Raw genomic sequence first — 115,343 nt, 5'->3', positions numbered from 1 at the left:
CGCGCCGTAGCCGACGATCGCGGACCAGCCCACCGGAATCGCGACGCTCGGCCCGAGTCCCTTCGCGACATAGGTGTACAGCCCGCCGGTCACCGCGAGCCGCTGCGCCATCGGCCGGATGACGAGTGCGACGCAGACGGCCAGCACCGCCGCGGCCAGGAAGACGAGCACGCTCGCGCCGCCGCCGACCGCGCTGATCACGAACGGCGGTGTGACAGCGGCGGTTCCGGAGGGCGCGATGGCCGCGACCGATTGTGCGAACACCGGCAGGAACGGAAGTTTCCGGCGCACCAATCCGCGGATGGATGAGCGCCGAACCACCAGCGGCGGGCTCGGCGTGCGCAATTGCCTCACAGAACCCTTTCTCCTGATATGCGGTGGAGGCACAGCGTGCTCGATTCGTATGTCGAGCAGGTTAATTCCGGTAACGCCCGCTTATCGCGGCCCGGGAAAATCTCGCCGCCATTTCTCTCACTTCCGGTCACCGCTACACGAATCAACCGGTAACAGAGCACAACTAGCATTCCGGCACATCGGGCTGCACACAGCACGAATCGCTCGAATTGTGGCGCTCGCCATAGGAATGGAAGGACGGAATTTCCGTGGCACTCAGCGAGGCCCGCCGGGACGGCGAATTCGATCGCCGCACCGCCCTGGGACTGGCCGCGAAGGCGGCCATCGCATTCACCGCATTCGCCGGTGGCACGACCGCGCTACGGCCGGTCCGTGCGGCGGCCGACGCCGGTGACGAGGCGGACCTGGCCTTCGCCCCGGCCACCGAATTGGCAAGGCGCGTCGCCTCGAAGCAGATTTCGGCCACCGAACTGGCCACCCTGTTCCTGAGTCGTATCGACCGGCTCGGCCCGGCGCTCAATGCCTTCACCACCGTCATGCACGAGCAGGCCCTGACCCAGGCCACCGATGACGTCATCAATCGCGTCATGCCGTTTATCGACACCGCCGATGTCCTCATCACCCCCACCACACCCGGGCCCGCCTGGGAGGCCGGACAACTCACCGGAATGGATTTCCACGGCGCCGCACTCAAATCCCTGCCCGCGGCGAGCTGGACCACTATCTGGAATGTCTGCGGTAATCCGGCCGCCGCCATTCCCACCGGATTCTCCGCCTCCGGGCTACCGCTCTCGGCACAGCTGATCGGGCCGCCCGACAGCGAGCTGCGACTCACATCGCTGGCCGCACAGATCGAACAGGCACAGCCGTGGTCGGGCCGCCGGCCACGCATCAGCTGAACCTCCCCGAACACGAAAGCGTCACGCAGAGAGATGAGTTCATGACACAGCAGATAGAGGCCGCCTCCGTAGCGGCGGTCGCACCCGAATCAGGCACACCGCCTGTCCATCGCCTCAAGGCCAATGCCATCGGCCTGCTGGGCGTGGTCTTCATGGCCATCGCGACGGCCGCGCCGATCACCGCCATGACGGGCAATGTCCCGTTCATGATCTCCTCGGGAACCGGAACCGGCACTCCCGCGGCATTTCTCATTGCCATGGTGGTGCTGGCCGTCTTCTCGGTCGGCTTCACCACCATGTCCAAGCACATCACCGCCACCGGCGCGTTCTACGGCTTCATCTCCTACGGTCTGGGCCGGCGCGCCGGACTGGCCGCCGGAGCGCTGGCGGCCTTCGCGTACATGGTGTTCGAACCGTCGCTGGTCGGCATCTTCGCCAGCTTCGGAACCAATACCGTGACAGCGCAATTCGGCGTGCACGTGCCGTGGTGGGTGTTCGCGATCATCATGCTGGGCATCAATTCCATCGGCACCTGGTTCGGTGTCGCGGTGGCCGAGAAGCTGCTGGTGGTACTGCTCGCCACCGAGCTGACCGTGCTCGCCGTCATGGCGGTGGCCGTGGCCGTGCACGGCGGCGGGCCGCACGGGTTCTCCTTCGCGCCGCTCAACCCGGTCAATGCCTTCGCCGGACCCTCCGCTGGACTTGGACTGTTCTTCGCCTTCTGGTCCTGGGTCGGCTTCGAATCGACCGCCATGTACGGCGAGGAATCCAAGAATCCGAAGAAGATCATCCCCAAGGCCACCATGATCGCCGTGCTCGGCGTGGGCGTCTTCTACGTTTTGGTCTCCTGGATGGCCATGTCCGGCAACGGTATCGGCGAATCGGCGACGCTGGCGGGCTCGGACAATCCGATGGATGTGTTCTTCCACCCCACCGAAACCTATGTCGGCCACTGGGCCGTGATCGCCATGCAGTGGCTGATGATGACCGGCTCGCTGGCCTGCGGTATGGCCTTCCACAATTGCGCGGCCCGCTACCTGTACGCCCTCGGCCGTGAAGGCGCGATTCCCGGACTGCAGCGCACCATCGGGCGCACCCATCCCCGGCACGGCTCCCCGCATATCGCGGGTCTGGTGCAGACCGTCTTCGCGGCGCTGCTGGTGCTGGCCTTCGGCATTGCGGGCAAGGATCCCTACTCCGGCACCTACACGCTGCTCGCGATCCTCGGCACCATGGCGATTCTGGTGGTGCAGGCGACCTGTTCGTTCGCGGTGCTGATCTACTTCCGCAACAACCATCCCGAGACCCGGCACTGGTTCCGCACCCTGGTCGCCCCGCTCACCGGTGGCATCGCCATGCTCGCCGTGGTGGGCCTGCTGGTCGTCAATATGGGCGCGGCCGCCGGCTCCGAATCCGGATCGCTGGTGCTGCACGCGACACCGTGGCTGGTCGGGGTGATCGCCATCGGCGGCTTCGCATACGCGCAGTACCTCAAGCAGCGCCATCCCGATCGCTACACGCTGCTGGGCCGCACCGTGCTCGAGGAGACACACGAAAGGTAGTGCCCGGTACGGCGCATCGATCGGGATGCGCCGTACCGTCGTGTCTATGAGTGAGCGCCTGGTGATCATCGGTGGGGATGCGACGGGAATGTCGGCGGCTTCGCAGGCACGCAGGATGAAGACTGCGCAGGAGCTCGAGATCATCGTCTTCGAGCGCGGGCATTTCACCTCGTTCTCGGCCTGCGGCATCCCGTACTGGGTGGGCGGGGATGTACAGGCACGCGATGAGCTGATCGCGCGCACGCCAGAGGAGCATCGGGCCCGCGATATCGATCTGCGCATGCGGACCGAGGTGCTGGAGATCGATGTACCGGGCCGCCGGGTGCGGGCCCGGGATCTGGAGGCGGGCACCGAAAGCTGGACGGAATACGACAAACTCGTCATTGCCACCGGTGCCACGCCGATTCGCCCGCCCATTCCGGGGATCGACGCGCAGGGTGTGCACGGCGTCCAAACCCTCGATGACGGGCAAGCCCTCATCGAAACGCTCGAATCCACCGTGGGTCGGCGCGCGGTGGTGGTCGGCGCGGGCTATATCGGGGTCGAAATGGCCGAGGCGCTGATCAATCGCGGCTACGACGTCACCATGATCAATCGCGGTACCCAGCCCATGGCCACACTCGATCCCGATATGGGTGCGCTGATCCGTAAGGCCATGGACGGCATGGGAATTCGCGTCCTGTGCGATGCCGCACTCACCGCCGTGCTCACGGACGACGACGGACGCGTCCGCGCCGTCACCACCGCCGATGCCGAATTCCCGGCCGATGTGGTGGTGCTCGGCATCGGCGTGCGGCCCGCCACCGAATTGGCCCGCGCCGCCGGACTGCCGCTGGGCCAGCACGACGGGCTGCTCACCGATCTCGCCATGCGGGTGCGCGGCTACGAGAACATCTGGGCGGGCGGCGATTGCGTGGAGGTGCTCGATCTGGTCTCCGGCACCGAGCGGCATATCGCCCTGGGCACGCACGCCAATAAGCACGGGCAGATCATCGGCGCGAATATCGGCGGCGGCTACGGCACCTTCCCCGGCGTCGTCGGCACCGCGGTCAGCAAGGTCTGTGATCTCGAGGTGGCCCGAACCGGATTGCGCGAGAAGGACGCCCGCGCCGCCGGCCTGCAATTCGTGACTGTCACCATCGAATCCACCAGCCGCTCCGGCTATTTCCCCGGCACCGCCGCCATGACCGTGAAAATGCTCGCCGAACGGCGCACCGGCCGCCTGCTGGGCGTCCAGCTCGTCGGCCGCGAAGGCGCCGCCAAACGCATCGACATCGCGGCCGTAGCCCTCACCGCCCGCATGACAGTCGAGCAGATGATCGCCCTCGACCTCGGCTACGCCCCGCCGTTCTCCCCTGTCTGGGATCCCATCCTGGTCGCCGCCAGGAAGGCCGCCCTCGCCGTCGAGCGGGGGCGCTGAGCCGCCGGCGACGCACCGGTCGCACGCGAATCGAGCGCGACCGCTGAGCTGGCGGCCACGCCACGCGGCACTCGAGTCGAGCACGACCGCGGAGCTGTACACCACACGCTGGGCTCGAGCCGACCGCTGCGGCGGTCAGCAACCGGGTGGCGCCGCGAATACAGCCTCGACCGAGCCGCTGTCGCGCGCCCGCGCGGACTGAGCCGACTCAGACGCGGCGGCTCTTGCTGGTCTTGGCGCGGGCGGCGCCGAGGATGGTGAGGATCATGACGGTCATGATCTCCATGGTGTTGAAGTTGGCGGATAGGGGTGTCGGGGCGGCGGCCACCGGGACCTGATGCGGCAGTGGCGGTTTGATCACCACCGGGGCGGGCGGCACCACCGGGACCGGCGCCGGGGGCACGGGCTCGGGGGGAATGACGGGTGCGGCCGCCGGAACCACGACGGGCGGCGGGGACGGGAACCCCAGCGGGGTGCCGGGGGCCAGCTTGGGGACGGGCAGGAGCAGCATGCAGGTCAGCAGTGCGCTGCCGGTGACGGCGCTGCCGAACATGACACTGCCCGCGCCCGAGGATCCCGGGCCGACCAGGCCGCTGGAGCCGAGGATGAATCCCGGGCCGATCAGGCCGGAGCCGAGACCGCTGCCCGTCAACAGGCCCAAACCGATTGCGGCACTGCCGACTACGGCGCTGCCCGCGCAGGCGGGCAGCACACTGCCGGGTTGCAATCCCAGCGTCTCCCCCAGCGTGCCCGCTGCCGGGGCCGCCGCGACCGGGGCTGGGGCCGGAGCCGGGGGTGCGCTATCGATGCTCTCCGGTTTGGCGGTCACGGCACGACCGGGGTGCGACCCGTGCGCCGGGTTCATGCCCAGCGAGCTGCCCGAGGACGCGCCGCCACCGCCGCCACTACCGGAGTAACCACTCCCGGTGCCGAGTCCGAGCGAACTGCCGGTGGGCCCGTCGACCGCCTGCGGCTGCGAAGACGCACTGCCACTGGCGATCTCGCCGATGACATCCGGCAGGCTCGGATCGGCGCCCGCCACACCGGGCCGCAACGCCAGCATCCCCACGGCGATCTCCACCACCGTCAAAGCGGCGAATCCCCTGGGGGCTCTTCGTGTTCGGTTCATGTCAACCATGTGCGACTACCTTCTCTCAGCGCGGAAGCCCGCTGGACGGCGCGCCGGAGGCAGTGATGTGCTGGAAGCGGGACAGGGCCAGCTCGAAGGCGTCCTTGGACACCGTGTTCCCGCCCGCGAACGGCCGATCGAGCTGGTAGACGGCCACGATCACCGCACCGATCACCATTCCGAACAGTCCGGTCATGATCACGCTGCGCCTGGTGACCACCACACCGGAGAGCACGGTGCCGATCAGCAGCATGACAGTGCCGAACCAGAGCGCCACGTAAAGGAAAGTGGGCAAATGGTATTCGGCGTCGATGCCGCGGTCGTACCGCGCTTCGGCAGCCGCATCGAGCGCCGCATCGGCCTTGCTCTGCAGGTCCTTCACATCCGGATCGGTCGACTGCACGCCCGATACCGCCGCACGAATATTGTCGAACGTGTCCTGGGTGGGCTGGCTGAGCTTCGAGTCATTGGCCATGACCTTCCACTCCTGGCCCACGACCTCTTCGGTGTAGGCGCGTGTGAGGGACTGGATCTGCGAGCGGCTGGGCTCGGGCAGAGTATTGGCGGCCTCGTAGACGGTGGTGAGCGCCTTACCCTCGGCGATGGTGTGCGCATGCGTATCGTCGTACTGCTGCCACAGGATCACCACGATGAAGGCCACGATGGCCGCGAAGAACATATTGACCAGATCCAGCACCATATTGCCGGCGGCCTTGTCATCACCGTGCCGCCAGGATTTCGGGCGTATGCGATCGCCGACCACAAAAACGACCACCGCCACGACAGCGAAAAGGACGAGCATACCCAGTTGCAACGCCATACGTGACTCCGTCTCCAGACCCGGGCAACTCCGATTCATCTGGTATTCGGGGCCACAGGCCGGTCGGATTTGTGAATCAGCCGCCACAAGTGAGGATTGCGGCCGTTATAGCGACGGTGAATTCCAGTGCGGCCCCGAGCACATCACCATTGAGCCCGCCGAATCGCCGCACACAATGCCGCACCAGCAGCACCGATATACCGAGCGCGGCAATAACACCGACCGGTCCGTCCCACCAATTCCCGGTGCTGAATATCGCTGCCACTACGGCAATTCCGGCCCACAGCGCGCCGGTGACCACCGACTGCGTCCCCGCCACCAGCGCCCCGAACCCCGCCCCCGGTGCCGCCTCGATCCCCCGCCGGCAAGCCAGCACCACCGCAACCCGCCCCGCGACCACCGCCAGCACCAGCGCCGCCCACCGCCCCGACTCGGCCAGCGCCGCAAACGAAACCGCCTGAATCCCGATCACAAAAATCAGCGCCGCCACCCCGAACGGCCCCGCCCCACCACTCTTCATAACCTCCCGAGCCCGCTCCGGCGCCCCATAACTCCCCAACCCATCCATGGTGTCGGCAAGCCCATCAATATGCATCCCCCGCGTCCCCAACCCCAACCCCGCCACCGCCACAAACCCACCCAGCAACCACGAACCCCCCGCCGCGCCAATTCCCCAAACAACTCCCGCCGCAGCCACTCCAAGCAGCAACCCCACCACCGGAGCCCACCCGATAGCCCGACCCGCAGCCTTCCGATCCACCTCATCCGGCCCCCGCACCGGCAACACCGTCAACCAGGAAATCGCCAACCGCAACCCGTTCACGCGGTCACCTCAACCACAGCCGCTGCCCGCGACGCCGCGAACTCACGATGAAGGACCACGTCAGCGCCGAAGGTCGTACGGGGGTCCTGGTGGTGCTGCACGGTGTCGCGCCGGACTCGCCGGTGAGCAAGACCAGGAATGCTGAAATTCGCGGCAGGCCGCCCCTCGTCAACCCGGCAGGCTTTTGGCCGGGATCCACACAGGCCACACCCCAACGGGTTTGGATCAATTCCGGCCAAAAGGCGGGGGGACGGCGGTGTCCGCGCCAACAAGGCCGAATCCACCCACGACACAGCATGTCCGAGCGGAAAGTGCCGCCCCGCCGATAAAGCTGCACCATCACACATCGCCGACTTCGGAAGCCGAGGCGGCAAGGCCGAATGTGCGCACGACACAGGCTGTCCGGCCGGGCGATGTCGCCCGGCCGTCATGGCTGCGTCGTCAGGCACCGGCGGGTTCTGCCGCGTCGGCGGTGCTGACGCCGGCGTCGGCGAAGGTCGCCATTTCGGAGAGGGTGGCGATGGCGGCGCGGAGGATGGGGAGGGCCGTGACCGCGCCGGAGCCTTCGCCGAGGCGCATATTCATTTCGACGAGCGGTTCGAGTTCGAGGCGCTCGAGGGCGATGGTGTGGGACGGTTCGCTGGAGCGGTGCCCGGCGATCCACCATTCGCGTGCGCCGACGGCCAGCTGATCGGCGACCAGGGCGGCTGCGGTGACCACCACGCCGTCGAGAATCACCGGGGTGCGGCGGGCCGCCGCGCGGGCGAGGAAGCCCGCCATGGCGGCCAGGTCGGCTCCGGAAGCGGTGCGCAGCAGGGCAACCGGGTCCTTGATCACCGGGCGCGCACGCCACATGGCATCGCGGATCGCGGCGGTTTTGCGAATCCAGCCGGCATCGTCGACACCGGTGCCGCGGCCGACGGCGACCACAGGCTCCGTGTCGGTGAGAGCGGCGATCAGCACCGTCGCCGGGGTGGTATTGCCGATTCCCATATCTCCGGCAATGAGAAGGTCTGCGCCGGAATCGATTTCCTCGTCGGCGATGGCCGCGCCGGCGGCGAGCGCGGTCTGCACCTCGGCCTCGGTCAGCGCATCCTCGCGGTCGATGGATCCGCTGGAGCGCCGCACCTTGTGCCGCGAAATCTCCGGAGCCGTATCCCCGTCCACCGCAATGTCTTCCACACGCACGGTGGCATCGGCCAAGCGCGCCAGCACATTCACCGCGGCGCCGCCATTGAGGAAATTCCCGACCATCTGCGCGGTCACCTCACTGGGATACGCCGACACCCCGTGCCGCGCTACCCCGTGATCGCCCGCGAACACCACAATGCGAGCCCGCTCGAACTGCCTCGGCGGACACACGCCCTGGCACGCCGCAACCCAGTTGGCCAACTGCTCCAACCGCCCCAGCGCGCCGGCAGGCTTGGTCAACTGCAACTGTCGCGCCTCAGCGGCGGCCCGCACCACCGGATCGGGACCGTTAACCGGGCCGAACGCAATCCGCGCAGGCTTGGAAAGATTCGCAGCGCCCGGCTGCCCGGCCGCGCGCGCCGCGGTACTGCCCGCAGCGGGGGCCACGGGTGCACCGGTCGAGCCGACAGCCGTTGCGGCCGCAGCGGTCGAGTCGGCAACGCCGCCATCCGCCGAATCAGCTGCGGCGCCACCCATGGTGGCGGCACCCTCCGTAACTGTGTCCGGCGCGGTGGCCGGAGCCGCCGTCCCGGCTGCGGTGGCCTCAGCCACTCCGCCTACCGCGACGCCGGCGGCAGCCGAAGCGACCGAAGTCGAAGCGGCCTGCGCGACAGAGGGATCAGCCGTCGCCGCGATGTCGGTAGGTACCTGGTTCGAGACCGGCTGTGTGGCAGACGATTCCGCCGCGGTGCCGACAGCAGCGCCACCCGCTACCTGCGAGTCGACAACCGCGCCGCCACCGAGACCCGAGGTCGCGAGGGCGGCGGCCGACGCGATCGCACGGTCGGGCTTGACCTGGATGGCCTGACCCGCGACCACGAGGTACACCTCATCGCAGAGCTGAGCCAGCCGCTGGTTGAGCGTGCCGAGCTCGTCACGGAAGAGCCGTCCGGAGCGCGTGGCGGGAACGACACCGAACCCCACCTCCGGGCTGACAATGATCAACCGCTCCGGGTAGGTCGCGACGATATCGACAAGCGCGTCCATTTCGGATGCGACGGTGCCACGCGGGGACTCCCACGCGTCATGGGCATCGATGCGCGCCGTCAGCCAGGTACCGAGGTCGTCCACCAGGGTGACCGAGGCCAGCTCGGCCAGCGCCTCGAGCAGATCGTGCTCCACGATGGTCCAGTTACCCGGCCGCCGAACCCGATGCGCCGCAATCCGTTCCGCGAAATCCGCATCACCGGGATCCGGCACCGCGGTAGCGATATAGCGCACCGCCTCCGATACGACCAACTGTTCAGCAAAGGCCGACTTACCGGACCGGGCTCCACCGAGCACCAGCGTCCGAAGCGGTCGATCGGTTGATTGAGCACTGTGCGACACGTCAGCACGGTATCAACAGCACGCACTCCCCGGCCGACTAGGCACGACTGTCCCCGCCGATTCGCCGCCACAACCGATGCCACCCCTCCCCGAGCGCGACCCGCATAAGGCTCGAACCACCCGCCTCAGCCGAACCTACGGCGGCGAAGAACACCGAAATCGCACGCGCCGGGCCGAAGTCGTCTCTCCATCACAGGCAACACTCCGAGCGACTGCGCGGCCCACCACACCGCCTGCTCAGCCGGGCTGGCCCACCAGGCGGTCAGACCAGCGATCGAGGCGCTCGGCCGGGCCGAACAGCCAGATCGGGCGTCGAAACCAGATGGCTTGGACAAGTCACTGCGACCGCGGCGGTTACGAGACGCGGGCGCCGAATCTGCGACGGTATTCGACGGGGGCGATGCCGACCATCCGCTGGAAGTGGTGGCGCAGCAGGGCCCCGGAGCCGAATCCGCAGCGGTTGGCGAGGGATTCCAGATCCAGGTCCGTGTCTTCGAGGAGCTGTTTGGCGAGCAGAATCCGCTGCCCGGTCAACCATTTCACCGGGGTGGTGCCGGTTTCGTCGGCGAAGCGGCGGGCGAAGGTGCGGGTGGACATATTGGTGCGGGCCGAGAGGGATTCGACGGTGTGCGGCAGGTCGAGGTGCTCATCCATCCAGTGCAGTGTGTCGCTGAGGCTGTCGATGCTGCACTCGACGACCGGGCGCTCGATGAACTGCCGCTGCCCGCCGTCCCGCTGCGGCGGCACCACCATGCGCCGCGCAATCGCATTGGCCACCGAACTGCCCAGCTCACGGCGGACCAGATGCAGGCAGGCGTCGATCCCGGCGGCCGTGCCGGCACTGGTGATCAGATTGCCCTCATCTACGAACAGCACATCCGGATCGACGGTGGCCAGCGGAAATCGTTGCGCCAGTTGGCCGACATGCCGCCAGTGCGTAGTGCAGCGCCGCCCGTCCAGCAGTCCGGCCTCCCCTGCCAGGAACGCCCCAGAGCAGACAGTCAAGACGGTCGCACCGCGCTGCGAGGCGTCCCGGACGGCTTCCACCACACGCGCATCGAGCAACTGCTCCTCATGGAACGGAAAGGCCGGAATCGCCACCAGATCCGCGTCCAGCAGTTCGTCCAGCGCGAACTGCGGGGTCACCTGAATCCCCGGTGAGCTGGTATTGAGCGGCTTCCCCGGCTCGGCTCCGCAGACCTTGAAGTCGAATCCGGGCAGCCCATCGCCCGTCCGATCCAGCCCGAAAACCTCACAGACCACGCCGAATTCGAACATGGCGAGCCGCTCGTTGAGTACGACCGCGACCTTCGAAAGCATGACCTCACCCTACCTGGCTGGATCTTTTCGGACAATGTCAGAGCTGCCACTGTTGGCAGTAACTGCACTAGAGAAAACTTACTGCCATGCAAGCCCTCACCGCAATCGCCGCAGCCGGATCCGCAATGACGGCCCTCGGCTATCTCACCTACGGCGCCATGGCCTGGGACACCACCGATTCTGACGACAGCGAGGCATGCAAATGACCACCATCACCTCCGCGACCGGGCACATCTCCCGCTGCGCGACCACCGAGCCCAAGGCAGCAGCCATGTTCACCCGCCTCTTCGCCCTCCTGGCCGCGGCCGGGCGAGCCGTCCCGTTCCATCGCGAATCCCATTGGGAGATGGTCGGATCCACCGGCATCACCGATCGCGACTACGACCGTTCCGCGCTGGAACTGCGCGCCATCGCCGGTGTCCGCGAGCACGGCTGAGATGCCAGGCGATGCTCGCCGGTCTCAGCGGTCGGACATCGCCACTGAGCGGCAATATTCGCAGCGAAGCAGCGGTTCGTGACCGCTCAGGCCGACCCCTCCAACGACTGAGGCCGCCCATCAAGGGCGGCCTCAGTCATTACGTTCGAACCGATCTCAGATGCTGTCGCCAGCGGTGACCCGCGGCTTCGGCGCACGCATCCGCCGAATCTGCGACGCGCGCACGAAGGCGTACCAGCCGAGCGAGAACTTCGAATCCGTCGAATCCGGGAACCGCTCCAGCACCCGCTTGTTCACGATGCGCCCCAGAATCACACCTTCGATGATCATGAACAGCATCATCACCAGCATGGCGAGCGTGACGATCGCCTGCAGCGCGGGCGACAGAATCATGCTCAGGATCAACACGAGCGCAAGGGGCATGAACAAACCCAGCAGATTGCGCCGCGCATCGACGATATCGCGCACGTACCCCTTCACCGGCCCCTTGTCGCGCGGCAGCAGGAACTGCTCCTCGCCGGCGAGCATGCGGGCGCGCCGGTCCTGCACGGTGGCCTTGCGCTCGGCCGAGTCCACCTTGCGCTCGGCCCGGGTACCGCGCAGCGACTTACGCCGGGCGCGTGCCTCCTTCGAGGTCAGGGGCGCCGGTGCGACCGGCCCACGACGGCGGGCCTGGGCCTCGCGCCGCTTGGGCGTCGGCCGCCCTTTGGCGGCGGTGGGTGACCGGTCCGCGACCGTCGCCGCGGCACCGGCATCGACGGCAGAGGTGTCGGAGGTGGGGTTGGAATCGCCACGGCGCAGGAACTTCACGCCGACCAGGCTATTCGATAGCGTGTCCACAGGAAGAACCTGGTCCGTCCATTTTGCCGGCAGAGTCGCAGCCGCGCCGCTCAATCCCTGCACTGCCGCCGGATTGCCCGCCGCGTAAGATTGGGAATAGTCGCCAGCCAAGTGGCGTTGAAGGCCACGTGCCGTGCGCCTCTCACGGGGTGAAAACAGGTCCATTAGGAGAGTTCATGACTGTGCAGAACGAGACCACCACTCATGGTGCGACTCTGACGGACGCCGCCGCCCTCAAGGCGAAGGCGCTGCTGGATCAGGAGGGCCGCGACGACCTGGCGCTGCGGATCGCTGTACAGCCGGGTGGTTGTGCCGGGCTGCGCTACCAGCTCTTCTTCGACGACCGCTCGCTCGACGGTGACCTGGTTGTCGAGTTCGGCGGCGTCAAGCTCGCGGTCGACCGCATGAGCGCCCCCTACATCCAGGGCGCCTCGATCGATTTCGTCGACACCATCGAGAAGCAGGGCTTCACCATCGACAACCCGAACGCCACCGGCTCCTGCGCCTGCGGCGACAGCTTCAACTGAGCTAGCCCTACCAAGCGCGGAACGTCCCCTCGGGGAAGTTCCGCGCTGCACTATGTCCGGGGTAGTGGCTCCGAGAGTTGGAGCAACCCGTCTCGGACAGTGTATTTTCTAGGTGCGGACCTATCGGTCCGTCCTCCCACCGGCCCCGCGACTGCCGTCCCGCATGCAGGTGTGCGCAGCGCACGTCACCAAAGGATCGACGCCCGTGACCATCGCCGTGTCCGCCTCCATCGCGACCGACCACCTCATGCGCTTCCCGGGAAAATTCTCCGATGTCCTGCTGGCGGACAAGCTCGAGCACGTTTCCCTCAGCTTCCTCGTCGACGACCTGGTCATCCGCCGTGGCGGGGTGGCCGGCAATATCGCCTACGCCATGGGCCTGCTCGGCCAGACCCCGCTGCTCGTCGGCGCGGTCGGCCCCGACTTCGCCGAATACCGGCAGTGGCTCGAATCCCATGGCGTGGACTGCTCCGCCGTCCGCATCTCCACCGAGGCGCATACCGCGCGTTTCGTCTGCACCACCGACGAGACCATGGCGCAGATCGCGTCCTTCTACCCCGGCGCCATGAGCGAGGCCCGCGAAATCTCCATCGGCGCACTGGCTTCCGATCGTGAGCTGGCGCTGGTGCTCGTCGGCGCCAACGATCCCGATGCCATGGTGCTGCACACCGAGCAGTGCCGCGAAGCCGGAATCCCTTTCGCCGCAGACCCTTCACAGCAGCTGGCCCGCCTGGACGGCGAGCAGGCGCTGTCGCTGATCGACGGCGCCGCGTACCTGTTCACCAATGAGTACGAGTGGAGCCTGCTGCTGCAGAAGACCGGGCTCACCGAGGCCGAAATCGCTGAGCGCGTGGGCATTCGGGTCACCACCCTCGGCTCCAAGGGCGCGAAGATCGTCGACCGCGACGGTACCGAACTGCATGTCGACGTGGTGCCGGACAATGCCAAGGTCGATCCGACCGGTGTCGGCGACGGCTTCCGCGCGGGCTTCCTCACCGGGCATTCGGCGGGCCTGTCGCTGGAGCGTTCGGCCCAACTCGGTTCGCTCATCGCCGTTCTCATCCTGGAGACCACCGGCACCCAGGAGTGGACCCTCGACCACGATGTCGCTCTGAAGCGCCTGCGCGAGGCGTACGGCCCCGAAGCCGCTTCCGAGATCGAGTCGATTCTCCGGTCATGAGCCAATTCCCTTGCTGCACACAGGAAGAGGCTTGCAGCTGCAACCCGTGGGTCACGCCGCATTAGGCTGCATGACACCAGCCTAAACGGTGGCGCGCTGCGCGATGTTCAGCGCAGCGTTGTAGTCCGCATGCTCAGCGAAGCTGCAGGACCTACAACGAAAAGTCTGCTGGTCACGTCGATTCTTGCGATCGATGTGACCGCAGGCCGAGCACCGTTGACTCGTATAAGCCGGATCGACGACTGTAACCGGCACGCCCGCTAGGGCTGCCTTATAGCTGATGAATGACGCCAACTGCGCGAAGGCCCACGAATGAAACATGGCTCGCTGGGGCTTGCGGTGCCGTACCCGCTCACGGATGCCCGTCAATTTCTCAACGGCAATCCCGCGACCGGTGCGTTTCGCCTCAGCCACTATCTCTTTGGACACGCAGTGATTGACGTCGGAGACGAACCGCGTTTCACGGCGCGACCGTCGCTTCAATCGACGTTTGGCAGATCTGGTTCCAACCTTCTGGAGTTCAGTTCTTTTGTGCAGGAAGCGCTTACGCGTTCGAGTGATCGGCTGACCTTGATAGAAGGTCCCATCAGATGTTACGGCGATGTTCTCGATCCCCAGGTCAACGCCGAGGAACCCCGTGGGTTCAGCAGCAACAACATCCGGAACCGTGATCGTCACCAGTAGAAACCACTTCCCGCGCCGGTGCACCAGATCCGACTCCCCCACCGGGTGGTCAGCGACGGCCTTCAACTGCTGTTGCCCACCGACGTACGGGATGCCCTTGATCCGGCCGCGTACCGTCCACAACGACACGACCTGAAGATTTGCGACCAGGGAGAAGTTGCGGGAGTCGAACGGCTGGGCCGAATCATTACGAAAAGCAACCCTCCGATTTGCGGCGCGCAAATAGCGCGCAGATCCCTTCTTCCCGTAACTGCCCGCAGCAAGGTTCGACCACAGGCTCGCGTAGGCGTCAGCCACCTTCTTGATTACGTGCTGGGCCGCCTGCGAACCGCCCACCGATTGTTTGACTTGGCGGTAGCACAACCGGCGCAGGTCATAGTTCGATGGCACCTTACCCTTGGCGCCCCTGTGGCTATGTGCCACGTCGGCAACGACATTTGCAGCCCGATTGCACACGGACAGGGTTTCAGACAGCGCAGCCTCAGTCGCACTGTCTGGCATCAGCCTCAATTGAACAACCAACCTCACGAAATCCAGACTATCGAATCGAACAACTTTTCGAGCCGAATCAAGTGAAGTAACTTTCCCAAACCCACTGCCAGTCTGTACTATTCGTCCGGATACTGGCTGTTTCAGCGTCACGACTCTGCAACCTGGCCGACTCATTCGTCCCACACACTGACTCCGTAGTCGGCTTTCAACCCATCTGTCCGGACCACCGAGCCAGACCATCAAGGCTGCCGACGACGCTTGTATTCCAGCTCGTTTCGAAGGACTTGATGATGGTGGTACGGGTCGGCATTGTGGATCTCATTTCGACCCGGCCGGACAGCATGACGCGAAGAGTGTTCCTGGAAGCGGTGCACGGGGGCGCCGGTCAGTTGATCGGTGACGAGTATCGGGTCGAGACAATCGTTTTCGGCATCGATCCTAGAGGATCCGTCGACGACGTCGATTGGCCCGCATTGACCGCGATGGACGCTCTGATCGTCAGCGGCAGCGAACCCACCGGAACCGCGATCGGCGCCGAACCCTGCCTGACGATCATCTCGCGCATCCTCACCGAATGCGCAGCCGCGACCTCGGTACTGTTCTCCTGCCAATCAGCCCACGCCGCACTGCATTTGCTCCACGACATCGACCGCCACCGACTACCCCGGCGTCAGCACGGCGTTTTCGCGCACACGCTTCCGCTCGAGGCTGCTGCCACTATCCACCGGCAGATTGGACTGGCAGTGGATGCCAGTCCAATCGCCGCAGGCCTCGTCCACATCGCAGGCCTGCCCGGCAGCGCGGAACATGGAGACATCTCAGGTCTCGCGGCTGCCGCAGGCCCCTCCGACCCTCCACGTCTCGCGGCTGCCGCAGGCACTTCCGACCATCCACGTCTTGCGGGTGATGCAGACACCTCTGGCGATTCAGGCCTTGTGGGTGATGCCGGTCGCTCACTGACCGCCGGTCTCGCAGGCGCGGTGCCGTTCCCCCACTCCCGCTGGAACGCAATGACTTCCGCGGACCTCCGCGCAGCAGGCGTCCCCCTCCTCCTGGATTCCGCCGAAGCCGAATGGCACCTGGCCACCTCCCCCGACGGCCTGCACCACGTCTTCGTCCAGGGCCACCCCGAATACCTCTGCGACACAATGGCCCGCGAATACCGCCGCGACCTCCGCCGCTGGATCGCCGACCCGACCCTCCCCTTCCCCGACATCCCCCAGAACTACTTCCCCGCCGACACCCACCGCCAACTCCTCGACCACGCCACCCAGGTCCGCACCCGCCGCGACCCAGCCCTCCTCGACGAATTACCGCTCCCCGCAACCTTCGACGACGTCGCCCACAGCTGGGCACCCCACGCCCAGCAGTTCTTCGCCAACTGGATTCACGCCATACACGTCCGCTGCACGACCGGCGCTCCGGTGCCCACTTACTGAACTCGCCCGCACGATGACGCCATCACCCATCCCCGGTACGCCGTTTCGCCCCTCGTAACGAGCGCCCCTGGGATCGACGAACCTAACGTCGCGATCTTGCTGGACACAGGCGGTGTCCGATTCGAACCATGCACTCTGCAGCCGTCAGCGCGTGTTCAGGCGGCGAGGTCGGCTCGGCGGGCCGCTTCCAGTTCGAGCGCAGCCCACGTCTTGAAGAAGTCACGGCGGACCCGCTTACCGAAATACAGCCTGAACAGCACGGCGAACGGACCTGTGACTCGCACGGTCTTCTGGCAACGAATTCGCCCGTCACCGAGATCCTCGAATCGGTTCTCGCCGACCAGCTTTCCGCCCGGCACCCGGCTCTGCGACCCCCATCGGCACCGCGGCTCGACCGTCGTGATCATCCAGTTGACACCGGGTCCGCCGCGCGGCTTGGACCATCCGGTGGTCCCCGGAGCGAAGGCGCCGTCCAGCCGGGCCGTCTGCTCGTGCGGATCCCACGCTGGACGCCCTTCCACGTCCGTGGCGGTCGCCCACACGACCGCCAGATCCCCGCGGATGACCGTCTCGGCCGAAATCTCGTACATCACAAGAACTCCTATCATGTTGTCGCGACAACACTAACTGTTGTTGCGACAACATGCAATCTTCAACCTGCACTGGACACGCGGATTCCATGACCTCCGGCCGAGCGCGTACGCGATTGCGGAACAACTCGGGCACGAGAGGAGGAACCGTTCCGGCGGGACTGCTGACGGCACACCCTGATCCGGGACAGGTCCGGGTGCCACGATGAGACGCCGAGGCAATAAGCTTCTCGGCATGGGCTCGGACCGTTTGTATTTTCGTCAGCTGCTCGCGGGGCGCGACTGGGCCGCCGGTGACCCGATCGCCACGCAGATGCGGAACTTCGCCTACCTGATCGGGGATCGGGAGAGCGGGGAATGCGTGGTCGTGGACCCCGCGTACGCCGCCTCGGATCTGGTGGATATCGCCGAGGGTGATGGGATGCGACTGACCGGCGTGCTGGCCACGCACCACCATCCGGATCATGTGGGCGGCACCATGCTCGGGTTCACGCTGAGCGGCGTCAAGGAGCTGCTCGAAAAGACCGATGTGGCAGTGCACGTCAATAACGAAGAGCTGCCGTGGGTCGCGAATGTCACCGGTATCGCGCCCAGCGAGCTGACCGGACACGCGCACGGCGACAAGGTCAAGGTCGGCGGCTTCGAGATCGAACTGCTGCACACGCCCGGGCATACGCCGGGCAGCCAGTGCTTCCTGTTCGAGGATCGGCTGATCGCGGGCGACACCTTGTTCGTCGACGGTTGCGGCCGCACCGATTTCCCCGGCGGCAACTCCGACGATATGTTCCGCAGCCTGCGCTCTCTCGCTGCGCTGCAAGGCAATCCGGTCGTCTACCCCGGCCACTGGTACTCGGAAGAGCCCAGCGCGGATCTGTCCACGATCGTGCAGAAGAACTACGTCATGCGCCCGCAGACTCTCGATGAGTGGCAGATGTTCATGCCGAGCTGATCATGCCCGAAGCTCGTTCTTCTCGACGTCGAGAGCTGATAGCGCCCTGCACATCACGGTAGCTCTCGCCGCCGACGATACGACCGCCGTTTTGACACGAAAGTGCCTGCTCCGAAACCGTTCGGAGCAGGCACTTTTCGGTCTTTCGGGCCTCAGGCCAGAGCGCTCGGCAGAGCACACGTCGTCGTGCGCCCGGCACCTACGCCATGGTGCGCAGCCAGCCGTGGCTATCGGCGAAGGTGCCGCGCTGAATGCCGGTGAGCGTGTCCCGCAGCGCCATGGTGACCTCGCCGGGTTCGCCTCCGCCGATGGTGAATTCGCGATCGGCGGACTTCACCCAGCCGACCGGCGTGATCACCGCGGCGGTGCCGCAGGCGAAAACCTCGGAGATCTCACCGGATTCGGCGCCCTTGCGCCATTCCTCCACCGAGATCTTGCGCTCCTCGACCTTGTAACCGGAGTCGGCGGCCAGCGTCAGCAGCGAGTCGCGGGTGATGCCGGGCAGCAGCGAACCGGACAGCTCCGGCGTCACCAGCCGCGCCTCCGAGCCGGTGCCGAAGACGAAGAAGAGGTTGTTGGTGCCCATCTCCTCGACGTACCTGCGCTCGATCGCGTCCAGCCACACGACCTGATCGCAGCCCTCTTCCGAGGCCTGCTTCTGCGCCAGCAGCGAGGACGCGTAATTGCCCGCGACCTTCGCCTCACCGGTGCCGCCGGGAGCCGCACGCACGTATTCGGTGGACAGCCACACCTTCACCGGCTTCACGCCACGCGGGAAATACGCGCCGGCCGGGGAGCCGAGCAGCAGGTACTTGTACGCGCTGGCAGGCTTCACACCCAGTCCGGCCTCGGTGGCGAACATGAACGGCCGCAGGTACAGCGACTCTTCGCCGCCGGCGGGCGGGACCCACTCGGAATCGACCTCGAGCAGCTGCCGCACGGATTCGATGAACAGGTCTTCGGGCAGCTCGGCCATGGCCATGCGGGCCGCCGACCGCTGGAAGCGCGCCGCATTGGCATCAACACGGAAGGTGGCGATGCTGCCATCTGCCTGCCGGTACGCCTTGAGACCCTCGAAGATGGCCTGGCCGTAGTGAAACACCATGGTCGCAGGGTCCATCGACAGCGGACCGTACGGCTTGACCTCCGCATTGGTCCACTGCCCGTCGACGTAATCGATGGACACCATGTGGTCGGTGAAGAATCGCCCGAAACCGGGCGCCGCGAGAATCTCCTGTCGCCGCTCCGCCGGGGTCGGGGCGGGATGCGGGGCACGGGTGAATTGCGCGGCAACTGTCATGGGTTGGAGTCTAAAACCTCGGGTGCGGAATGGAGCGATCCGGCCTCCCAGCATTGTGCGGACCGGGCAAACCACACCGTCGGCGATAGGGTGGGGCCGTGTATCCGCAGCCTCCGCCAGCCCCCCGCTCGAACCGGCCCTGGGTGCTGACATTGGTCATCGTGACGGCGTTGGCGGCCATCACCGTGCTCGTCGTGGCAGCGATGCAACCCGGGCGGACGGTGGCCGGAAACGCCCTTCCCGCAGACCAATACGGGCCGCAGGACACTGCGACGCATACGCCTTTCACGACTACTACGACGACAACCCCGGCGAAAGCTGTGATCCCAGCTGTGACGCCCGGCTGGCAGACCGCGTACTCCGTATCCCGCAATGCGGCGTACGACGTGCCCGCGGACTGGAAGGTGCCGACTCCGACAACCATTGTGGGGTTCGAGGGCAGTGGGCTGCGGGCGGTCATGAGTGGGGCCTCGACGTTCAACGAGAAGGCATGCGGTGATTACGGCCCGCGAGCGATTGCGGGCGTGACCGGGTCGAAGATCGCTGACCTGGCCGGGGCTGCGCGCGACGTGGCCGACACCTGGTCGAAGGCGGCCACTGCTGACAATGGGGATACGAATCCGCAGATCACGCTGAGTTCAGCCGAGACGCTCACGATTCAGGGGCGGGCGGCCGCGCATGTGACGGCGACGATCACCAATCAGGGTGCAGTGGATTGCAAACACCCGCCGTCGGGGGTGCTTCACGCGATCGCGCTCACCGATGACGTCGGGCAGGCCGTAGTCATGGTCATCTACGCGGACCAGGGAGTTTCCGACGCTGCCACCGCAGACACGATGCGTCAGATGTACACCACTCTCCGACCCGCCAACCTCGCTCATTCGGACTGTGTTCAGGACCAAACAGTCGTCGGCACCTGGTGCTGATCCCCCGCCATCTCCAGGATTAGGTCCGCCATCATCCCCGACATCAGCGCCTCCGACGCGGTACGGGCTCTCAGCGCGGTCAGACATGGGCCCCCAACATTCGTAACGTGAGCGCCGTTATCTCGGCATGCTATTCGGCCAGGATTCATGCGCATCGGTTGCCACGCCGCTGCCCCGCATCGGCCCCGTTCGCCCTCAGCCTTCGATCTGAATGCTGTTGGTTATCCCCGAGTCTCCTCGTGATGATCAACTTCCGGCCTGAGCGGTCAAAGATCGAGGCAAGCAGGCAATTTTTGCCCTCTACCGCCAGTCTTTGACCGCTCAGGCCGATTCCCTTTACGCCGTGTGGGATTCGACGAACGGCGGCTTGACGACCTCACACTTCAGGCGACGCCCGCGCACATCCACCTCGACCTCATCACCCGGCTCGATCCCAGCGGCGGTGCCGAGCAGCGCAAGCGCAATACCCACCTTGAGCGTGGGAGAGAAAGTGCCGGAGGTGGTTTCACCCACCTGCTCGTCACCGCGCATCACCGTCTGCCCCTGACGCAGCACGCCACGATCAACAGCCTTGAGTCCCAGCAGAACTCGCCGAGGCCCGGCAGCCTTCTCCTGTTCCAGCGCCGCCTTACCCCAGAACTCCGGCTTCTTCCAGCCGACAGCCCAGCCCGTGCGCGCCTGCAACGGCGAAATATCAACGGACAGTTCATGTCCGTGCAGCGGGTACCCCATCTCGGTGCGCAACGTATCGCGCGCCCCGAGGCCCGCAGCCTGACCACCAGCGGCCTCTACCTCGGCCACCAATGCCCTGAACACCGCCTCCGCGTCATCCCAGCGCGGCAGCAGCTCATAGCCCTGCTCACCGGTGTACCCCGTCCGGCACACCCGCACCGGCCGCCCGTCCCACTCGGCGTCCTCGTACGCCATGTACTCCATCTCGGTAGGCAACCCGAGCTTGGTAAGCACCTCCGCAGCCTTCGGCCCCTGCACCGCGAGCACCGCATACTCGCGATGCTGATCAGTCACCGTGATCCCCTCGGGCGCGACCTTCCGCAGCTCCGCCACCACCGCAGCGGTATTCGCGGCATTGGGCACGAGGAAGATCTCGTCGTCGCTGACGTAGTAGGCGATCAGATCGTCGATCACGCCACCCTCGAGTGTGCAGCACAGCGTGTACTGCGCCTTCCCGGGGCGAATCCGATTGAGATCGTTCGTCAGCGCCGAGTTCACAAACGCCGCAGCCCCCGGACCTTTGACCGTCGCCTTCCCGAGGTGGCTGACATCGAACAGCCCCACCGTGGTCCTGACAGCGGTGTGCTCCCCCACGGTCCCCGCATACGAAACCGGCATCTCCCACCCCCCGAACGGCGCGAAGGTAGCGCCCAACTCCACGTGGACGGCATGAATAGGCCCCTGCAGCAGCTTCTCGTCGGTCACCCGAAGCAGCTTATCGGTCGGGCTATTTGCGTGCGATTCGCCCGAACCAGAACACTTCCGAGCTTCAGCGAAAACGGGGCAGCCCGGTCAGCGTCGTAACCGATGGTGGCCGACTGTCACGCGGTTGACCTCCGTTAGAGTCTGCTGAAAGTTTGCGGTGAGGGGGATTGTGACGTCACAAGTGAATTCTGCCGACCTCCCGGCAGCGGGCACCTTCGCGGCCGATCCTCAGGCGCTATTGAACGTGGCCGACTGGTTGGATCGGTCCGCTCAGGACATCGCGGATGCGGTCGATGCGCACATGCGTGCTGTCGGCGAGTTCCTCGGCGGCGACTGGCTGGGCCAGGCTGCGGAGTCGCATCGGGATCCGTGGTCGGAGTGGTACGACGGTACTCGCCGCATTGTCGGCTCGTTTCACACCGATTCCGGACTCCTCCGACAGGCATCGACCGAGTACGACCACATCGACCAGGCCCGGGCTACAGCGGTCGAGCAAGCCGGCGCGAGCCTCGACCTGCCGCCCGTGGTGTGACGTGGCCGACTTCAGAGTTGACCTCGACGGCCTGCAGCAGCTGATCGACGGCGCCGCGAAACTCGAAACGACAATCGAGGACGCTGTATCCGCCATTGAGAAGCAAGTCGACGAACTCCACGTCAACTGGGATGGCGCAGCGGCGATAGCGCACAAAGGTGCGCACGATGCGCGCATAGCCGCCATCAACGAGATGCGTCAGGCACTGGGAGCACTCCGCGACAAACTGAACACCGCCCGCACTGCATACGGCGCGGTGGGCCCGATCAATCTCGGGATGTGGCCGTGAGCCCGACAGCAACAGTTCCGGTCATTCTGTGCCGCGCCGACGAATACCACTCTGCAGGTGAGGTATTCGGCGAGATCGTCACCGACGCAGTGTCTGTCCACGAAGGACTTATCGGCGTCCTCAGCGCCAATGCGGGCATGGCGGGAAGCGACAGCGTCGGCGGAAAATGGGCTGCTTCGTATGACGAAGCCGCAGGTCTGGCGATGTCCACCTCAGCGCGGTTGACGACCGCGTCCGGACAAACCCGCGACCTCATCTCAGTTGGCCTGCACAATCTTCAGGCTGGTGAGTCGGCCGCCAATTTCAACAGCGTTCCCCCGCCGGCCGCACCTCAGATGCCGCCCGTGCCCTGCCTGGTCGAAACACCGGCATCGGCGGCCGGCGATGGGATCCCTGAACCATTCGGCTGGTCGATCATCAAAGATCTCGTAGGCGCAGCCTGGCCGAACGGACACCAGGATGAACTTCATACCGCCGAGGCGGCCTGGAACACCGCCGCCTCCGACTTCCGCACTCTGGCAATGGGAATTCCGGAGGCGGTCGGCTTTCTCTCGAATCAGCAATCGGACGAGATCCCGGCCGCGATCGACGCCTGCACACAACGACAGAACGATCTCCATAGCCTCGCGGACGCCTGCCAGAGCCTCGGTCAAGCCTGCGACGAGTATGCCCATCATCTCGACGAAGCACACCACCAGATCCTTGACGAGCTAAAGGAATTCGCGGCCGAAGCGATAGTAGGTGAGCTCGCGTTCGCCGCCCTCGCTCCATTCACCGCGGGAATTTCCGAGTGGGTCGGCAATACGGCCCTTGGTGCGCGCGTCGCTATGAAAGCCCGTCGTGTGGCTGCGATTATCGCCAGTCTCGCGACCAAGGCAGCCGAAATCACTTCCCGCGCAGTCAAACCGCTCGTCGAGAGCCTGAAACCGCTACTGGAGCGAATCAGCACATGGGTCGATGCCGCGCGGACGAAGCTGACAGAGTTTCTCGGGCGCAGCAACCCGAAAAGCGGACTCTCGCAGAAGACTATCGATGACATTCTTGGAACTCCGAAGGGCGCGCGCCCAGACCCGAGCTCCTACCTGTCTCCCGAATACATCGAGCAACATCTGGCCTTGTTCGACAAGGACGGAGCGACACGATTCATGGTGGAGAGCAACCTGAACAGGTACGGAATCGGACAAGCCGACGGCACGTCCTTCGTGATGCCACGCGGTGAAGCGGACGCACTGCTCGCTACGACCAAGGGAGATCCCGCTGCTCTCGAAAAGGCATTGGGATTGCCCGATGGCTTCCTCGAGAGCAACAAACTGGTTCGGGTCGATATCCCGCATCCCGACACGCATGGCCTCAGGATCCCGTCCGGCAACGAGGCCGGCGCCAACAGCCAGTGGGTTCCCGGCGGTAAGCTCCCTGACGGCGCAAACGAGGCGATCATCGATGTGAAGGGGATGAACGTGGGAACGGACTATCAGGTGACAGATCTCCCGAAGGGCGGCGCCAAATGAAGTTCGAGGACACCTACTTCAGCCGGGAACTCCGATTTGCCGTCGGAGTCGAGCAACAATCTGGCAAGTATTATCTCTCCATCCCGGTCAGCAACGGCCTCGTCGACTACGACGAGTACTACGAGTTGGATCCGGCAACCTACGAGCGATTCATCGAAGACCACGCAGCCGCATCCGATTTCGCAATCCAGTGCCGCCGCCATGAGAAGGACGACCTCCTCATCATGAAGCCAGGAAGCAACCGTGGGGTTGCTATCTAACAGCGGTCCGCAGCCGCTTCGGCCTGAAGTCTCACAGCGTCAGAGTTAGATGCGTTGCGCCCCGAGCTTGTTCCTCCACTTTGGCGTGCAAATACGAGAGAAGCATCTCCTCGTCCACGACTTCTATCTGCTGGCCCCGCATCTGCAGTTCAGCGACTCGACGAGCCTTGGAAGTGGTGAATACGGAAGCATCCCGGCCCGCGAAACGGTCGCCGATCACCAGGCAGGTGGTGCGCTTGGTGACGTTCTTGGCAGGCGTCGCGCCGTGTGCCGCGATTGCGTCCCATACCTGTTGGCGGGTCATCGAGGTGAGATCGCCTGTGAACACGACGATCTGGCCATACAGCGGGAGGCTCGGGTCAGTGCCGGAGATCTCGGGCATGACCAATTCTTCACGCGAGAACACAGATCGGCGAGGTCGACTGAACTGCGGCGCCGGCCGGAACGGCGAGTCGAACCTCCGCCGTTCGAACACTGTCATCTGCTCGAGGTCGGACAGCGAATCCACTCCTGCCCTCGCCGCGAGCGCCAGCACGATATCGGCGGCCGCCCGTGCGTCGGCTGCGGCATCGTGGTGTGCGATCAACGAGATATCCAGTGCGCCGGCGACATCGGGCAGTCGGTAACCGTCGAGGTCGAGATGCTTGCGCGACATCGCCAGGCTGCAGCTGAATTCCCAACTCGGAGCTTCGATTCCGCTGTGACGGCAGGCTTCTCGAATAGCGCCGCTGTCGAATCCGGCGTTGTGTGCAACCAGAGGAAGGTCTCCAACCACTTGGTGCACCTCTGGCCACAACTGTGCGAACGTCGGCTGATCCGCGACCATCGCGGGCCGGATGCCGTGCACTCGAATGTTGTGCGGCGAGAAGAAGTCCACGGCGGTCGGTGGACGGCACAGCCATGAATACGTCTCTTCGCGAATACTGTCGCGAACGATCGTCACACCAACCGCGCAGATGCTGCCCCGAGAGGAGTTCGCGGTCTCGACGTCGATTGCGGCGAACGACAATCCCGCCACTGTCACCGCACCACGAGCGGCAAAGGGCGAGCAGTCTTGCCGCCCTGTTCGATCAGGATCGGGCGCGCTGCCCGCAGCGCCTCGAACTCAGCCCACCGATCAGCGAGATCCGCGATTCCATGCGCCAAACACAATGCCGGACGGACGTTTTCATCAATCTCGCGCAGTGGCGGAGCAGCTTGGCTCGGATGCACAAGAGCGGGCCACTGTGGCCGAATCAGCTTGTTGGACAGCGTTTCCTGATGCTCGGTAAACCGCTCGTCCACCACCGCAACCTCGGCCAGAACCGCATCCACGGTCGCATCCAAGTCGACAACACCCGTCTCCGCCGTGCCCGCAACCACCTCAGCCCCACACCAGATCGCGCAACACCCAGCCGTAATCGTCGAGATCACATCCTCCTGATCGAGTCCAACCACCCAAGCGCCCGTTAGCCGCGAAAGCCCCATCCCCCGACCAACATTCACATGCCAAACAACCAACCGGTCGCCCACTTTATCGAGCACGGCAACAAGGGACAACACAGTCTGATTCATCATGCTCATGGTGCTCCGAGTCCTCCACCGACAGTCTGCACCGGCCACCGTAGAGCATGAGTCCGACATGCCGCCAGACTCGAGGCCGGTATCGAAAGGCGCCAGAAGTTACTACTGCTGGAGCGATTTGTGCCAATAGTCCAGCGTCGATGCGATTCGATCAACTGAATGTAATGCACTGCTACACAGCCTAACTCGACGGCGCTTGACTGACCCTTCAGCGGCTGACCGATATGTCGCGAAAGCCTGTAGCCGACAGGGTTCCCGCTCGATCCTCTCCCGCAACGCCGCGACGTGGGTGAAAATCATGGAGTACCCAAGCGGGACCCGGAGCCAGACAGGGGGAGGCATGGAGGTTCACATCTACACCGATGGCGCGTGCAGTCCGAATCCAGGACCAGGAGGGTGGGGAGCCGTATTGCGTTACGGCACTCGCGAACTCGAACTACACGGCGGCGATCCCGGCCCCACGACCAACAACCGTATGGAGCTGACAGCTCCGATCCGGGCATTGGAGCGGCTCGAACGCCCTGCACAGGTGCGGATCTTCACCGACAGCACCTACGTGCGCGACGGGATCACCTCATGGGTACTGAAGTGGCAGGCCAACGGGTGGCTCACGCAGAAGAAGGAACCGGTCAAGAACGCGGACCTCTGGCAGCAATTGCACGCCGCCTGCTCCATGCATCAGGTCGAATGGGAGTGGGTGAAAGGGCATGCAGGGCATCCCGACAACGAACGAGCCGACCGATTGGCGGTGCGGGGTGCGACCGAGGCAGGCGGGTACGGCGGGCAGCCGGGCGCCTCGGCACCGCGAGAGCGTTCTCCGCGCAAAGCTGTCGGCCCAGCCGCTAAACCCTGTCGCGCGTTGACGAAGTCGGGCTCGGCCTGCCCGAACGCCGCCTCCCGCGAATCCGGGCTGTGCCATATTCACGACCCGGCGCTGCAATGCGGCGCGATCAATCGAAAAGGCAAACCATGCGGCATCGCCACCGGAGGCGGCCGCTGCAAAACCCATTACGACGTGCCTGATTCGAGGACTGACACCACACCATCCCTGCTCGACCTGGCAGGTTCGTGAGCACTGAGTCCTGAAAGGCTGGCGACACCTCCAACCGGCCCCGTGCTCACCGTTTACGAAGACGGACCGATAGAGTCCGCAACGGGTTCCTGTCCTGATGCACGAGGGGGTAAGACGGGTGGCTGAAATCGCAGCGGGCGGTGCACTGCGGATCATCGGGTTTCCGATGCCCAAGGGGCATACCAGTCCCGATCTGTGGTCCGGGGCGGCGGTGTCCGACGACCAGATCCGGGCGCTGGCGGTCGGCGCGTACTACTGCGACAGCTGGGGCGCCTACAACGACACGGTCGCCTTCGAGCCGGAACTGCCCAGGCGCAAGGAAACTCGCCGCGAGGCCACCATCGAAGGTCTGCATTCGGCGTGGGGCGTCGACAATGCCGACGAAGCTCGCGACACCATTCGCAGGCTGCTCGCAGGCATGCACGCGCCATTGTTCACGCTCATCCATCCTTTGGCGGTAGAAGCCTCCGTGGAGTCTTTCCGTCCCGGCCGGACCAGCATCGCCACGGGGCACCGGGAATTCCTGCAGACCCTTTCACAGTTCCGCGGCTATGAGGCCGCGTCCGGAATCGACCGTGATTACGACGCCTGGTTGCAGGCGATCAAGCTCGGCATCGTCAACGGATTGCCGCAGCCGTTGCACACCGATGCCACCGCATGGGACCTGGCCCGCGTGGTTTTCATCGCCCGATCCGCCCACACCGCCGGATATCTCCCGGAGGACGAGGCCTGGGAACATATGCTCGCCGGCCTCGCGATCGCACAGCAGCACTACCCGAATTGGCGGCAGTTCGCGGCAGGCTTCCTCACCGGCGCCATCTTCTGGGCGGCGACGCGGGATCTCGCAGCTGCCAAGGAGCAGGTCGGTGAACGCCGAGAGGTGTTGTACGCCTTGCAGTCCCGACCCACCAGCCCATGGCGGCGGGTCGCCTTACATCCCGGCACACCGCTATTCGGAGTAACTGCCGGAACGTAGATCAGCCGGGCATGGCCAGCATGATGCCGACGGCCTGCCGATGAAACGGCTCGTCCTCCACCATGCCGAGCCGGCGACGCTCCACCAGCAACTGCCACTCGGCGAACAGATCCGTCGAGGCCGGGCGCGCCAGCGCAATCGATCCGTCGACATGCTGGATCTCGCACGCCAGGTGCACTGCCGTCGCAACCCGCGCGAAATCCACTGGCGCCCAATCGATGAACTCGAGCACAGTCGGGTAGGCATGCACCTTCAAGGTCGCGGGCGCGCCCGGCGCCGGAGGATTCACCACCTCGGCCCGATCGACGGCGGCGACAGGCAACTCGCGAACCTCAGCGCCGACGAACAGCAACCGGAGCGTGGTGATCGCCACCAACCCCGGCGCCCCGGAGTAGCTGGCCTGAGCCAGCTCCATCACATACTCATCCGAACGGGCCAGCGTCTGCAATGCGGTGATCTCACGAATCATGTTTCCCGGGAACCGCATTCGCTGCGCCGCCCACGTCACGTCCTGACGCATCGGCCCGTGCTGCGAAGGCACCAGCGGTGGCGGCGTGAAATCCGGCCGAACGATCGCGACCCGCCGCGCCTCGAGCAGTTCCCGCCGCACCGCCCGCACCAGTTCTTCAGCCTGTTCCCGCAGCTCCGGCTCCAAGTAGACCGGCACCGGATGATGTTGCGTGGCAACCCCGTTCACCACGAAATCCGGTGATCGGAAGAACAACAGCACGGCAATCCGCCCATCCTCCGTGGAGGCCCCCGCAATACGCCGCAACTCGGACACCGCGACATCGACGGCAACGTCGTCGTCACTCCGGAGCGGCTGCGTCACCAACCGGCCCCCGCCGAACCGAATCGCGGTCCGCTGGCCCCACACCTCGAGCATTATTCGTCCCTCCCACTCGCCAGCATCGAACCGAAATCCTACCGACGGGGTCCCACAACTACGAGAGCCAGGACGAACGCTTCAGTTAGCTTGATACACCATCGGCAGAGACACGATCTGTTGCCGGAAACCGTCATCGCCATTTGCGTCGAGGAAGTATGTCTGCACCTGAAATTCCAACGGGAAGGCAGAGCTCGACCGAGTAATCAGGTCAGCAATTTTGGACCGGGAGGATTGAGTCTGCTCGGATTCATCGACGCCGACCACGAACACGGGCTGCGAGTCTCCGACCTGCACCAACCCAAATCGGGCTGACTTGACAGACCTGATCGAGGCGAGATTCCGCGACAGGGTGTTCAGGAATTCCTCTGGGCGGCGCGCGGGTTCGCCGATTCGGACCTCGGATCCCGATGTCACTTCGTTCGAAGCCCCACGCAGAATTCCCACTCCCGAAGGCATGATGGGAAGGCCGGGTGCCTGCGCCCGCCAATTGAGAGCGATCCCAACCTGTGGCGGCAACAACTCGGCGAGCTGACGCACGGGAATCCTGATGCGCGGGACCTCACCCGCGGTCAGGACTAGTTGCTCCTCAGACGAGTAGGCGGGAACGTAACGCGCACCATCGATTTCCGTCGTCGTGAAGGTCGCGGCGGCGTTCGAGACCGAGTCAGCACCGACCGGCACATATGCGATCTGGTCACGCATGGCGCTCAACAGGTCGTCAGCGGACACCCGCCCGGCCTGTGCCTCCGACAACAATCGTTCGAACTCGTTGTCAGGAGAGGTCACCGTCGTTCCTTTCGTCCAAGATCCGGCCGAGCGCCTCGACCTTCTCCTCGAAAATCAGATTGAGTCTGCGCTGTTCATCGAAATCTGTTCGCACCAGATAGAAGTCGGTGATGTTCCTGCCACCGACATACAGGCGATCGAAGAGTTCCTTCGCCGACTCGACGGCCGTTCGATCGGGTTCGTCAGAATCGGTGAGAGTCGCGCCGATCTCCTCGAACCGACCGCTCCATAGAAGGATTCGGCGATTCTGCGGCTCATCTCGCAGCTGAGCCAAGATTTGCGAAACGGCCGATACAGCGGCTTCGCGCCGCTGGCGGTAAGAGTCGCTGCTCACTTGAGTGGCCACGCTCCTAACACGTCGGTGCCTGGAATCTTCCATGGCTGCGGGACGAATATCTGATCTGCCGCGCCACCGAGATGGACTCCGGATTGGTAGCCGACGGGGCCAACATACACTTCCGTGCCCGCCGGGATCTTCACCTGGAACACGGTGTCCAGGGGCGATTCCCCTTCCAGTAGACCGGTCTTCGGATTGACCCACTGGGGCTTGACCGCGGAATCGATCCGCACCTGGGCGACCGAGGAAGGCGGCTCCGCCGTGAACCACTGGCCTAGCGGCTCGTCAGCGGTCCCACCGCGATACAGGGTGACATCGTCCTTCAACACAACCGTGTCGTACTTGCCGCCGGCGAAGTTCGCGGCAGGGTTGTTCCGCAGCGCCGCGAGCGGGCCCGGGTTGTCGACCATATTGAACTCATAGGCACCGGGATTCTTCCCCGTGAGCAAAAAGCGTGTTCGAACAGCTGCCACCCACTGGCGGATCTTGGCGGCAAGAGCAGTGCACCGCTCCAGCATTGTCGTAGTGATCCGAGCGGCGACAACACCCGCCTTGGTGGCCAGGTTGCCGATAATGGTGGCGACCCGACCGGCTTTGTATGCGGCGCGGGCACCCACAGCGGCGTTCCCGACAAACTCCGACCCACCTGCGGTGAAGGGTATGAGAGCCGCGGAGATGATCTCGCCCACCATCGCTTCCGCCGCGAATTCCTTGAGTTCATCAAGGATTTGGTGATGCGCCTCGTCGAGGTGTTTGGCGTACTCCCCACAGGCATCGCCCAGCCCCTGGCAGATGTCGGCGAGCTCGTTCAGGTCGGTTTGGCGTTCGGTCGCCGAGGCGATCGCGGTGGGGATCTCATCGGATTGCTGGTTCTGCAGGAAGGCGATCGCGGGGGAAACCTGGCCGGCGAGCAGCCGGAAGTCGATAGCGGCTGTGTGCCAAGCAGTTTGGGCGGTCAGTAGCTCATCTTGATGACCATTTGGCCAGGCGGCACCGACAAGATCCTTGATGAAGGACCAACCGAAAGGTTCGGGGATCCCGTCTCCCGCTGCCGACGGAACCGTGGCTACCAGGCAAAGCATGGGAAGTAGCTGCGGCGCTGGCGGTGGTGGCGTTTCATCGTGGTGAGCGGCAGCCTCGGTGACTGCGTGGTTGTACACGGAGGCGGCGATCAGGTCCCGTGTCTGCCCGCAGGCCGTCACGAGATCTGCCGATGCCGTCAGTGCTTGCGCCGCGACAGGATCATAGGCGGCAGCCCACTTCTGGCCGATGCTGTCGCTGCCCGCCATCCCCGCGGTGGAGATGAGCACTCCGATCAGACTCGTATGAGTGGTCTGTCCATCGGTGCAGATCTGGCCGAAAACTTCACCAGCAGAGTGGTATTCGTCAGCGCGGCACACAATCAGAGGCACGGTCGGAGTCGGACTCATGGCCACATTCCCTGATTCGCGGGGCCGACCGCGCTGTAGGCCGTGTGTGCGGCCAGTAGCTTCCCGCGCAGGTCCACCAAAGCCGTGCGCATCTCGGCCACCGCGGCGATTCGCTCGTCATGCGCGCTCTTATGCGAAATCGCAGCTTCGCCGGACCAGTTGACGTGCAGCTCATCCACACGCTTCTCGATCTCAGCGATCCGGTTCTCGATGGTGGTTTCGAGAGCCGCGGCTCCGTCGATCAAACCCTGCAATCCAGGCAAATCCACCCGATAATCCGCCACAGCTATACCGCCGGAGGGAGGTTCAGACTCGAACCCGCAGCATCGAGCGCCCCGGCCCGAACCTGATCCTGCCCTCTGTATTCGTTCGCCGCCTGCCGCAGCAGACCCGAGTCCGTCCGGAACGAACCGACTATGCGACGAGCCCCTTCCTCCCACTCCGCCCACGGGTCTTCATACGAGGTTGCTGCCGCCCCCTGCCAGTCGGCGCCGACAAATCGGCGAACCTCACGCATCTGCTTATCGAGTGCATCCGCGATCTCCTGCGCAACCTGATCGACCCAGCCTGCGACCGCGCACAGCTCCCCGGGACCGACAGCAACTTCTCCTGCCATGCCGATCAGGCTATCGACGGGCTACTGCCCTTTGCACACCGGGCCGAAAAGGTGGCACCGCCCTGCAGGAGAGTCGGCCACACAATAGAAACGCGCGACCAGCGGGGCATAGGACCGTCATTGCAGGGGAGCTGCCGGCGCTCTTCACAGAATCGACCAACCTCGGCAGCACATCAACTAATGTCCCCTCGTGGCCGACACACAGCCGTCCTCCCCCTCCCGCCGCGGACCGCGCCGTAAGAAGCCGGTCACCTTCCGCTTGCACGCGACGGTCGTCGGCACCGAGCCGCCGCTGTACCGATGGCTGGACGTCTCCTCCGAACTGTTCCTCAATGACCTCAATGAGGTCATCGGCGCATCCTTCGGCTGGGTCAATCGCGCCTCCCACGAATTCCGTTGTGGCGCAGCCGTCGACGACCCCACCGCGGACCGCTACATCTGCCCCGAAGCAGTCGCCGACCGCGACCCCGCCGTCCCCGAGGAACAGGTCCGCCTGGACGAACTCCTCACCGACCTGGGCGACACGCTGTACTACATCTACGACTTCGCCGACCCCTGGGTGCACCACATCTACGTCGAAGAGATCCTGCCCCGCACCGCGAAAATGCCCCGAGCCCGCTGCGTAGGCGGTCAGCGCGACTGCCCCGCAGACGTCGCGGGCGGGATAGCCCGATACGAATACTTGTCTCGCAGAGCAGATTGGGACGACGAAGGGGAATCCTTCCAGTATGTCCGCCCGGAAGACATCATCACCGAATCCGAGTACGCGGAGCCCAGCCCGTTCGTCATCGAAGAGATCAACTGGGCACTCGCCAACACCTTCGGCTACGGGCGGGAGCAGAAGTCGGTCGGTCCATGACGACGCATTGAACCTGGCCAATCGATGCAAGCGAAAAGTGCATCGCCGCCAGTTATAATTGCGTTTAGTGTAGATAAAGTATACTAAACGCAGAGTTGGTCGACCTTATCCAGAGGAGACCTCGTGAACTGGCCATCGCACCGCAACGAAGATCGAATCTGGGACCCACGTCAGCGCCAAGGCTCGCGGGCGGATCGGATCCTCGACCGGATCACGGTCGCGATTCCGCCCAAAATTGGCAAACTCGACTACGACCCGACCGGCACCGTCGCTCGCACCCACGAAGCGGCGTTGATTGCGATTGCCCGCCTCGAGGCCGGGTTCGGCGAGCATCTGGCCCCGCTGGCCGACTTCCTGCTGCGCAGCGAGTCCGTCGCATCCTCCAAGATCGAACATATCGATGCAGGCTGGCGAGCCTTCGGCAAAGCTGTCGCGGGAGGTAAAGCCAGCGACGAGGCGAAGTCGCAACTGGCGGCGGTCAAGGCTCTGATCGCGATGGTCGATGCAGCCGGCGCGGGCACCATCCAGCTCGACGATCTACTCGAAGCACATCGGCTACTGATGGCCGTCGACTACTACACCGCACGCGATGCGGGACAACTGCGGGATGTGCAGAACTGGATCGGCGGCAGCGACTACACGCCGATCAACGCCGCGCACATCCCACCGCCCCCCGAACTGGTTGCCGAGTTGATCGCCGATCTGCTGGTTTTCGTCAACCGGGATGATCTGCCGATCCTTGCGCAAGCCGCCATCGCACACGCCCAGTTCGAGTCCATTCACCCGTTCACCGACGGGAACGGGCGCATCGGACGCGCACTGATCAGTGCAGTGCTTCGCCGCCGCGGCCTCACCCGCCGGGTGACCGTACCGCTGGCTTCGGTCATGCTGGCGGACACCGGCCGATACTTCATGCACCTCAATCGATTTCGCAACGGCAACGTCGACGCGTTCGTGGAATACCTGGCAATCGGCGCGATCCACGCCAGCGAGGCCGCACAGGACTCCGCCCTGGCCCTGGCCGACCTGCCGAGCCGCTGGCGAGACATCGCCCGCCCGCGTACCAACTCGGCGGACGAGACCCTCCTCGCAGCGCTGCTCGAAACCCCAATCCTCAACGCCGACACCGCACAACACATCGCCGGCACCACCGAAGCCAGCACATATCGGGCACTGGGAAGGTTGACCGACGCGGGGATTCTCGAGCTCCTCTCGGATAGCAAACGCAACCGCATCTGGGCCGCGACTGATGTGCTGGCGGAGCTGGACGCGTTGAGCGCGGCGATCGGGCGGCGCACGATCGAGCATGTTTGACAAACGGACGGAGGTTCCGGCTGCAGTCACACAGAGCCGGAGTCAGGTGGCCTTGATGTGATTGATCTGCGTGGCCAGCTCGATGACGCGTTTGTCCTGTTCGCCGTAGCGCACAGCCATCTGGCTGTGCAGGCGCTTGAGGCGGGTCAGCGCTGCTCGAACATCACCGGTTTGGACGTGGCAGGCGGCCAATTGGCGCTGGCAGTACATGACTTGATCGTCGTAGGGGCCGCGCTCCGCGGTCAGATCGTCGATGAGGGCGCGATAGAGGTCGGCTGAGCCGGCGAAATCGGCGCTCTCGAAGCGCAGATCGGCCAGTCTCAGCCGAGCTTCGACCACATCGGCGTCACGCGAACCCAGCAGGGGCAGAGCGATTTCCACGACCGTTTTCAATTCGTGAATCGCCGGATCGTAGCGTGAGTTGTCGGCGAAGTCGCGTGCGCGGCGCATGGCGCGCTGTAGATCGCTACGGCTGAAATCGGTTGGCGGAACGAGATTTACGACGGCCTCGACTGCAGCCGGTGGTACCACCGGCTTCGGAATCAGCTGCGTAGGCGCCACAACAGTAGGCGCCGTGCGGTCCGAGACGGACACCGCCACCGCGCAGGCATACATATGCGCCGGGCTGCGGTTGTCCTTCACCTCCCGCAGCACACTGAGGCTGGTCGCATAGCGCAGCAGCACCGCGTGCACGGTGGCCGCATCCTCGGGACGCTGGTCGGGAGCCTTCGCGAGCATGCTCATGATGAGCCGGCCCAATTCGACCGGCACATCGGGGCACTCCTCGCGGATATCGGGTGGCTGTAGGTGAACCTGGTTCTGCCACACCATGTATGGCGAGCTGCCACCCATGACCCGGGAGCCGGTGAGCAGTTCGTGCAGTACGAGCCCCAGCGAATAGAGATCGGTCTGCGGCACGACGGCTCTACCCTCGACCTGTTCGGGCGACATGAACGCGGGCGTTCCGAGCGTGTGGCCGGTATTGGTGTAGCGAGTCATATCGGACTCGAGCGCCACCGCGAGACCGAAGTCGAGCACCTTCACCGTTCCGTCGCTGCACAGCATGAGATTGGACGGCTTCAGATCGCGGTGGTAGATCCGATTGCGATGGGTCGCAGCGAGTACCGCGGCCGCCTGCGCGCCGAGCGAGGCGACCACACCGACCGATAGCGGACCACGGTCGTCGAGAAGTTTGTCGAAGGTGACGCCCTCGACGAATTCCATGACGAGATAGGGACGATCTTCCTTGCCCGGCCGCTTGTCAACGCCCGCATCGTGAATCATCGGCATGCCAGGATGCCGCATCCTGGCCATCAGCTCTGCCTCACGGAAGAAGCGCTTGGTCCAGTCCGGATCCCGATCGAGATTCGGGTGCGTGAACTTCACGGCGATTTGGCGCCCCAGATGCCGGTCGAAGCCGTCGAATACCAGCCCCATACCGCCCGAGCCGATCTCATCTATCAGCTCGTACCGGCCGTCGCCGACGACGTCCCCTTTCACGCCCTTACCTCCGTGAGTTCAGAAAGATCAGCACGCAGACCTACTCGCCGCCGGCCACAGGGTGTAGCCGCCCGTGCGCCAGACCGCTGAATCCGACGCGCACCAGGTGCTCGATGTTCTCACGCTGTCGGCGGCCGGCCGCTTCCAGCTGTATGAGCTGCTCGAAAGCCACTCCATAGCAACGCTGTTCGGCGAGCGGGAGGCGCGGGACGGCGACCTGGTACAGATCGATGTGACCGCCAACTGCGGCCTCGACAGCTGCGCGCAGAACACCCGCGAGAAAGTGCGGGTCGACCGCCTTGACATTCACGCGCAGCAGCTGGACGCCGGGTCCGAGCAGTACGCCATCGTCCATGCAGACCTGTACAGCGGATTCCGTGCCGACTACCACGGCTACGTCACCCTTCCGGACAGTCACCGCGCCGGAGGTTTCGGCATTTCCCCATCTCGATGGCGCCCGGCCGAGGCGCACATCCTTCGCCGACCAGACTGGGGTTTCACCATTCGTAACCCCGACAGTCGGCGGAGCCGTGTGTACCGTCACCGCTTCGGCGTCCACCAGTTCGTCGATCGATACGGTGCCGGGCGAGGTAGACACCGCTTCCAGCGAGGGCGGTTCCCAGACCGGTTGGCCGAGCAGGGCATTACGCAAGTACGGGTACTCGATCGGCTGGTCCGGTACACCCCCGTGCGAAGGCGACTCTATCTGGTCGTGATGTGCAGCGCTGTCCCGCTTCACAGTCGGTAGTCTCCCCCCGGGGTTACTGCACTCAGGCCCGCTGCAGTCTGAAGCAAAGGTAGCAGTGCCGCAGCGCATGTCACGTCTGAAGGAATTCGCATGATGTCAGGTTCGATCCCTGCCGGTGTCCAGATCGGACTCCGGAGCCAAGACCCCGACCGTGAGGCCTGTTGTCACAAGTTCCGCGACGTGCTCAGCGGCATAGGTGGCACGACGAGCAGCTGTTCGCAGCAGGAAAAGTTGCCGAAACACATCGCCGTAGCGTCGTTGTTCAGCGAGTGACAGCACCGGAATCCGCAGTCTGGTCGGATCGAATCGGACGGTGGCCGTCCTTGTTGCCGAGATGTTTTCAGCACCGGTCAGGAAGCCCGCCAGGAACCACGGATCGAGCCGGTCCTCATCAACACGCAAGGTATGCACATGTGGGCCGCGAAGGACGCCGGCATCTTCCGGGCCCGCCACACGTGCGCTGCGACCACCTGTTCGATCACTGCGGACCGCAGGGATCAGAACATCCCGATCCTCGACCACTTCGCGCTTCTCAGATGCGATAGAACTCAATGTGCCCGACGCTGGACTGCCGGTCGCGATATCCGGTGCGGTGAGAACCGGGCTCATGTCATCGGCCACCTGCTGGTCGGTGCTCGGCAGATCAGACTTGATCCACGTCAGCTGACCGTGAGTCATCAAGTCTGAAATGGGAACGAAGCGCCAGGATTGGCTACCGGCAGCCGACCATCCACCCAATGCGCCTGTGACCGAGGTTAATTCAGTGACGGCGGTAGTGAGTCCCCGGATCACATCGTCGACATTATCGACCACACTCTCGGAGTCCAGCGATGCACGGACGTAGCGGACCGGCGTCAGATCGACTTCATCATCGAGCACATCCACCAGGCGCACGACGGCCGCAACACCGGAGGCCACCGCGGCATCGGGGTTCGGACTGTCGAATGCACGCCAAGACCGTAATACCCTGTCGTTCAACACATCCCAGTCAACACCTTCCGTACCGTCGGCCTTGGCCGGCAGACCTGTCGTGTCGACGAACAGTATAGCGTCCGAGGTCGGTCCATCAGTCTGCCGAGGCCTCAGCACCCAGAGTTGCAGTCCGACATGCCACGGTTGCGCGGTGCCCGGCGCCAAACCGATTACGGCACGCAATGTTCCGGTGCGAACAAGATTGGTCCGGATCTTTCGGCCGGACGGGCGGGTTGCCACGGCTGGCGGAAGCAGCATTATCGCCGTGCCGCCCGGCCTCAGATGTGCCACGGCATGCTGCGCCCAGGCCAATTCCGATTCCACCCGCGGGGGCGGGCCGTAGCTCCAGCGGGTGTCGAAAGCGAGCTCGCCGGAACCCCAATCACGTTGTCCGTAGGGAGGATTGCAGAGCACAGCGTCAACCTTGAGATCTTCGAAGGCATCGGTGGTCAAACTGTCACCGTGGCGGACGACAGGCTCGAGATCCATCGAAGCCTCCACCAGCAGGCGCGTGCGCTGAACTTGTACCGCCAGTACGTCTTGCCCGTACAGCTCGGTCGCACCGGCTTCGGCAGCCGCGAGCAGGAGCGTCCCGCTGCCACACGCGGGATCCAGCACGCTGCGGACGTCCCGTCCATCGGGTGAATCCAGCAGGGCCGACATCAATTTCGCGACAGACCCCGGTGTGCTGTAGACACCGGTCGCCGAGGTGCCCTCCAACGCTCGTTCGGCCAGAACGTCGACAACCGCGCGAATATCCTCCGCGGTTGCAGCCTTCTCGATCGAACGGGGGGCTTCCGCAGCGAGTTCGGCCTGAAGATCGCTCGCGCCGTCCACTATCCAGCCGCCGTCGACGCGGCGCAGCGATGACATCAGTTGCGCCACCAGATCCGGCGTAGCCTGCAGCCGCACCAGATTGCGCAGTTCGGTGGTCGGCGATTCCTCCGCCTCGATTCCATGCTCGGCCAGCCACAGCCGCACCTGCTGCAGGTCGAACTGCGGACGGGCCTCGCTACCCCCGACGGACTTGGGGAAATCGGTGTGCCGCCGCCGCCAGTTGCTGACAGTCGCGCGCGTGACGCCGGCGAGCCGGGAGATCTCCGCGGCGCTGACCTTCGACGCAGGGTTCGACATACCCCTCCTCTCGTGTACTTCCCCCACCCTGGCCTACGGGTGGACAAAAATCAATCCAACAAATCATGTTGACAATGCTTTCACGCATCCATAACGTTTTGCATCACCGGGACAGCAACCCGATGGAAACCGATCACATATCTCCGGAGGCCGCTATGACCAGGCATCGTCGTCCGCAACAGCGTGGACACCGCCGCCTGCACCGCACCGGTCGCAGGATCGCCCTGCGGCACGGCAATGACCTGAAGGCGCGGCCCGCACGCATCCCGACCACGCGCTGCGCCATCGGCAAACGCCGCTATTTCGTCGTCAACGATGCCGAACTGGTCCTGGCCGGCCTCGACCACACCGATCCCCGACGGCGCGAAAAGCGCTCCTACCGCTGCCCTGTCTGCCACGGCTGGCACCTGACCAGCTGGTCGGCCGAGCAGTTCGAAGCCCACCGGGCGACCACCCCTGAGGCAACCCTGTCTGCCGCGACTGTCACGGTCGAGCGGGACCGTGTCGACCTGAGCGCAATCAGCACTGATTGCTCGGCCATGCCCACGCCTGGAGAGGTAGCGCTGCGGACCGTGCCGTTCAAGCGTGCCGAGGCGGCGCGGCTAGACGTTCACACGTATTCCGCTCCACTTCAACAAGAATCGGCTACCGCGACAGCGAGCATCGGCACGCGGATGCGAATGGCATTGCGCCACATGCTCCGACACTTCCTCCAGATCTAGTACCTCACCGCACACCTACCGCAGCCCGTCCAACGGGCCTGTGGCGATGAATCACGTCCTGACAACTCAATTCCCAAGGAAACATCATGCACAACGTCACGCGCACCGTCTCGACCCTGCTTGCCATCGGCGCCAGCGCCACCCTCACCGCTGCGGCTCCGATCGCATTCGCAGCACCTGATACCGGCTCCGCCGGAGGGTCTTCCGGCAGTAGCTGCGGACCGCGTAGCACGGCCGACCGCCAATTCCTCCACGCCTCGTACCACGACAGCAAAGGCTGCAAGGTCCAGGACGCCGCCATCGGGCTGGCCCAGTCGCAGTGCCAGTGGCTCGACGCCTACGGCAATTCGGCCCACAACCAGATCGTGCTCGCCGAGAAGTCCCGCAGCACCTTGGACTACCCGTACACCTTCCTCAGCGCGGCAATCGACGCGTATTGCCCCCGCTACCAGCTCTGACGGCTCGCACCGGAATCGAAATGCAAATAGCCCTGCTCGTTCTTCAATCGATCTTCGGCGTCCTGTCGCTCACAGCGATGTGGGCCTCAGCTACCGACAGGATCTGCCAAACATTATCTACTGCAATTATTCTCAGCCTCTCGGCAGCTATTTGGGCAATCCCGGTACTGGAAATTCAACGGCCGCTACCCACGATCCTCGGCGTCATTGCGTGGACCGCAGTGGCCGTCATATACCTCCGCAGCCTGCGCAGGTCCGGTATCGACTCCTCCGACGCAACGTTCGACCACGATGAAATGGAATGAAACATCATGCACCGCAATATTATTACTGTTCTGATCGCGACCACTCTGGGCGCGCTCACGGCCACCGGTATCGCCGATGCGGCCCCTACTGCGCGACTTCGTGAAGGTATGCAAGTCGTCGGCCAGGATGTGCAGTCCGGCACATACAACACCGCCGGTCCCCGGTCCCAGGACTACGGCTACTGCTTCATCACCTGGCTGCCTTACAAGGGCGCCAAGTCCTCGGAGGCCATCGACATGGAGTCCTACTCGGGCGCGTCCTACGTACAGCTGAAGGACGGCGACGTTGTCAATGTCGAGGGCTGTGTTTGGACGCACGAATAGCAGTCGTCACTACCGGGATGCCGCTTACGCGCGGCATCCCGACCCGCAGATCGCCGAATCACTAGGAGTGCCATGACTTATCAGTCCGGACCACAGCCCTACCCGCAGGGCCCGAACCTGCCGCCGTACCAGTATCCAGCGGCACCACCGCCGAGGAAGTCGAACGCTTTCAAGATCATTCTCGTTGTGATCGTCGGAATCATTGCGCTCTGCGGTATCGGCGGCGCATTGACCGGCAAGAGCAGTAAGAACTCCCAGAGCACCAGCACCCCGTTCGTCACAACCCCCGCAGCCGTCCAGTCACCCGTCGCTACGCAGCCGCCCGCTCCGGCGCCCGTGACCGCCGGATTGAACACCCCGGTTCGAGATGGGAAGTTCGAGTTCGTCGTCACCGAAATCCATTCCGGTGTAAAGACTCTCGGCGACAACCAGTTCCTGCGTAAGACCGCCCAGGGCGCCTACAGCATTGTGTCGATCACCGTCACCAACACCTCCGACAAGCCGTACGGCTTCTCCCCCAGCTCCCAGTACGTCTTCGACGCCAAGAACCGCAAGTTCAGCAACGACGGAGCCGCGGCAATGAACCTGCAAGCCGACACCAGCCTCTACGCAGACCTCAACCCCGGCAACACCATTACCGCCCAGGTTGTTTTCGACCTCCCCACCGACTCCACCCCCGACCACATCGTCCTGCACGACTCGATGTTCTCCGGCGGGGCCACGGTCTCACTGCGGTAGCGGCTCGTCACCTACCCATGAGAATCGTCGATGATCCCGTAACGCTGGGCACACCGGTATACGAATAGCTCGTCAGTACAGCAGCTCTCCCCCACCGCATCGTTCGCATCAGGGTTTGGAGATCACGTGAGCATCGCTATCGACCCCCGATTCGACTCCGAGTCAAAGGGTCTCAGTACCCATCTACCCTCGTGACGATTCAGGGCACCCAGTCGATGCACCCCGCCAACGTTCCGCCGCTCGCCTCATCTCGTGAGCGTGATCGGTAGCTGTCACAACGTCGCCCGCGGGCTGTAGTCCAGTCCGCCATGAAGTACATCACGGGTGCGGAGGCCGCAACTGGTCGTCCGAAGTTCATTCGGCGCACGTGACCACACCGCCACGTGGGCTGCTCACGATTCCCGCACATCACCCAGCACATCACCTCACAACCCCAGCGAGCCCCCTTCGCCCGCCCTCTCCCTGGAGCTTCCATGATCACCGGTTTGTCCTTCGCCGCCCTCGACGTCGAGATTGCCAATCCGAAATACGGCAGCATCTGCTCGATCGGCGTCGCTGTTGTGCGCGACGGCCTTCGCGCAACCACCCGTACCTGGCTGTGCCGCCCTCCGGCAGGCCTCGAACACTTCGGCCAGATCCAGATGGGCGTACACGGCATCACTCCCGCCATGGTCGCCGGGCAACCGCGTTTCGCTCAGCGCCTGCCGGAAGTGATGACGCTGATCGACGACCTCCCCGTCGTCGCCTTCAACAGCAAATTCGACATGAACGCCATCCGCCAGGCCTGCGAGCACAGCGAACTCCCTACTCCCGCATGGCAATACGGCTGCGCCCTGCAATGGGCTCAGAACCAGCTGGTACTGAACAAGTACCGCCTGCCCATGGTGGCCGAGGCTCTGGGCGTATCACTCTCGGGCGCACACCACGAGGCCGGCAGTGACGCCGCAGCCGCCGCCGACATCACTGTGGCCATGGCGCGCCGCACCGGATCCAGCACTCTCACTGAACTGGCCACCCGCCACGGCGCCCCGCTGCGCTGGACAACACCCCGTAGCAACTGAATTGGGCTCGCGCCGACACACCGCGGCGCCACGAACGTCACGCCCCGACACCGAAAGGATCGCGATGCACCCGCACGATGTGCTCGAAACTCTGAACGGCAGGCGAAACCTCAAGCAGCTCCACCACGCTCTAAGCGAGATCGAGCCAGGAGCTCGGGTGAGCGCCTTCTTCCGCAACCCGATCTACGGACCCTATGCGGTCACCGGCACCCTCATAACGCTCGCGCACGGCAGCCTAGGCGTTGCCGGTCAGACAGTGGAAACGGGTACTGGCGCACGCCGCCCCGTTCCGGAACTGTTCGCGCTTTCTCAGGCAACCGATAATCCCCCGCCGCCGACCGTCTATTCCTCGGACGCCGACACCCTGCCTGCTCTGCACCACGGCGACCTCGTCGAAGCCGCCTTCGAACAGCTTTCCTACGGCCTCTTCACACTCACCGGCCTGGTCATCGATGCCCCGGTCGGCGATGTACTCGTTCTCGGCGGCTGGTTTCTGACCGAGCGCACCCTCGGCCGCGCCCCAGCAAGACGCCTGCGCGGCGTTACCGTGCTCCGCTCTCGCACCGAGCACAACAGCCCTGTTCCCAACCGCATCCATCGCTGGCCGGAGCCCACACCGGAGGACTAGTCGCCTCCGCACCCGGAGCCTGCCGTCGTACGTACATCATTGAAAGACAAGGAATTTCGCCATGCATTCAGACCATATGGGACTCATGGAACACGACGGCCTCGACAGGGCTTTGCTGGCCGCCTCCGCCGACGCGGCGGCGGCGGGAGCCCGCGTCTTCCCCTGCACCGTTTTCCAACAGGGACATCGAACGATGATCTCGACGTCGTTTCCCTATTCCTTTCTCGCTCATCAGGTTGTCTCGGAATCGGTCGAGAAGGGCGGCGATCCCGCGAACACCACGAATCGTCCGCTGATGACCGATCATGTGAAGAACATCAGCAAATACGTGCAGGACAACCGCACCGACTACATCCTGCCGCCTGTCACCCTGAACGCCCGCGAACTGCCTGCGCTGCACGTACCTCGCGGCAACTTCAAGAATCGCCTGGGCTTCATGGTGGTCGGCGACAACGTCCGTTTCTATGTCACGGACGGCCAGCATCGGATCACCGCCATCAAGGGTCACGGATCGGGCCGCACAGCGATTTCCGGTCTGGTGGATATGGGGGCCGATTTCGAAAACGACAGCCTGGCGGTGCTCATCGTCGTCGAGAGTGAACTGAAGCGCATTCATCAAGATTTCGCGGATGCCGCACAGACCAAACAGATTCCGGCAAGTCTGCTCGCGGTGTACAACACTCGTGAACCCGTCAACGGCGTACTCGCCGACCTCGTCGGCAAGACGCGGCTGTTCCACGGCCGGGTCGACGCCACCTCCAGCAAACTGCCCAAGGCGTCACAGTCGGTCTTCCTGCTCAACCAGGTTCGACAGTTCGTCAAGGAGCTGTTGTTCAACGACTACGCCCTCTCCGAGGACTCGGTCACCAAGCAGGGTGCACAGCTGATTGGAAACCAGGCAACACGTGACGAATTCGTCACGGACGCAGTCACTCTCGTCGAGACCCTGTCCGAGCATATGGACCCTTGGCTCGAAATCTGCGAGCTTCCGACAAGCGGTGGACCGGCCAACCGTGTCGCAGACTTCCGACAGCAGTACATGAACATGACAGCGACCGGACTGGTAGTCATCGGCCGCGTCGCCTATGAGATTCGCAAATCCCCCAATCCCGACTGGCGTCTCGCGCAATACAGGAGGCTGGCCACTGAGATCGATTGGCGGCGGAATGCGCCGATCTGGCTCGGCAACATCATCTCGGCTGACGACAAGGTGTCGACTCAGCGTGGACCGGTCCGAGAGGCCGCGAACAAGGTCAAGGACCTGCTTGGACTGTGAAAGGGCACCATGGGCTCCCCACAGTTATCGGGTCGAGATCGATCGGCAAGGGCGCACGAACCACCGGTTCGGAGTGGAGAAGGTGAGGCATGGAGGTTCACATCCGCACAGATGGCGCGTGGCCGATCTGGTCACGGATGGCGCCCGCAGCCTCGACAACGTGACCTCGGCCACATGGTGATCGGCGCAGGCGGAGTTGCTAGCCGAAGTCCTTGCAAGCCGACTGATTACGACTGATTAGCAGACCACAGCGGGGATGCTTCCCGTTCCCGAGTATGCGAAACGGCTGCCGCGTGCCGACGCCGGAGAAGCACTATTCTGAGCGGTTCCGGTTTCGCAAACGCGACCGCATCCGGGCGGCGACTGACGTGCTGGCGGAGTTGGATGCGTTGAGAGCGGCCATCGGCCGGCGAACAACCGAGTGAACCCGGCGGCAAGCACAGCCCAGATCGCGAACTTCTTCACGAATTCACCATTTTAGAGGATTTCGCGCGAATTCCTCCCGGTTACAACCGACCGGTTCGAATTAGTAGCTCACATGTCCAACAGCACGATCAGGTAAATGCGCCCGGTTCGACACAATGCCGGTTGTATGCTGCACTGTTGTCCAATGGGAGGCAGGGATATGACATCAGCAGAGGAACTCGACGCCAAGGCGCTACGCGCCACAATCGGGCTCGTCCACTATCTTTCGGACCTCACCGACTCGTCGGCCCGAAAACCATTGCGGGACATCATCAATGATCGATCCGGCGCCATCGAAAAACTACTGTGGATCGAAGACTTTCCACAGGGCATAACGGTCAATGCTGATACAGACGAAATATTACTGGAGATTCGCCCCATCGCAAAGAGTTCACCACCAAAAATTCCACAAGATTTGGCCGGAAAAATAGATCCACTATCGATTACGAAAGCCGACGGGGCGGAACCCCGACTGATTTCAAACACTGACAATTGGAGCTCCACAGACCAATCGGACATCTCTGTCCAAAGCAGCTTCGAGGATTGGTTGCAAAAATGGCGGTCTTGGGCCGCCGAAGAGCGCCTGTCAGCCTCTCGCCGTGCGCTTTACGAAGTACTCGAGACCGCTGCGAAGACAATGGAACAGCGAGACGACGAATATGAGTTCGTGCTTGGCATAGGCCTCGTTACCCTCCCCGATAATGACGAATCGGATGGTCGATGCCGTCATCTGCTCACCGAGCAAGTGCTGCCGACACTTGATCAGTCCGGGACGATTCGACTCAATCGCCCTGGGAAACGTCGGATGGAAGATCGGGAGATCTTCGAAGGTCTGACTGTCTACCATCAAGATCGAGGCAAAACCATCAAGGCTGACTTACTGGTCGCCGACGAGCCCATCCTCACTACCCAGACCATGAACGGCCTGCGCCAATGGCTAGGGCTCGCAATTGATGAGACGTTCGCGTTCGAGGAAAAATACATCAATCCAGCACAATCAGATTCGAACCCACGGTTTGCTCCCGCACCAGCATTGATCCTGCGACGCCGGAGCCAGGAACGGATCTCCGAGGCGTACCGCCGGATAGGCGAAGCCCTCCGGCAACCCGGCGCCGAGGTCCCGGTGGCCCTTGCCCAGATCGTCGTTGACACCGAGCGCGCCGACCGTGAACGTTGGCTCGATCAGCAGGGAGCCGTACGAGGCGATGTCCTTGGGCACGATCCCTTGTTCCCGCTGGATACGAACGATGAGCAGTTGCGAGTACTAGATCTGCTCCGCACCGAGATCGGCGTTGTCGTCCAGGGACCGCCCGGTACCGGAAAGACGCACACCATCGCGAACTTGATCTCTGCATTGCTCGCGCAAGGACAACGGGTATTGGTCACCAGCCAGAAGGATCAGGCACTGCGGGTTCTCCGCGACAAGATCCCAGCCGAGCTCAGACACCTATGTGTTCTGCTCACCGGCGGAAGCAAGGATGCGTCGATCGAGTTGCAGCAGGGACTCGACGCCCTGTCCACCGCTATCGCCTCCACTGACGCATCTTCCTTGGCGGCGGAGGCACGCCGGCTGTCCGACAAGCGGATTGAGCTCCAGGCTCGGAATGTCGTACTCAATTCCGAGATCAGCGACCTCCGCGGTGATGAGTCAAGGGTGTACGAGCCGATCGTCATCGGTTGCGGAGACCGCTACCGCGGAACCTTGTCCGAAATCGTGCGCGACGTGAAAATGAACGCGCCGTCCTACGATTGGATGCCGCCGGTTCCGGAGGCCGCAGGCGATTTTCCACCCCTGACACCTGCCGAGTGGACCGAACTACGTTGCCTACTTCTCGACGGATTGCTGCCCGATCGCAGAGCGCGCGCCGGGCAGCATCTACCGGCGGCCGACCAGCTGCCGAGCACTGCGGAGATTGCGAATCTGATTGCAGCCGAACGTGAATCGGCAATGGCGGCGGAAGCCCAGGTCGACGCGGCCGCAGCAGTTCTTGGACGTCTGACTGACGAGGATCTGTCGCAGCTGCGCATAGCCACCAATGGCATGTGGGAGCTATTGCACCGCTACGGATTGGTGAAGAATATATTGCCCGATCACCAGTGGGTTGCGCGGGCCGTTGATGACCGTCTGGCCGAGAGAAATGCCGGGCTGTGGACTGGACCGTTGCAGAGCATCAACGAACCGGCTCGATTGCTTTCGGCTCTCCAAGCCATCAATTCCGCCGGCTACGTGATCGACCTCCGGGCACCGATCACCTATCAAACCCTCGGAGCAGCTCGGGCCTGCTTACGGGGCGGTTCAGTGCTACTGGAATTCTTGAAAGGCGGCGGAAAACTCAAGACCCGCTTCGTATCTCAGCCGCAGAAAGAAGGACAACCCTTCCTCGACTGGGTCGTCGTCGACGGAAGGGCGCCCGACTCGCCGGAGACGCTACAGGTCGCACTGGACAGGGTGCACGCCGAGATTTCCGCGATACAGCTCAGCCGCAGCTGGTTCGAGTCCGGAATCCCGGTGGTCGCGGGAGTACAGTTTTTCGCCCAGACGAACCAGATCCTGCAAGAGCTTGCCGAACACGCACGCATGCTCGCGGCGATGAACGAAATCTATCAGGCGCGGAACCGAATCGCGGAAATCCTCGGCCGGTATTCGATTCCCCTTCCGCTGTACGATCTCGCCTCGATTCGGACGGTGTTACAGGCTGTTCCCGGTGCTGAGAAGCAGGCACAGCTCACGCGGGCGAAGCGTCGTATCGAGCAGGTCCAAGCTGACGTCACCGCGCTGGCATCGATACCCAATTCCTGCATCGAGCTAACCGCCGCGCTCGAAGCCATTCGCCGGCGAGATCTGAAGCAGTACACCGAGGTGGTCGAAGCGCTCGATGCGGTACGGGCCCAACAGATCCGGGAGCAACGCGCGAACCAGCTCGAACGCACGGTGACAGAGATACACCCCAGGCTTCTGGCTCTGCTGCATACGACCTACATGGATTCGGTGTGGGAGGAACGTGATACCGCGGCGGCGTGGGCATGGTCTAGGGCCCAGCAATTCGTCAGTGTGCGCAGGACTGCCGTGCGTGAACACGAACTTCTCGACGAGTTCGAAGCGAACGAAGCCGATATCAAAAATCTGTCGGCGCGACTGGTTGCGATCGAAGCGCAGGCCGCATGTCTGCGTCGATTGACCGATGATCAGCAGCGCGCTCTGAATGCGTACCGAACCCACATGTCGAAGATCGGTGCCGGTACCGGTCGCAAGACCAAGGAATTTCGGAAGGCAGCGCGTGCAGCGATGGTCAAGGCCCAGGACGCCGTGCCGGCCTGGGTTGTTCCACTGCCCAACCTGTTGGACAACATCGAGGCGGACCGCAATCGATTCGATGTCGTCATCGTGGACGAGGCAAGCCAGGTGGGCATCGAGCATCTGTATCTACTGTGGATGGCTCCCCGAGTGATCGTCGTCGGCGACGACAAGCAATGCACCCCTGGTGCGAGCACGCTGGGTCTGCTCGATCAGGTGTTCGCGCGCAACGACGAACACCTGGCAGAGGTCGATGAGGATATCCGGAGGCTTCTGACCTCGCGGTCCAACTTGTACGAGGTGTTGTCGGCCCGTTCGGGCAAGGATGCGCTGGTGCGGTTGCGCGAGCACTTCCGTTGCGTCCCCGAGATCATCAACTGGTCCTCCAGACAGTTCTACGATGACGGATCCGGGCGCGGTGGTCTGATTCCGTTGCGGGAGCGACGGAACGACGCACTACCACCGCTACGAGTCACGAAAGTTGAGGGCGGCTTCACCGAGGGGCGGGATATGCGACGCCGCAATCCAGTCGAGGCCAAGATGCTCGTCGAGACGCTCGTCCAGTGCCTCGACGACCCAGCGTACGACCGCAAGACCTTTGGCATCGTAGTTCTGCAGAGTGCCAAGTCCCACATTCAACTCATCGAGAACCTGGTCAACGAATCGATCACTCCAGAGGTTCGCGAGACTCGGGGTATCAGGGTTGGCACCGCACCGAATTTCCAGGGCGACGAACGTGATGTCATCTTCCTGTCGATGGTTGTCGCTGAGTCTGCTCGTTTGATCGCGTCCGAAAACTACCGGCAGGCATACAACGTCGCCGCGACCCGCGCCAAGGACCAGCTGTGGTTGTTCACATCGGTCGGGCAAGATCAACTGAAGCCGGGGTGTCTGCGGGCCTCCCTGCTCGGCTACATGCTCGATCCACCGTCGGTATTCGGGGACTCTCTCTCAGTTGACGAAGTCTCGGAGCACAAGCGCACACCACCGTTCGAATCGCTTTTCGAGCAACGTGTTTTCCGCATTCTTCGATCTCGCGGATACCACGTTGTGCCCCAGTATCCGGTCGGTTCGAGGAGATTGGACCTCGTGGTCGTCGGCGACGACGGGCGCATGGCGGTCGAATGCGACGGCCACTACTGGCATACCGACGTGACCGCGCAGGCGAACGACGCCAGGAGAGACCGCGAGCTGTTCAGGATGGGCTGGACCACGATACGTATCCGGGAAAGTGAATTCGAATTCGACCCCGAGCGAGCGATGTCCTCGGTCTGGAAGGCACTGCAGGACAAGGGGATCATGCCGGGAACTGTCGATGGCGACGGCCAGCATGCCTGGCAGCCTTCGACTCTCGCCGACGAGGATGAATCCGAAGAGGAAGCCGTACAGCCATGACCGAGACAACTCCGTCCGTACAACTTGACGAGCTGGTCCTCGAGCACCTCGCCGCCCTGATCTGCGGCGAGGATGGAACCCCGTATTACCGGAGCGCCAAGGAGCTGGAGCGATTCTTCCGGGCCGCCGGAATGCCCAACGTTCCGGAATATGAAGGCTACCGCAAAGACTGGACCATGGAACGCCTGAACGAGATCAGGAATGACTCTGAGAGTCTACGAAATGTCTTGCTGCGCTTAGCTGATCGACGCGAGTACATAGACAACGCGGAGGGCTACGCCGCGGTCATCGAGGAGCTGGACGCCCTGCTCGCCATGGAGGCATTGCAGATCATCGAGGAGCAGGGACGTCCACAGCTTGTCGAACGTTCAGGGGAGACTTCACGTCTCGCGTCGAAGGCGCCTGCGGAACTGACCGCGAATATCTCGGATATCGTCACCGACACCGTCTTCGCTGGACAGCTTCGCGGGCGACTCGACGAGGCGTATCTCTGCTGGCAATCCGGCGCGCCGACTGCGGCGATCATCCTACTGGGCAGCGTGCTGGAGGGCGTGCTCTACGACGTCGCGGTCAATCGCCACACCGGCGACCGGCCGCCAACCGATCATCTACAGCGACTGATCGAAATGGCGCGCGACGAGCAATGGATCGGCCGCGACGTCGCCGAATACGCTGACGTGCTGCGCACCCACCGAAACCTGGTGCATCCCAAGAAACAATGGAAGGAGCTGTACCGACCGGAAGATGACATCGTCCGCATCGCATGGAATGTCGTCGTCGCTGCACTGAATGATCTGGCGGCCCTGCCGTAGTTCTCGAATTCCGTGCCAGCACAGCCGGCTCTTCCGACGACACCGATGCCCGCAACCGCGGCGGTTCGACCAGCGCCGAACTCGCCGCAACCGGTGTCCGACGGCGAATGCCAATTTGTCGCACCGATTGACAATCCGTGCCCGACACCAGTGGAAACGCGGATGTGCCCGCCGCCGGTACTAGGTTGAACCCTGGAACCGCCCGACCCACCAGGGAGCCGTAGCAAATGACCGATGTCGTTGAGCGCAAACTCGAAATCGCACCCGGTTCGATAGTCGTGGTTCGCGATGAAGAGTGGCTGGTCACTTCGGCTGAGCAGGGCTCCGACGGATGGCTGCTGCGTGTGCGAGGGTTATCCGAATTGGTCGCGGATACGACCGCGACGTTCTATGACAGCCTCGATGACATCGAGGTGCTCGATCCCGCGCATGCCGAAGTGGTGGCGGATGGTTCCTCCGGCTATCGGCTCTCTCGGCTGTGGCTCGAATCGCTGCTGCGGAAGACCCCGTTTCCCTATGGCGACCAAACGTTGACGGTCTCGACGCGCATTTTGGCGGACCCGCTCGGGTATCAGCGGGCAGCTGTCACGAAAGCCCTTGATCCCCAGCATATTCGGCCGCGAATCCTGCTGGCGGACGCGGTCGGCCTGGGTAAGACCCTGGAAATCGGCATGATCCTGTCGGAGCTGGTGCGGCGCGGCCGCGGCGAGCGCATTCTGATCGTCACGCCGAAACATGTGCTCGAGCAGATGCAGCACGAGCTGTGGTGCCGGTTCGCGCTGCCGTTCGTCCGGTTGGATTCGGCGGGCATTCAGAAGGTGCGGCAGAAGCTGCCCGCCACGCGCAACCCGTTCACCTACTACAAGCGGGCGATCATCTCGATCGACACTCTCAAAAGCCCGCGCTACAAGGCACATCTGGAACGCCAGCACTGGGATGCGGTGGTGATCGACGAGTCGCACAACCTCACCAATGTCGGCACGCAGAACAATGAGCTCGCGCGCGTGCTCGCCCCGAATACCGAGGCGCTCATCCTGGCGTCCGCGACCCCGCACAACGGTAAGGAGGAGTCCTTCGCCGAGCTGCTGCGATTGCTGGACCCCACCGCCGTCGCCGCTGACGGGTCGTTCACCAAGGAAGATGTGTCGGCACTGCTGATTCGCCGGCATCGGCATCATCCCGAGGTCGCGGCGGAGGTCGGCAGCGACTGGGCCGAGCGCGCCGAACCGGTGCATCGTCTGGTCGTGCCATCTTCCGCGGAAGATGCCGTAGCGCACGAGCTTTCACAGGTGTGGCTGCATCCCGAAGCGGGCCGCTCACCGTATTCGGGTGAGACGAAGGCGCTGTTCCCGTGGACGCTCGCCAAGGCGTTTCTGTCCTCACCCGCCGCCCTGCGGGAATCTATCAATCAGCGGCGCAACAAACTTCATGAAAAGGGCGGACCGAACGGCCCGGAGCAGAGCGCCGAGCTGGCCGCACTGGACCGGCTCGCCGAGCTCAATGACAAGGCTTTCGGTGAATCGGCGGGCAAGCAGGCCATGCTGATCGAGCGGCTCCGAGAGATCGGTGTCGGACCGAAATCGTCCATGCGGGCAGTGGTGTTCGGCGAGCGCATCGCCACCCTGAAGTGGCTCACCGAGTTGCTCCCGGACGCACTCGGCTTGAAGCCCGAGAACGTGGTGATGCTGCACGGTGGACTCTCCGATCTGGATCAGCAAGACGTAGTCGAGAGCTTCAAACTGGAGACCTCGCCGATCCGGGTCCTCGTCACTGGCGATGTCGCGTCCGAGGGTGTGAACCTGCATGCGCAGTGCCACAATCTGGTTCACTACGACATCCCCTGGTCGCTGATTCGCATCGAACAGCGAAATGGCCGTGTCGACCGGTACGGACAGAAGTTCCCGCCGGTCATCTCCTCACTGATTCTGCAGCCGTCGGATCCGGAGTTCTCGGGCGATCTGCGGGTGCTGTCTCGCCTGCTCGAACGCGAGAACCAGGCGCACACCACGCTCGGTGATGTGGCGTCACTGATGGGCAAACACAGTGTGGGTGAGGAGGAATCGGCCATCCTGAGCGTGCTCACCAGGAAGACGACCCTCGAGGAGCAGGTGCGCAGCGTTGACGAGGTGCTCGAGGGCGACGGCTTGGACGCCTTCTTCGCCCAGTTCGATATCGAAGAGGATGAGCCGGCCGCCCTGCCCGAGCAGCCGCGCCAGAGCCTCTATCCCGATGACATCAGCTTCCTCGACGAAGCCTTGCGCGCAGCGTTCCACGATGTGCCGCACGCGGATCCGGGCAGGGGCGGAATCGGCTGGACGGTGCACGCCAATCACGGCATTGCCGAGCTCATCCCGCCGAAGGATCTGCTCCAGCGGCTCGCGCAGCTACCGCAGGCCTATGTCCAGCAGGGCGTCGACAAGCAGCTCAAACTGGCCACCACGAAGGCGGTCGGCGACGCTCAATTGCGAATTGCCCGGCAAGGCAAGGGCATCAATGGCACGACCTGGCCGGAGGCACACTTCCTCGGCCCGCAGCACCCGGTACTGGATTGGGCGAGCGACCGGGCGCTGAGTGCGCTGGGCCGCAATCAGATCTTCGTCATTCGCGGTGCGGTCGACGCGACAACCGTGCTACTGATGGGCACCCTGATGAACCGCCGCGGGCAGTTGATCTCACGGGTCTTCTCCACCGCGGAGTTCCCGAACCCGTTGAACCCGTCGTTCTGCCTGGTCGAGACGCATGAGGATCTCGACTTCCTCACCACGGACACCGGTCTCAAGCCCGGCACCGCCAACCCCGGTGCGATCGCCGACCCACAGCGGTTCCGCGCATTGATCCCGACCGCCGTCGAAAAGGCCAGCGAATCGATGAAGTTGGTCCTCGACCAACAGGAGTCCTCCGCGCACGATCGCTTGGACCGGTGGCGGCTGCGCGCCAACCGCTGGTACGCGGGCGCCGAGCAGCTGGAGTTGTTCGGCAGCCAAAAGAAGAAGGTGGACAAACTCTCGCGTCGAATCGCCGAGGAACAACGCCTCGCCGAATCCCTCGCCCCCACCCAGCAGCTGGTGCGGCCGCTGCTCGTGATCGTTCCCGAGAAGGATCAGTAACCATGGCTTCTTTCGATTCCATTGTCGTCGGCGAAGACTGGATCAGCGAGCACTACTTCACCACCGACTCGGTGAAGGAGTCCTTCCACGGCAAAGTCATGGAGCTGCGCAAAACCTGGGACGCCGAGGCCAAGGAGGGGCGCACGACGGTTCGCAGCTCCCTGCTGGCCGCCTGCCGAGACCTGCAAACCGCATTGGCCGGACTGATCGAAAACCCGGACGCGGCCCCGAAAGCCCATGCCCTGGCGCGTTCGGCATTCGGCTATCAGGGTGAGCTGACCACCTTCAGCGCCGAGCGGGCCGGTTCCGATCTGGAAATCCCCGATGCACAGCTGCCCGGCGTCACGAATGTGCTCTTTCTACAGGCGAAGCCGGTCTCGTCGATCGAGGACCTGCTCGATCCCGAGACCGGTCAGCTGATCACGACGTCCACCGAGGACAACAAGCCGATCGAGTCATTGCCCAAAGCCGTGTCAGCGGCATTCCGATCGGATACTCCCCCAGCCTTCGTCGTCGTTCAGGCTGGTCAGTGGATGCTGCTCGCCGAAGCCGAGCGTTGGGCCGAGGGTCGCTACCTGGCCGTCGACCTGCTCGTAGTGGCCGAGCGCAAGCAGGAGAGCCGCGGCGGTGAAATCGACCGTGCGGCAGCCATATTCGGTTATCAAGCATTGAAAGAGGATGCCGACGGCAATATCTGGTGGAAGGGTGTGCTGGAGGATTCGGTCAAGCACACCGTCGGCGTCTCGAAAGACCTGCGCGAGGGCATTCGACTCTCCATCGAGACCATCGCCAACGAGGTGGTGCGCCGCCGAACCGCGCGCGATCTGCCGATAGACGGAATCGACGGCAATGAACTCGCCAAGCATTCCCTGCGATTCCTGTACCGCATCCTGTTCCTGCTGTATGCCGAAGCCTCCCCGGAGATGCAAGTATTGCCCACCGGCGCAAGCGAATACGAAGAGGGCTACGGGCTAGATCGCCTGCGCGAGCTGACGCTCACCGAGCTGGCGTCACCGCAGGCGAAGAATGGCACGCATCTCTACGAGTCGCTGAAGAAGCTCTTCGACCTCGTCGAGGGCGGCCACAAGCCCAAGGTGCGCGAGAACATCACCGACGATCCCGCCCCCGGCCTCGAATTCAATCCCCTGCGCGCAGACCTGTTCTCGTCCAAGGCAACCGCGCTCATCGACCAGGTTCAGCTCGGCAACGAAGCGGTCCAGCAGGTCCTCGAACGCCTACTCCTCACGAAGGAAAGTAGTAGCCGCAAGGGTAGTGAGCGCGGCTTCATCAGCTACGCCGAGCTAGGCATCAACCAGCTGGGTGCGGTCTACGAGGGCCTGATGTCCTACACCGGCTTCTTCGCCGACGAGGACCTGTATGAGGTAGCCAAGAACGGCGATCCGGAGAAGGGTTCCTGGGTGGTCCCGGTAACCCGCGCCGACCACCTGTCCGAATCCGATTTCGTCCGCGCCGAGGACCCGGACACCCACGAAGAACGGCCCGTATTACACCCCAAGGGCACCTTCGTCTTCCGCCTCGCCGGCCGCGAACGCCAGCAGTCCGCGTCGTACTACACCCCTGAGGTACTGACGAAATTCGTTGTCTCCCAGGCTCTGGAGGAACTCCTGGACCAGAACGACACCCGCACCAGTCCAGAGGAAATCCTCCAACTCACCATCTGCGAGCCCGCACTCGGCTCGGGGGCGTTCGCCGTCGAAGCCGTACGCCAACTCGCCGCCGAGTACCTCAAGCGCAAGCAAGAAGACCTCGGCCAACCAATCGACGCCGACAAGTACCCGGTCGAGCTCCAGAAGGTGAAGGCGCACATAGCCCTTCACCAGGTGTACGGAGTAGACCTCAACGCCACCGCAGTCGAGCTGGCCGAAATCTCCCTTTGGCTGGACACAATGGTCGCCGGCCTTCAGGCCCCCTGGTTCGGCCTCCACCTCCGCCGCGGCAACTCCCTCATCGGCGCGCGGCGGGCGGTGTACACACCGAAAGACTTGGCGAAAAAGGCGTGGCTGAAGACCGTCCCCAAGGACAGCCCCCTCGGCAACGACACCGGCGCGGGCATCCACCACTTCCTCCTGCCCGCCGAAGGCTGGGGCGCGGTCATCGACACCGCGGAAGCAAAAACCTACGCGCCCGATCGGCGCGAGGAACTCCGCCTGTGGCGCAATGAGATTCGCAAATCGCCCGGCAAGCCGATCGTGAAGCGGCTCGAGGCCCTGGCCGACCGCGTAGAAACCCTGTGGGAGTTCACCCTTCGCCGCCTCACCATCGCCGAATCCGAGATTCGCCGCGATACCCACCTGTGGGAGTCCGAGCCGGTCGACCACACTCCCGCCGTAACGCGCGAGCAGATCGAAGCGGTCCTGCACGACGAGAACGGCCCGTACCTGCGACTGCGGCGAGCCATGGATGCCTGGTGCGCGCTGTGGTCGTGGCCGGTGACCAGCGACGCAGAACCGCCCGACTGGGACCAATGGGTGGGCGGCCTCGAAGCGATACTCGGCGTGGCACCACAGAACAAGCGGCCGGAGTCGGCCGGACAGACCAGCTTCGCCAGCGATATGGGGTGGAATGACCTCGACGTCACCGAGGACTTCGACCGATCCTTCGCCAATGCCCGGCCTATCGAAGCAGCGGTGGAGTCCTTCCCGTGGCTGAAGGTCGCGGCTGCGATTGCGCAGCGGCAAGGATTCTTCCACTGGGAGTTGGACTTCGGCCCAGTGTTCGCGCGCGGCGGGTTCGATCTGCAAGTTGGAAATCCGCCGTGGGTGCGGCCGGACTGGGATGAGGCAGGAGTACTGGCGGAGTTCGATCCGTGGTGGCAGCTGGCACATAAGCCGTCCGAGGCGGTCAAGCGGGAGAAAGCGGCAGAGTTGTTGGCGGTGCCCAATATTCGTGCCGCGCTGCTCGATGAACGGGCTGACCAGGCTGGACAGAACGATCACCTCCGGTCCGGTGTCGATCGGCCGGTGTTGGCGGGACTGCAGCCGGACCTGTATCGCTGCTTTATGGAGCGAACCTGGCGATCCTCGTCCCCCGAAGGGATAGTCTCGCTCATTCACCCGGAGAGCCACTTCACCGAGGCGAGGGCGAACGGACTTCGGCGTTCGACCTATCGAAGGCTTAAGAGGCACTGGCAGTTTCGGAATGAACACAAGCTCTTCACGGAGATCAAGGACACCCGTCAGTACGGTGTGCACGTGTATGGATGCGAATCTGACGTCCGATTCCTACATGCGTCCGCGCTGTACCACCCCGACGTCCCAACACGTTCGCTGCGACACACCGGAGGCGGGCCAACACCTGGAATTAAAGACCCCGACGGCAATTGGGACATCCGACCACACGCCGAGCGCATCATCACGGTCACCGCGGCGGAACTCAGCGGGTGGGCAGCACTGGTCGACGAACCCGGTACACCGGCCGCTGAAGCCCGCATGTTGTATCCAGTCAACCGTGCGAGCGCCGATGTGCTGGAAAAGATCGCCGAATCACCACGTCTGGGAAACATTGGATTCGAGTGGACTCGTGGATGGGAAGAGGACCGGGATCGGAAGCTCGGCTATTTCGAATCCCACTCCGCCGTGCCTGTCACCTGGGAGGAGGTGATCCTCCAAGGCCCACACCTGACCGTCGCATGCCCGATATACCAGCAGGGTAACCCGACCATGCGGAACAACCTCGATTACTCACCCATCAACCTCGAAAACATACCAGAATCATTCATCCCGAGGACCAACTATCAAGTCGCCAAGCCGCTCACCGAATACCAAGCGGCATATCCGAAATGGAACGAGGAGCCGAGTTCGAGTTTCTTCCGGCTCGCATGGCGCGAGATGTGCGACGTCGCGACAGTGCGGACACTCCAATCGGCACTCCTGCCACCGGGCGCAACGCACGTCCACGCCGTCCATTCGCTGTCGCTGGGTACAGGAAATCGGGACCTCGTCCTGCTGGCCGGGGTAAGCCACTCGTTGATCGCCGACTTCGTAATCAAGGTGATCGGCAACGCGCATATCAAAGCCTCCACATGGCTCCAACTTCCATTTCCGCAGAACCATCCGCTGAGCCAACATCTGTTGCTGCGCACATTGCGCTTGAACTGTCTCGTCAGTGCGTACTCCGCCCTCTGGGAAGAGCTCTATACGCCTGACTGGCAACGCGATTCATGGGTTCCGCACCTCGGCAGCGACTACCCCGGCGTCACCGCTCTAGGCGGCATCGGCTCCCAGTGGAACCACGCCACCCCGCTACGCCGTGCCGCCGACCGTCGCCAAGCCCTGGTCGAAATCGACGCCATAGTCGCCGTCATGCTGAACATCACCGCCGAGGAACTGACCGTCATCTACCGCACCCAGTTCCCTGTCCTACAGCGATACGAACGAGAAGCCCTCTACGACACCAACGGCCGCCAACTCCCTACCAAACTCGCCTCCGAGTGCCGCAAGAAGGGTTCCCTCCCACCCTCCGACCTCACCGTCGACGGCGTGACCTACCAGGAGCCTTTCGTCGGTGTCGACCGCGAGCGCGATATGGAGCTCGCGCACAAGCACTTCTCAGCGATCCTGGCTGGAGTTGAATCGTGACCGGCCGGCCGAATCCAACCCGGGTGTACCACATCACACGGCTCGAACACCTGCCGTCGATGATCACTCATGGCATCTGGAGTGACACCCTTGCGTCAAAGCGTGGTCTGACCTCGATTCAGATCGGCCATCAGCACATCAAGGACCAGCGGGCAAAGCGCGGCGTTCCCATAGCCCCCGGAGGAGTTCTCGCCGACTACGTTCCGTTCTATTTCGCACCACGCAGCCCGATGTTGTACGCGATCCACCGGAACAATGTCCGCGGGTATTCCGGTGGATGCGACCGGATCGTGTATTTGGTGTGCAGCGTGCCGGAGCTCCGTCGCCGCGGCCTGGTCGTTGTCGGCACCGACCGGCATGCGGTCACCCGGTATGCCCGGTTCACCTGCGACGATGACGAGCTGACGGGGTTCGTAGACTGGCCGCTCATGGAGCAGGTCTACTGGAGGGATCAGCCGGATGACCCGGACCGTTGCGAGCGCCGCCAGGCCGAGCTACTCGTTCACGAGCATGTTCCCTGGGCTAGCATCCTCGGTGTAGCAGCCAAAACCAGCACGGTGCGCACCGAAGTAGACCAGATAATCGCAGCTCACGGCGCGGTGACCCAATCACGTGTCGTACCCGGATGGTATTTCTAGAGCATGGAGGAGAACATGATTCGGGAGGACCACGGCAATCTCCTCCGCGCCGAGGTGGATGCGCTGGTCAACACTGTGAACACCGTCGGGGTCATGGGCAAGGGTATTGCGTTGCAGTTCAAGCGTGCTTATCCGGAGATGTTCCGCGCGTACGAGCGAGCTGCGAAATCTGGTGAGCTCCAGCTCGGTGAAATGTTCGTTTGGGAAACGGGTGTGCTGGACGGCCCTCGGCTTGTTATCAACTTCCCGACCAAGGGGCATTGGCGTTCGCCCAGCCGCATTGCCGACATCGAGAACGGGCTTCGCGATCTGGTTGACGTTATTGAGCGATACCAGGTTCGATCGATCGCAGTTCCGCCACTGGGCTGCGGACACGGTGGGCTGAATTGGGACGAAGTCGCACCGCTCATCTGGAGGGCGCTGGGGCCGATCTCGGATACGGTGGACGTCCTGGTTTATCCGCCGGATGGAGCTCCACCGGCCGCCGATATGATCGATCGGACACCCCGGCCACGAATGAGTTCCGCCCGCGCGGCCGTCGTGAAACTTCTTCGAGCGTACGAGAATTCATCACTGCGCGGTACGACGCCCATAGAGGTCCAGAAGCTCGCTTACTTCCTGCAGCTGGCTGGGGAGAACCTCCGGCTCGACTTCACGAAGGGTGCCTACGGTCCATACGCCGACAGCCTGCGCAAGACCCTGCGCGAAATCGAAGGCCACTTCATCACGGGTTTCGGTGACGGCAGCGCCAAGGTACTCGAGGCCGAACCCCTCTATGTGATCGAGCAGGCCGCCGACCAGGCAGATGCGATCCTGGCCGACGACAGCACAACCGCAGAGCGGGTGGATCGCGTCATCGCGCTCACCGAGGGTTTCACCAGCATGTACGGCCTGGAACTACTGGCTACCGCGCACTGGGCCGCCACCCACTGCGATCCGCCGACACAAGCCGAGATCACGCGGGTCGTGCAGAGCTGGAACGAACGGAAGAGCCGCATCTTCACTCCCGAACATATTGGCGCGGCGCTTGCGCAGCTCGACGAGCAGGGCTGGCTATCCGTGTCCTGAAGCACTAGGGCACGGAGGCCTCGCGAGCTCAGTCATATATCAGCAGGTGCGGACGTAGTGCAACGGGCTGATGAAGTCCCGGCCGGGATGTCGGTGTCGACCGCGAGCGCGATATGGAACTCGCCCACAAGCACTTCTCTGTCCTCCTGGCCGAGCGACAAGTGTAAGGGAGTACGAGTCTGATACGTCCGACCCGCATTTTCAGATCTCACTGAGTTGATCGAGCCCCGAATAGGCAGGTGCCCTGGCCGTTTCCGGTCCAGGGCACCTGCTGGCTATTGGATTAAGCTTTCCAAATGTCGCTCTCCAGGAACGCATCCCACGCCGCACCGGGGAACCACAGCTCCGGACCCCCAGGATTCTTCGAGTCACGGATCCCAACCACCTGATCGTTCAGGCAGACCTCTACGCACGCCTTGGCACCTTCGGAGCGGGAGGACTTGAACCACTGACGCTGTGCCGGTTGGTAGTTCACGGCGCATACTCCTTAGCAATTCGCAACACCATGTCTCGAGTGTCGTCTTCGGACAACGCTACAACTCGTACGGCTGAGACCGCTTGTCGATATGTCTTGATTACGTCCGATTGCTCGTGGTACAGCGCCCCTAGCGCGCCCTCAAGGTAGACGACAGGCGGATCGACCAACCCATGATCAAGGTCCGCGAACTCCAGCAGCGTGAAGGACTGGATTGTCAAGCCCCGATGAGGTTCAGCCTCGAACGGGATGACGCGAATGTCTATGTTCTCCCGCTCCCCGAGCTCTGCCAGCCGACGCAGCTGCTCCGCCATGATCTCGGAGCTACCCGTCCGGTGCCGCAACACCGCCTCTGAGATCAGGGCGGACATCCGAAAACCTGGCTCTTGCAATCTTTCCTGTCTCTTTTCCATGAGCTCAACCCGACGCTCGACGTTCACAAGGGACAACTCCGGCTCACTGATCCGAACTATCGCCCGCCTGTACCCCGCCGTTTGAAGCAGTCCCGGCATCAGGACGAGCTGGTATGTAGTAACCCGGGTCGCAGTAGTTTCCAGCCGGAGGTAATGGGGGAAGTGGGAATCGAGTTGATCGGTGTACGACTGCCAGTACCCGTTCGAATTCCCCTGCAGCTTGTCCCGTTTCGCCTGCTCACGCACCTCGCCCCACAGCTGCAAGGCTTCGACACGAACTTCCGGGGCTACTTCGTAGAAGTCGAGAAGCTGTCCGATCTGCGCGGTGACGATCTTGGTCGGCACACCGGCCTCCAACCGTAGCAACGTGTGTTTCGAGATTTCGATCCGAAGTCCAGCCGCCAGAGATCCTTTCCCGGCCCCTTCACGGAGTTCACGGAGGAATTTTCCAAAAGCCCTGCGGGACACGGTACTCATTTCCTTAGCCTCGCTATCCGGGTTGTCGCGTACTGCACCGGTTCACACTGAGACTCCAGCATATTCGTCTGCTCGCGTCATTTTGCTTGTCTCAGAGAATCATTCAGGGGTCTACTTGAGCAATACCACTTCGGCGACGACCTCGGCCAAGTCGCCGCCACTCGGCATCCAGAGCGAATAGCGGCAAAGGGGACATTCAAATGCTTTGGGAATCTTGGGTTTTGCTCTTCCTGTTTATCGGCGGCCTCGTCACCTCTATCGGTGCGCTGACGGCGGACCTGCATGACGGCGGCGATCACCACGCACCCTCGGCCGCGTTCCGGCTCGAATTATCCACCGGCAGCACCTATCCCATGGTCCGCAGACAGACACACGGACGGCACCGCGCCGGCCGCCAGGCACGGCGGTGGCGGCGATGACCGGCGCGTATTCCCGACTCGATCATCACCCGGTGTCGGAGTATCGAGTCGATCTGCGGTACCCCGAAGGCGTTCGAGCGCTGCTGTATCCGCATCGTCGTTGCCTCCCGGGGCCCGGACATCACGCTGCGAGTTGCGGCCGATTGCGGCAGCTCCTCGAGATCGCCGACCGCAATCAGTGGCATTGGGTGCGGCGACTGGTGCAGTCCGGTCAAGAACGCACGGACACGGCGAAGCGATACGGTCCACGCCTGAAGATGCTCGAACAGCACACCGTCGCGGAATCCGAGAGCGCAATGACGCAAACCGAGGCCATCGAGGCCCGGGTGCATCACCGCGACTGCGATCCGCCCTGCGAGCGAGCCCGCGCGGCCGCCGCGAGTTTGAAACACGACTTCGGCCCGAAACCCGCTACCATCCTGCACTTCCCAGGCCGAGGCGACCACTGAGGTCTCCGGATAGTGGTGTGTCGCGATGAGATGGTTCGGTGGTGTAGCAACAACACCAAGGCGGCCGCGCTGATCGCGCCAATTCTCCAGAGGCACAGGGTCATTCGCCGCAACGCGTTGTTCGCCGGTCGACGCCGCGGCTGCGGGTTTCCACGCCGGCACCGTGATCAGCCCGGATTCGCCCTCGTAGGCGAGATCACTGAGTCCGGACCAGTGCGCCGTACGGCGAGAGCTGCAATGACCTGGTACAACGCGTCGTGTACGCCACTGCCCGGAAATGCTCACCGTGTTAATCTTGGCGCGAGTTTTGTACTGTGTACTAGGGGGTCCGGTGACTGACATTCTCGAGGTTGACCTAGCTACGTTGCACGGGTTAGCCGGTGAGCTAAGTGGGCAAGCGGACGCAATCAGCAAGATCGCTCCCACAAAATCCGTGAATATGCCGGGCTCACCTGTCGCTGCCGTTTCGACACAGGCTAGCGATGCTGTGGTGAAGGCATTCGGGGTGATCGGCAGTCAGATCCAGACTTTGGGGGATCGCGCGAAGTCTGCTGGGGGAACCTATGAAGACGTGGACAAAGGCAACGCCGATCAATTGGATAAGTACGGGCGCGGTGAGGGCGTCAAGTGACGACGATCACCCACGTACGTGGGTGCGACCCGCAATCGATGCTCGACTACGCCGCTGATCTGGTAATTCAGAACGATAAGTTCGTGGCGCAGGTCGACTTGATGGAGCGGTCGGTCGACAATGCGATGGACAAGTGGAAGGGCGAAGGCGCAGCCGGCGCCTCCGAACGCGCGGTGGCGCACAAGCTACACAGCAACCATCTTGCGACCACCGTCGTTGCCGTCGCGGACCACTACAACACCTATGGCGGTCAGCTCGGCGACACCCGAACTGCCCTGCTGAAGATCCTCGATCAAGAAATCCCGGCAGCGGGGATGACCGTCGACGACGACGGCAACGTGACCGCTCCCAAGGTGCCCTCCGGTACCGATCGGCCGAACTCCGCATCCGGCGCATTGACCCAGCAGATGCTCGACGGTCAGGCTTCCGGTTTCCAGACCCGCATCAAGGCGCTGCTGTTCCAGTTCGGTCTGTCGGAAATCTCAGCGGCACAGGCGATCACCACCGACCTGCAAGAACTCGGTGACTACGAGAAGAAGCCCGATGGTGCCCCTGTCAGCTCCGGAGTGCAAGACATCCTGGACGGCAAAGCCCAACTTCCGACCGACCCGACGAAGCTGCACGACTACTGGGAGTCCCTGACGCCGGCTGAGAAGGACGCCCTCTACGACCACGATCAGTACATCGGTAACCGCAATGGTCTGCCCACCGTGGACCGCGATCATTACAACCGGGAGAAACTCGATGATGAGCTGACTCGTGCTCAGAACGGGGACCCGGCAGTAGTCGAGAAACTGGGTGACTTGCAAGCGATTCAGAAGACTCTGGGCGAGCACCCGGATGCGATGCTGATGCTGATGGACACCCAATCCGGAAAGCAGGCCCACGCCGCCGTCGCACTCGGCAACCCTGACACTGCCTACAACGTGTCGGTTTCGGCCGCGGGTCTGAACGGCAATGTCCACGGCTCGCTCGAAGGCATGGTCAACGAAGCGAAGAACGTAAAGGACACCGCTAAAAGTCAATTGAACCGTCTGCCGGACGGTGATCCTCGCAAGGGTCAGTCCGTAGTGCCGATTGCATGGATCGGTTCGGATCTGCCACAGGCTGATTACAAGAACGTTGGCGCTGACCTGGATGGCCGAACCGTGGCCGGTTACAAAGAGGTCGCCTCCGACACCTTGGCGAAAGAGGGTGCACCGAAATTGGCGTCGTTCTACGACGGCGTGCGGGCCTCTCACGACAGCGGATCTATGCATCTCACGGCCGTCGGGCACTCCTACGGATCGCTCATGACCGGACTTGCGCTCCAGGAGCCCGGACACAAACCTGTCGACGATGCACTCGTCTACGGTTCCCCCGGACTGGATTTGCCGCAGAAACATTGGTGGCTGCCGGAGAAGGCGAACGATGTGGACGTGTCGAAGCTGAATGTGCCCGACAACCATCGGTACGAGATGACCGGCGCAGACGACAAAATCGCGAAACTCCCCGGGTTCGGGCCCAATCCGCGTGCGCTACCCGGGTTTACGCATCTAGAGACCGGTCCCTCGACCACGCAGGATGGGGTGAGTCGCGATGGGGCATACCAGCACGCTGATTATCCACGCAACGGCAACAACAACCAGTTGCGCACGTCCGGATGGAATATCGCCATGATCGTCGCAGGTCTCCCGGAAGAAGCGGTGGTTAAGCACTGATGACAATCGGCATGTATCGGATGGGTATCGCAGCAGCCTTGATGGTGGCTGCGATCGCGACAACAACAGGATGTGACGCCATGGACTCCGAGCCTCAGAACACTGGCCCTGCCGAAACATCCCAAGCCGCAAAAGAACTCCAAACCCGACCCACACTCGAAGATACCCAAGCGCACCTCAAGCAGGCATTTGAAGACCTTGCCGCTTACGCGAGCTCACTGGTCCCCGGCATGACCTGGAAATGGGTCAGTACTGATCAGTACCCGTCGGGATGTGATGCTCCCTTCGATCAGACGACGGGGCGGCAGTACCACATGCCGGACTACATCACCCAGGGTGGCGATGCTGCGCACGGGGGTGGCATCCCCGATGATGTTTGGCCTGTCGTCCGGGACAAGGCGCGGCAAATCGCGGCTGATCTGGGTGCGACCGAAAGTGACCCGTTCCCGTTCAACGAAAAGGTCGGCGACCGTCAAGCCCGCTTTTACGGATCGAACGGCACAGTGCTGTGGCTCGCAACCCGCGGCATCAGCGGCGACACTGGTTGCAGGTTACCGGCCGCTGACAAGGCATCAACAAGTTCTACCCCGCCGACGACCGCGGCACAGAAGTGACATCGGTACCCAATCTGTAGTTACCGATCCCGATCTCCAGGCTGGCAAATTCCTATGAAGAACAGCGACTCCGACGAGCTAGGCCTGAAGGTGCAGCGCGCGCAGCATGCCCTCGAACAGATCCGCGGTGTAGGCGTAGTACATGGGATTCGTGTGATCGTCGATGCCGAGGATCGTCTCCTATCGGTGACGATCAACGAGGAAGACACCATCATGGCCGCCTATCGGGCGGCGGTGGAAGACAAACGCCCCAGGGTCGACGAGGCATTGCAGGCGTTGCGGGCAGATGCAACCTTCGAAGCGGTATCGACATACACGAACGCGAACTCGGCCCACCTGGAAGCAGAGCGCGGGGATCGGCAGCACAAGCTCGAGGAAGAGTTCGAAGACGACGAATACGAACGCGGCTCGATCAAGGCTCCCGACTGGTAGCGACCATCCCGATCTGTCAGCTCGAATGCCGTTGGCTACGTTCAGGTTCCACGCCGCGAGTTGGGCCGGCTGCGGCAGCTCCTCGAGATCGGCGTGCGAGCGAGCCCGCGCGGCCACCGCGAGACCGAAACCCGGCTTCGGCCCGAAACCCGCACACCATCCTGCAATTCCCAGCTCACTCCGCTGGCGGGGCGACTCAGAATGCCCGCTTGTAGAGGCGTGTTCGGTACCACACCGAACGTAAACCTCTTGACACAGCCTTGGATGAACGAGATGCTGCGTATCGGACAGGGGGCAATCCCGTTGTCACGCAATCGATTCCAGGGGGGAATCTATGATTCGGAAGAGATCAGCGGGAAGTGCAATTCGCAGCGTGCTCGCTGCGTTGTTGTTCGTGATCGCACTCGTCACACCGGTGTTGACCGCGACGGCCGCCAATGCCGATGCGCCTAACTGCGATACGGTGCTGGCCAGGATCGACGCCCACAACACGGAGCGCGATCGATACGACTCCGAGGTCGCCGCGCTGAATGCCGCCGGCGGCGGCCAACCGTGGCAGGTCGCGAAATACAATTCCTGGGAGGCGCAGCTCAATAGCGACGCCGCCGCGCTCAATGCCGAAAAGGAGTCCTGCTTCCCCTCGGCCAAGACCAACCAGGAGTACGCCGATCAAGCGAACAATCTCGGCTACACCCAGCGGATCCCCGCGCAGCAGGCCCCGTTCGACTCGCACGGCGAAGCCGCCTATTCGAACGGTGACAAGTACATTACTCCCGATAACACCAGCCACAATGTGACTAACGGGTGGAAGATGTTCGACCGCAAGGGCCGCCGGATCGGAACCTACAACTGGGATCTGACCACGAAGGTTGGGAAGTGATATGGGGACCTTCAGCATAGAGTTCACCGGTCCAGGTTCGGATCGTGATCCCGTGACGGCGGCAGGCGTGATCAGACTCGGCGAGGAAACGGAGTACTTCAGCGCGCCGGTCGGCTACTGGAGTACCGATAATTATCGATCGAGTTGGTCCGCCGGGCTGCGGCGGATACTCGGCGATGACATCGTCTCGTGCCTTGCGGTGTCCATGCGCGACCCGAAAACGTCCAATTTCGTGGAGGTTTGGCCGCTCTACCGAGACGGCGATGTGGTTCACGTCCAGAACCAGCTCATCTTCCTCGACCAGCTCGGACACGAGTTCGATCCGCTCGAGCCGTGGAATTCGGTAGCCCCGCGCACCACGGCCGATGAAGACGGGGAAGTGATCTCGGAGTGGACGGTGTCGATCAAGGACATCGAAGGCTTCCTCAGCTGATCCGCCGCGCACGACACCGAGCCGAACAGCCAGGTCCACTGCCCGACCCGTGGGATAAAGTTGCGAGGATCGCGACCCACTCCGATGCGAGCGTGCACAACCCGTCACGAACGGCTCCGAACGCATTATCGAACACTCGGCGCCGCGCTCGAATCCTCGAACAGACAAGGAACCGAGTCGATCATGGGGGCCCTACTGCCAACCTTGCAAGCCGATCGCTTGCGGGAGGGGTTGACCGACTACCTCGCCACCACCTTCGCGCTGACCGATCCGGATGCACAGGGGGCGTTGACCGACTTCATCGGGCATCCTCGGGACGGCATGTTCAAGGGGCCGTTCGTGCGGTTGCGGCTACCGTTCTCGGCGGCTCGCGGCAACTGGGGGATGCATTTGGATTGGTGGCCTTCGGGGTTCGTGCCGTACGGGCACCAGGCGAAGGCGTTCGAGCGGTTGTCCACGAAGTTTCAGCAGCGGCCGCAGCCGACACTGGTGACCACCGGTACCGGGTCGGGTAAGACCGAGTCGTTCTTGATTCCGATTCTCGATCATGTGTTGCGGGCCAAGAAGGCCGGTGTGGTCGGGATGAAGGCGTTGATCATCTATCCGATGAATGCGCTGGCCAATGATCAGGAGCAGCGGCTGGCCAAGATGATCACCTCGCATTCCGAGCTCGCGGGGGTGACAGCGGGGCTGTATACGGGTGAGCAGTCGTCCGGGGGGCGGACGCTGGTTTCGGCGGAGGGGCTGATTACCGACCGGCGGCTCATGCACGATTCGCCACCGGACATTCTGCTCACGAACTACAAGATGCTGGATCACATGCTGCTGCGGCCGGATCGGGCCGCCATGTGGCGGCAGTCGGCGGAGTCGCTGCAGTACGTGGTGCTGGATGAGTTCCATACCTACGACGGTGCGCAGGGCACCGATGTGGCAATGCTGCTGCGGCGGCTCGGTCTTACGGTGAAGGCGCATTGGACCGCGAGTTCATCTGTCACAGAAGAGGATCGGGCACGGCCGCTCGGGCGGATCACTCCGGTCGCCACCTCCGCCACGCTCGGCTCCAAGGCCGCGCCGACGGCCATGCTCGATTTCGCGCGTACCGTGTTCGGTGAAATCTTCACCGAGGCAACACTTATCGGTGAGACTCGACTCACGGTCGACGAGTGGCTGGCGGAACGAAGCACCGAGCTGGATCGACTTTACGGGCCGGTGGCACTGGGCATCGAGGAGGCCATCGCCAATCTTGATGAGCTGGCGCAGGATTCGCCCAGCAATGCCACGCTGACGGCAGGAGTGCTCGCCACGCTGCTGCGGCGTTCCGGCGATGCGAACGATGACTTCAAGCGCGAGACCGCGGACCTGCGGATGCTCGATGAAACCGAGCAACTGGATCTGTTGAAGAACCACAGCCTGTTCGTTGATCTGCTGCGGATCGCCGAAGACGCCGTATCTCTGAGCGATTTGTCCGACGCGCTCCTACCCGGGTCCGCCACAGAACGCGATACCCGGCGCGCCCGTGCCAACCGGCAACGCTACCTCGAATATGTCTTCGCGGCACTGTCGCATCTGCGTGCGGAGATCGGCCGCGGCGCCCTGAATGTCGATGTGCACCTGTGGATTCGGGAACTGTCCCGCATCGACCGGACGCTGTCCACCGCAACAGATTTCCACTGGGCGGACGACGGCAGCGCCGAGAACCCCACCACCAACTACCTGCCCGCGCTGTACTGCCGGCACTGCGGGCGATCGGGCTGGGGGGCGCGACTCGCGCCCACCGGAGACACGCTCGACGTCAGCGATGAATCGATCCGCGGCCATCACGCCTCAGGTGGTACGCGCTTTCGCGCATTGATCTCCGCACCGGTCGAAGCGCAGCTCGGCAAGGATGTCGAAGGCTTGCGCTGGCTGCATATCGACGAGCGCGAAATCAGCGATAAGGCACCGGATCCCGACGGCGCCGAGGTACTCGAAGGCAAGGTGCTGCCCATCCTGGCGCTCTACGGCCCGGAGGCAGAAGACAACTCGCAGAAGGACATGTGCCCGGCGTGCCGGAGCATGGACGGTATTCGATTCCTGGGTAGCGCGGTAGCTACTCAGCTTTCGGTGGCGCTGTCCAACATGTTCGGTGATGCCGGCCTCGACGCCGATGAGAAGAAGGCGTTGATGTTCACCGACAGCGTGCAGGACGCGGCGCATCGCGCCGGATTCGTCCAGGCGCGCTCACACACCCTGAGTCTGCGTTCAACGCTGCGAAATGCACTGGAGAGCAACAACTCCGATACCGGAATGATGACGCTGACCGAGCTGTGCCGCACGGTCGTCGACCGTGCCGGTGACGATCCGATGCGGCGCTATCATCTGCTCGCGCCGGACATTGTCGAGCACGACGAGTTCACGGCATTCTGGCAGCCGGACAAACCGGCGGCCGACCGTCGCAAGGCGCTGGGACTGGTCCGCAAACGCCTGCAGTTCGATATCAACCTGGAGTTCGGCCTGCAATCGCGGCTCGGTCGCACGCTGGAGCTCACCGGGAGTGTTGTCGCAGAGGTCGACCTCGGCTCCGCTGACCGGGTTGCTCGTCTCGGTGCGGCAGCCTTGGAAGGTGCGCAGCACCAATTGACCTTCTCCGCACCAGATCCCGCCGCGGTGACGCGATGGGTGCGCGGTACCGCCGAGAGGATGCGCACACAGGGCGCCATCGGACATCAGTGGCTGGACACCTACATAGCGAAGGATGGGAACCGGCGTTGGATTTGGGGCGCGCGCCGCAAGGGCGAGGGCATGCCCGCCTTCCCCAAAGGCCGTCCCGCCCCGGCATTCCCGGCATTGGGGTCCCGGGCCATTCCCGAAGGCTTCGACGCGATCACCGCGCCCGCGTCGTGGTATGCCCGCTGGGCGGGGAAGTGTTTGAACGTCTCCGGCTTCGAGGGTGGCTTCCTGGCCAGGTCATTGTTCGCGGTGCTAGCCGAACAGCGGATCGTGTCCACGAGCCACTCCGAGAAGGATCACACCGTCTACCAGCTCAGCGCGGGCGCAGTCCTGGTCGGCGCACCGGAGCTGGATGATCTGGAAGGCTCACAACACCTGCTGGTGTGTGATGTCTGCCAGACTCCGAATCCCGGTAGCGCCGCGGTGGTCGACCAACTCGACGGTGCGCCATGCCTTCTCGATCGATGCCCGGGTGAACTGCACCGCGCGCCGCGCAAGAACAACTTCTATCGCAGGCTGTACAACGACTCGGAGATGAAGCGGGTCGTGGCCCGCGAACACACCTCACTGCTGCCGACCAACATTCGACTGGAGTACGAGACCAAGTTCAAGAGTGGCGGCACCGACCCGACCTCTCCCAACGTGCTGGTCGCCACCCCGACCCTCGAAATGGGTATCGACATCGGCGATCTGTCGACGGTGATGCTGGGGTCCATGCCCCGCAGTGTCTCGTCCTACCTGCAGCGGGTCGGCCGCGCGGGGCGTCTCACCGGTAATTCGCTGGTGCTCGCGTTCGTTCGCGGTCGCGGCGAACACCTACCGAAGCTCTACGATCCGAAATCCGTCATTCAGGGTGAGGTGCGTCCGCCGGCTACCTTCCTCACCGCCGAGGAGATCCTGCAACGCCAGTACGTGGCCCATATCGTCGATCGGATCTCGCGCCGTCCCGGAGTCGAGGATCCCAAGGAAGCCAGCGGTGTGCTCGGCAGTTTCGATGAAGGCAGCTGGATGGCAACGCTTCTGGAAACCGCAGACGGCGAGGCCGCCGAGCTGCTCGACCGATTCCTCACTCAGTTCGAGGGCCTGCTGGACGCCGGCACTCAGGATGCCCTTCGCGCCTGGGCCACCCCGCCCGGCGACGGTGCGCCCAGCAGGCTGGCCGCACAATTGCGGGAAGCGGTGCATCGCTGGAACCGAGATGTCACCGAACTCAGGAGCCGGCTCACCGCGGTCGACACCGCCATGCCGGAGTTCGAGCAGCGGGCCAATTCACCGGCCGCCACCGACGACGACCGGCGTGACCTGCGCACCGCACGCGGTACCCTGCGCCTGCTGCGCAGCCATATCCGTGATCTGACCACCGAGCACTGGGTCGGCGTGCTGGAACGCTACGGCATCCTCCCCAACTACACGCTGCTCGACGATTCGGTGACCCTCGATGTCGGAATCACCTGGATCGACCCCGATACGAACGAATACACCGGCGACACAGCGAGTTACCAGCGCGGGTCGCGGATAGCGCTCACCGAGCTGGCTCCCGGTTCGACCTTTTACGCCCAGGGCCTCGCCGTCGAGATCGACGCCGTCGACCTCGGTGCGGGCGAGTCGAACATTCACACCTGGCGGATGTGCCCGCAGTGCGGATGGGCAGGGATCAGCCATGCCGCCGAGGATGCGGCCCCGCCCATTCAGTGCCCGCGCTGCCACACCAGCGCCATTTCCGATGTAAGCCAGCAACTTCAAGTGGTGGAGATGACGCGAGTATCCGCCGAGGTGCGGCGAGACGAGGCGTCCATCAACGATTCCCGCGACGAACGCAAGCGCGAGACCTTCACTGTCGTCACCGCGGCCGATATCGACCCGGACCAGATAGTCACGCGCTGGTTCGTCACCGATCGCGACTTCGGAGCGGAATACCTGCGGCGCATGGACATTCGCTGGCTCAATATGGGCCGGCGGACCTCGCAGGGCGCCAAACGCACCATTGCCGGCGAGGAGACGACGAGCGGCCTGTTCCGGGTCTGCTCGAGCTGCGGCCAGCTCGACCGCACCGCCGGACAGAATGTGGCGCGCGAACATCGCACCTGGTGCAAGTTCCGTAAGGCAACCGATGAGAAGCATGTGCGAGAGATCGCGCTCGCCCGCACACTGCGCACCCAAGCCGTACTGCTGCACCTGCCGGGCTGGCTCGAATACGACCCGTTCGCCCATCCGAGCCTGAGCGCGGCGATCCTACTGGGTCTGCGACAGGTCATCGGTGGCTCCCCGGAGCATCTCGATGTCGCGACCATTACCGACGCGCTGCACGCACCCAATCAGCGGGCGCTGCTCATTCACGACACCGTGCCCGGCGGCACCGGATATCTCGCGGAGTTCGCCGATCCCGCCAAGGTGTGGTCGGTGCTCGTGGCCGCACGCGAAGTGCTGAAGACCTGCGAATGCGCCGCACAGGATCGCCTCGCCTGCCATAAGTGCCTGCTGCCGTTCGCGGCTCCGCACGAACTCGACAAGGTCTCCCGTAAGACCGCGGCCAAGGTGCTCGACACGCTGCTCGGCGTCGAAGGCGAGGCGGAGCCTGCGTGGGAACCCTGGGCAAACGCGATCGCCACGGAGAAGCCCGCCAAACCGATCGGTAGCGAGGAGTCGCCGCTCGAGCGAGAGTTCTATGTCGAGTTCATCGGCCGGCTACGAACAATGGGCGCGACGATCAAGGAGAAGCCGGGAACGTACGGGCCGTCCGCGACAATCACCGTGCCCGGCACCAAGCTTCGCACCTGGAAGCTCGAGCCGCAGGTGGCGATGCTCAATAGCAAACCCGATTTCCAGTTGAGCACTACAGATCCCGACGTTCCCATCATTGCGATCTTCGCGGACGGCCGCAGGTTCCATGCCGTGCCCGGCGCCAATCGGATCGGCGACGACGCTCTCAAACGCGAGAACCTGCGGTCCGACGGCCATCTCGTGTGGTCATTCGGTCATGAGGACCTACAGCATTTCAAGAACAAGGAATCGGTGACTCCGTGCTGGTACCACGAGGGCCGGGCCAAACTCGCCATGCAGAACGGCAATCTGCGGCCCGCTCTGTTCAAGCTGGTCACCGCCGATCCGATTACGCAATTACTGGAATTCGTCAGCGACCCCGATCATGACGCATGGGCGGCCGTGGGTCATTGGCTGCCGCTGATGTTCATGAGCAAGGACCAGGGCAAGCGCAGCGACCTCACCGCGATCGTGCCCTGGGCGCTGGACCTGCTCAACGGCAAGCAGCCGACGATTCCCGCGGGCACCTACGCCTGCTGGTCCTATTCCGATGGACCGCTTGCCATTACCGCCGCACTGCGCCCGGACACCAAGACGATGACCGCCGTCCTCGCCCTCGACGATCGCGACGATCGGCTCGAAGTCCTCGACGGCAAGGCGTGGAAGGAATGGCTCAGACTCTCGAATTGGTTCGGGCTCTGTGACAGTCACCTGGTCACCGCGCGCAGTCTGATGGCCGCCGATACCGCCACTCTCGCAACGAAACCCGATGCCAGCGGAGTTCGACTCACTCCGGCATGGCAGCAGGTGTACGACGAGACCATTTCCGACGCGGAGAAGGAACTGGTGCTGGGGCTGATCGCGGCGGGCGCACCGGTCCCGGTGATCGGTTCGGAAACCGACGACGGCGACGTCATCGACCTCGCATGGCCGAACCAGCAGGTCGGAGTTCTCTTCGACAGCGACTCCGAGCGGGCTCACACGATCGCCGAACTCGGGTGGACGCTCTGCCCGCCGGATCCGGCCCAGATTGTCGCGATCTTGAACAAGAACGGGGGAATGTAAATGGCGAACATCGTGATGGCCACCAATACCAAGGCGATGGGCAAGCTCGACGGATCCGTCAAACGCAAGGTGTACGACTTCCTGGAGAAGGTCCAAACCGACGACGCCGCACCGGGTTTGCACATCGAGCCGATCAAGGGCGCCGCCGACGCTCGCATCCGAACCGGGCGGGTGGACCTCAACTACCGCGCCATTATGTTCCGCATCGACCCCGAGGGCGGCGATACCACCTACATCTATATGGGGACCTGGAAACACGATGAGGCCAATGCCCTCGCCGAGCGGTCCACACTGCGGGTGAACCCGATCAACGGCACGCTCGAAGGCATTATCGGGGAACTGAACGGCGAGGCCGACCGCAAGAAACGCTCTGTTGTCCCCGACCCGAGGGGGGAGATCGGGAAACTGGTCACACCGGCAGAAAAGCTGCCGTATCTGATGCAGGCAGGGTTCACCCTCGAAGATCTCACCGATCGTCTCGGCCTCGATCGGGCACTTGCCGACATCGCGCTCGCCGCCGCCGACGACTTCGCCATCAATGCGATTGCCGCCGAGGTCGACGGGTGGCAAGGCGACGCCCTCCTCGATCTGGCGTGCGGCACCGGGATCGACGAGATTCGAAAGAAGTACTCGTTCACCGACAATCCGGTCGACGAAACCCTCGACGAGGACACCCAGATTCTCGTCGCACTGGACCATCCCGCATCGAAGATGCAGTTCACCTATATCGACGATACGGAGGAACTGCGGCGCGTCATCGAGGGCGGGGACTTCGCCGCGTGGCGGACATTCCTGCACCCCGAGCAGCGCACGTACGCCGAGAAGGACTTCAAGGGCGCCTTCCGGCTATCGGGTGGTGCGGGAACCGGCAAAACGGTGGTCGCCATCCACCGAGCACGCAACCTGTCGAAGCAGAATCCGGACGCCCGAATCATTCTGACTACCTTCAACAAGACTCTCGCCAAGGGGCTCGAGTCCGATCTCAAGGTGCTCGACCCCGCTCTTCGGATTGCGAAGCGGCCCGGCCAGCCGGGAATCTACGTCGAAGGTATCGATAAGCTCGCGAACGATATCGTCAGTCAGGCAACGGATCTCGGACCTTCCACCGAAGCGCTCTTCGGGACGCCCGTCGATGTGACCTCCACGCGCACCAATAAGGACAGGGTGTGGAGAGAAGTGGCACAGTCGGTCACCAGCGGCCTCGAGCCGCGGCTGGCCACCCCGGGATTCCTCGACAGCGAATACGTGTCGGTCGTGCTCGCCAACAAGGTGAAGACGCTCGAGCAGTACGCGAAGGTCGCGCGAGCGGGACGCGGTGTACGACTGAGCCGCCCCCAGCGGATCGCGGTCTGGAAACTGGTGGAGGCCTACCGCCGGCACAGCCGCATGGACACCAGCCTCAGCTTCCCCGAGGTGTTGGCGCTGGCGGCCGAATACCTCCAGCAACGCCAGGCGGGGGGACAGCCCTTCCTGGCTGACCATGTGATCGTGGACGAAGCGCAAGATCTGCACTCGACCCACTGGGCCCTGCTGCGTGCCCTGGTCGCCGAAGGCGCCAATGATCTTTTCATTGCCGAGGATTCGCATCAGCGAATCTATGGACAGCCCGTGGTATTGGGACGCCTCGGCATCAAGATCATCGGCCGGTCGCGGCGCCTGACGCTCAACTACCGCACCACGGCACAGAATCTGAATTTCGCGGTCAGCATCCTCTCCAGCGCCGACTACCACGACCTCGAGGACGGAGAGGAATCGACCCTGGGGTACCGCTCGGCCCGATTGGGCCCGAAACCCGTTCTGCTCCAGTGTGAATCCGCCACCGACGAACTGAACAAAGTGGCTGAGCAGGTACGGACCTGGTTGAAGGCCGGCGGAGAGCCGGAAACGATCGCCGTGCTCACCCGCGGCCAGAACGATCGCACGCAGTTCGTCCGCGCACTCGGCGAACGCGGAATCGAAGCACGGGCCCTGGACGAAAACCCCGCCACCACAGGGCATGTCCAGGTACTCACCATGCATCGTTCCAAGGGCATGGAGTTCTCCCGGGTAATCCTGGCCGGCATAGACGACGCCCATGTTCCTTCGAAGGCCGCCATGCATTCGGTTCCCGAAGAGGAGAAGCCCGAAGCAGAGCTCCGGGAACGGTCCCTGCTCTACGTCGCGGCCAGTCGCGCACGCGATGAACTCGTAGTGACCTGGAGCGGCAAGCGATCGGGGCTGCTGGGCTGACCGATGATGCGTACCCGCACCGGCGATCAGCCGGTGCGGGAGGCCGGACATTGCGACAGGCCGGATCAGCTCCGAATCAGCATGGCCGCCAAGCGATCCGGGTCGATTTCCTCGACTCTGACAACCTGATATCCACGGGCCTTCAGGCCGCTGTCGCGCTCGGCGTCGTCACCTTCGACCAGCATCACTTTCGCGTCCGCCCAATCCGCCTCGACCGGCCAATAGTGCTCGCCCCGCTCGACGCCCATCTCGGGTTTCGGAACGCCCATACGCGCCAGCGCCAGCAGCAGGTCGACGACCGCCTCGGAAGTGGAGACCAGGGTTTCGCCCCACGGCCCTTCGAGTTCGGTCTCGACGCCGACCACCTTGAGTTTGTCGAAGATCTCCAATGCTCCGGCACGCGACAACCGGTCCTGGAAGCGATCGTTTCGGAACGAGCGGAGGCAGCCGTAGCACGAGGTCTCGACACCACAATCACAAGTGCTGACCCGTTCGACCGCGTACTGAATGACCTTCGCCAGGTTCTCGGCGATCTTCTTCGCCGCACCGGCCCCGGCGGGGACTGTGTCGAACAGGACGATGCTGCGCTTACGGTCCGCACTCCAGGACAAGGCGCCGTCGATATCGTCGCGGCTGATCTCCAGCGCCTCGGATGCGCCTTCGAGCAGTGCGTAGAGGACCGACAGCCACTTCGACTCCGATTCCTTGTCGTAGGACATATCCGAGAAGGTGAATTCGGCGACGTCGGTCTCGTAGCGATGCGTCAGCGAAACCACCTGCAGCGGACCGGTGCATATCGCGCCGGTGGCGGGGCGGTGATGAGTTCCCTTGTGCGGCTTACCGGTTGCCGCCGTCGCCCAGCCACACCATCCGCACAGGTGGAATCCGGCGCCACTGCCTTCCGCTATGACGGCCATTCGGGCCCGGGTTCCGGCTCTGGCCTGTACCTCCACGCCACCTGTCGACTGCCATTGAAAAGTCTCGGTGACGTCGCCGATGTTCTCGACATAGCTGGCGCCACCCCAGAGTCGCTGGGGTGGCTCGGAACTCACGTCATCCACCTGGCGGTCGGCCACGAAGCCGAACTCCGGGACTACGCAGGTCCGGACCTTACCGAACTGCTCATTACAGTTCGGGCAGAGCTCATTCGGATCAAGCGAGTGTCCGCACTCGAATCGATTGCACTCCCGGCATACCCGGTACCGCAGCTCCTCCAGCTCACGCTTGGGCAATTTGTGCAGACCGCGCGAGGTCCACACCTTGCCACCAGCGACGACCTGGTTTCCCGGCGCGTAGTCGAACACGGCCTGACTGAGATCTCGCGACAGCTCCAGCTTGCCCCCGACATCGCTGTCACAGTGAGCAGTCCGCAATTCGACCGTGTCCACGGGGAAGCCGTACTTGGGCAGAATGTTCTTGTTCGCGAGATACCCGATGAGTTGCCGGTCCTCGATCGTCCGCAGCGTCTTCTGCAGGCGACCGGCCAGGGTGTACTTCCTTTCGGCCGAGGCTTCCTCGATCAAGACCTGGAACGTGTCGATATCGCTGCGAATATCGCTCTCGGCGATGGCAAGCAGCTCGCAGAGCCGATCCACCCACGAGTCGTCCTCGACACCGATAGCGGCCGCGACACCGACCGGCAAAACGGTCCGCAGCGCGTCCCGGATTCGATCCGGCACCGGGGTGAGGAATCGGCGCATCTGCGCGGCCGATGACAGCTGACCATCGGGACCCGGCGCGAAGAACGGTCCCGCCTGCCGCCAGATGAGCCCGTCATTTTCGAACCGATATCGCCAATACGCGGCCAGCGCCACCGAATGGGCATGACGACGCCCGATCCGATCATTGTCGATCGGTATCCACGGGATACGCATCTCCCCCGCGATCATCGACTCCGGCTTCTGAAACTTCGAAAGATCATGGGAACTACGTTTTGCGTAGGTGAGCACGAGCGCCGCCGACGCGGCGCGGCGTCCCGCTCGCCCAGCGCGCTGCACATAGTTCGCCGTTTTCGGCGGCATATTCCGCAGCATGACCGATTGCAGGTCGCCGACGTCCACACCGAGCTCGAACGTAGTCGAGCAGGACAGCACATTCACTTCACCGCCGATGAATCGGCGCTGGATGTCAGCCGCCTCGGCCGGTTCCCACTGTGCAGTATGTTCTTCGGCGGTGAGCGGCGCGGGGCTGAGTGTCCGGTAGACCGAGCGGTAATGGTTCGTATCCTGCGCGACCGGAGGCAGTACGAACTCGAGGAGCTTTCCGTCGCATGCGCCCTGCGGGCACAGGTTCCGAATATTGTTGGCGGTCAATCGCCGACAGGCCGAACACTGATACCACACACATTCGCTACCGGACCGAACCCGCAGCTGTTCGTAGTCCACCTGGTAGACGTCCCCGGCGAACTTGTCCCGTTCGAGGGCGACGAAACCCTCCGCTACCAGGAATCGCCAGCAGCCGTCGAGCAGCTTGTCCGCGGGCAGATCGGAACCGAGCGCCTCGAGCACCCTGCGCACGAACACGATTCGATTGTTCGTCGTTCCCGGCCTGCCACCCGGCGACCAACTGATGATTCGGCGGGTTCGATCCGAGTCCATCGATCGGATCCGGATCCGGGTATTGCGAGGCTCGAAGATCGCCTGCTTGATGTCGACCTCGGGCAGCAATGTCATCGCGCCTTGCAGGCGTACGGTCTTGACCAGTTCCTCGAGCAGCCCCCAGCCCTCTCCTTCGGGCAAGCCCAGTTGCGTCAGGCCCTTGGGCAGCACCGACTTACGGGAGCGAAACAGCAACACCCGCATCAAGCCGAGACCCTCGAGGGACTGCCGCTGATCCATGCTCATCAGCTCGGCCATGATCCACGGATTCACCTCCCGCAGCATGGTGCGCCGGGTCGAACGCTCATCGAAGTGTCTCGCTTTGACCGCCACGTCCCGTACATCGGCCGCCAGGTCCTCCACCGATAGCTCCTCGCCGGCATTCCGGGGATCGAGCAGGGCCTGCGAGATATAGCGGCGTTCGAGCATCCGGCCGTAGGTGCGCGCGAGATACGGCGCTGCGAATGCCGCGGCTTGCCGGGAATCGGAGAACATCAACAGCTTCCGTCCCGCACCGACCTGTTCGGCGGTCGCATCGGACGCGGCCGGCAAGTGCTGATACAGCGCCGTCGCGATGACTGCGGGAGCGGCGTTCACATCGGTCCGCAACCGGCGAATGACCTGGCGAGACCGAGCACCGCACTCGGTGCACTTGCTCATTACCCGCGTCTTGGTGGTGTGTTCCCGCACTCGTAGCACAGGGCCGCCGAGACACAGAGCGCCACTACAACTTCCCGGCCGGTTCGCTATCGCACCGCAGCCGGTACACAGGTGCCTGACACCCGTCGACGCGGCGGAATCAGGATCATCGGAGAGAGTGACTTCGTCCTCGTCGAGCAGACTCTCCGCATCGGCATCGGTCAGAACGAGCCAGTGGACAGACCCCTCGTTCTTCGAAGGGCGGAAGTACTGCCTGCTATCGAACGCCAACTCCTGTCCAGCCAGATGCACAGCGCCGCAGCGTTGACAGGTACCGAACTCGAATACTGCGCGCCCGGTTTCAGGATCTATCTCGTGCCGGCCCAGGAATACACGTGGCTCACCCCCAGTGAAACTGACGTACGCACCCTCTGTAGCACGCACAAACATGTGGTATCGCGCCGACAACACCGGATTGCCACTGGCATCAAGCACTTTCGATCCCAAAGCGACAAGTGCTTCCAGCTTTTCCGCGGCCGTCCCATCCCCAGGCCACAATTTCGAGGCGAGAGCGCAGACCTCGACCGGACCACGGGACACAATCGCCTTCAGGTCGGCGATCCGGCGTTCGTCATGGAGCGCGTCGGCGATATCGCCAGTGGCACAACGTGAACCGAGAACCGAAAGATCGGCCTCCGGTTCGGCCAGCGCGATCAGCTCGGTGTCATCGATTGTCCATGTCGGTGTTTCCCGTCGTGGCAAACGAGTCGCCGTCACAAGATCCTGGCGGTCCACATCGTCAGCGATGAACTCGAACTGCACATCGAACAGCTTGTGGGCGAAGGTCGTTGCCTCCACGCCCTGGGATGCCTCGGTGGAACCGGTGAGCGATGCGGATGTCGCAATGCACTGCAGGGCCGAGCCGCCGGCAACCCGCTCACGCAGGCGCCGTAGCAGCAATGCCACTTCCGATCCCTGGGCACCGTCATATACATGCGCCTCATCCAACGCGATGAACCGCCACGTCCCGGCGTATTCGCCGTCGAACAGATCCAGATCCGCCGGACGAAGCAGCAGGTATTCGAGCATCGCGTAGTTCGTCAGCAGGATGTGCGGTGGCGCCGCCCGCATTTCCTGACGGCTGAGCAGCTCGTTGGGCAACCGCTGCTGGCCCGAATGCAATGCTCGGAATGCTGATTCCGCGTCGGTCGCCGACTCCTTCGTCTCACCGGTGTAGCGGCCGAAGGTGATGTCCGGCATTTCCGCCAGCAGTTCACGCAACCGCTTGAGCTGATCATTGGCCAGAGCATTCATCGGATACAGCAGCAATGCACGCACACCCGGACCGAGGCTTCCAGCAGCGCGTTCGGTAATGAGCGCGTTGAGGATAGGTAGCAGGAAGCTCTCCGTCTTACCCGAGCCTGTTCCGGTGCTGACGACCAGATTTCGACCGGCCACAGCTTTTCGGACGGCAGTTTCCTGATGCTGGTACAGCGGCCGGTCCAGCTGGATCGACCCGCCCAAATCGGTGAAATCCGGATGCAGCACACCCTCGGAGATCAACTCTCGCAACGACATTCCCGGCGAATACGGTGGCGTGAGCTCGAGCAACGGCCCCTTCGTCAACAGGGAAGTCTCATCCACCGCCCGATCGAACGCAGCTGCCAGCCCCGGATCGCGGGGCGCCAGCAGGGTTTTGAGGTATCGCTTGTAGCTCGCCTCGATATCGGCGCCCGCGGCCAAAGGGTCGAGTCGGTCGGTCATCGGTCGTCTCCGATCAGATCTCCATTGGTCACGAAGGTGGCAATGGCGTCGGCAATCAATAGATCCGTCGCCACCATGGACGGACACAGATCCGCCATTCGCGCCCACGATTCCCGCATCTCCGGGGTGATCGGCGGCGTATCGAATCGGCCGCGAGCGTCCAATCGAGCCAGCGCGGCCATGGTCAACGACTGCAACGAGAGCAACATCCACGGATGCTCGCCGACATCCACACCATCCAGGACTTCATTGCGCGCCTTGACGGTGTCGTAGAGCAATGGTGCGGTCTGCCTGATCCGGTTCAGCGCCAGTCTCATACCAGAGGTGAGAACCTCGCGAGCCGGGTCACACACCCATTGACCCCGCATGTGAAAGGCCTCGATGGTGGCGCTGGTACGCATGTCCACGTCGAGCAGAGCGCCTGGCACCAAACGGAATGCCTCGAACATCGCATCCACCTGTTCCGCCGGAAAGGCATGCACTCGTTCGACATTCCGATCGAAGACGCCGACTCGGGGATCACCCGATCGGCCGCCGAGCAGGTCGAGCAACCACTCGCCGCCCTGATTCTCGAGAAATCCGATCGTCTGGCCCCAAGTGGTCGGCATCTCGGTGCGCCGCCGCCGCAGCATCGGCAGGTTCGCGATTTCGACCAGGCAACCGACCCAGGGGTTGGCGTGCAGGCCGACATGTGTGAATCCGGTCGAGTACGCACGGTCCACCAGACCGGTGCGGATCAGTAGCGGAACCATCTGAACGGCGGGAATCATGCTGTTGCCCAAGGCTTTCAATGCAGCATGCGAATCCAGGCCCAGCACACGGGTCAGCGCACCACGAAGTAGCTCGGTGCGAGTATCGGATCGAGCAGCGGGTAGTAGAGCCAGCGAAGCCCACACCTCCGCCATAGAATCGGCGGATCGCGGCGCCGGCCCGATGCCGGAGAGGAACCGGGCGAGTTCGTCCCGAGCCTTGTTCTCATCGCGAAACCAACCCCGCTGGTCAACACGAAGCGCAGACTGCTCAGGGCCACGAGGCCGCGGGATAACCACCCACGGATCGTCTACGAAAACCTGAACCAGCAGCGGCCCAGCGGCATAGAGATCTTCCGGAAGCAGGGCCAAGCCATCGCTGACTTCCAGAGTGCGCACCGGCTGCCACGGTGCGGTAGTCGCCCAGACGAAAACTCCCAGATCCTCATCGATCGGATCGTCGAACACCAGAAACACGTCATCGATCCGCACACCACTGCACAACTGAGCGGGTCGAATATGCGCAATTGTGACTTCGTGCGCCCCACCCGACGGATCGTCGATCCTGACGATCAACCGGCCCGAGCCGATACTGCGCACCGTATCGACGAACACACGACTGGAAAGCTGGAAGACGTTGTCCGAGGGAACATCCGGGATCTCCACCTGCACGGGCCGCCCGGATAGGTCGACCAGAGCGAAATCGACCGTGACATCACCCGGCACCCTTGCAGCGATCAGCGCGTGCGCCTCCATATCGGCGGGGTTGAGAACGTGCACCGAGGTGCGCCACCGCGCCGGAGAATCGATCGGATCGACTCGGGATTCGAAGTGCGGCGGCTCGAGCACCAGCTTCTGGCTGTAATCGCCACTGCGAACCAGTATTTGCGTTGCACGTGAGTCGGTATCGAACGCGACCAGTTCTCGATCCACCTGCAGCGGTAGATCACATCCGACACGACTGATGCTCGATGTGAGCCCACCCGGCACCGGCGATCGGAAGTACACGCCGTGGTCTACCTGGAGTCCCTCGGCTATGAACAGGACACAGCGGAGATCCTGGCCGACAGGGCCACTGACCACCACTTCGAAAAGCCCGAGCAATCCCGCGGATAGTCCGTCGAACGGGTCCAGGCAGACTTCCCCGGCGTCCGACTTCCAGTCGGTGGCCGCCAGCCAACGCATCTGCCCCGAACGACGAACTCGCACATGCCAGTCCTTGTAGCCAGGCCCGGTATGGGATTGCAATGTCACCAGCGGTCGTTCCGAATACACCGACAACCCGCTCGGGGTCCGCACCCCTTCGATCGGGTAGGCGGGTTCGAACACGGGCGACCCCTGTACCCGCACGTCGCGGACTACACCGAGGGGTTTTCCATTGCGCCGCAACTGAATAGAGTCGTGGTCGGAGAGATCGACACTGTGCGCGCGCCAGCCGCGCCACCCCGCCGGAGTGCGAACGTCCTCCAATGACTGGATATCCACGCCGGCACCGTCGGCCACCACCACCGAGTCTTGAGGATGGACGATCAGAACCACATCACGCGGCAGTGCCTCCCGACGCGGAATGAACCGGCCATCGCCGTCGAACACCAATAGCGGATTATCCTTGTCCACCAGGACAATTCGATGCTCTACTCCGGAAGCCTCGTGTCGAAGGACCGCCTCACGTGCCGGGCGAGTCACAGGTACCGGCGTCAGCGGGTGATCTCCGTCCTCGGCCACTCCCCAACCACGCTCCGCGTACACCTCACGGGTATCGCCGTCGAATGACACCCGCCACGGCAACTCGGGCGAACTCTCGGGGTAGGGAACGCCGACCGTTATCTCGTCATCGCACATCGAGTACGCGGGAGTCGGCGTGCGGCGCCGGATGGACGACACCGCCGCGACCACACCCTGATCCAAGGGCCGATCCCGCAATCGCTCGATCAATCCATCGAGCAGCACCGTGGGCAAGCCGGTCGTTGCGGTGTCCAGGCGCAAGTCGTTCCAGGAATCCGGATGCTGCACGGCGAAATCGATGAAATCCAGGATCCGGTCGACGATATCCACCGCGAACTCGCCGCCCAACTGCAGGAAGTTCCGTACCGGCACATCCAACTGGTTGAGCCGATAGCCCATGCCTGGCTCGGTCAACCATTCGAACACCGCGGCGCCGCTGCGATCTCGGCCGTGCAGCAGATGCTGCTCGATCACCCCGATCAGATCACCCAGGCAGTGCACCGGAATCCCGGCGTGCATCGTCATCACCCGGACGTACCGACCCGAGAGCTCCGGGAACTCGCGCATTCGAAACCGGCGCAGCAATCCGTTCAGCGCGCCGCGCAAGGCGTTCTCGAACTCAGGGTCCTGATCCAGACCCAACTCCGCCCAGAAGCTCTCCCAGTAGCGCCCCTGGTCGTAGGCCAACCCCGCATGGCCGATCAATGATGTCAGCGTCAGTGCCGGAAACATCCGGATCACGGCTGCAGGCCCTCGGCCGCTCGCAAGGCATTTCGCCGCAATCCCGCCGAAAATCTCCTGTGCGCGGCGGATTTCATCCTCGTCGAGGTTGAGCTCTAGAAATAGCACAACTCCATCGAGCTCCCGGCTCAGCCGGAACTCTTCGCGGTCCGCCAACTCCCCCAGAAATGACTGCCCCACTGGAACACTCTCCCCTATCGATCCACCACCTCGATCCAGACTGTGCCACACGTATCCGACATGTTGCTGTACGCAAACGATTTCGAGACCGGAATCCGAAGTAAAAATCTATACATAACGACCATTCGGTCCGACATGCGTTCAGTCCCGGTCGGTCGCTCGAAATTTATTACCGCAGGTATCTACTGAAGCCACCTTGATGAATCATCCGCTGCAATGCTCGAATTCGAATACCGCTGTGCGGCTCGGTCCGGGATGTGGGCAATGCGCCGCTCATCCGGGTGCAAATCACTCAGCGCCGTTTCCACTGCGATCCGGGTGGTCTTGATTACGCCTTTGGCCACCACAAGGTTTCCGCTGGCACCGATCGCCATCCCGATTCCGAACGGGGCCGCCTTCCCGATCACCAGAATCCCTTGTCGGGTGCCCCATTTGGTGACGAAGTTGACCCCCAGCACTCGGTTGAGGGAGCGGAGGCTCGCAGCGGGGACCGAGTTGGTGAGCAGCCTTCCCAGGTGCGCACCCGTTCGGCCCGCGGCTTTGCCCATGAAGGTCGATCCCCCGCCACCGGCCAGGACGGTCAGGACGACTGCCTTCTGATGCTCGAGGTCGGCGAGGTGGATTCCATGCACCTGCAGTACCGAAAGCACATGCGCGACCGAAGCAGTCAGGAACCAGGAGGTGTCGGCGCCCACGGTCGCGATCGCGGCAACGGTACCGACACCAGGGACTGCAGCGGCGCCACCGGACGCGGCCCCCGAAGCAACCACCGTAGACAGGAAAGTCGTCTCCAACTTCTTGACCAGCTGAGCGTCCGTGGCTTCGGGGTGTCGGTCCCGAAGCCTGGAGACTCGGCTGCTGACCAGCTTGTCCGCCGAGATCAGCGATCTGTCGAAGATTTTCAACAACCCAATGCTGTCTGGATTGGACTGATCCTCGTCCGCCTCGAACTCAGGGTTGGACTCCGCAACCACCTAGCCCCCCATCGTTGTACTCGGCCGAACTGCGTCAAGTTCCGCAATACCGAGCCCTCATGTCATACCGGGACTTGGTCTCCGCGTCAACGGCTGCATGAATCCTCGCTTTGAATCTTCATATGGCGCAACCAATTCGATCGCATCAGCCATGAATGATGTTGCGCGGCAGCTAGAAAGGTTAATCGTCTGATACGAAGCCAGTCCGATGCGGGCACCTCCGGCTCCGCCGCAACGTGGCGAATACAGGTGGACGTGCGGCGGTCACCGCTACCGATGGCGGCGAACAGTTCAACGACGGTGGTTGTGACGCAGTCGAATCCGCCAGCGGCGACCGTGCGCAGATACAGCAGCCCGCGGACGTCGGCCGCACCATCCTTCAGTCGGACCCGTTCGGCTAGGAACTACCACGTGCCGACGGATCGTTCATGTAGCGGCCAGGCTTTCGCCGTCGCCAACAGCCTGCCACGGCATTTGCACAGCAATCCCATACGGCTACATCGGCTCCCGCAAGTTCAGCACGGTGGAGAACACACTCGGACGACTCTGTTGGCGCTGGTAACTGCAGCAGGCCCCCCGGATCAGCCTATGGTCGGGCGTGGACATGTCCGACGATCAGATCCGGGCGCTGGCGATCGGGACCTGTCTCAGTTGTGTGCAGCAAGAGCGGCTGCGGCCGCGTCGATATCGGCCATCAGATGCTGCCAACTCGGCAGATCCACGATCGGACCCGAGTAATCGATCTGCCGAAGCAATTGACGACGATGCTCGTTGAAGCGTTTCGACACATGGATACGGCGACGACCGGTGCAGTCGGCGGCCTGGACGATGCATTCCTGAAGGAGCTGCTTCGGGTCAGCAATGGATTCCACCCTCCTCGGGCTTGGAAGCCCAAGGGCGTTTCGACCGCCCGGGTTACCAGCCACTCGTCGAATCGCCTGTTCGTCGAGCAGTAGCCACGCCTCGGTCATCCGGACGGGTATGACCGGAACGGTGGTAGCAGAGCAGTCGACAGACTCGACCGCTCTGGCAATCTCCTGCCGGCGCGCGTCCGACCCTGCGTTGTCCGCATCTCGGTGCACAACAATCACATCGACCGAGCTACCTAGCAGCGCTGTGCCCGCACGCACCCGGGATTCAACATCCTTGGCAACTTTAGGCAGGAGCGAGAAGTCTGGCTGGGTCAATCGCACATCCACGCCGCGTTCGATAAACAATGCTTCGACGATCTCGGCCAACGGCAGGTCAGATGTTCCTTCGCAGATGAACAGGCCCTGATGCACCTTGCGACTCATCCCACCATCCCGAGCGGCAAGGTAATCTGGGCTCCCACCGGAGCCGCAAGGTAAGGGAGGACATCCGCCCTTGAGAAGGTCAAACCACCCGCCACGGCCCTCCACGAATCCTGATAGGGAAGCAGCGACAGCGCCGCAGTCACCGTGCCATCAGCAGTCCGATACGGCCTCGTCTCCGCGAGCAGCACGTCTGCCGGATCACACAGCTGAAATACCCCCGGCGAGTGGGTGTTGATTATGACTTGCCGGAACGGATTACCCTGTCCGGGTTCCACTTTCGGATCAACGGCGAGGTCCCGGACCAGCTGCACCATCGCTGGCAGGTTTCCCGGATGGATACCGTTTTCCGGCTCTTCCATACAGACCAACCCAGTGAAAGCCGGATCCTCAAGGAGCACGCACAACGCCAGGAACCGCAAGGTACCCTCTGATAGTGCTCGAGCGGGCAACTGCAGGCCGCCACGTTCCCTGAGAAACAGCGTGAAAACCTCGCGAACCTGGTCGGGTTCAACCTTCAGGCTTTCCACACTGACACCCGACAGGTCGGACAGCCGATCAGCGACTTGCGCATACACCGCATCGGGATCCGAGCGATCCGCACCCGGCGCAGTTTCGTTCGCGATCCGGAACAGGGTCGACGCGAGATGACGACCGTCCGTCTCCATCGAGCGAGGATCAGCGAACCCGTCCGGCGCACGTAGCGCAGTCGGCTCCAATGCCAGCCTATGCCAGCTTTGCATCTCACGGCGAGCAGCGAGGATAGTAGGGTAGTCGTTGGTCGCCACCGTGCTCAGGACTGTCCGCCCCGCACGTGCAGCAGGTCTTGGCTGCGGCTTACCGAAACTTCCCCCGTCACCGTGAACATTGATGACGGTCGCACCGTCTCGTTCGACAGTGGATAAGAACGCTCCCCCACGACGCTGCCCAAGAACTACAGCATTGCGGAAATTCTTCGCATTGTGCGGAAAATGCAGATGCTTAGGCGCATCGCCCCTGTTGATATGCCTGAGCTCCTCACGGCGCAGCGTCAATCTGCCAACACTGCTCTCACCCTCCGGCGCCGAGTAGCCGAGCTCTAGCTCGTATCGGAGGAACGTCGCCGTTGCGCGTGCGAACGCTCCCAGATCATCCTCGACCTCCGCCGGAACAATCATCTCCGCAGCGAACGAGATCCGGCGCTCATGGTCCCGATATCCGTCCCAGAACAAGTCCCGGGGATCGGCGCCGCGCATCCCCGCCGCACCACGCACCCGCTGCGACGCCTCTACCAGAGGTTCGGATGCCAGGTGCGAGAGGAACTCAATTACGTCGAAGACGTTCGACTTGCCCATCCCGTTCGCACCGGCGATACACGTAAAAGGACCGAGATCAACCTGGACGTCCAGGAGGTTCTTGAAGCCTCGAATCTCCAGCCTGGTGAGCATGCATGCCAGGTTACCGCTTGACCGCCGGTAGCTGACTAGACCCGCGCTCGAAAGACGATCTTGGTCCTTGCATGGTGGCCCGAAGGTGCGCTGAGGTTCCCCCCGATCGGTGGACACCGGACTAGCAGGACAACAAGTCCCGCTGGAAGGATGTCCCTATGCCTCCTCGCAAGCGCCGGTCATTCACGACCGAGTACAAAGTCGAGGCCGCGCACCGGGTGATCGACACCGGGCGCACGATCGCCGAAGTCGTCCGCGAACTCGGGGGCGGTGAGCCTGTATTGGGTGGCTTGGTCGAGGACGAACGCCGCTGGCTGGCGGCGGCCGAGGTCCACGGCGAACAGCCTCTGAGCCCTGCCGAACGAGCCGAGTTGCTGGCCTTGCGCAGGCGAGTCTCGGAGCAGGACAAGGACATTGCGTTCCCGAAGAAAGTCGGCGTACTTCGCGGCGATGCAGCAGAACCGGCCCGGATCGAGCTGATGGCCGCGGAGTGCGCCGCCCCGCAGATCACCGGCGCACGGGCCGATGTCACCCGCTTGGCACGACTGCTGGATGTGTCGCGGGCGGGTTTCTATGCCTGGTGCGGGCGTGCGGCGGCCACCGTCCTGACCGACCGCCAGCAACGCCGCGCCGATCTGACGGTGAAAATCCAAGTCATCCATAAAGATTCCGATGGCACCTATGGATCACCGCTGAGCTGCGCGAGCAGGGTGATCGAGTCTCCGAGAAGACGGCCGCGGCGATCATGGCCGAGATCGGGCTGGCCGGGATCAGCCCTCGCACCTTCAAGATCCGCACCACGATCGTCGATCCGGCCGCGTCGTTCCCGGCGGATCTGGTCGATCGCTGCTTCGATCAGGGGCGCCTCGATGCGGTGTGGACCTCGGATATCACCTATTTGACCTGCGGTGAAGGTGATATGTTTTTGTGCGCGATCAAGGATGAGCACTCCAAGAAAGTGCTCGGATGGACGGTGGCCGACCATATGCACACCGAATTGGTCACCGACGCTGTCGAGTTGGCTGTCGCTGCTCGCTGCTCGCGGGCGCTTCCGTGAGGGCCGATTCTGCATTCGGTCAGGGGCAGTCAATACACCGCCGGTGACATGGCTGCGAGGTGCTCCCGCCACGGGCTGCGCAGATCGATGGGCGCGACCGGAATATGCTGGGACAATGCCGGCGCGGAGAGCCTGTGGTCGACTTTCAAGCACGAGTACTACTATCGGCACACTTTCGCCACGAAAGCGGAACTCGTTGCCGCAGTTGACAAATGGATGCAGATGCCTGGATGCCCTACGATCTGAAGGGCCGCGCCCAGCCGACTATCTATTCTGTACGGGTTGCGTCCAGCCACGCCTTGCCGCTGCCTTGAAGGAATTTTCCGAGATTCTGGATTCGGAGACCGATCCGGAGGACCCCACCTACTTCGGCACACCGACCGAGACCGGTGTCGACAACTACTTCGAGCCAGATGGAAGCCCATCCGACGTGTGGTCGCGATACGAGATATGAGCACAACCTACGACCAGAACCGATGATGGGGATAGTTGTGGCACAGTTCACCAACGAGGTCGAACACATTCTTCGCGCTGCGGGATGGCTGCCCGGCAGGCAGGTCGATACCGACGCCTGGAGAGAGAGGCTGGAACTCGGCGGGTTCAGGTGGAACGTAGCGGCGGATCGATTTCTCGAGGAATTCGGAGGACTGGCTGTTGATGTATCCGGCCCGGGAATCACTTCCGCCCGTGAACCTTTCGAGTTGGATCCTACGTTGGTCGAGGGCGACGACGACAGATTCGCCGGATGGGCCGAGGTCGTCGGTGAGTCGATCGCACCGGTGGGTGAACTCGACTCCGGCCGCTACTTCCTCGGAATGTCCGAGACGGGCGATCTCTACCTGGTTGCCGATTGGCTCGCCTCGTTCGGCCAGATTCCAGAGGCACTCGAGTCCCTGATCCTCGGAAGATCACCTGTGCCCGTTGAAGAGGCGTGACTCGGTGCCGAGCACCCGAGACCATAACTAAGAGAGGAAACCATGACCACAACGTACGACCAGGCATTCGAGACCATTATCAGCCACTTCAGGCCGAAGTGGAGTCATGGCACTTTCTATATCGACGATCAAGAAATCGTCGAGACCGATGAGCTTTACGTGTTCAAGGTAGGAGCACGCGAGTGGCTCGTGGACGGCGATCTGTCGTTCGCCATCGCGGGCGGAATTCCCGTGGTGTACAAAGATTCAGGTCAGCTGGGTTCCCTTCCCTCCGTAACGGTAGCCACCAACCCCAATGTTCGGATGCGGCCTAATCCGAATCCGGTTTTTGCAGCAGCAGACTCTGAATGACTGAGCTGCTTGATCATCCAGTTGATCAGTACGCGAGCCTGCGGCAATCTCCCGCTTTCGATCAGCTGGCTCCGGTACTCCAAGGCGCTTAGGGAGGTCAGCCGAACTGCCGACAAGGAACTGGCGCTGGTGGCGAATCTCGTCGGGAAGCCCGCTGCAGCCCCGGCAGTTTGGAGAACCGGCGCACAGTGGGATCCAGCCTTCGCCGAGTCGGAGCTACGGCCTGCAGCTGGTCACCGTGCTGTGCATAAGAACGAACCCCAAATCTCCAGGCCGACTCCAGACCATCAAGGCCTCGAATGACGCTGCCCACCAGAACGGTTCAGCGTTGCCAGACTTCACTCGCGAGGAACCTGTCCCACTGATCAGCGGAGAACACCAGCGCAGGTCCTTCTGGATTCTTCGAATCACGAACCCCGACCGCGGAGCAGGACAGGTGGGCGATCTCAACGCAATCCGCATTGGGCTGGCTATAGGTGCTCTTGAACCACTCGGCACCGGACAGGTCTACGGTCACGTCCCGGACTCCTTCACCATCTGCTGCACCAACTGCTTGGTGTCATCCGCGGTCAACGCTACCCGCTGAATGTCCGTAATCGCCCGACGATGCCGGTCGATCATGTCTGCTCGCTCCAGGTACAACCCGCCTTCGTAGCCCTCCACGTAGACCACGGGCGGCTCCACGAGATGGCTTGCGAGAGGCGGGAATTCCAGCAAAGTGAAGGACTGTACGAGTAGGCCCAGATGGCTTCCGGCGTTCATCGGAACGATCCGTAGCGACAGATTCGGCCGGGTATCGATCAGTTCAAGAATGTGGTTCATCTGCTCAACCATGACGGACGGGCCACCGGGTGTATGCCGAAGCACTCCCTCCGACAGCAGGATGTCCACGCGAAAGTTCGGGTCCGCCAGTCGGACCTGCCGGTGGGCAGCAAGTTCCAGTCTCCGGTCCATGTCGGCCGCAGACAGGCTCGGGTCCCCGATGTAACTCACGGCCCGCCGGTAGCCGGCCGTCTGCAGCAATCCCGGCAACAGCACAACTTGGTGAGTGGTCAGGTGCGTCGCGACAGCCTCCAGACCCAGGTAGTGGTCGAAGTGCGGTGCATACTGGTCGGTGTACGCCTGCCACCAACCTTTGGTCGTGCCAGCCAGTTTCGCTGCATGCGCTTGGTCCTTCACCTCCTGCCACAGCCTGAGGACTTCCTCCCGCCCCTCACTCGGATCCGAAACCTCGTAGAAGTCGAGGAGGTCCCGTATTTGCGACGAGCAGATCTTCACTTTCTGCCCATCCTCCATACGTCCGATGCTCTGCGGCGATAGCTCGATGTGCAGACCGGCTGCCAGCTGGCTCTTTTTCGACTGAACTCGGTAGCCGCGCAGCCTGCGGCCGAGAGCCCTTCGGGGAAGCGATGATCCGGCCATTTCGTTAGCCTCGCTATCTGGGAATCTCCGTTCTGGAATGCCCCTGGCTGGAATGCTCGTCGTCTTCCGCACATACCCAGCTGGACGTTCCAATTCTATTGCCGCAGGTGTCTACTGAAGTCACGAACGCGAAATGCCGAGGGGAGCATCGAATGACAACCCATCTGCCGTCGAAGGACCTGCTCCTGGAGGCCTGCACTGGCACTGTCGCTCTACCGCATCCGCTTCTACAGGCCGCGTATGAACTGGCCAGTCTGCACGAAGCCCGGCACGTCGCTGATCCGGAAGAGATTGTCGAAATCGACTGCACTCGAGCCAGATTGATACACGACATCGACTGTTGGACCGCACAGGAACTGCCACGCCCGTATGCCGCCGCAGCCCTTCACACCGAAACGGTCGGTATGGTCATCGACCGCATTGCCCAATTCTCTGTCGACGCTCATATAGCACTGAGCAGCCCAGCCGCCGAGTGCCGGCTGCACTACGCGTGGAAGCGCCTCGCAGAACTGTCACTCGCCTACGCGGACCTCTCCCACGACCTGACCGCGCGCACCCGCCGCATCCCCGACTACACCACTCCCCACCCGGAAGACCTTCAGCACCAGCAGATTTGAGATCCCTCACCGAAAGAGGTGCACGATGACCGCAGCATGGCTGCCCTTCCTCATCGGCATGACCACCGGCAGCGTCCTGGTCTGGTTCCTGAGCGCGATTCCCTCCCACAGTCGCACACCCTCGGCCGAAAGTTGGACCGTGGCCGCTATCGCCTCTCGCATCGAGCGAGAACGCAGTGACCGCCGCCGCGAAGGGTTCCGCACCTGCACAGCGGCCCCCACCCGGCACCGGCAAGCACATACGTCTCGGGAATGAACAGTGCGCGACCGTCCCTCAAAGCGTGTTTCGCATGAGTTGCGTTGCGCCACTGCCAGAGTCACTGCCATCGAACCCACCAACAGCCAGGATCCACGCGATCACCGACACGTTTCGAAAAAGCTCTTGGACGCACAAGTTCGCCAGGGATAGCTCCTTGTAACATCATCAGACGAGCGGCCTCCTGCAATCAGCAACAAGCTGCCGCCACTTTGTTTCCATCTCGCTACGAGATATGAGCGGTTCACCAGACTGGTCGAATAGTGAGACAAACTCACGAGAGCTCGACGTAGAAATTCCGCACGATTCGTGCAGCAATCTCATGAACTTCATTCTGCTGGAAAGAACATCTCCCACTGATCGCAGGTATGCTACTGCGTCATCTAGCGATCCACCGCTTACGACCAGACTGCGGAATTCACCGTTGATCTCATCTCGCCGCTTCTCTGCAGAAATTCGAGGATGCGGAAATCCTTCACATACGATCCAATGGCCACCTTCCTCCGTCGTGATACCACTGACCACGCGGCCGTCATTCGACCTGGTGACGAATTCAATCCTTCCCTGATCATCGACGAGCTGAGTAACATCCAGATCCTCACTGAGTGCGGTCCTCACCCATCCGAGCTCCTGCCCTTTGACGGTTACTGCCGGAGTGATGAGAAAGGATCCATCTTCGGCAAAGACTCCCGCCTCCCGAGCGTGTCGCAGCCACAGGTCGGTGATATCCGCGGATGCACTACCCAGCGGAGCCGTGGCAACGGGCCTGATCTGACCACTAGCAATGACGAGCGAAGCCTGAACCACCGTCGGCTCCGACGTAGCAGCATTTAATTCCATAGCTACGAGCCCGCTTGCTTCGATCTTTTGGAGCGGAGAAAGGTGTTTCGGCTGCATTGCTATTCCTCGTAGTAGAAGTGGTGGTCGCCGCCGGGTTTGTCCAGCGCCCTGTAACGTTCGAAGTCGTCGATTCCGTCGCGTGTATTATCCCACCCGAAGTTGACGAAGTTCCTGGTGCGGAGCTCTGGCGTGTCCCCCTTGGGGGCGCCAGCGTGGAAGTGCAATCCAGCTGGGTCATCCGTGTGCTCCACGATGACACGCGCACCATTTTCTGTCTCGAACTGGCGAAAGCTTCCCCAGTGGGTGGGGTCCTTTGCGTACCAATGTCCCGGCATATTTGTCAGCGTCTTGTCACCGGTGACGATCCATTCAGCGTCCGGCACGGTCCCGTACGGCACACCTGCCAGATCAAAGGCGGCGCGTTCCGCTTCTTCTCGTGACGCGAATGGATTTCCTGGATTGCCCTTCGGAGGACAGTTCGGAGTGAGCCCGAGGGGGTCCGTCCACATTGTCGGGTTGTGCGGGTACGTGTGGGGATTCGGTGCCGGGGCCAGACCCAACGGGTCCGAGGTTAGAAACCGCCCAGTTGCAGGGTCGTAGAAGCGGTGAAGGTTGTAGTTCAGCCCAGATTCAGGGTCATACTGTTGGCCGGCGAAGCGCAAGGGGGTGCTTGCCTCGCCAGACCAAGCCGCTGTCCCCCACAGCGTCGTGGTCGATATTGCTGCCGAGGAAGCAGACTCGACGTCTATGAGTTCAGTGGGTGTTCCGACGAGGTCAGTGATGATTGCGTAGAACTCACGGTCGATGCTCGACTGGCTGCTAAATTGCGTGATGGGTGTGTGGGAGTTCGGCTCATAGTTCCACCGCATTGTTGATTCTGCGGTGACCTGCTCGACCAGGTGGGTACCGTCCCAGGTGTAGTCGGTGCGTTCAACTACCGAGCCGCCTTCGGTCAGTTGCTGTTTGGTGGTACGGCGACCGAAAGCGTCGTAGGTGTAGTGCCACTGCTGCCCGTTCGGCGTACGAATACCGGTGAGCTGGTCGAACGCGTTGTAGTCGAAGTGCCAAATGTCGGGCTTGCGGGACAGACGAGTAGTTGTCTTGCGGATCAGACGGCCGGCTGCATCGTAGCGATATCGGGTCTGACCGTCGCGGATAAGCAGGTTGTTGCGGTACTCGCGATGGCCCCCGAAGGCCGAATCATGTGTCTCGTCATAGGTATTGATGGAGTTGCCGTGCAGTGTCGGCTGCGACGGCGTGGGTCCAAGAGCCGCAGTGCCGAACGACAGGGCACTTGTTACGTTGCTGATCTGGTCATATGTGTAGACCTCGGCACGCACGCCATCACGGGTGATCGTGGTAGCTCGGCCGATCTGGTCCAGCGTGTAGTTCGATTCGACAGTTCCTACGGCAGGCCGGGTAAGAGCGTGACCGGTGAGGTATCCATCGGGGCGGTAGCTGTACTCGTCGCGCCGAATCAACTCCGGTCCAGGACGAGAAGGCTCAAGGTTCAGCGATGTTGCGGGGAAGGCGATGACGTCCTGCGTAGTGATCTGACCGGCCGCCGACAAACTGTGCCGGACGTCGATTTCGCCAACTCGCCAGCCTGCGGGGCGCCCAACTGCGTCGAAGTTGAAGGTCACGAGGTGTCCATCAGCATCCGAGGTGCGAACCCGATTAGTAGAGTCCCACTGCCAGGTGGTGACGCCGCCACCCGGGGTTGTGCGTTGGATGCGGCGGCCGTACGGGTCGTGCTCATATTGCATGACAGCTTGACCATCGAGGCCCTGTGTGAGTAGTTGCCCCGTTCGCGTATATGTGAGTTCGACGGTATGAGTGGCGTTTTCGCCACAACCGGAGCTGGCAGCAAGCACTCGACCGACACAGTCGTGGCGAAAACGCAGCCACTCACCGGTGTCAGCAACGACCGCGGTGAGCCGACCGAGAATATCGTGAGTGTGACGGCGGGTGATATCGCCTGCCGTGGTGATGGATTGGACTCGACCGTTAGCATCATGGGTGTATTTGGTAGTCGCGCCGGTGTAGTCGGTCTCCGACGAACGTCGACCAGCAGCGTCGTAGGCATAGGCCCAGGAGTTTCCAAGTGGGTTGGTCACGGCGGTGAGGCGGCGTTCGGTGTCCCAAGCGAATCGGGTAGTCGTGCCGTCACGATCGGTACGTTCCGAAGGCAAATCGAAAGCCCCGTAGACGAATCGGGTGATTCCGCCGCTGCGATCAGTGTGGACTAGAAGATTGCCCTCTCCGTCCCACCTCCATGATTCACCGTGACCGTCCGGGTCAAGTCGAGCCGCCAGCTTGCCCTCCGGTGTCCACCGGAAATGCGTGATCGCCCCCAATGGGTCGGTGACTCGGATAGCCCTCCCGAAGTCGTCACGCTCGATATGGGTCACGGATCCAGAGGGACCGACCACTACCGCTGGTAGGCCAGCCGCGTCGACCTCTACCACCGTGCGAGCACCAGTCGGTGCGATCACCTCCGCAACAGCGCCATTCGAGTGGTAGGTGTAGCTAGTGCGACTTCCGGACGCGTCGACAACGGCTACCAGATTTCCGACCTTGTCCCACTCCTGCCGCCGCACACTGCCATCTGGCTCGGTAATGGTGGTCGGCATTGAGTCAACGCCGTACTCGATGGTGATGTCCATGCCATCGGGACGAGTGATCCGAGTGGCATCCCCCTCCCCGTTGTACTGATAACGGGTGACAGCTCCATGAGGGGCAATGACTTTCAGCGGTTTGCGTTGCGCGTTGTAGTCGAGATGAGTGTGGTTACCAGAAGGATCGACCACGTCACGCAACCGCAGGTCACGGTCGAATCCGTATGTACTCGCCCCGCCGAGGGAATTAGTGACGGTGGTGACGTGCCCGGATCCGTCTGGGAACTCCCGGTATTCAAGGTCGCAGTTGAGCACGCCATTAGGGCCGCGCTGACGAGCCACCCGTCCAGCTTGATCGTAGGTATTGATCATGCGGTTTCCGTTGGTGTCGGCCCACGACACCATGCGCATTGACTCGTCGTAGGTGTAGCGCATAGTGGCACCCACACCGTTCGTGACCGCCACCAGACTCCCTGCCGCGTAGCCGAACTTCCTTACTCGACTTCGGCTTTCGTCGGCACCCACAACCGCCATTGCAAGCACACGCCCCGCGCCGGTCTCGATCTCCACTCGGTAGCCGCCAGAATGCGATACCGCGACCGGCGCGCCGTCATTGTCGTAGTGGAAGCGGATCCGGTTGTGGTGCCGATCAGTGATCGCACTGATCGCAAGGTTGCCCAACCGGGTATCCAGACCACCCAATCCCGGCTCGGGCGCGAAGTGCCAGAGCAGTTCCCGCCTCGGATCCCGCACACGGTAGCCGCCATTTTCGGTGCGTGTGAGCGTCCATCGACGGCCATCAGTCGATGGCTCTACCGGTACCCCCGGTTCGGCATGCGAGTAGGCCAGCAGGACCCCATCTTCCGACAGAAGGGTCACACCTTCGTGATCTACCACCAGGCGCATGTCCAAGGTCGCGGCCCACGATGGCCCGAACCAGCGTCCGAACCGGTAGCTCGAACGGTGGGTCCGCCGCAGCATCAACCCCAGTACGCCCGGTAAATCGAGATCGATCTCTGGGAGCAGGAAGGCACCCGTCGCAATGTCGACCGGATCATCGGTACATGTCTTTTCTTGGAGTTCACTGGTGTCTTCGGGGTTGCCGTTGCGCGCGTGCTCGGGCGCTGGCTGGTCGGCGACCGCGCGCTCATCTAGCGTCGGGTTGTGATCGACCTGCGCAGGCTCCGGATGCTGCTCATGGTTTGGGGCGCCGTGTTCTGGCGGGGCGTCGTGCCCGCCGGCGTGTGTGCCGTCAGGATTCTCGGGATGCGGATCGACATGCGGGCTGCTACCTGAGTCACGCAGTGTGTTCAGCGGTTCGCCGTGCGGCGCAGCCGAACCGGGTTCATGGGAGGCAGGCGGAGTGGTCTCCAGTTTCGGGGTCGTCTCCGAGACCGGGTTCTCTGCGCGGGCCGGAGCTATGTCCGCGGGCCGATCGTTGTGGGGCGCGCTGGAATCGGTATCCGGTCGCGGATCTTTCTCCGGATTCGACGGTGGGACATCCTGGTCCCGATGTGGCGCAGGCGAGTCGGCGTCCGGGACGTGCTCGTTCGCCGGATGAGGTTGCGCGACAGGCTGTTCCTGATTCGGGACGGGCGATGAGGAGTCCGGCGCTACTTCGTTCGGGCGGGCATCAGCAACTGGATTGGCTTGTGGTGCAGCACCGTCTGGATGCGGGGCAGCGGCTGGGCCGCCGCCCTCTGGTGCGGCAGAGCCGGGAGCGGCACCGTCAGGATGCGGCAGGCCCGCCTTCGGAGCCTCTGCATCAGGCGCATCCGGTTTCGTCGCGTTCGGCTTGGTCTCCGATGGGGCTCCCGAATCACTGGGAGCCCCGGCGCGGTCCGGTTTCGGTTCGGTGCGCGCGGGAGCCGCCGGGGCATCGCCGCGCGGCAGAGCGCGGCCGGGGGATGCGCTGGGGACGTCTTCGAGCACGCTGGTGGTGGCCTTGGTGACCTTTGTGGCGTTGCTGAGCTCATCCAGGGCATCGACGCCGATCTTGGCCGACCCGCCGCCACCGGTCGCGACGGTGAGCACGACGTTGCCGGTGATCGCGCCAGCCGCCTCGAAGGGGTTCTGGCGGGCGTCCGAGAGCATGGCGCCGACCGTTGCGCCTGGGTCTGCGGCGGCCACGACCATTCCGGTGCCCAGGTCGGACATGCTCGAGATGTATTGGGCCGGGTGCGAGATGTTGTATGGGTCAAGGACATCCACTGAGCGGGCGAACTGGGCTATCGAGGTGAAGCTGGTCAGGACTCCGGCGTAGAAGCTGTTTTTGCCGTTCTCGTAGACGCCGTTCAGGTCTTCGAAGTTGTCGGTCCAGCGGGCGGTGAAGGAGGGTTCGGTGGGGGCGTCCTGGGTTTGGGCTTGGAGGCCGCTCACTACGGTGCTTGCGATGCTGTCTCGTTGGGAGCGGGCGTTCTTCAGGATGTCTCGGGCTGCGTCTCGCATCGGCGACCAGGTGTCGACGAGGGTGGTCTTCTTTTTGTCCTTGTCCGACAAGGCGTTCCAGGAGTCCTTCTGGGATTTCTCCTCCTTGTCGGCGGCCTCCCACTTGTCGATCGCCTCTTGCGCCTTCGCCTGGCCGGTGATGACTGCCCAGTACCAACTGTCAAGGTGCGCCGCGGCTTTCGAGAATGCGTCGCCTGCGGTCCACCACAGCTTGGGCTGCTTGTCGAAGGCGCTGTGGAATGCGGTGGCGCCCTTGCCGGTCCAGTCCGCTACGTCGATGGTGCGCAAGGCGTTTCCGGTCGACTCGATCGAGGTCGACATGGTGCGCAGTTTGTCGGCGACGTCGTGGATCTTCGACGGTTCGCCGCGGATCAGTTCCGTCTTGTCCTTGGTTTGGCCGAGTTGCCGCTCGAGGACCTCGCCGCCCTGGTGATCGGCGATCTCATCGCCCAGGTCCTGGATGGCGGACGCGACCGAATCCGCGCCGACGTCGCGGGCCAGGTCCGCGACCTCGTAGGTGCCGCGGTCGATGATCGAGCCGGCCTTGGTTTCGACCTCGTCGATGCCGTTCTCGATCGCATCGCCGATCTTGTCGACGAAGTCCCCCAGCCCCACTAGTGTTGTCCCCCTTCAACACCCGGGGTTGCGGGATCGGGATGCAGGATCTGCGCCGCTCGGGCAGCGGCGCCGGTGTTCCAGCCCGCTCCCCCATCATTACCGAGCGGATTTTTGAACAACTGGTCGTTCGCCAGGGCTTGCGGGCCGACCGCCTTGACCACTTGCCCGTCGGTGCCGACGTGGTTGAGCATGTCCTGGAACGACTTGTCGCTGTAGTCGGGATGGGCCAGCGCGTTGAACTCGTTGTCGGAGAAGGTCTCGCTCCACGACCGGCTGTCGATCTGGTCCTTCGACAGATGCGGGTCGCTGAACAGGTCGCTGTACGCCTCTTTCAGTGCGTTCTGACTCTGCTGATCCATCATGTGATAGCGGCCGGCCGCCAAGCCGACCGCCTCGGCCATATTGTTCGCCGATTGCACCAGGGACCGCACACCCCACGACCAGCGGTCGCAGAAGGTTTCGAACGTCGACTGGACCGACGCCTTGCCTGCCTCCAGGGGTGACAACGCCAGCAGCGAGAAACCTCGGCCCAGTGCGCCGGTTTCCTTGATGCCCAGGCCCGACAGCTCGCCGATGATCGCGTTGATGCCTGCCTCGGCCTGTTTCAGCACGGCCGGTTCGACCTTCAGTTCATCGCTCATGACCCCACACCCACTTCGTCGACGTCGGCGGGCAGCTGCGGCGGGAAGGCCACCGGCGCGGCACCCGCGCAATCGACCGATATTCCGGTCGGCTCGAGGCGTGAGGCCGCGTAGTCGATCAAACGGCAGCCGAGCAAGGTCTGGTACTTGTACTCGTGATCGGCCGCCACCCCTCGGGCAACCATGTAGCGAGCGTATTCCTCCATGCTGGTGAAGGCGCAGATCCAATCGATCTCGCGCACCCGCGAGGTGAATACGCGGTCGGTGTCGACCAACGGCACGAGTACCGCGGCCTGCTCGAAAGCCCGGCGCAGCAGCTCCGGCTGCCCGAACCCGGCGTAGAACGCCGCGATCTCGGACCGCAACCCCATCAAGCCATCATTAGCGCTAGTCAAGACAACACCCCCTGCAGACAGTTCCCCCCACGAACAGCAGCACATCGCACCCTACAACAGCGCGACGGGCGATCCGATAGGCCGTCCAATCGTCCAGGCGTTGATTCGCTGATCAAAACCCGTGCTCACAGGGATTCCTCCCGGCTGACGGCACACTTATCGCGGTCTACCGCAGCACTTCTTGTACTTCCGAGACGAGCCGCACCAGCACTGGTCATTGCGGCCCGGCGGCCACGCGATCGCTTGGCCGGTGCGTGCCAGTTCCGCGGCGTAGGCCGCACGGGTCGACGGGAGGGTCGGGTCCGAACCCGCGGCGGTGGCGTAATCGATCAAGCCTGCGACGGTGGCGATGGAGATCAGCGGTGATGAGCCGATCGGGACAAGGCTGCTGAGGCTGTGCTCTGCCGCCGCACGATGCTCATCATGGCTCTCGAAATGCTCGCGCAGCTCCGGCCACCGTTGCAGCGCACGATCCAATTCGGCTTCCGGGAAATAGAATACGGAATGCACCATCGGCTGCGGCACACCGCGCGCGGGACGCCGCCCGTCCACTGATCGCACGAACTCATCGCGCTTCTGCTCGGCCCAGCGATCGCCGGCATCCTCCGGCAGATCCATCGACTCCCGAATCCTCTTGCGTCCGAACGCAAGCCGGTATTCGCCGAACCCCTCGTCCTGCTGATCGCCGAGCAGACGGATCCGCGCCAGTCCGGCCTCGAACCAGCGCAGCGCGGCTTTCGGTTCCGAACGCTCCTCGTACATTTCGCCGACGGACTGGTAGACAACGTAATCGTCTGCGCCCTCGGCGAATACGGTGTCGAGTATCTCGACTCCGGCCGCTTCATCACCGTTCTCGACGAGAAACAGCGCGTACCAGATCCGGGCATCGCCGGCCACCGGACCGCCGTCGGCGATGGCAGCCAGATAGGCCCGGTGCGCCCGCTCGGGCTCACCGGCCATTGCCCAGTAGGAGCCTGCCTCGCTCAGGTTCTGAGCTCTCTCCTCCGGATCCTCCGCCGCGGCCTGTTCATGTTCCAGCGCCAGCTCCTCGGCCGACGGAAACGATGCGGTGGCATCGGCGAGCTGCGCACCCAACCGCGCCTTCTCCGCCAGCAGTCGCTCCTGCTGCCGCAGCAGTCTCTCGTATTCACGCCGTTCCGAGACAGACATCTCCTCGGACATGCCGCCCCTCTCTTCCGACAGAACTATCGGTGCCGCCAAACGAGTGCTCAGGTCTGTATGGGCGCAGCGTAGCGGCACCTTGCCGAGTCGCTCGTATTCGAGTCCGGAACCGTACGCTAAATCACCGCCGAGCACAGCAGCGGCGCAGGCTTCCGGAGCGATCACAGCACCGCAAAGCTCAACCCCTCCTTCGGCACTCGCACGGCCTCCACCAGGATGGCGATGAACTCACTCCCGAATCCCCTCCGCTCAGCAAGAATCCGCGCGTACAGGGCGGGCTGTCGGTTTTGCGTCCCAATTCTGCCCATCGAAACCGCCCCTGGGACGGGCCGGCTTCTTCCGGCCCTTGACCTTGGGCCTACGTCCTTTCGATACCGGCGCGTTATCGCGATCAGGCCTCCGATAGTTCGTGTCCGTCCCAGGTGAAGCGTGCCGTTGTCACCGCGTCGTCGCCGTCGCCGGTGATGATCTGATGTATTCCGATCCCGCTCAATTCGGCGTATGTGCACCACTCGTGGTCCGAGGTGAGCACGAGGTCCAGGTCGAGATCCGAAAGGAGAGCGAAGATTTGGCCGCGGTTGGTGGTATCGACGCCGACGAAGACCTCGTCGAGGAGGATCAGGCGGGGCGCCTGGGGCGCGGTTTGATAGTGGGCAGCTACGGCGGCGAAAAGTGGAAGGTGCAGGGCTATAGCCTTTTCACCGCCGGAGAGGGCGCCGTGGAGTTTCTTGGTCAGTTTCTGGTAGCCCTCACCCCTGCCTCGATCGACCTTGACGACGAACTGGTGCCAGGCGGTGTAGTCGAAGACCTGGGCGAGTTGTTGTTCCCAGCTGGTGGCGGTGTCGTCGGCCTTGGCCTCCTCGATGCGGTCGCGCAGGAAACGGTGCAGCGCTTCGTGATCGGCGTCGGTGAGACGGATGGGATCCTTGAGGAGGAGGTCACGAGCAGCCTTGGTACCGGGCGGGAGATTGTCGGCGATCTGCCAGACCAGGCGGACCGAGACGTTCGAGGCGGTGCGGACGCGTTCGAGGCGGGCGTTCATGCCATCTACGAGTTCATTGGCTTGGCGGATACGGGCGGCGAGGTGGCGGCGGGTGTCGCCGGTGAGGGTTTTATCGAAGAGATCGCGCTCGCGGTCAGTGATTTCGTGTTCGGCTTCCTGGGCGTCGGTATCCAGGATGTGGAGGAGCTCGGCGGCGCCGACACGGACGCCGTCGATGACAGCGGTGAAAATCTGGATGTCGTCGTCGGTTTCGAGATCGAGGTCGGCCCGGGAGCTGAGGGCGGTCCGAGATTCGTGGATGGAATCGTTCAGGCGGCGCAAGGCTTCACCGAGATTGGCGGTGGAATGAGGGATGGTCCCCCAGGCGGCCGCCACCAAGCGGGCCGCATCCAGGGCGGCGCGAACACCTTCGGAGCCGGTCAGTAGGGTGCGGAATCTGTCGAGATCGGGGAGGGCCCCGTCGACCGGGAACACGGCGGCCGCCACGCGGCGGAAACGCTGAGCGATGGCGTCGCGGTCAGTGGCTGCGGCATCGCGGGCATGGGCATCAGTGTCGCGCTTGGAGTCCAGCCTGCCGAGCTTGCCGGTGAGATCGCTGACCTCGAGACGACGGGCACGCAAATCGTCGACGATAGTCCTGAGTTGTGTTCGGATGCTTTGTATTTGGTTGAGTACATCCTGGTAGTCGAGTCCGATGACGGCTTCGACCGTTGCCAGTTTTGCCGCCAGCTTACGATGTTCGGCCTCGGACGCCTCTGCTTCCGACTCGCGTTCCTGCGCCAAGGCTGTTGAGCGACTGGCCTTTTCAACAAGCAGGGCAGCGGTGCCCTGAGCGGACTGCCACTCTCGGTGCGCGTCCAGCCAATTTTCGGCATGGTCACCGAAACCGTCCAGCGCGGTGCCGATCCGTTTCAACGCCTCCCGTTCGGAGGGCAGACCGGTTTCCGCGGCAAGGCGGGACAGTTCCAGCAGTGCGGATTTCACGGTGGTCTGCTTCGCCTCGACCTCGCCGAGCCGAGCGCGGACAACCGAATCGGCGGCCGCCAGATCGGATTCGGCCCGGGTCAGCTTCAGCTGGGCAGCGGTGAATTCCGGATAGCGGGGCCGGGAGTCCACCTCGGCACGGATCACGTCGCGGCGCGCGGCGAGTGCCTGCGCATCGAGAGCCACGCGGGTCAGTGTCTCGTCGCACACGGCGATCAAATCGCCTAGTTCGCGGATGCGGCGTTCCCGCGCTCGCACCCGGGTCGATGCGCCGATATGAGCTGCGTGCTCCTTGTGCCAGCTACCGGTCAGAACGCCCATCCGCCAGCTGCCGTCCGCACCGATCGCCGCGACAGACGCAGTGGACTCGACCGTGTCGCCGAAGCCAACTGCGAGGAGAAGTGTGCGTACGTGCGCGACTGCGACCTCAGTGCCCGGCTCAGCTCGTAGGACTTCGGCGAGAGATCGACCGGAGACCGGCGCCAATGCGGAAGGGTCCGCGAATACGTCGTGGCCCACGACTTCACCCTGCGGCCCGAGCCACGCGTCCAGCAATCCGGATGCCTCCAGGGCGGCTTCGACTGCGGCCTGGATAGATTCGGGGATGCCGTCGACGAAATCGACCAGCCGCCACAATGGTGCGCCCGCCATTCGGGTCCGATCGGCAGTACGCCATGAGGGCGCGACCAGCGGGATGTCGTGTTCGGCGCAAAGGCCGTCACGCTCGGAAACACGCCGTTCCCGCTCACCGCGTGCGATTTCCGCGGCCGATTCAATGCGCGATTCGGAGCGGGTTATCTCGTCCAGAACGATCTGTACGGCACCGTGGATCAGTTCGGCCACCGCCGTCTCGGATTCGGCACGATCGGCCAGTTCTTCCGGTGCTTCGAAGGTGAGCTCACGACAGGATTCGGCCCAGTCGCGTAGTCGAATTCGCAACTCCCGCAATGCCTCTTCGCTAGCCTCGGCGGCCCGGTCCAGCCGATCCACGGCGCTGTCGTAGCCTTGGCGCGCCGAGTCGAGCGAGCGCTCCGCATCCCGGCGTAGTGCCACAGCGCGCTCGTGAGTCTCGAGTGCGCGCACGATGGCGGCGATCTGATCCCGCTTGCCGCGCACTGCACCACGCAGTAGAGCGCGGGTTCGCTCGCCGCCGAGCGCCACCGCGATCTCCTCATATACGCCGGCCATACCGATACGCAGGGCAGCTTGGCGCGTCTGCGCGGCATGGCCGGCGAGAGCCGCCAAATACTGCTGTTCGATCTCCGCGGCACTGTGAGAATCCGCCGTATCCTGTTCGGCGGCAGAGCGATACCGAGCTGCGTTGGTACGCAGTTCTGCGGCTCGTCGCTGTTCCTTGGCGGTCTCGGTGCGAAGACCAACCAGCTCCAATCCCTGTTGATACGCCTCCGACTCCATCAGTCCGTCTTTACGGGCGTCGGTTTCGTCGTGCTCAGCCTCCAACTCGACTACCCGAGTCTCGGCTTCGCTCTTACGTACGGCCACCGACTCGTATTCCTCGGCGGACGTGCGAGCCTCACTGGAGAGTTTCTCCAGCTCGGTGGTCGCGGAGATGAGAGCCGCAGCGCGGGCCCGCAGTACCCGTTGCGCGTAGGTGCGCTGCTGCCGGGCCAGGGTGCGAGTTGCCGCCACCTCCTCCTGCAATCGGTGCAGCCGCTCCCGCTGGGCGTCGAGTCGTTCGAAACCTTCTGCCAGATCTTGGATTTCGTCCTGCCCGAGCGGTGGTAGCGCGCGTGACAACAGGACCGACAGCAGGGACGGATCCAGCCGCTGGGATAGTTTCGGCGTGCGCAGCTGAAGCAGGGCCGTGATGAGCGCGTCGTAGCGCTGCTCGCTCAAAGTCGGGAACAGTGCCGCACGGACATGCTCTCGATAGTCACTCGGGCCGGCGTGCACCCGGCCGCGCGCATCAAGCGCCTGCTCGAGACCGGCGCGGGTGAGCGGTTGCCCCGCCTCATTGGTCAGCATGAGATCGACGCCGACACGTAGATCCGTGGTGAAGTAGTCGGGTGTGACGGACGTAGTGCGTGCGCTGGCCTGCAATCGTGCACCACAGGTGAACCAGCTCTCCTCGACACCGGGCAGCCGGAATTCGAGCCACACGTAGCCGACTCGGGTGACTCCGGAAGCGCCCTCCCCCATCATGTTCCAGTGCATGGTGCGTTCCGACGTTCCGAACGTCGACAAGCGGTTGGGGCGCAGACTTGCGTCGAACAGGAATGGCAACAGCAGTTCCAGAGCCTTCGACTTACCGCTGCCATTGGGGCCGCGCAGCAGTAGCCGGCCGTCGTGGAAGTCGAATACCTCGTCGTAGTACCGCCAGATGTTGAGAATGCCCGCCCGCGACGGTGACCAGCGAACCGGGCGCTCATCCGAATCAGTTGCACGTCTGGGTAATTCGGTGATCGTCACGATGACTCCGGAGAGGTTCGGATATCGCCCACCCGGTAGCGGTGAGCAGCGGGCAGCGGGATCACCAGTCCGGCGGAGGTACGCCGGACGAGTCCGAACCCGACCAGAGTCGCCAGCGCGTCGTCGACCAGTTCCCGCACGCCGTCTTCGCCGCGGTAGGTGCGCGCCCAGCGCGGAAAGCGTTCCAGCAGTTCGGCTGCCGAACGCCGTAGACGCTCGACCGTGGTCGGCGCGGTCAGCTGCTCGAGCAGTAGCAGCCCGGCCACCTTTGCCGTCGCGACATCGTCGGGAAATTTGGAGTCGGTGGCGATGGCGTCCACATCGACGAACAACACACCTTCCGCTCGCTCTTCCACGAGGAAACCGCCCTGCTCGGCGGCCCTGCGCAGCAACTGCCGGCCGGTGGGGGAGGCGAGATAGGCACGTTCCTCGGCCGACAGGTCTTCGAAATACAGCACCGGGTCGTCGATCAAACGACGAAATATCTTGTGGCGCAGCCAGAGATTACGTTGCACGTCGGAGATCACGGCGTTGTCCGCATGCCGGCCGGACGCCAGTCCATAGCGGCGCTCTTGTGAAATGCCATCCAGCAGGTCGTCGAAGCGCAGTGGCACCTCCTCGTGCGGCACCGCCAACTGCGACGGACCGACCGGCGCCGCCAGCAATCGCAGCAGCAGGGTGCTGTCCACCCTGTAGAGCACCTTCGCCGCCGCCGAATCGACATAGGAGTCCGCTGTGCCGTCGATAGCGTCCAGGACGCCGAAGGATTCCAGCAAACGCAGCGCATCGACGAATGCCATTCGTTCGTGCCGGACCGCAGTGTCGAACGAATCCACCACCGCATCGGCCGCCGTGGCTGCCTTCACCCGGTCGGCGAGCAGGCCGATCGTGGTGACCGGGGTGGCGAACAACTCGGCGGCAATCACGCAGAGCAGCACATACCGACGGCGGTCGAACGGCGCTTTCCCGGATCTGAGCCGCCGCGCGGGCCGGCTGGGATCAGCAGCCCGGCGTACCTTCACCAAACGCGCGTAACCCAAGCGTGGTTCGACCGTCAGCGTCCAACCGCAGTAGTAGTCGAACCATTTGGCGATGGGTTCGCGGCGGCGGCGGATCAGGTCGAAGGTGTCCGACGCGCTGTGTTCGGTCACCAGCGGGCTTGCCAGCAGCTGCCTGATGCCCCGCGACACCTCCTCGCGCTCAGCGATCACCAGTTGATTGGCGAGTTCGCTCATGACTGGTCCCCGCTCGCCCGGCGGTGCTGCCGCACCGCGGTGACAATCTCTAGGAGGTAATCGGGGCCGCGGAAGACACCACGCGGAGTTTTCAATTCGGCCACCGCGTCGTCCGGCGGCGGGTGCAGAACGATTTCCACGCGGCCATCGGTAGTACTGCCGCGCCGCGTACCGTCCGCCTCCGTGGCATTGCCGAGCGCCCTGCCCAACAGATCCAGCAGGCGCTCGAAGACTCCCTGGTCGAGTCGGCCGAAGCGCGACAATCGCACTGCACCTCCGGTATCGAGCATGTCCCAGGCTGCTTGTAGTTCGCTGCGCTCCTGTGCCGCGCGCCGGGCCCGTTCCGCTTTGATCGCCGTGACATCTCGGACTCGCCCGGTGCGAGTGAAGCGCTCGGTACGGCCCGCGGATCTCAGCAGGGCCGAAACCTCCACGGGCGGCGACTCTCGCCACGACTCGGTCGAACTCACCAATTCGGGGTCCGGATGAGCCAGGTGTGCGTGCCGAGCCGCACTCAATCCGAATGCGGTCGACCACAAGCGGTGCAGATCGTCTTGATCCGGAACAACCGTGAACCACCGCGCGAGCTCCCGGAAATCAGCCACCGCGCTACTGGATCGTCGCTTCGACTCGGTGAGACGGTCCAGCACCTGTAGCAGCGTGATGATGGCCCGGCGCCCGACCAGCACGAGTTGTTCGATGCGCGGCACCGAGCCATCAAGCGGAAGGAACCAGGCGCGCAACCCCTCCCAGCGCGCCCGGCGATGTTCGAGCCACGCCGGGCGCGGATCGGAGCCGCTGAACTGAGGCAGTTCCGCACCCAGCAGGGCTCGCTGGTGCAGGAGCGCGACGCCATAGTCCTCGATCGCGCGCACCCGAGTGGTGATGGTGTGGCGACGGTGGTCAAGATTGGTCAGGAATTCCTGCAGGTAGGCCACGGTAGCTGCCTTGACCTCATGGAATACCGCCAGATCCGCGTTATCGGCGCGCAGTAGCCGCTGCAGTTCGCCATTGAAGCTCTTGGTGTTGCCACGCAACGCTTCCAAGTGCGATTCCAGCTCGCTCAGAATGCTGAAAACCCTCCGGTCCGAACCGGATTCGAGCTCGCCGAGCAGATCAGCCAGCCTGTCGGCAATGGCATCCAGCACCGCGGTCTGCAGGGCACCGGTCGATACAAGCACAGACATCGCGTGGAGCACGCCCGCGAAGGCCGCCTCACCCTGTCTGGTCAGGGAGTACTGGAGGTTGCGGCGTTCGTATTCGCTTGCAGTGCGGTAGTTCTCGGAATGGTTCTGGATGACGTCGACCAGATTCCAATCCCTGAGCTGGTCCAGCGCCGCGATCAGGTCATCGTCCTCGAGGGGTTCAAGCCACCCGATCGAGCGCATGCGGGCACGAAGATCATCGATCCCCAATGCGGTCTCCAGCCGCTCATTCGCCTCCCCGAAGCCGTGCAGAATCGACACATACAAGCCAGAGCGATCCGCTGTGGTGAACCGGAACATCTCCGGCGGAACACGGATCGGAATCACGGTGCTCTCCCCTGGGCGACGTTTCAACGGCCACCATAACCCTCTGCACCGACAGGCAGGAGTGCGTCAGATAGCGTGCAGTCGCGCCAACTCGTCGAGTAGGGCGTCCGCCACCCGCTCCTCCGAAACAGACACACCGACGCGTTGCAGGTGCCCTGCGAGATCGGAATCCCATGGCACCCCGGTCACCCGGCCGACGGGCGGCCCCTCGCTATCCACTGCCGCGAGATAATCCGCGCTGCTCATGCGCCACGGCGACGCCCCGAACCGGGCCACCACATTCGCCGCGATGCGCAGGCCCTCACCATCGAAGTCGCCGTGGTAATGCAATTCTGTTCCCGCGTCACGCAAAGATTGGAGCAGACGCACTCCCGCGCTACTGGGCCAGCCCGAAATGCAGATGAGCGGTGGGCAACGGTCGCCGAAGCGCCGCAGTGCCAGCGCCATGATGCTGGGGTTCTCCACCACTGCAACCTGTTCCGGTGCATTGGAGAAGCAGTGCATCGCTCGCAACTGCTGCAAGGTGAGAGCCGCGGCATGACCGGAGTCCGCACACGCCGACAAGATTCGATCAACGGCCGATTGCGCGGCGCCGCGCAACCCGGCCGCCAGCACCGTGGAAGAAAGTTCGTCATCGGCGACACCTGCTCGCGCCCACAGCCTCCGCAGCTGTACCGAATCCGCCGGCGCGTCGATACCGAAGACAGCCGCCAGGGCTTTGACAACCATGCCGTGCACCCGCGCACCCTCATCGAGTGCATGCGGATCACGCAGAACAGAGTCGGCAAAGACCGGCAAAGGTATTCCTGCGCTGGGCAATTGAGATATGACGAGCAAGGCCCGACCCAGCTCGGCACGAGTCTCCCGCGCCGAGCCGCGAACCAGCCCGGTCCGACGCATCGCTGACACCCAACCCAGCAGTGCGGGCTGAGCGTGCACCACCTCATGCTCGGTCAGCCAGTCCCACAATTGTTTTCGTTCCGCTGCCGCCAGACTCCGATCAGCGGCGCGATCGCCGATCGGACCCACAACCTGCTCTACTACCGATCGCACAGTCGAACCGGTCACCGCGGAAACAATCGGCTCGAGAGAATCCATCTCGACCACGGCAAATTCGCCCGGGGATCGCTCCCACCCGAAGAAGTCAGCAAATGCACTGCGTTCGTCCTCGTTGAGGGGACCCACCTTCACCCGCCGCACCACCTGCCCCGAGGACAGGCGACGATGAAGTTCGTACCAGAGCGGCATAAGACCGGACGGAAGTAGTCGAAGGGAAGGAGCCGGCACGGATCGAGACTATCGGGCATCAAGACGCGTCAGGAGGCCCGCCGGATAAAACTGATCAGATCGTCTGCGCTGTAACCCAGTAGCCGGGCACGCTCGACTGACATCAGCAATAGCTGGGCCAGGATCCGGGCACCCCAGCCGTCTTTTCCGTCGGTGACCCACTCGTCGACCTTCTCGACGCCGACATCTGCCAAAAATAACCCGTGGGCCTCGCGGAGCTCGGCGCAAGTGGCCGCGATGGCGTCGAGGAGATGTCCACCGGGACGGTCGCATTCGAGTCCGAAGGAATACGCGAAGTCTCCGACCGTGCATCCCTGTGGGAGTGCAGCTTTGATTGCGTCGTAGCGGGGATCGTCGGGGGCTGCACCGTTGGATCCGATCAGGCTGTCTATCAGCACGAACCGATGCCAGCCCAGCGGGAGGGGCGGCGGTGGACGGAAAGCCCTGAACCCCAACGCTTCTTGGACCTGCGCGGCAGCTTCGTCTCGCGACTGATGCGTGACGGTCACCGATTTCACTCCGTCATCACCGCTGACGGTCCATTGACCGCTGCCAGGATCTTGGTTGTAGGAGAGGATGAGAGACATGCAAGGTATTCGAAGCCAGCCTGCATGTAGCAAGGGTCCGGATACGACAAAACCCCCGCAGCGAATGCTGCAGGGGTACAACGAAAAAGACCCCCAGCCAGTGGCTGGGGGTCTTCTCGAATGATGTTCCGGCGGTGTCCTACTCTCCCACACCCTGTCGAGTGCAGTACCATCGGCGCAGGTGGCCTTAGCTTCCGGGTTCGGAATGGGACCGGGCGTTTCCCCACCGCTATAGCCGCCGTAACTCTATGAAACTGTCACACTTCGTGTGCCACAGGACAATTCGAGGACCCAGCCCTCGAACACCCGAAAAGGGGTGGTCGAGGCAAGAGCCTCGATATCCAGGGGCTCGGGGACAAGGTCCCCGAAACCACCCACACAACGAAGTTGTGTGTTGTTTCAGATACCGCACAGTGGACGCGTAGCTTCTTTGTTGGTAAGTCCTCGGCCTATTAGTACAGGTCACCTGCACCCGTTACCGGGCTTCCAGTTCCTGCCTATCAACCCAATGGTCTGTTGGGGGCCTTAACCTATCAAGTAGGTGAGAAACCTCATCTTGGAACAGGCTTCCCGCTTAGATGCTTTCAGCGGTTATCCCTTCCGAACGTAGCAAACCAGCCGTGCCCTTGGCAGGACAACTGGCACACCAGAGGTTCGTCCGTCCCGGTCCTCTCGTACTAGGGACAGCCTTCCTCAAGTTTCTGACGCGCGCGGCGGATAGAGACCGAACTGTCTCACGACGTTCTAAACCCAGCTCGCGTGCCGCTTTAATGGGCGAACAGCCCAACCCTTGGGACCTACTCCAGCCCCAGGATGCGACGAGCCGACATCGAGGTGCCAAACCATCCCGTCGATATGGACTCTTGGGGAAGATCAGCCTGTTATCCCCGGGGTACCTTTTATCCGTTGAGCGACACCGCTTCCACTTGCCGGTGCCGGATCACTAGTCCCGACTTTCGTCCCTGCTCGACCTGTCGGTCTCACAGTCAAGCTCCCTTGTGCACTTGCACTCGACACCTGATTGCCAACCAGGCTGAGGGAACCTTTGGGCGCCTCCGTTACATTTTGGGAGGCAACCGCCCCAGTTAAACTACCCACCAGGCACTGTCCCTGAACCAGATCATGGTCCGAGGTTAGAAGTCCAATACGATCAGAGTGGTATTTCAACGATGACTCCACGAACACTGGCGTGCCCGCTTCACAGTCTCCCACCTATCCTACACAAACCGTACCGAACACCAATACCAAGCTATAGTGAAGGTCCCGGGGTCTTTTCGTCCTGCCGCGCGTAACGAGCATCTTTACTCGTAATGCAATTTCGCCGAGTCTGTGGTTGAGACAGCTGAGAAGTCGTTACGCCATTCGTGCAGGTCGGAACTTACCCGACAAGGAATTTCGCTACCTTAGGATGGTTATAGTTACCACCGCCGTTTACCGGGGCTTAAATTCTCAGCTTCGCCCCAAAGGGCTAACCGGTCCTCTTAACCTTCCGGCACCGGGCAGGCGTCAGTCCGTATACATCGTCTTACGACTTCGCACGGACCTGTGTTTTTAGTAAACAGTCGCTTCTCACTGGTCTCTGCGACCTCACCCAGCTCCCGGAGCAAGTCCGTTCACCAGACAAGGCCCTCCTTCTCCCGAAGTTACGGAGGTATTTTGCCGAGTTCCTTAACCACAGTTATCTCGATCGCCTTAGTATTCTCTACCTGACCACCTGTGTCGGTTTGGGGTACGGGCCATGTACCAGCTCGCTAGAGGCTTTTCTCGGCAGCATAGGATCACTGAATTCGCCTCAATCGGCTACGCATCACCTCTCAGGCTACATGTTGTGCGGATTTGCCTACACAACGCCCTACAGGCTTACACCCGGACAACCATTACCGGGCCCAGCTACCTTCCTGCGTCACCCCATCGCTTGACTACTACAGCCAGGGTCGTATGCAGCCATTCCCCCTCCCACCCGAAGGTGGAATCAAGGAACTTTTGGATACTTAGCACAACTGATTCGCCATTGGGCGCGGATACACGGGTACGGGAATATCAACCCGTTGTCCATCGACTACGCCTGTCGGCCTCGCCTTAGGTCCCGACTCACCCTGGGCGGATTAACCTGGCCCAGGAACCCTTGGTCATTCGGCGGACGAGTTTCTCACTCGTCTTTCGCTACTCATGCCTGCATTCTCACTCCCATAGCCTCCACGGCTGGATCACTCCGCCGCTTCCCTGGCTACAGGACGCTCCCCTACCCATCCACACTCCTGGCCCGAAGGCGGGATAATGTGTGAATGCCGCGGCTTCGGCGGTGTACTTGAGCCCCGCTACATTGTCGGCGCAGGATCACTTGACCAGTGAGCTATTACGCACTCTTTCAAGGGTGGCTGCTTCTAAGCCAACCTCCTGGTTGTCTTCGCGACCCCACATCCTTTTCCACTTAGTACACGCTTAGGGGCCTTAGCCGGCGATCTGGGCTGTTTCCCTCTCGACTACGAAGCTTATCCCCCGCAGTCTCACTGCCACGCTCTCACACACCGGCATTCGGAGTTTGGCTGACTTCGGTAAGCTTGTGGGCCCCCTAGGCCATCCAGTAGCTCTACCTCCGGTGTGAAACACGTGACGCTGCACCTAAATGCATTTCGGGGAGAACCAGCTATCACGGAGTTTGATTGGCCTTTCACCCCTACCCACAACTCATCCCCTCAGTTTTCAACCTAAGTGGGTTCGGGCCTCCACGACGTCTTACCGTCGCTTCACCCTGGCCATGGGTAGATCACTCCGCTTCGGGTCCATAGTGTGCGACTGAAGGGCGCCCTATTCGGACTCGCTTTCGCTACGGCTACCCCACACGGGTTAACCTCGCCACACACCGATGACTCGCAGGCTCATTCTTCAAAAGGCACGCCATCACCCCACAACACCGAAGTGCGAAGGCTCTGACGGATTGTAAGCGCACGGTTTCAGGTACTATTTCACTCCCCTCCCGGGGTACTTTTCACCTTTCCCTCACGGTACTAGTCCGCTATCGGTCACCAGGTAGTATTCAGGCTTATCGGGTGGTCCCGACAGATTCACAGCAGATTTCACGGGCCCGCTGCTACTCGGGTACTCATTACAAGAGAGAACGCGTTTTCGTCTACCGGACTCTCACCGTCTACGGTTGGCCGTCCCAGACCAATTCGACTAACGCGATCTTTTCTGACTCTTGCTCAGTTCGGCAGAACCAAGAAAATGAGCCCCACAACCCCGCATAGACAACGCCTGCCGGCTATCACATCTACACGGTTTAGCCTCTTCCGCTTTCGCTCGCCACTACTCACGGAATCACTGTTGTTTTCTCTTCCTGTGGGTACTGAGATGTTTCACTTCCCCACGTTCCCTCCACACGCCCTATATATTCAGGCGCGGGTAACACGACATCACTCGTGCTGGGTTTCCCCATTCGGACATCCTCGGATCTCAGCTCGGTTGACAGCTCCCCGAGGCTTATCGCAGCCTCCTACGTCCTTCATCGGCTCCTGGTGCCAAGGCATCCACCGTACGCTCTTACACACTTACTAACAAAGATGCTCGCGTCCACTGTGCAGTTCTCAAACAACACACGAGAAAGACAACCTGTACTCGGCACCAGACCGAAACCTTATGAGTTCCGCGGTATGACCGAAGGGTCAATCTCGTCGTTATCTTGCCTGGAAAGAAAGACTTACGTCTGTTCTTTCAGGACCCAACAGTGTGCCGATATATCACTCGCCGGCCAGTCACTAGGGACTGTCCGATTGCGAGGAGGTTGTCAGTGTTCCACCCATGAGCGTCCGCCGGAAAACATGTGTTTCCGAAACGGTCTCTGCCACAACGTCATTCACCTGTGTGAAGAGTCGTGGAGATGTGCTCCTTAGAAAGGAGGTGATCCAGCCGCACCTTCCGGTACGGCTACCTTGTTACGACTTCGTCCCAATCGCCAATCCCACCTTCGACGGCTCCCTCCACAAGGGTTAGGCCACCGGCTTCGGGTGTTACCGACTTTCATGACGTGACGGGCGGTGTGTACAAGGCCCGGGAACGTATTCACCGCAGCGTTGCTGATCTGCGATTACTAGCGACTCCAACTTCACGGGGTCGAGTTGCAGACCCCGATCCGAACTGAGACCGGCTTTAAGGGATTCGCTCCACCTCGCGGTATCGCAGCCCTCTGTACCGGCCATTGTAGCATGTGTGAAGCCCTGGACATAAGGGGCATGATGACTTGACGTCGTCCCCACCTTCCTCCGAGTTGACCCCGGCAGTCTCTCACGAGTCCCCGCCATGACGCGCTGGCAACATAAGATAAGGGTTGCGCTCGTTGCGGGACTTAACCCAACATCTCACGACACGAGCTGACGACAGCCATGCACCACCTGTACACCGACCACAAGGGGGGCCATATCTCTACAGCTTTCCGGTGTATGTCAAACCCAGGTAAGGTTCTTCGCGTTGCATCGAATTAATCCACATGCTCCGCCGCTTGTGCGGGCCCCCGTCAATTCCTTTGAGTTTTAGCCTTGCGGCCGTACTCCCCAGGCGGGGTACTTAATGCGTTAGCTACGGCACGGATCCCGTGGAAGGAAACCCACACCTAGTACCCACCGTTTACGGCATGGACTACCAGGGTATCTAATCCTGTTTGCTACCCATGCTTTCGCTTCTCAGCGTCAGTTACTTCCCAGAGACCCGCCTTCGCCACCGGTGTTCCTCCTGATATCTGCGCATTTCACCGCTACACCAGGAATTCCAGTCTCCCCTGAAGTACTCTAGTCTGCCCGTATCCCCTGCAAGCTTAAGGTTGAGCCCCAAGTTTTCACAGAAGACGTGACAGACCGCCTACAAGCTCTTTACGCCCAGTAATTCCGGACAACGCTCGCACCCTACGTATTACCGCGGCTGCTGGCACGTAGTTGGCCGGTGCTTCTTCTACAGGTACCGTCACTTGCGCTTCGTCCCTGTCAAAAGGGGTTTACAACCCGAAGGCCGTCATCCCCCACGCGGCGTCGCTGCATCAGGCTTTCGCCCATTGTGCAATATTCCCCACTGCTGCCTCCCGTAGGAGTCTGGGCCGTGTCTCAGTCCCAGTGTGGCCGGTCACCCTCTCAGGTCGGCTACCCGTCGTCGCCTTGGTGGGCCGTTACCCCACCAACAAGCTGATAGGCCGCGGGCCCATCTCGCACCGATAAATCTTTCCACCCTCGAACATGCATCCGAAAGTCATATCCGGTATTAGACCCAGTTTCCCAGGCTTATCCCAGAGTGCGAGGCAGATCACCCACGTGTTACTCACCCGTTCGCCGCTCGTGTACCCCGAAGGGCCTTACCGCTCGACTTGCATGTGTTAAGCACGCCGCTAGCGTTCGTCCTGAGCCAGGATCAAACTCTCCGTTGAAGACTCTCAACCACACCCCGAAGGATGCAATCAGAAGAATTAACCAGAGTCCGAAAACCATGGCAAAACAAAACGCCAGCAAAAAGTATTTGCTGACTAAATGTCCGACCTCTCAACCGGGGGGTATGAGAAGCCGGAACCAATTAAATAATTGGCACTGACATTCATCGACACACTATTGAGTTCTCAAAGAACAGGCGCACAAAACAATTCCCGAGTCGGTGACTCAGGAATCCGTTGAGGCTGTTTCTATAGCTTAGCCCATCCTGTCCGGCGGAACCAAATCCGCTGATCAAGTGGAGCTGACGGCCAGGCGCTCCTCGTACAACCTCGTTATCCCTTGCCGCGCTTAGCCTTTCGGCTCTGCGTCTCGGCCCGGGTCGGTGTCCGTGTCGCTCTGAC

The 115,343-nt window shown here is 62.9% G+C and carries 87 protein-coding genes, 3 rRNA genes and 2 pseudogenes (1 of these 92 running past the window's edge); 48 read left to right on the top strand and 44 right to left on the bottom strand.

Annotated features, from left to right (window positions below; all coding sequences use genetic code 11):
* Positions 1-354, bottom strand: the beginning of a protein-coding gene (locus OG716_RS00460; protein ID WP_405135768.1) for an APC family permease. Its footprint begins 1,119 nt before the window's first position; the window shows 354 of its 1,473 coding nt (coding positions 1-354); the start codon lies at positions 352-354; its stop codon lies off the left edge, out of view.
* 248 nt (positions 355-602) lie between these two features.
* On the opposite strand from OG716_RS00460, the gene OG716_RS00455 reads away from it, so the two are divergent.
* From OG716_RS00455 to OG716_RS00445, 3 genes are read left to right on the top strand one after another with little or no spacing between them, the layout of a single operon-like run.
* The gene (locus tag OG716_RS00455) at positions 603-1,253 is read left to right on the top strand and encodes an amidase family protein (protein WP_405135767.1); all 651 of its coding nucleotides are present in this window, start codon (positions 603-605) and stop codon (positions 1,251-1,253) included.
* A 41-nt stretch (positions 1,254-1,294) separates the two neighbouring features.
* Positions 1,295-2,815 (top strand): APC family permease, encoded by a 1,521-nt coding sequence (locus OG716_RS00450; RefSeq protein WP_327141121.1) that lies wholly within the window; start codon positions 1,295-1,297, stop codon positions 2,813-2,815.
* 46 nt (positions 2,816-2,861) lie between these two features.
* Complete coding sequence (locus OG716_RS00445) at positions 2,862-4,235, top strand: FAD-dependent oxidoreductase (protein ID WP_405135766.1); 1,374 nt, start codon at positions 2,862-2,864, stop codon at positions 4,233-4,235.
* 208 nt (positions 4,236-4,443) lie between these two features.
* Here OG716_RS00445 and OG716_RS00440 read toward each other — a convergent pair whose 3' ends face one another.
* The 5 genes from OG716_RS00440 to OG716_RS00420 all read right to left on the bottom strand — a co-directional run bounded on the left by OG716_RS00440 (position 4,444) and on the right by OG716_RS00420 (position 10,847).
* Positions 4,444-5,373: a hypothetical protein gene (locus OG716_RS00440; RefSeq protein WP_405135765.1), complete on the bottom strand. Its 930-nt coding sequence runs from the start codon at positions 5,371-5,373 to the stop codon at positions 4,444-4,446.
* A gap of 16 nt (positions 5,374-5,389) precedes the next feature.
* A complete protein-coding gene (locus tag OG716_RS00435; RefSeq protein ID WP_405135764.1) occupies positions 5,390-6,184 on the bottom strand; it encodes a DUF4239 domain-containing protein in 795 nt (264 codons plus the stop codon).
* A 76-nt stretch (positions 6,185-6,260) separates the two neighbouring features.
* Positions 6,261-7,007 (bottom strand): adenosylcobinamide-GDP ribazoletransferase, encoded by a 747-nt coding sequence (locus OG716_RS00430; protein WP_405135763.1) that lies wholly within the window; start codon positions 7,005-7,007, stop codon positions 6,261-6,263.
* A gap of 441 nt (positions 7,008-7,448) precedes the next feature.
* Positions 7,449-9,527 carry a nicotinate-nucleotide--dimethylbenzimidazole phosphoribosyltransferase gene (gene cobT / locus OG716_RS00425; RefSeq protein ID WP_405135762.1) on the bottom strand — a complete coding sequence of 693 codons (2,079 nt, stop codon included), beginning with the start codon at positions 9,525-9,527 and terminating at the stop codon, positions 7,449-7,451.
* A gap of 354 nt (positions 9,528-9,881) precedes the next feature.
* A complete protein-coding gene (locus OG716_RS00420; protein ID WP_405135761.1) occupies positions 9,882-10,847 on the bottom strand; it encodes a helix-turn-helix domain-containing protein in 966 nt (321 codons plus the stop codon).
* A 202-nt stretch (positions 10,848-11,049) separates the two neighbouring features.
* On the opposite strand from OG716_RS00420, the gene OG716_RS00415 reads away from it, so the two are divergent.
* Positions 11,050-11,283, top strand: a complete 234-nt coding sequence (locus tag OG716_RS00415; protein WP_405135760.1) for a hypothetical protein — start codon at positions 11,050-11,052, stop codon at positions 11,281-11,283.
* A 156-nt stretch (positions 11,284-11,439) separates the two neighbouring features.
* Here OG716_RS00415 and OG716_RS00410 read toward each other — a convergent pair whose 3' ends face one another.
* Entirely contained in the window at positions 11,440-12,093 is a 654-nt protein-coding gene (locus OG716_RS00410; protein WP_405135759.1) for a DUF3043 domain-containing protein, read from the bottom strand.
* A 206-nt stretch (positions 12,094-12,299) separates the two neighbouring features.
* Between OG716_RS00410 and OG716_RS00405 the strand changes: the two genes are divergently transcribed.
* Positions 12,300-12,650 carry an iron-sulfur cluster assembly accessory protein gene (locus tag OG716_RS00405; protein ID WP_327141129.1) on the top strand — a complete coding sequence of 117 codons (351 nt, stop codon included), beginning with the start codon at positions 12,300-12,302 and terminating at the stop codon, positions 12,648-12,650.
* A 205-nt stretch (positions 12,651-12,855) separates the two neighbouring features.
* Positions 12,856-13,830 carry a carbohydrate kinase family protein gene (locus tag OG716_RS00400; protein ID WP_405135758.1) on the top strand — a complete coding sequence of 325 codons (975 nt, stop codon included), beginning with the start codon at positions 12,856-12,858 and terminating at the stop codon, positions 13,828-13,830.
* 81 nt (positions 13,831-13,911) lie between these two features.
* Here the strand turns inward: OG716_RS00400 and OG716_RS00395 are convergent, their stop codons facing one another.
* Positions 13,912-15,042 (bottom strand): RNA-guided endonuclease InsQ/TnpB family protein, encoded by a 1,131-nt coding sequence (locus OG716_RS00395; protein ID WP_405135757.1) that lies wholly within the window; start codon positions 15,040-15,042, stop codon positions 13,912-13,914.
* Between the two features lie 254 nt (positions 15,043-15,296).
* Between OG716_RS00395 and OG716_RS00390 the strand changes: the two genes are divergently transcribed.
* Entirely contained in the window at positions 15,297-16,445 is a 1,149-nt protein-coding gene (locus tag OG716_RS00390) for a homoserine O-succinyltransferase (RefSeq protein WP_405135756.1), read from the top strand.
* 155 nt (positions 16,446-16,600) lie between these two features.
* On the opposite strand, the gene OG716_RS00385 is transcribed toward OG716_RS00390, so the two are convergent.
* Positions 16,601-17,035 carry an SRPBCC family protein gene (locus OG716_RS00385; protein WP_405135755.1) on the bottom strand — a complete coding sequence of 145 codons (435 nt, stop codon included), beginning with the start codon at positions 17,033-17,035 and terminating at the stop codon, positions 16,601-16,603.
* Positions 17,036-17,270: 235 nt separating this feature from the next.
* On the opposite strand from OG716_RS00385, the gene OG716_RS00380 reads away from it, so the two are divergent.
* Entirely contained in the window at positions 17,271-17,984 is a 714-nt protein-coding gene (locus OG716_RS00380; protein WP_405135754.1) for an MBL fold metallo-hydrolase, read from the top strand.
* A gap of 199 nt (positions 17,985-18,183) precedes the next feature.
* On the opposite strand, the gene OG716_RS00375 is transcribed toward OG716_RS00380, so the two are convergent.
* Complete coding sequence (locus tag OG716_RS00375; RefSeq protein WP_405135753.1) at positions 18,184-19,284, bottom strand: branched-chain amino acid aminotransferase; 1,101 nt, start codon at positions 19,282-19,284, stop codon at positions 18,184-18,186.
* Positions 19,285-19,445: 161 nt separating this feature from the next.
* Between OG716_RS00375 and OG716_RS00370 the strand changes: the two genes are divergently transcribed.
* A complete protein-coding gene (locus OG716_RS00370; protein WP_405135752.1) occupies positions 19,446-20,210 on the top strand; it encodes a hypothetical protein in 765 nt (254 codons plus the stop codon).
* A 336-nt stretch (positions 20,211-20,546) separates the two neighbouring features.
* Here the strand turns inward: OG716_RS00370 and gcvT are convergent, their stop codons facing one another.
* Positions 20,547-21,647: a glycine cleavage system aminomethyltransferase GcvT gene (gene gcvT, locus OG716_RS00365; protein ID WP_405135751.1), complete on the bottom strand. Its 1,101-nt coding sequence runs from the start codon at positions 21,645-21,647 to the stop codon at positions 20,547-20,549.
* A gap of 181 nt (positions 21,648-21,828) precedes the next feature.
* On the opposite strand from gcvT, the gene OG716_RS00360 reads away from it, so the two are divergent.
* The 4 genes from OG716_RS00360 to OG716_RS00345 are packed head-to-tail and all read left to right on the top strand — an operon-like array spanning position 21,829 to position 24,236.
* On the top strand, positions 21,829-22,179 hold the full coding sequence (locus tag OG716_RS00360) for a WXG100 family type VII secretion target (RefSeq protein ID WP_405135750.1): 351 nt from the start codon (positions 21,829-21,831) through the stop codon (positions 22,177-22,179).
* A 1-nt stretch (position 22,180) separates the two neighbouring features.
* On the top strand, positions 22,181-22,468 hold the full coding sequence (locus OG716_RS00355; RefSeq protein ID WP_405135749.1) for a WXG100 family type VII secretion target: 288 nt from the start codon (positions 22,181-22,183) through the stop codon (positions 22,466-22,468).
* Entirely contained in the window at positions 22,465-23,976 is a 1,512-nt protein-coding gene (locus OG716_RS00350; RefSeq protein WP_405135748.1) for a hypothetical protein, read from the top strand. The genes OG716_RS00355 and OG716_RS00350 overlap by 4 nt, the downstream gene beginning before the upstream one ends.
* Positions 23,973-24,236, top strand: coding sequence for a hypothetical protein (locus tag OG716_RS00345; RefSeq protein WP_405135747.1), 264 nt, complete (start codon positions 23,973-23,975; stop codon positions 24,234-24,236). The genes OG716_RS00350 and OG716_RS00345 overlap by 4 nt, the downstream gene beginning before the upstream one ends.
* Positions 24,237-24,267: 31 nt before the next feature.
* On the opposite strand, the gene OG716_RS00340 is transcribed toward OG716_RS00345, so the two are convergent.
* The gene (locus OG716_RS00340; protein ID WP_405135746.1) at positions 24,268-25,245 is read right to left on the bottom strand and encodes an exonuclease domain-containing protein; all 978 of its coding nucleotides are present in this window, start codon (positions 25,243-25,245) and stop codon (positions 24,268-24,270) included.
* 11 nt (positions 25,246-25,256) lie between these two features.
* A complete protein-coding gene (locus tag OG716_RS00335; protein WP_405135745.1) occupies positions 25,257-25,799 on the bottom strand; it encodes a hypothetical protein in 543 nt (180 codons plus the stop codon).
* A 340-nt stretch (positions 25,800-26,139) separates the two neighbouring features.
* Here OG716_RS00335 and rnhA point away from each other — a divergent pair.
* Positions 26,140-26,574, top strand: a pseudogene (gene rnhA / locus OG716_RS00330) (ribonuclease HI); the annotation flags it as partial.
* A gap of 415 nt (positions 26,575-26,989) precedes the next feature.
* A complete protein-coding gene (locus OG716_RS00325) occupies positions 26,990-27,847 on the top strand; it encodes a DUF1266 domain-containing protein (RefSeq protein ID WP_405135744.1) in 858 nt (285 codons plus the stop codon).
* A 1-nt stretch (position 27,848) separates the two neighbouring features.
* On the opposite strand, the gene OG716_RS00320 is transcribed toward OG716_RS00325, so the two are convergent.
* The 6 genes from OG716_RS00320 to OG716_RS00295 all read right to left on the bottom strand — a co-directional run bounded on the left by OG716_RS00320 (position 27,849) and on the right by OG716_RS00295 (position 31,905).
* On the bottom strand, positions 27,849-28,679 hold the full coding sequence (locus OG716_RS00320) for a hypothetical protein (protein WP_405135743.1): 831 nt from the start codon (positions 28,677-28,679) through the stop codon (positions 27,849-27,851).
* A 135-nt stretch (positions 28,680-28,814) separates the two neighbouring features.
* Positions 28,815-29,522 (bottom strand): enhanced serine sensitivity protein SseB C-terminal domain-containing protein, encoded by a 708-nt coding sequence (locus OG716_RS00315; RefSeq protein WP_405135742.1) that lies wholly within the window; start codon positions 29,520-29,522, stop codon positions 28,815-28,817.
* Positions 29,509-29,856: a hypothetical protein gene (locus tag OG716_RS00310; RefSeq protein WP_405135741.1), complete on the bottom strand. Its 348-nt coding sequence runs from the start codon at positions 29,854-29,856 to the stop codon at positions 29,509-29,511. The genes OG716_RS00315 and OG716_RS00310 overlap by 14 nt, the downstream gene beginning before the upstream one ends.
* A complete protein-coding gene (locus OG716_RS00305) occupies positions 29,853-31,289 on the bottom strand; it encodes a hypothetical protein (RefSeq protein WP_405135740.1) in 1,437 nt (478 codons plus the stop codon). The genes OG716_RS00310 and OG716_RS00305 overlap by 4 nt, the downstream gene beginning before the upstream one ends.
* A complete protein-coding gene (locus OG716_RS00300; RefSeq protein WP_405135739.1) occupies positions 31,286-31,558 on the bottom strand; it encodes a WXG100 family type VII secretion target in 273 nt (90 codons plus the stop codon). Before OG716_RS00300 ends, OG716_RS00305 begins: the two co-directional genes overlap by 4 nt.
* 17 nt (positions 31,559-31,575) lie before the next feature.
* The gene (locus tag OG716_RS00295; RefSeq protein ID WP_405135738.1) at positions 31,576-31,905 is read right to left on the bottom strand and encodes a WXG100 family type VII secretion target; all 330 of its coding nucleotides are present in this window, start codon (positions 31,903-31,905) and stop codon (positions 31,576-31,578) included.
* A 190-nt stretch (positions 31,906-32,095) separates the two neighbouring features.
* On the opposite strand from OG716_RS00295, the gene OG716_RS00290 reads away from it, so the two are divergent.
* Both OG716_RS00290 and OG716_RS00285 read left to right on the top strand, forming a co-directional pair.
* Positions 32,096-32,764: a plasmid pRiA4b ORF-3 family protein gene (locus tag OG716_RS00290; RefSeq protein WP_405135737.1), complete on the top strand. Its 669-nt coding sequence runs from the start codon at positions 32,096-32,098 to the stop codon at positions 32,762-32,764.
* A 123-nt stretch (positions 32,765-32,887) separates the two neighbouring features.
* Complete coding sequence (locus tag OG716_RS00285; RefSeq protein WP_405135736.1) at positions 32,888-34,078, top strand: Fic family protein; 1,191 nt, start codon at positions 32,888-32,890, stop codon at positions 34,076-34,078.
* A 42-nt stretch (positions 34,079-34,120) separates the two neighbouring features.
* Here the strand turns inward: OG716_RS00285 and OG716_RS00280 are convergent, their stop codons facing one another.
* From OG716_RS00280 to OG716_RS00270, 3 genes are all read right to left on the bottom strand, one after another.
* On the bottom strand, positions 34,121-35,578 hold the full coding sequence (locus OG716_RS00280; protein WP_405135735.1) for a serine/threonine protein kinase: 1,458 nt from the start codon (positions 35,576-35,578) through the stop codon (positions 34,121-34,123).
* 40 nt (positions 35,579-35,618) lie between these two features.
* Positions 35,619-36,317 (bottom strand): hypothetical protein, encoded by a 699-nt coding sequence (locus tag OG716_RS00275; protein ID WP_405135734.1) that lies wholly within the window; start codon positions 36,315-36,317, stop codon positions 35,619-35,621.
* 105 nt (positions 36,318-36,422) lie between these two features.
* The gene (locus OG716_RS00270) at positions 36,423-38,183 is read right to left on the bottom strand and encodes an N-6 DNA methylase (protein ID WP_405135733.1); all 1,761 of its coding nucleotides are present in this window, start codon (positions 38,181-38,183) and stop codon (positions 36,423-36,425) included.
* Between the two features lie 323 nt (positions 38,184-38,506).
* On the opposite strand from OG716_RS00270, the gene OG716_RS00265 reads away from it, so the two are divergent.
* The 14 genes from OG716_RS00265 to OG716_RS00200 all read left to right on the top strand — a co-directional run bounded on the left by OG716_RS00265 (position 38,507) and on the right by OG716_RS00200 (position 59,322).
* Complete coding sequence (locus OG716_RS00265) at positions 38,507-39,154, top strand: hypothetical protein (RefSeq protein ID WP_405135732.1); 648 nt, start codon at positions 38,507-38,509, stop codon at positions 39,152-39,154.
* 86 nt (positions 39,155-39,240) lie between these two features.
* Complete coding sequence (locus OG716_RS00260) at positions 39,241-39,612, top strand: DUF732 domain-containing protein (protein WP_405135731.1); 372 nt, start codon at positions 39,241-39,243, stop codon at positions 39,610-39,612.
* 20 nt (positions 39,613-39,632) lie between these two features.
* Entirely contained in the window at positions 39,633-39,917 is a 285-nt protein-coding gene (locus tag OG716_RS00255) for a hypothetical protein (protein WP_405135730.1), read from the top strand.
* 6 nt (positions 39,918-39,923) lie between these two features.
* Complete coding sequence (locus OG716_RS00250; RefSeq protein WP_405135729.1) at positions 39,924-40,241, top strand: hypothetical protein; 318 nt, start codon at positions 39,924-39,926, stop codon at positions 40,239-40,241.
* 72 nt (positions 40,242-40,313) lie between these two features.
* Positions 40,314-40,979 carry a DUF4352 domain-containing protein gene (locus OG716_RS00245; RefSeq protein ID WP_405135728.1) on the top strand — a complete coding sequence of 222 codons (666 nt, stop codon included), beginning with the start codon at positions 40,314-40,316 and terminating at the stop codon, positions 40,977-40,979.
* Between the two features lie 473 nt (positions 40,980-41,452).
* Positions 41,453-42,040 carry an exonuclease domain-containing protein gene (locus OG716_RS00240; protein WP_405135727.1) on the top strand — a complete coding sequence of 196 codons (588 nt, stop codon included), beginning with the start codon at positions 41,453-41,455 and terminating at the stop codon, positions 42,038-42,040.
* A gap of 157 nt (positions 42,041-42,197) precedes the next feature.
* Positions 42,198-42,668, top strand: coding sequence for a hypothetical protein (locus tag OG716_RS00235; RefSeq protein WP_405135726.1), 471 nt, complete (start codon positions 42,198-42,200; stop codon positions 42,666-42,668).
* 112 nt (positions 42,669-42,780) lie between these two features.
* Complete coding sequence (locus tag OG716_RS00230; protein WP_405135725.1) at positions 42,781-43,944, top strand: DNA sulfur modification protein DndB; 1,164 nt, start codon at positions 42,781-42,783, stop codon at positions 43,942-43,944.
* Between the two features lie 625 nt (positions 43,945-44,569).
* On the top strand, positions 44,570-49,099 hold the full coding sequence (locus tag OG716_RS00225; protein WP_405135724.1) for an AAA domain-containing protein: 4,530 nt from the start codon (positions 44,570-44,572) through the stop codon (positions 49,097-49,099).
* Positions 49,096-49,911, top strand: a complete 816-nt coding sequence (locus tag OG716_RS00220) for a DUF4145 domain-containing protein (RefSeq protein ID WP_405135723.1) — start codon at positions 49,096-49,098, stop codon at positions 49,909-49,911. Before OG716_RS00225 ends, OG716_RS00220 begins: the two co-directional genes overlap by 4 nt.
* Before the next feature lie 227 nt (positions 49,912-50,138).
* Complete coding sequence (locus OG716_RS00215) at positions 50,139-53,018, top strand: SNF2-related protein (RefSeq protein ID WP_405135722.1); 2,880 nt, start codon at positions 50,139-50,141, stop codon at positions 53,016-53,018.
* Between the two features lie 2 nt (positions 53,019-53,020).
* A complete protein-coding gene (locus OG716_RS00210) occupies positions 53,021-57,616 on the top strand; it encodes an Eco57I restriction-modification methylase domain-containing protein (RefSeq protein ID WP_405135721.1) in 4,596 nt (1,531 codons plus the stop codon).
* Positions 57,613-58,254, top strand: a complete 642-nt coding sequence (locus OG716_RS00205; protein ID WP_405135720.1) for a DUF4433 domain-containing protein — start codon at positions 57,613-57,615, stop codon at positions 58,252-58,254. Before OG716_RS00210 ends, OG716_RS00205 begins: the two co-directional genes overlap by 4 nt.
* Positions 58,255-58,257: 3 nt before the next feature.
* Positions 58,258-59,322, top strand: coding sequence for a macro domain-containing protein (locus OG716_RS00200; RefSeq protein ID WP_405135719.1), 1,065 nt, complete (start codon positions 58,258-58,260; stop codon positions 59,320-59,322).
* A 283-nt stretch (positions 59,323-59,605) separates the two neighbouring features.
* On the opposite strand, the gene OG716_RS00195 is transcribed toward OG716_RS00200, so the two are convergent.
* Positions 59,606-59,797: a DUF397 domain-containing protein gene (locus OG716_RS00195; protein ID WP_405135718.1), complete on the bottom strand. Its 192-nt coding sequence runs from the start codon at positions 59,795-59,797 to the stop codon at positions 59,606-59,608.
* Positions 59,794-60,687, bottom strand: coding sequence for a helix-turn-helix domain-containing protein (locus tag OG716_RS00190; RefSeq protein WP_405135717.1), 894 nt, complete (start codon positions 60,685-60,687; stop codon positions 59,794-59,796). The genes OG716_RS00195 and OG716_RS00190 overlap by 4 nt, the downstream gene beginning before the upstream one ends.
* Positions 60,688-60,887: 200 nt before the next feature.
* Here OG716_RS00190 and OG716_RS00185 point away from each other — a divergent pair, with 200 nt between their 5' ends.
* The 10 genes from OG716_RS00185 (at position 60,888) to OG716_RS00140 (ending at position 75,008) form a co-directional block, all read left to right on the top strand.
* A complete protein-coding gene (locus OG716_RS00185) occupies positions 60,888-61,106 on the top strand; it encodes a hypothetical protein (protein ID WP_405135716.1) in 219 nt (72 codons plus the stop codon).
* Between the two features lie 32 nt (positions 61,107-61,138).
* Positions 61,139-61,555 carry a hypothetical protein gene (locus tag OG716_RS00180; RefSeq protein WP_405135715.1) on the top strand — a complete coding sequence of 139 codons (417 nt, stop codon included), beginning with the start codon at positions 61,139-61,141 and terminating at the stop codon, positions 61,553-61,555.
* Positions 61,556-61,886: 331 nt separating this feature from the next.
* A complete protein-coding gene (locus OG716_RS00175; RefSeq protein WP_405135714.1) occupies positions 61,887-62,186 on the top strand; it encodes a hypothetical protein in 300 nt (99 codons plus the stop codon).
* Positions 62,183-63,886: an alpha/beta hydrolase gene (locus tag OG716_RS00170; RefSeq protein ID WP_405135713.1), complete on the top strand. Its 1,704-nt coding sequence runs from the start codon at positions 62,183-62,185 to the stop codon at positions 63,884-63,886. The genes OG716_RS00175 and OG716_RS00170 overlap by 4 nt, the downstream gene beginning before the upstream one ends.
* A complete protein-coding gene (locus tag OG716_RS00165; protein WP_405135712.1) occupies positions 63,886-64,500 on the top strand; it encodes an LppA family lipoprotein in 615 nt (204 codons plus the stop codon). The genes OG716_RS00170 and OG716_RS00165 overlap by 1 nt, the downstream gene beginning before the upstream one ends.
* Before the next feature lie 54 nt (positions 64,501-64,554).
* The gene (locus tag OG716_RS00160) at positions 64,555-64,932 is read left to right on the top strand and encodes a hypothetical protein (protein ID WP_405135711.1); all 378 of its coding nucleotides are present in this window, start codon (positions 64,555-64,557) and stop codon (positions 64,930-64,932) included.
* Between the two features lie 373 nt (positions 64,933-65,305).
* A complete protein-coding gene (locus tag OG716_RS00155; protein ID WP_405135710.1) occupies positions 65,306-65,812 on the top strand; it encodes a hypothetical protein in 507 nt (168 codons plus the stop codon).
* A gap of 52 nt (positions 65,813-65,864) precedes the next feature.
* A complete protein-coding gene (locus tag OG716_RS00150; RefSeq protein WP_405135709.1) occupies positions 65,865-66,245 on the top strand; it encodes a hypothetical protein in 381 nt (126 codons plus the stop codon).
* Positions 66,246-66,428: 183 nt separating this feature from the next.
* A complete protein-coding gene (locus OG716_RS00145) occupies positions 66,429-72,779 on the top strand; it encodes a DEAD/DEAH box helicase (RefSeq protein WP_405135708.1) in 6,351 nt (2,116 codons plus the stop codon).
* Positions 72,780-75,008, top strand: coding sequence for a 3'-5' exonuclease (locus OG716_RS00140; RefSeq protein WP_405135707.1), 2,229 nt, complete (start codon positions 72,780-72,782; stop codon positions 75,006-75,008).
* A 65-nt stretch (positions 75,009-75,073) separates the two neighbouring features.
* Here the strand turns inward: OG716_RS00140 and OG716_RS00135 are convergent, their stop codons facing one another.
* From OG716_RS00135 to OG716_RS00115, 5 genes are all read right to left on the bottom strand, one after another.
* Positions 75,074-80,008 (bottom strand): DEAD/DEAH box helicase, encoded by a 4,935-nt coding sequence (locus OG716_RS00135; protein ID WP_405135706.1) that lies wholly within the window; start codon positions 80,006-80,008, stop codon positions 75,074-75,076.
* Positions 80,005-83,403 carry a hypothetical protein gene (locus tag OG716_RS00130; RefSeq protein ID WP_405135705.1) on the bottom strand — a complete coding sequence of 1,133 codons (3,399 nt, stop codon included), beginning with the start codon at positions 83,401-83,403 and terminating at the stop codon, positions 80,005-80,007. Before OG716_RS00130 ends, OG716_RS00135 begins: the two co-directional genes overlap by 4 nt.
* Positions 83,404-83,585: 182 nt before the next feature.
* The gene (locus OG716_RS00125; RefSeq protein ID WP_405135704.1) at positions 83,586-84,377 is read right to left on the bottom strand and encodes a hypothetical protein; all 792 of its coding nucleotides are present in this window, start codon (positions 84,375-84,377) and stop codon (positions 83,586-83,588) included.
* A 647-nt stretch (positions 84,378-85,024) separates the two neighbouring features.
* On the bottom strand, positions 85,025-85,672 hold the full coding sequence (locus tag OG716_RS00120; protein ID WP_405135703.1) for a hypothetical protein: 648 nt from the start codon (positions 85,670-85,672) through the stop codon (positions 85,025-85,027).
* The gene (locus OG716_RS00115; protein ID WP_405135702.1) at positions 85,669-87,096 is read right to left on the bottom strand and encodes an AAA family ATPase; all 1,428 of its coding nucleotides are present in this window, start codon (positions 87,094-87,096) and stop codon (positions 85,669-85,671) included. The genes OG716_RS00120 and OG716_RS00115 overlap by 4 nt, the downstream gene beginning before the upstream one ends.
* Positions 87,097-87,254: 158 nt before the next feature.
* Between OG716_RS00115 and OG716_RS00110 the strand changes: the two are divergent.
* The 5 genes and pseudogenes from OG716_RS00110 to OG716_RS00090 form a co-directional block, all read left to right on the top strand.
* Positions 87,255-87,425: pseudogene (locus OG716_RS00110) on the top strand (transposase); the annotation flags it as partial.
* A gap of 416 nt (positions 87,426-87,841) precedes the next feature.
* Positions 87,842-88,153, top strand: a complete 312-nt coding sequence (locus tag OG716_RS00105; protein WP_405135701.1) for a DDE-type integrase/transposase/recombinase — start codon at positions 87,842-87,844, stop codon at positions 88,151-88,153.
* Between the two features lie 48 nt (positions 88,154-88,201).
* On the top strand, positions 88,202-88,399 hold the full coding sequence (locus tag OG716_RS00100) for an integrase core domain-containing protein (protein WP_405135700.1): 198 nt from the start codon (positions 88,202-88,204) through the stop codon (positions 88,397-88,399).
* 167 nt (positions 88,400-88,566) lie between these two features.
* Complete coding sequence (locus OG716_RS00095) at positions 88,567-89,088, top strand: SUKH-3 domain-containing protein (protein ID WP_405135699.1); 522 nt, start codon at positions 88,567-88,569, stop codon at positions 89,086-89,088.
* Positions 89,089-89,130: 42 nt separating this feature from the next.
* A complete protein-coding gene (locus OG716_RS00090) occupies positions 89,131-89,439 on the top strand; it encodes a hypothetical protein (RefSeq protein WP_405135698.1) in 309 nt (102 codons plus the stop codon).
* Between the two features lie 322 nt (positions 89,440-89,761).
* Here the strand turns inward: OG716_RS00090 and OG716_RS00085 are convergent, their stop codons facing one another.
* Together OG716_RS00085 and OG716_RS00080 are read right to left on the bottom strand one after the other, a co-directional pair.
* Positions 89,762-89,956, bottom strand: coding sequence for a DUF397 domain-containing protein (locus OG716_RS00085; RefSeq protein ID WP_405135697.1), 195 nt, complete (start codon positions 89,954-89,956; stop codon positions 89,762-89,764).
* Entirely contained in the window at positions 89,953-90,861 is a 909-nt protein-coding gene (locus OG716_RS00080) for a DUF5753 domain-containing protein (RefSeq protein WP_405135696.1), read from the bottom strand. Before OG716_RS00080 ends, OG716_RS00085 begins: the two co-directional genes overlap by 4 nt.
* A gap of 152 nt (positions 90,862-91,013) precedes the next feature.
* Here OG716_RS00080 and OG716_RS00075 point away from each other — a divergent pair, with 152 nt between their 5' ends.
* A complete protein-coding gene (locus OG716_RS00075; RefSeq protein WP_405135695.1) occupies positions 91,014-91,478 on the top strand; it encodes a DUF4254 domain-containing protein in 465 nt (154 codons plus the stop codon).
* 25 nt (positions 91,479-91,503) lie between these two features.
* Entirely contained in the window at positions 91,504-91,734 is a 231-nt protein-coding gene (locus OG716_RS00070; protein WP_405135694.1) for a hypothetical protein, read from the top strand.
* A 168-nt stretch (positions 91,735-91,902) separates the two neighbouring features.
* Here OG716_RS00070 and OG716_RS00065 read toward each other — a convergent pair whose 3' ends face one another.
* The 13 genes from OG716_RS00065 to OG716_RS00005 all read right to left on the bottom strand — a co-directional run bounded on the left by OG716_RS00065 (position 91,903) and on the right by OG716_RS00005 (position 114,941).
* On the bottom strand, positions 91,903-92,631 hold the full coding sequence (locus OG716_RS00065; RefSeq protein WP_405135693.1) for a hypothetical protein: 729 nt from the start codon (positions 92,629-92,631) through the stop codon (positions 91,903-91,905).
* Positions 92,632-92,633: 2 nt separating this feature from the next.
* Complete coding sequence (locus OG716_RS00060) at positions 92,634-98,255, bottom strand: putative T7SS-secreted protein (protein WP_405135692.1); 5,622 nt, start codon at positions 98,253-98,255, stop codon at positions 92,634-92,636.
* Positions 98,255-98,899 carry a hypothetical protein gene (locus OG716_RS00055; RefSeq protein WP_405135691.1) on the bottom strand — a complete coding sequence of 215 codons (645 nt, stop codon included), beginning with the start codon at positions 98,897-98,899 and terminating at the stop codon, positions 98,255-98,257. Before OG716_RS00055 ends, OG716_RS00060 begins: the two co-directional genes overlap by 1 nt.
* The gene (locus OG716_RS00050) at positions 98,896-99,270 is read right to left on the bottom strand and encodes a hypothetical protein (RefSeq protein ID WP_405135690.1); all 375 of its coding nucleotides are present in this window, start codon (positions 99,268-99,270) and stop codon (positions 98,896-98,898) included. The genes OG716_RS00055 and OG716_RS00050 overlap by 4 nt, the downstream gene beginning before the upstream one ends.
* Before the next feature lie 180 nt (positions 99,271-99,450).
* Positions 99,451-100,476: an SEC-C metal-binding domain-containing protein gene (locus OG716_RS00045; RefSeq protein WP_405135689.1), complete on the bottom strand. Its 1,026-nt coding sequence runs from the start codon at positions 100,474-100,476 to the stop codon at positions 99,451-99,453.
* Positions 100,477-100,867: 391 nt separating this feature from the next.
* Positions 100,868-104,893 (bottom strand): TIGR02680 family protein, encoded by a 4,026-nt coding sequence (locus OG716_RS00040; RefSeq protein ID WP_405135688.1) that lies wholly within the window; start codon positions 104,891-104,893, stop codon positions 100,868-100,870.
* Positions 104,890-106,128: a TIGR02678 family protein gene (locus OG716_RS00035; RefSeq protein ID WP_405135687.1), complete on the bottom strand. Its 1,239-nt coding sequence runs from the start codon at positions 106,126-106,128 to the stop codon at positions 104,890-104,892. The genes OG716_RS00040 and OG716_RS00035 overlap by 4 nt, the downstream gene beginning before the upstream one ends.
* On the bottom strand, positions 106,125-107,660 hold the full coding sequence (locus tag OG716_RS00030) for a TIGR02677 family protein (protein ID WP_405135686.1): 1,536 nt from the start codon (positions 107,658-107,660) through the stop codon (positions 106,125-106,127). Before OG716_RS00030 ends, OG716_RS00035 begins: the two co-directional genes overlap by 4 nt.
* A gap of 66 nt (positions 107,661-107,726) precedes the next feature.
* Positions 107,727-108,908 carry a TIGR02679 family protein gene (locus OG716_RS00025; RefSeq protein ID WP_405139422.1) on the bottom strand — a complete coding sequence of 394 codons (1,182 nt, stop codon included), beginning with the start codon at positions 108,906-108,908 and terminating at the stop codon, positions 107,727-107,729.
* Between the two features lie 68 nt (positions 108,909-108,976).
* Positions 108,977-109,534 (bottom strand): hypothetical protein, encoded by a 558-nt coding sequence (locus OG716_RS00020; protein WP_405135685.1) that lies wholly within the window; start codon positions 109,532-109,534, stop codon positions 108,977-108,979.
* A 126-nt stretch (positions 109,535-109,660) separates the two neighbouring features.
* Positions 109,661-109,777: ribosomal RNA gene (rrf, locus tag OG716_RS00015) — 5S ribosomal RNA — on the bottom strand.
* A gap of 189 nt (positions 109,778-109,966) precedes the next feature.
* A 23S ribosomal RNA gene (locus OG716_RS00010) occupies positions 109,967-113,088 on the bottom strand.
* Between the two features lie 336 nt (positions 113,089-113,424).
* Positions 113,425-114,941 (bottom strand): 16S ribosomal RNA (locus OG716_RS00005).
* Together the 16S, 23S and 5S rRNA genes form the textbook arrangement of a ribosomal RNA operon.
* Positions 114,942-115,343 lie beyond the last annotated feature (402 nt).

Origin of the sequence: Nocardia sp. NBC_01388, assembly GCF_045040085.1 — a bacterium.
Taxonomy (GTDB): domain Bacteria; phylum Actinomycetota; class Actinomycetes; order Mycobacteriales; family Mycobacteriaceae; genus Nocardia.
The sequence above is the reverse complement of the archived record's forward strand: the minus strand, read 5'-3'. Positions and strand labels throughout refer to the sequence as shown.

Coding starts and splice junctions, on each gene's coding strand:
- OG716_RS00450 (WP_327141121.1), top strand. CDS start 1,295: ATGACACAGCAGATAGAGGCCGCCTCCGTAGCGGCGGTCGCACCCGAA.
- OG716_RS00445 (WP_405135766.1), top strand. CDS start 2,862: ATGAGTGAGCGCCTGGTGATCATCGGTGGGGATGCGACGGGAATGTCG.
- OG716_RS00440 (WP_405135765.1), bottom strand. CDS start 5,373: ATGGTTGACATGAACCGAACACGAAGAGCCCCCAGGGGATTCGCCGCT.
- OG716_RS00435 (WP_405135764.1), bottom strand. CDS start 6,184: ATGGCGTTGCAACTGGGTATGCTCGTCCTTTTCGCTGTCGTGGCGGTG.
- OG716_RS00420 (WP_405135761.1), bottom strand. CDS start 10,847: ATGCTTTCGAAGGTCGCGGTCGTACTCAACGAGCGGCTCGCCATGTTC.
- OG716_RS00415 (WP_405135760.1), top strand. CDS start 11,050: ATGACCACCATCACCTCCGCGACCGGGCACATCTCCCGCTGCGCGACC.
- OG716_RS00405 (WP_327141129.1), top strand. CDS start 12,300: ATGACTGTGCAGAACGAGACCACCACTCATGGTGCGACTCTGACGGAC.
- OG716_RS00390 (WP_405135756.1), top strand. CDS start 15,297: ATGGTGGTACGGGTCGGCATTGTGGATCTCATTTCGACCCGGCCGGAC.
- OG716_RS00385 (WP_405135755.1), bottom strand. CDS start 17,035: ATGTACGAGATTTCGGCCGAGACGGTCATCCGCGGGGATCTGGCGGTC.
- OG716_RS00380 (WP_405135754.1), top strand. CDS start 17,271: ATGGGCTCGGACCGTTTGTATTTTCGTCAGCTGCTCGCGGGGCGCGAC.
- OG716_RS00375 (WP_405135753.1), bottom strand. CDS start 19,284: ATGACAGTTGCCGCGCAATTCACCCGTGCCCCGCATCCCGCCCCGACC.
- OG716_RS00345 (WP_405135747.1), top strand. CDS start 23,973: ATGAAGTTCGAGGACACCTACTTCAGCCGGGAACTCCGATTTGCCGTC.
- OG716_RS00335 (WP_405135745.1), bottom strand. CDS start 25,799: ATGAGCATGATGAATCAGACTGTGTTGTCCCTTGTTGCCGTGCTCGAT.
- OG716_RS00305 (WP_405135740.1), bottom strand. CDS start 31,289: ATGAGTCCGACTCCGACCGTGCCTCTGATTGTGTGCCGCGCTGACGAA.
- OG716_RS00295 (WP_405135738.1), bottom strand. CDS start 31,905: ATGGCAGGAGAAGTTGCTGTCGGTCCCGGGGAGCTGTGCGCGGTCGCA.
- OG716_RS00265 (WP_405135732.1), top strand. CDS start 38,507: ATGCTTTCACGCATCCATAACGTTTTGCATCACCGGGACAGCAACCCG.
- OG716_RS00260 (WP_405135731.1), top strand. CDS start 39,241: ATGCACAACGTCACGCGCACCGTCTCGACCCTGCTTGCCATCGGCGCC.
- OG716_RS00255 (WP_405135730.1), top strand. CDS start 39,633: ATGCAAATAGCCCTGCTCGTTCTTCAATCGATCTTCGGCGTCCTGTCG.
- OG716_RS00250 (WP_405135729.1), top strand. CDS start 39,924: ATGCACCGCAATATTATTACTGTTCTGATCGCGACCACTCTGGGCGCG.
- OG716_RS00245 (WP_405135728.1), top strand. CDS start 40,314: ATGACTTATCAGTCCGGACCACAGCCCTACCCGCAGGGCCCGAACCTG.
- OG716_RS00240 (WP_405135727.1), top strand. CDS start 41,453: ATGATCACCGGTTTGTCCTTCGCCGCCCTCGACGTCGAGATTGCCAAT.
- OG716_RS00225 (WP_405135724.1), top strand. CDS start 44,570: ATGACATCAGCAGAGGAACTCGACGCCAAGGCGCTACGCGCCACAATC.
- OG716_RS00220 (WP_405135723.1), top strand. CDS start 49,096: ATGACCGAGACAACTCCGTCCGTACAACTTGACGAGCTGGTCCTCGAG.
- OG716_RS00215 (WP_405135722.1), top strand. CDS start 50,139: ATGACCGATGTCGTTGAGCGCAAACTCGAAATCGCACCCGGTTCGATA.
- OG716_RS00210 (WP_405135721.1), top strand. CDS start 53,021: ATGGCTTCTTTCGATTCCATTGTCGTCGGCGAAGACTGGATCAGCGAG.
- OG716_RS00200 (WP_405135719.1), top strand. CDS start 58,258: ATGGAGGAGAACATGATTCGGGAGGACCACGGCAATCTCCTCCGCGCC.
- OG716_RS00190 (WP_405135717.1), bottom strand. CDS start 60,687: ATGAGTACCGTGTCCCGCAGGGCTTTTGGAAAATTCCTCCGTGAACTC.
- OG716_RS00185 (WP_405135716.1), top strand. CDS start 60,888: ATGCTTTGGGAATCTTGGGTTTTGCTCTTCCTGTTTATCGGCGGCCTC.
- OG716_RS00165 (WP_405135712.1), top strand. CDS start 63,886: ATGACAATCGGCATGTATCGGATGGGTATCGCAGCAGCCTTGATGGTG.
- OG716_RS00160 (WP_405135711.1), top strand. CDS start 64,555: ATGAAGAACAGCGACTCCGACGAGCTAGGCCTGAAGGTGCAGCGCGCG.
- OG716_RS00145 (WP_405135708.1), top strand. CDS start 66,429: ATGGGGGCCCTACTGCCAACCTTGCAAGCCGATCGCTTGCGGGAGGGG.
- OG716_RS00140 (WP_405135707.1), top strand. CDS start 72,780: ATGGCGAACATCGTGATGGCCACCAATACCAAGGCGATGGGCAAGCTC.
- OG716_RS00135 (WP_405135706.1), bottom strand. CDS start 80,008: ATGACCGACCGACTCGACCCTTTGGCCGCGGGCGCCGATATCGAGGCG.
- OG716_RS00120 (WP_405135703.1), bottom strand. CDS start 85,672: ATGAGTCGCAAGGTGCATCAGGGCCTGTTCATCTGCGAAGGAACATCT.
- OG716_RS00115 (WP_405135702.1), bottom strand. CDS start 87,096: ATGCTCACCAGGCTGGAGATTCGAGGCTTCAAGAACCTCCTGGACGTC.
- OG716_RS00105 (WP_405135701.1), top strand. CDS start 87,842: ATGGCCGAGATCGGGCTGGCCGGGATCAGCCCTCGCACCTTCAAGATC.
- OG716_RS00100 (WP_405135700.1), top strand. CDS start 88,202: ATGGCTGCGAGGTGCTCCCGCCACGGGCTGCGCAGATCGATGGGCGCG.
- OG716_RS00095 (WP_405135699.1), top strand. CDS start 88,567: ATGGAAGCCCATCCGACGTGTGGTCGCGATACGAGATATGAGCACAAC.
- OG716_RS00090 (WP_405135698.1), top strand. CDS start 89,131: ATGACCACAACGTACGACCAGGCATTCGAGACCATTATCAGCCACTTC.
- OG716_RS00080 (WP_405135696.1), bottom strand. CDS start 90,861: ATGGCCGGATCATCGCTTCCCCGAAGGGCTCTCGGCCGCAGGCTGCGC.
- OG716_RS00075 (WP_405135695.1), top strand. CDS start 91,014: ATGACAACCCATCTGCCGTCGAAGGACCTGCTCCTGGAGGCCTGCACT.
- OG716_RS00070 (WP_405135694.1), top strand. CDS start 91,504: ATGACCGCAGCATGGCTGCCCTTCCTCATCGGCATGACCACCGGCAGC.
- OG716_RS00065 (WP_405135693.1), bottom strand. CDS start 92,631: ATGCAGCCGAAACACCTTTCTCCGCTCCAAAAGATCGAAGCAAGCGGG.
- OG716_RS00055 (WP_405135691.1), bottom strand. CDS start 98,899: ATGAGCGATGAACTGAAGGTCGAACCGGCCGTGCTGAAACAGGCCGAG.
- OG716_RS00050 (WP_405135690.1), bottom strand. CDS start 99,270: ATGGGGTTGCGGTCCGAGATCGCGGCGTTCTACGCCGGGTTCGGGCAG.
- OG716_RS00045 (WP_405135689.1), bottom strand. CDS start 100,476: ATGTCCGAGGAGATGTCTGTCTCGGAACGGCGTGAATACGAGAGACTG.
- OG716_RS00035 (WP_405135687.1), bottom strand. CDS start 106,128: ATGAGCGAACTCGCCAATCAACTGGTGATCGCTGAGCGCGAGGAGGTG.
- OG716_RS00025 (WP_405139422.1), bottom strand. CDS start 108,908: ATGCCGCTCTGGTACGAACTTCATCGTCGCCTGTCCTCGGGGCAGGTG.
- OG716_RS00020 (WP_405135685.1), bottom strand. CDS start 109,534: ATGTCTCTCATCCTCTCCTACAACCAAGATCCTGGCAGCGGTCAATGG.